102 protein-coding genes and 2 pseudogenes (2 of these 104 running past the window's edge) are annotated in these 112548 nt (G+C 73.8%); 52 read left to right on the forward strand and 52 right to left on the reverse strand.

Annotated elements, in window-relative coordinates; all coding sequences use genetic code 11:
• From ACFYXE_RS19295 to ACFYXE_RS19305, 3 genes and pseudogenes are all read right to left on the reverse strand, one after another.
• On the reverse strand, positions 1-83 hold the 5' portion of the coding sequence (locus ACFYXE_RS19295) for a hypothetical protein (protein ID WP_389313841.1). Its footprint begins 1411 nt before the window's first position; 83 of the gene's 1494 nt are visible here — the first part of the coding sequence; it begins with the start codon at positions 81-83; the stop codon falls past the left edge of the window.
• A gap of 133 nt (positions 84-216) precedes the next feature.
• Positions 217-903 (reverse strand): annotated as a pseudogene (locus tag ACFYXE_RS19300) (dioxygenase); the annotation flags it as partial.
• Between the two features lie 50 nt (positions 904-953).
• A complete protein-coding gene (locus ACFYXE_RS19305) occupies positions 954-1952 on the reverse strand; it encodes an AraC family transcriptional regulator (RefSeq protein WP_389313843.1) in 999 nt (332 codons plus the stop codon).
• 252 nt (positions 1953-2204) lie between these two features.
• Between ACFYXE_RS19305 and ACFYXE_RS19310 the strand changes: the two genes are divergently transcribed.
• The 4 genes from ACFYXE_RS19310 to ACFYXE_RS19325 all read left to right on the forward strand — a co-directional run bounded on the left by ACFYXE_RS19310 (position 2205) and on the right by ACFYXE_RS19325 (position 5927).
• Entirely contained in the window at positions 2205-2825 is a 621-nt protein-coding gene (locus ACFYXE_RS19310; RefSeq protein ID WP_389313845.1) for a TetR family transcriptional regulator, read from the forward strand.
• Between the two features lie 14 nt (positions 2826-2839).
• Positions 2840-3631 (forward strand): SDR family NAD(P)-dependent oxidoreductase, encoded by a 792-nt coding sequence (locus ACFYXE_RS19315; protein ID WP_389313847.1) that lies wholly within the window; start codon positions 2840-2842, stop codon positions 3629-3631.
• 163 nt (positions 3632-3794) lie between these two features.
• Positions 3795-4835 carry an NAD(P)-dependent alcohol dehydrogenase gene (locus ACFYXE_RS19320; RefSeq protein WP_389314653.1) on the forward strand — a complete coding sequence of 347 codons (1041 nt, stop codon included), beginning with the start codon at positions 3795-3797 and terminating at the stop codon, positions 4833-4835.
• A 129-nt stretch (positions 4836-4964) separates the two neighbouring features.
• Positions 4965-5927, forward strand: a complete 963-nt coding sequence (locus ACFYXE_RS19325; RefSeq protein ID WP_389313849.1) for an SDR family NAD(P)-dependent oxidoreductase — start codon at positions 4965-4967, stop codon at positions 5925-5927.
• A 72-nt stretch (positions 5928-5999) separates the two neighbouring features.
• Here the strand turns inward: ACFYXE_RS19325 and ACFYXE_RS19330 are convergent, their stop codons facing one another.
• The 3 genes from ACFYXE_RS19330 to ACFYXE_RS19340 all read right to left on the reverse strand — a co-directional run bounded on the left by ACFYXE_RS19330 (position 6000) and on the right by ACFYXE_RS19340 (position 10146).
• Entirely contained in the window at positions 6000-6446 is a 447-nt protein-coding gene (locus ACFYXE_RS19330; RefSeq protein ID WP_389313851.1) for a molybdopterin-dependent oxidoreductase, read from the reverse strand.
• Positions 6447-6541: 95 nt separating this feature from the next.
• Positions 6542-9325, reverse strand: a complete 2784-nt coding sequence (locus ACFYXE_RS19335) for a molybdopterin-dependent oxidoreductase (protein ID WP_389313853.1) — start codon at positions 9323-9325, stop codon at positions 6542-6544.
• Positions 9322-10146 (reverse strand): FAD binding domain-containing protein, encoded by an 825-nt coding sequence (locus ACFYXE_RS19340; protein WP_389313855.1) that lies wholly within the window; start codon positions 10144-10146, stop codon positions 9322-9324. The genes ACFYXE_RS19335 and ACFYXE_RS19340 overlap by 4 nt, the downstream gene beginning before the upstream one ends.
• Positions 10147-10431: 285 nt before the next feature.
• On the opposite strand from ACFYXE_RS19340, the gene ACFYXE_RS19345 reads away from it, so the two are divergent.
• Complete coding sequence (locus tag ACFYXE_RS19345; RefSeq protein WP_389313857.1) at positions 10432-11976, forward strand: helix-turn-helix domain-containing protein; 1545 nt, start codon at positions 10432-10434, stop codon at positions 11974-11976.
• A gap of 15 nt (positions 11977-11991) precedes the next feature.
• On the opposite strand, the gene ACFYXE_RS19350 is transcribed toward ACFYXE_RS19345, so the two are convergent.
• Positions 11992-12393, reverse strand: a complete 402-nt coding sequence (locus ACFYXE_RS19350) for a helix-turn-helix transcriptional regulator (protein ID WP_361171574.1) — start codon at positions 12391-12393, stop codon at positions 11992-11994.
• A 136-nt stretch (positions 12394-12529) separates the two neighbouring features.
• Between ACFYXE_RS19350 and ACFYXE_RS19355 the strand changes: the two genes are divergently transcribed.
• Positions 12530-13468, forward strand: a complete 939-nt coding sequence (locus tag ACFYXE_RS19355; RefSeq protein ID WP_389313859.1) for a methyltransferase domain-containing protein — start codon at positions 12530-12532, stop codon at positions 13466-13468.
• Between the two features lie 136 nt (positions 13469-13604).
• Complete coding sequence (locus tag ACFYXE_RS19360) at positions 13605-14627, forward strand: PHP domain-containing protein (protein ID WP_389314655.1); 1023 nt, start codon at positions 13605-13607, stop codon at positions 14625-14627.
• Between the two features lie 33 nt (positions 14628-14660).
• Here ACFYXE_RS19360 and ACFYXE_RS19365 read toward each other — a convergent pair whose 3' ends face one another.
• Positions 14661-15515 (reverse strand): arylamine N-acetyltransferase, encoded by an 855-nt coding sequence (locus ACFYXE_RS19365; RefSeq protein WP_389313861.1) that lies wholly within the window; start codon positions 15513-15515, stop codon positions 14661-14663.
• Positions 15516-15823: 308 nt separating this feature from the next.
• Between ACFYXE_RS19365 and ACFYXE_RS19370 the strand changes: the two genes are divergently transcribed.
• Positions 15824-16570, forward strand: a complete 747-nt coding sequence (locus ACFYXE_RS19370; protein WP_389313863.1) for a class I SAM-dependent methyltransferase — start codon at positions 15824-15826, stop codon at positions 16568-16570.
• Between the two features lie 82 nt (positions 16571-16652).
• Here ACFYXE_RS19370 and ACFYXE_RS19375 read toward each other — a convergent pair whose 3' ends face one another.
• Complete coding sequence (locus ACFYXE_RS19375) at positions 16653-17021, reverse strand: MarR family transcriptional regulator (RefSeq protein ID WP_361171562.1); 369 nt, start codon at positions 17019-17021, stop codon at positions 16653-16655.
• 127 nt (positions 17022-17148) lie between these two features.
• Between ACFYXE_RS19375 and ACFYXE_RS19380 the strand changes: the two genes are divergently transcribed.
• A complete protein-coding gene (locus tag ACFYXE_RS19380; RefSeq protein WP_389313866.1) occupies positions 17149-17868 on the forward strand; it encodes an anti-sigma factor antagonist in 720 nt (239 codons plus the stop codon).
• Between the two features lie 3 nt (positions 17869-17871).
• Here ACFYXE_RS19380 and ACFYXE_RS19385 read toward each other — a convergent pair whose 3' ends face one another.
• Entirely contained in the window at positions 17872-18618 is a 747-nt protein-coding gene (locus ACFYXE_RS19385) for a DUF1838 family protein (protein WP_389313868.1), read from the reverse strand.
• A gap of 103 nt (positions 18619-18721) precedes the next feature.
• Positions 18722-19552 (reverse strand): AraC family transcriptional regulator, encoded by an 831-nt coding sequence (locus ACFYXE_RS19390; protein ID WP_389313870.1) that lies wholly within the window; start codon positions 19550-19552, stop codon positions 18722-18724.
• 50 nt (positions 19553-19602) lie between these two features.
• On the opposite strand from ACFYXE_RS19390, the gene ACFYXE_RS19395 reads away from it, so the two are divergent.
• Positions 19603-20079 (forward strand): DUF2000 family protein, encoded by a 477-nt coding sequence (locus ACFYXE_RS19395; RefSeq protein ID WP_389313872.1) that lies wholly within the window; start codon positions 19603-19605, stop codon positions 20077-20079.
• A gap of 48 nt (positions 20080-20127) precedes the next feature.
• On the opposite strand, the gene ACFYXE_RS19400 is transcribed toward ACFYXE_RS19395, so the two are convergent.
• Positions 20128-20769: a TetR/AcrR family transcriptional regulator gene (locus ACFYXE_RS19400; protein ID WP_361171553.1), complete on the reverse strand. Its 642-nt coding sequence runs from the start codon at positions 20767-20769 to the stop codon at positions 20128-20130.
• A 193-nt stretch (positions 20770-20962) separates the two neighbouring features.
• Here ACFYXE_RS19400 and ACFYXE_RS19405 point away from each other — a divergent pair, with 193 nt between their 5' ends.
• Both ACFYXE_RS19405 and ACFYXE_RS19410 read left to right on the forward strand, forming a co-directional pair.
• Positions 20963-22363 carry an MFS transporter gene (locus ACFYXE_RS19405; protein WP_389313875.1) on the forward strand — a complete coding sequence of 467 codons (1401 nt, stop codon included), beginning with the start codon at positions 20963-20965 and terminating at the stop codon, positions 22361-22363.
• Positions 22360-23622 carry an FAD-dependent monooxygenase gene (locus ACFYXE_RS19410; protein WP_389313877.1) on the forward strand — a complete coding sequence of 421 codons (1263 nt, stop codon included), beginning with the start codon at positions 22360-22362 and terminating at the stop codon, positions 23620-23622. Before ACFYXE_RS19405 ends, ACFYXE_RS19410 begins: the two co-directional genes overlap by 4 nt.
• Positions 23623-23655: 33 nt before the next feature.
• Here the strand turns inward: ACFYXE_RS19410 and ACFYXE_RS19415 are convergent, their stop codons facing one another.
• Positions 23656-24321, reverse strand: coding sequence for a pyridoxamine 5'-phosphate oxidase family protein (locus ACFYXE_RS19415; protein ID WP_389313879.1), 666 nt, complete (start codon positions 24319-24321; stop codon positions 23656-23658).
• Positions 24322-24532: 211 nt separating this feature from the next.
• Here ACFYXE_RS19415 and ACFYXE_RS19420 point away from each other — a divergent pair, with 211 nt between their 5' ends.
• The 3 genes from ACFYXE_RS19420 to ACFYXE_RS19430 all read left to right on the forward strand — a co-directional run bounded on the left by ACFYXE_RS19420 (position 24533) and on the right by ACFYXE_RS19430 (position 28169).
• Entirely contained in the window at positions 24533-25231 is a 699-nt protein-coding gene (locus tag ACFYXE_RS19420) for a GNAT family N-acetyltransferase (protein ID WP_389313881.1), read from the forward strand.
• Between the two features lie 216 nt (positions 25232-25447).
• Positions 25448-26944, forward strand: coding sequence for an FUSC family protein (locus ACFYXE_RS19425; protein ID WP_389313883.1), 1497 nt, complete (start codon positions 25448-25450; stop codon positions 26942-26944).
• Between the two features lie 184 nt (positions 26945-27128).
• Positions 27129-28169 (forward strand): lactonase family protein, encoded by a 1041-nt coding sequence (locus ACFYXE_RS19430; protein WP_389313885.1) that lies wholly within the window; start codon positions 27129-27131, stop codon positions 28167-28169.
• Positions 28170-28236: 67 nt separating this feature from the next.
• Here the strand turns inward: ACFYXE_RS19430 and ACFYXE_RS19435 are convergent, their stop codons facing one another.
• The 9 genes from ACFYXE_RS19435 to ACFYXE_RS19475 all read right to left on the reverse strand — a co-directional run bounded on the left by ACFYXE_RS19435 (position 28237) and on the right by ACFYXE_RS19475 (position 38891).
• Positions 28237-29181, reverse strand: coding sequence for a hypothetical protein (locus tag ACFYXE_RS19435; RefSeq protein WP_361171535.1), 945 nt, complete (start codon positions 29179-29181; stop codon positions 28237-28239).
• A 95-nt stretch (positions 29182-29276) separates the two neighbouring features.
• Positions 29277-30275, reverse strand: a complete 999-nt coding sequence (locus ACFYXE_RS19440; RefSeq protein ID WP_389313887.1) for an N-acetylglucosamine kinase — start codon at positions 30273-30275, stop codon at positions 29277-29279.
• Positions 30272-30949, reverse strand: coding sequence for a uracil-DNA glycosylase (locus ACFYXE_RS19445; protein ID WP_389313889.1), 678 nt, complete (start codon positions 30947-30949; stop codon positions 30272-30274). Before ACFYXE_RS19445 ends, ACFYXE_RS19440 begins: the two co-directional genes overlap by 4 nt.
• A 33-nt stretch (positions 30950-30982) precedes the next feature.
• Complete coding sequence (locus tag ACFYXE_RS19450; protein ID WP_389313891.1) at positions 30983-32068, reverse strand: WD40/YVTN/BNR-like repeat-containing protein; 1086 nt, start codon at positions 32066-32068, stop codon at positions 30983-30985.
• Between the two features lie 129 nt (positions 32069-32197).
• Positions 32198-33094 carry a homocysteine S-methyltransferase gene (gene mmuM / locus ACFYXE_RS19455; RefSeq protein ID WP_389313893.1) on the reverse strand — a complete coding sequence of 299 codons (897 nt, stop codon included), beginning with the start codon at positions 33092-33094 and terminating at the stop codon, positions 32198-32200.
• The gene (locus ACFYXE_RS19460) at positions 33091-35160 is read right to left on the reverse strand and encodes a dipeptide ABC transporter ATP-binding protein (protein ID WP_389313895.1); all 2070 of its coding nucleotides are present in this window, start codon (positions 35158-35160) and stop codon (positions 33091-33093) included. The genes mmuM and ACFYXE_RS19460 overlap by 4 nt, the downstream gene beginning before the upstream one ends.
• 31 nt (positions 35161-35191) lie before the next feature.
• Entirely contained in the window at positions 35192-36097 is a 906-nt protein-coding gene (locus tag ACFYXE_RS19465; protein ID WP_389313897.1) for an ABC transporter permease, read from the reverse strand.
• Positions 36094-37053: an ABC transporter permease gene (locus ACFYXE_RS19470; protein ID WP_389313900.1), complete on the reverse strand. Its 960-nt coding sequence runs from the start codon at positions 37051-37053 to the stop codon at positions 36094-36096. Before ACFYXE_RS19470 ends, ACFYXE_RS19465 begins: the two co-directional genes overlap by 4 nt.
• A complete protein-coding gene (locus ACFYXE_RS19475) occupies positions 37050-38891 on the reverse strand; it encodes a peptide ABC transporter substrate-binding protein (protein ID WP_389313902.1) in 1842 nt (613 codons plus the stop codon). The genes ACFYXE_RS19470 and ACFYXE_RS19475 overlap by 4 nt, the downstream gene beginning before the upstream one ends.
• 344 nt (positions 38892-39235) lie before the next feature.
• On the opposite strand from ACFYXE_RS19475, the gene ACFYXE_RS19480 reads away from it, so the two are divergent.
• The 4 genes from ACFYXE_RS19480 to ACFYXE_RS19495 all read left to right on the forward strand — a co-directional run bounded on the left by ACFYXE_RS19480 (position 39236) and on the right by ACFYXE_RS19495 (position 43663).
• Positions 39236-40450, forward strand: a complete 1215-nt coding sequence (locus ACFYXE_RS19480; protein WP_389313904.1) for an ROK family protein — start codon at positions 39236-39238, stop codon at positions 40448-40450.
• Positions 40447-42030 (forward strand): M81 family metallopeptidase, encoded by a 1584-nt coding sequence (locus ACFYXE_RS19485; RefSeq protein WP_389313906.1) that lies wholly within the window; start codon positions 40447-40449, stop codon positions 42028-42030. The genes ACFYXE_RS19480 and ACFYXE_RS19485 overlap by 4 nt, the downstream gene beginning before the upstream one ends.
• Before the next feature lie 130 nt (positions 42031-42160).
• Positions 42161-42976 (forward strand): transporter substrate-binding domain-containing protein, encoded by an 816-nt coding sequence (locus ACFYXE_RS19490; RefSeq protein ID WP_389313908.1) that lies wholly within the window; start codon positions 42161-42163, stop codon positions 42974-42976.
• A gap of 303 nt (positions 42977-43279) precedes the next feature.
• Complete coding sequence (locus ACFYXE_RS19495) at positions 43280-43663, forward strand: VOC family protein (RefSeq protein WP_389313910.1); 384 nt, start codon at positions 43280-43282, stop codon at positions 43661-43663.
• Positions 43664-43795: 132 nt separating this feature from the next.
• Here the strand turns inward: ACFYXE_RS19495 and ACFYXE_RS19500 are convergent, their stop codons facing one another.
• A complete protein-coding gene (locus ACFYXE_RS19500; protein ID WP_389313911.1) occupies positions 43796-44875 on the reverse strand; it encodes an NADH:flavin oxidoreductase/NADH oxidase in 1080 nt (359 codons plus the stop codon).
• A 172-nt stretch (positions 44876-45047) separates the two neighbouring features.
• Between ACFYXE_RS19500 and ACFYXE_RS19505 the strand changes: the two genes are divergently transcribed.
• Positions 45048-45422 (forward strand): ArsR/SmtB family transcription factor, encoded by a 375-nt coding sequence (locus tag ACFYXE_RS19505; protein WP_389313913.1) that lies wholly within the window; start codon positions 45048-45050, stop codon positions 45420-45422.
• A 39-nt stretch (positions 45423-45461) separates the two neighbouring features.
• On the opposite strand, the gene ACFYXE_RS19510 is transcribed toward ACFYXE_RS19505, so the two are convergent.
• Positions 45462-46835: an FAD-dependent oxidoreductase gene (locus ACFYXE_RS19510; protein ID WP_389313915.1), complete on the reverse strand. Its 1374-nt coding sequence runs from the start codon at positions 46833-46835 to the stop codon at positions 45462-45464.
• Between the two features lie 179 nt (positions 46836-47014).
• Between ACFYXE_RS19510 and ACFYXE_RS19515 the strand changes: the two genes are divergently transcribed.
• Entirely contained in the window at positions 47015-47632 is a 618-nt protein-coding gene (locus tag ACFYXE_RS19515; RefSeq protein ID WP_389313917.1) for a DUF6214 family protein, read from the forward strand.
• Between the two features lie 27 nt (positions 47633-47659).
• Here ACFYXE_RS19515 and ACFYXE_RS19520 read toward each other — a convergent pair whose 3' ends face one another.
• Positions 47660-48361 carry a DUF305 domain-containing protein gene (locus tag ACFYXE_RS19520; RefSeq protein ID WP_389313919.1) on the reverse strand — a complete coding sequence of 234 codons (702 nt, stop codon included), beginning with the start codon at positions 48359-48361 and terminating at the stop codon, positions 47660-47662.
• Positions 48362-48616: 255 nt separating this feature from the next.
• Between ACFYXE_RS19520 and ACFYXE_RS19525 the strand changes: the two genes are divergently transcribed.
• The gene (locus ACFYXE_RS19525) at positions 48617-50119 is read left to right on the forward strand and encodes an LVIVD repeat-containing protein (protein ID WP_389313921.1); all 1503 of its coding nucleotides are present in this window, start codon (positions 48617-48619) and stop codon (positions 50117-50119) included.
• A 99-nt stretch (positions 50120-50218) separates the two neighbouring features.
• Here ACFYXE_RS19525 and ACFYXE_RS19530 read toward each other — a convergent pair whose 3' ends face one another.
• From ACFYXE_RS19530 to ACFYXE_RS19540, 3 genes are all read right to left on the reverse strand, one after another.
• Positions 50219-51229: a D-alanyl-D-alanine carboxypeptidase family protein gene (locus ACFYXE_RS19530; RefSeq protein ID WP_389313923.1), complete on the reverse strand. Its 1011-nt coding sequence runs from the start codon at positions 51227-51229 to the stop codon at positions 50219-50221.
• Between the two features lie 547 nt (positions 51230-51776).
• A complete protein-coding gene (locus ACFYXE_RS19535) occupies positions 51777-52214 on the reverse strand; it encodes a VOC family protein (protein WP_389313925.1) in 438 nt (145 codons plus the stop codon).
• A gap of 60 nt (positions 52215-52274) precedes the next feature.
• A complete protein-coding gene (locus tag ACFYXE_RS19540; RefSeq protein ID WP_361180133.1) occupies positions 52275-52916 on the reverse strand; it encodes a helix-turn-helix domain-containing protein in 642 nt (213 codons plus the stop codon).
• A gap of 227 nt (positions 52917-53143) precedes the next feature.
• Between ACFYXE_RS19540 and ACFYXE_RS19545 the strand changes: the two genes are divergently transcribed.
• On the forward strand, positions 53144-53389 hold the full coding sequence (locus ACFYXE_RS19545) for a DUF2630 family protein (protein ID WP_361180131.1): 246 nt from the start codon (positions 53144-53146) through the stop codon (positions 53387-53389).
• A gap of 136 nt (positions 53390-53525) precedes the next feature.
• Here the strand turns inward: ACFYXE_RS19545 and ACFYXE_RS19550 are convergent, their stop codons facing one another.
• The 3 genes from ACFYXE_RS19550 to ACFYXE_RS19560 form a co-directional block, all read right to left on the reverse strand.
• Positions 53526-54221, reverse strand: coding sequence for an HAD family hydrolase (locus ACFYXE_RS19550; RefSeq protein WP_389313927.1), 696 nt, complete (start codon positions 54219-54221; stop codon positions 53526-53528).
• Between the two features lie 33 nt (positions 54222-54254).
• Positions 54255-54944 (reverse strand): phosphatase PAP2 family protein, encoded by a 690-nt coding sequence (locus ACFYXE_RS19555; protein ID WP_389313929.1) that lies wholly within the window; start codon positions 54942-54944, stop codon positions 54255-54257.
• 173 nt (positions 54945-55117) lie between these two features.
• On the reverse strand, positions 55118-56053 hold the full coding sequence (locus ACFYXE_RS19560) for a M56 family metallopeptidase (RefSeq protein ID WP_361180124.1): 936 nt from the start codon (positions 56051-56053) through the stop codon (positions 55118-55120).
• A 139-nt stretch (positions 56054-56192) separates the two neighbouring features.
• Between ACFYXE_RS19560 and ACFYXE_RS19565 the strand changes: the two genes are divergently transcribed.
• Complete coding sequence (locus tag ACFYXE_RS19565) at positions 56193-56834, forward strand: HAD family hydrolase (RefSeq protein WP_361180121.1); 642 nt, start codon at positions 56193-56195, stop codon at positions 56832-56834.
• 31 nt (positions 56835-56865) lie between these two features.
• Here ACFYXE_RS19565 and ACFYXE_RS19570 read toward each other — a convergent pair whose 3' ends face one another.
• The gene (locus ACFYXE_RS19570) at positions 56866-57417 is read right to left on the reverse strand and encodes a DUF5134 domain-containing protein (protein WP_361180118.1); all 552 of its coding nucleotides are present in this window, start codon (positions 57415-57417) and stop codon (positions 56866-56868) included.
• Between the two features lie 209 nt (positions 57418-57626).
• On the opposite strand from ACFYXE_RS19570, the gene ACFYXE_RS19575 reads away from it, so the two are divergent.
• The 4 genes from ACFYXE_RS19575 (at position 57627) to ACFYXE_RS19590 (ending at position 64463) form a co-directional block, all read left to right on the forward strand.
• Entirely contained in the window at positions 57627-59342 is a 1716-nt protein-coding gene (locus ACFYXE_RS19575) for an FUSC family protein (RefSeq protein WP_389313932.1), read from the forward strand.
• Positions 59339-59875 carry a MarR family winged helix-turn-helix transcriptional regulator gene (locus ACFYXE_RS19580; protein ID WP_389313934.1) on the forward strand — a complete coding sequence of 179 codons (537 nt, stop codon included), beginning with the start codon at positions 59339-59341 and terminating at the stop codon, positions 59873-59875. Before ACFYXE_RS19575 ends, ACFYXE_RS19580 begins: the two co-directional genes overlap by 4 nt.
• Positions 59876-60213: 338 nt before the next feature.
• Entirely contained in the window at positions 60214-62679 is a 2466-nt protein-coding gene (locus ACFYXE_RS19585; protein WP_389313936.1) for a PQQ-dependent sugar dehydrogenase, read from the forward strand.
• Entirely contained in the window at positions 62676-64463 is a 1788-nt protein-coding gene (locus ACFYXE_RS19590; protein ID WP_389313938.1) for a ThuA domain-containing protein, read from the forward strand. Before ACFYXE_RS19585 ends, ACFYXE_RS19590 begins: the two co-directional genes overlap by 4 nt.
• Before the next feature lie 90 nt (positions 64464-64553).
• Here ACFYXE_RS19590 and ACFYXE_RS19595 read toward each other — a convergent pair whose 3' ends face one another.
• The gene (locus ACFYXE_RS19595) at positions 64554-65609 is read right to left on the reverse strand and encodes an SIS domain-containing protein (RefSeq protein ID WP_389313940.1); all 1056 of its coding nucleotides are present in this window, start codon (positions 65607-65609) and stop codon (positions 64554-64556) included.
• A gap of 99 nt (positions 65610-65708) precedes the next feature.
• Positions 65709-67028 (reverse strand): PTS transporter subunit EIIC, encoded by a 1320-nt coding sequence (locus ACFYXE_RS19600; protein ID WP_389313942.1) that lies wholly within the window; start codon positions 67026-67028, stop codon positions 65709-65711.
• Between the two features lie 290 nt (positions 67029-67318).
• Between ACFYXE_RS19600 and ACFYXE_RS19605 the strand changes: the two genes are divergently transcribed.
• Positions 67319-68074 carry a GntR family transcriptional regulator gene (locus ACFYXE_RS19605; protein ID WP_389313944.1) on the forward strand — a complete coding sequence of 252 codons (756 nt, stop codon included), beginning with the start codon at positions 67319-67321 and terminating at the stop codon, positions 68072-68074.
• A 179-nt stretch (positions 68075-68253) separates the two neighbouring features.
• On the opposite strand, the gene ACFYXE_RS19610 is transcribed toward ACFYXE_RS19605, so the two are convergent.
• Positions 68254-69600 carry an NAD(P)/FAD-dependent oxidoreductase gene (locus ACFYXE_RS19610; RefSeq protein ID WP_389313946.1) on the reverse strand — a complete coding sequence of 449 codons (1347 nt, stop codon included), beginning with the start codon at positions 69598-69600 and terminating at the stop codon, positions 68254-68256.
• 294 nt (positions 69601-69894) lie between these two features.
• On the opposite strand from ACFYXE_RS19610, the gene ACFYXE_RS19615 reads away from it, so the two are divergent.
• Complete coding sequence (locus ACFYXE_RS19615) at positions 69895-71433, forward strand: carboxylesterase/lipase family protein (RefSeq protein WP_389313948.1); 1539 nt, start codon at positions 69895-69897, stop codon at positions 71431-71433.
• Between the two features lie 3 nt (positions 71434-71436).
• Here the strand turns inward: ACFYXE_RS19615 and ACFYXE_RS19620 are convergent, their stop codons facing one another.
• Positions 71437-71829 carry a VOC family protein gene (locus ACFYXE_RS19620; protein ID WP_361179906.1) on the reverse strand — a complete coding sequence of 131 codons (393 nt, stop codon included), beginning with the start codon at positions 71827-71829 and terminating at the stop codon, positions 71437-71439.
• A gap of 80 nt (positions 71830-71909) precedes the next feature.
• On the opposite strand from ACFYXE_RS19620, the gene ACFYXE_RS19625 reads away from it, so the two are divergent.
• Positions 71910-72476 carry a GNAT family N-acetyltransferase gene (locus ACFYXE_RS19625; RefSeq protein ID WP_389313950.1) on the forward strand — a complete coding sequence of 189 codons (567 nt, stop codon included), beginning with the start codon at positions 71910-71912 and terminating at the stop codon, positions 72474-72476.
• On the opposite strand, the gene ACFYXE_RS19630 is transcribed toward ACFYXE_RS19625, so the two are convergent.
• From ACFYXE_RS19630 to ACFYXE_RS19640, 3 genes are all read right to left on the reverse strand, one after another.
• A complete protein-coding gene (locus ACFYXE_RS19630) occupies positions 72466-73149 on the reverse strand; it encodes a glycerophosphodiester phosphodiesterase (protein ID WP_389313952.1) in 684 nt (227 codons plus the stop codon). The genes ACFYXE_RS19625 and ACFYXE_RS19630 overlap by 11 nt on opposite strands.
• Positions 73150-73429: 280 nt before the next feature.
• Positions 73430-74116: a PadR family transcriptional regulator gene (locus ACFYXE_RS19635; protein WP_389313954.1), complete on the reverse strand. Its 687-nt coding sequence runs from the start codon at positions 74114-74116 to the stop codon at positions 73430-73432.
• Positions 74117-74288: 172 nt separating this feature from the next.
• On the reverse strand, positions 74289-75839 hold the full coding sequence (locus ACFYXE_RS19640) for a bifunctional phosphatase PAP2/diacylglycerol kinase family protein (RefSeq protein WP_389313956.1): 1551 nt from the start codon (positions 75837-75839) through the stop codon (positions 74289-74291).
• Positions 75840-75983: 144 nt separating this feature from the next.
• Here ACFYXE_RS19640 and ACFYXE_RS19645 point away from each other — a divergent pair, with 144 nt between their 5' ends.
• Positions 75984-76364, forward strand: a complete 381-nt coding sequence (locus ACFYXE_RS19645) for a DUF488 domain-containing protein (RefSeq protein WP_389313958.1) — start codon at positions 75984-75986, stop codon at positions 76362-76364.
• A 6-nt stretch (positions 76365-76370) separates the two neighbouring features.
• Here the strand turns inward: ACFYXE_RS19645 and ACFYXE_RS19650 are convergent, their stop codons facing one another.
• From ACFYXE_RS19650 to ACFYXE_RS19685, 8 genes are all read right to left on the reverse strand, one after another.
• Positions 76371-76943, reverse strand: coding sequence for a non-oxidative hydroxyarylic acid decarboxylases subunit B (locus tag ACFYXE_RS19650; protein ID WP_361179034.1), 573 nt, complete (start codon positions 76941-76943; stop codon positions 76371-76373).
• The gene (locus tag ACFYXE_RS19655) at positions 76934-78322 is read right to left on the reverse strand and encodes a UbiD family decarboxylase (protein ID WP_389313960.1); all 1389 of its coding nucleotides are present in this window, start codon (positions 78320-78322) and stop codon (positions 76934-76936) included. Before ACFYXE_RS19655 ends, ACFYXE_RS19650 begins: the two co-directional genes overlap by 10 nt.
• Entirely contained in the window at positions 78309-79052 is a 744-nt protein-coding gene (locus ACFYXE_RS19660; protein WP_389313962.1) for an aspartate/glutamate racemase family protein, read from the reverse strand. Before ACFYXE_RS19660 ends, ACFYXE_RS19655 begins: the two co-directional genes overlap by 14 nt.
• Before the next feature lie 192 nt (positions 79053-79244).
• Positions 79245-80174 carry an amidohydrolase family protein gene (locus ACFYXE_RS19665; RefSeq protein WP_361179025.1) on the reverse strand — a complete coding sequence of 310 codons (930 nt, stop codon included), beginning with the start codon at positions 80172-80174 and terminating at the stop codon, positions 79245-79247.
• 77 nt (positions 80175-80251) lie between these two features.
• Complete coding sequence (gene pucD, locus ACFYXE_RS19670) at positions 80252-82561, reverse strand: xanthine dehydrogenase subunit D (RefSeq protein WP_389313964.1); 2310 nt, start codon at positions 82559-82561, stop codon at positions 80252-80254.
• Positions 82562-82620: 59 nt separating this feature from the next.
• Positions 82621-83352, reverse strand: a complete 732-nt coding sequence (locus ACFYXE_RS19675; RefSeq protein ID WP_389313966.1) for a GntR family transcriptional regulator — start codon at positions 83350-83352, stop codon at positions 82621-82623.
• A gap of 14 nt (positions 83353-83366) precedes the next feature.
• Positions 83367-84821, reverse strand: a complete 1455-nt coding sequence (locus tag ACFYXE_RS19680; protein WP_389313968.1) for a nucleobase:cation symporter-2 family protein — start codon at positions 84819-84821, stop codon at positions 83367-83369.
• Positions 84822-85244: 423 nt separating this feature from the next.
• Entirely contained in the window at positions 85245-86663 is a 1419-nt protein-coding gene (locus tag ACFYXE_RS19685; protein ID WP_389313971.1) for an amidohydrolase family protein, read from the reverse strand.
• 267 nt (positions 86664-86930) lie between these two features.
• Between ACFYXE_RS19685 and ACFYXE_RS19690 the strand changes: the two genes are divergently transcribed.
• A complete protein-coding gene (locus ACFYXE_RS19690; protein WP_389313973.1) occupies positions 86931-87920 on the forward strand; it encodes an alpha/beta fold hydrolase in 990 nt (329 codons plus the stop codon).
• Positions 87921-87997: 77 nt separating this feature from the next.
• Here the strand turns inward: ACFYXE_RS19690 and ACFYXE_RS19695 are convergent, their stop codons facing one another.
• Positions 87998-88795 carry a hypothetical protein gene (locus ACFYXE_RS19695; protein ID WP_389313975.1) on the reverse strand — a complete coding sequence of 266 codons (798 nt, stop codon included), beginning with the start codon at positions 88793-88795 and terminating at the stop codon, positions 87998-88000.
• Positions 88796-89088: 293 nt separating this feature from the next.
• On the opposite strand from ACFYXE_RS19695, the pseudogene ACFYXE_RS19700 reads away from it, so the two are divergent.
• From ACFYXE_RS19700 to ACFYXE_RS19750, 11 genes and pseudogenes are all read left to right on the forward strand, one after another.
• Positions 89089-90060, forward strand: a pseudogene (locus tag ACFYXE_RS19700) (dihydroxyacetone kinase subunit DhaK); the annotation flags it as partial.
• Positions 90061-90102: 42 nt separating this feature from the next.
• Positions 90103-90807 (forward strand): DAK2 domain-containing protein, encoded by a 705-nt coding sequence (locus tag ACFYXE_RS19705; RefSeq protein ID WP_389314658.1) that lies wholly within the window; start codon positions 90103-90105, stop codon positions 90805-90807.
• 76 nt (positions 90808-90883) lie between these two features.
• Positions 90884-91459 (forward strand): TetR/AcrR family transcriptional regulator, encoded by a 576-nt coding sequence (locus tag ACFYXE_RS19710; RefSeq protein WP_389313977.1) that lies wholly within the window; start codon positions 90884-90886, stop codon positions 91457-91459.
• A 28-nt stretch (positions 91460-91487) separates the two neighbouring features.
• The gene (locus ACFYXE_RS19715; protein ID WP_389313979.1) at positions 91488-92687 is read left to right on the forward strand and encodes a GDSL-type esterase/lipase family protein; all 1200 of its coding nucleotides are present in this window, start codon (positions 91488-91490) and stop codon (positions 92685-92687) included.
• Positions 92688-92877: 190 nt separating this feature from the next.
• On the forward strand, positions 92878-94026 hold the full coding sequence (locus ACFYXE_RS19720) for an LLM class flavin-dependent oxidoreductase (RefSeq protein ID WP_389313981.1): 1149 nt from the start codon (positions 92878-92880) through the stop codon (positions 94024-94026).
• Positions 94023-95066, forward strand: coding sequence for an alpha/beta hydrolase (locus tag ACFYXE_RS19725; protein ID WP_389313983.1), 1044 nt, complete (start codon positions 94023-94025; stop codon positions 95064-95066). Before ACFYXE_RS19720 ends, ACFYXE_RS19725 begins: the two co-directional genes overlap by 4 nt.
• A gap of 81 nt (positions 95067-95147) precedes the next feature.
• Complete coding sequence (locus tag ACFYXE_RS19730) at positions 95148-96551, forward strand: DUF6421 family protein (RefSeq protein WP_389313985.1); 1404 nt, start codon at positions 95148-95150, stop codon at positions 96549-96551.
• A 26-nt stretch (positions 96552-96577) separates the two neighbouring features.
• Positions 96578-97318 carry an SDR family NAD(P)-dependent oxidoreductase gene (locus tag ACFYXE_RS19735; RefSeq protein ID WP_389313987.1) on the forward strand — a complete coding sequence of 247 codons (741 nt, stop codon included), beginning with the start codon at positions 96578-96580 and terminating at the stop codon, positions 97316-97318.
• On the forward strand, positions 97315-98385 hold the full coding sequence (locus tag ACFYXE_RS19740) for a threonine aldolase family protein (RefSeq protein ID WP_389313989.1): 1071 nt from the start codon (positions 97315-97317) through the stop codon (positions 98383-98385). Before ACFYXE_RS19735 ends, ACFYXE_RS19740 begins: the two co-directional genes overlap by 4 nt.
• Before the next feature lie 97 nt (positions 98386-98482).
• Positions 98483-99076: a transglutaminase domain-containing protein gene (locus ACFYXE_RS19745; RefSeq protein ID WP_389313991.1), complete on the forward strand. Its 594-nt coding sequence runs from the start codon at positions 98483-98485 to the stop codon at positions 99074-99076.
• 31 nt (positions 99077-99107) lie between these two features.
• Positions 99108-99812, forward strand: a complete 705-nt coding sequence (locus ACFYXE_RS19750) for a B3/4 domain-containing protein (protein ID WP_389313993.1) — start codon at positions 99108-99110, stop codon at positions 99810-99812.
• 28 nt (positions 99813-99840) lie between these two features.
• Here the strand turns inward: ACFYXE_RS19750 and ACFYXE_RS19755 are convergent, their stop codons facing one another.
• A complete protein-coding gene (locus ACFYXE_RS19755) occupies positions 99841-100566 on the reverse strand; it encodes a lysophospholipid acyltransferase family protein (protein ID WP_361172315.1) in 726 nt (241 codons plus the stop codon).
• Between the two features lie 245 nt (positions 100567-100811).
• Here ACFYXE_RS19755 and ACFYXE_RS19760 point away from each other — a divergent pair, with 245 nt between their 5' ends.
• The 4 genes from ACFYXE_RS19760 (at position 100812) to ACFYXE_RS19775 (ending at position 103920) form a co-directional block, all read left to right on the forward strand.
• Positions 100812-101138, forward strand: coding sequence for a thioredoxin family protein (locus tag ACFYXE_RS19760; protein WP_361172312.1), 327 nt, complete (start codon positions 100812-100814; stop codon positions 101136-101138).
• A 234-nt stretch (positions 101139-101372) separates the two neighbouring features.
• Positions 101373-101882, forward strand: coding sequence for a flavin reductase family protein (locus ACFYXE_RS19765; RefSeq protein ID WP_389313996.1), 510 nt, complete (start codon positions 101373-101375; stop codon positions 101880-101882).
• Between the two features lie 231 nt (positions 101883-102113).
• Positions 102114-102899, forward strand: coding sequence for an electron transfer flavoprotein subunit beta/FixA family protein (locus ACFYXE_RS19770; protein ID WP_389313998.1), 786 nt, complete (start codon positions 102114-102116; stop codon positions 102897-102899).
• A 58-nt stretch (positions 102900-102957) separates the two neighbouring features.
• On the forward strand, positions 102958-103920 hold the full coding sequence (locus ACFYXE_RS19775) for an electron transfer flavoprotein subunit alpha/FixB family protein (protein ID WP_361172305.1): 963 nt from the start codon (positions 102958-102960) through the stop codon (positions 103918-103920).
• 58 nt (positions 103921-103978) lie between these two features.
• On the opposite strand, the gene ACFYXE_RS19780 is transcribed toward ACFYXE_RS19775, so the two are convergent.
• Positions 103979-104878 carry an endonuclease/exonuclease/phosphatase family protein gene (locus ACFYXE_RS19780; RefSeq protein WP_389314000.1) on the reverse strand — a complete coding sequence of 300 codons (900 nt, stop codon included), beginning with the start codon at positions 104876-104878 and terminating at the stop codon, positions 103979-103981.
• Between the two features lie 243 nt (positions 104879-105121).
• On the opposite strand from ACFYXE_RS19780, the gene ACFYXE_RS19785 reads away from it, so the two are divergent.
• The 3 genes from ACFYXE_RS19785 (at position 105122) to ACFYXE_RS19795 (ending at position 108916) form a co-directional block, all read left to right on the forward strand.
• Entirely contained in the window at positions 105122-106414 is a 1293-nt protein-coding gene (locus ACFYXE_RS19785; protein ID WP_389314002.1) for a DUF6986 family protein, read from the forward strand.
• Positions 106415-106569: 155 nt separating this feature from the next.
• Positions 106570-108399, forward strand: coding sequence for a protein kinase (locus tag ACFYXE_RS19790; protein ID WP_389314004.1), 1830 nt, complete (start codon positions 106570-106572; stop codon positions 108397-108399).
• Between the two features lie 31 nt (positions 108400-108430).
• Positions 108431-108916, forward strand: coding sequence for a hypothetical protein (locus tag ACFYXE_RS19795; RefSeq protein WP_389314006.1), 486 nt, complete (start codon positions 108431-108433; stop codon positions 108914-108916).
• 159 nt (positions 108917-109075) lie between these two features.
• Here ACFYXE_RS19795 and ACFYXE_RS19800 read toward each other — a convergent pair whose 3' ends face one another.
• Positions 109076-110116 carry a LacI family DNA-binding transcriptional regulator gene (locus ACFYXE_RS19800; RefSeq protein WP_361172357.1) on the reverse strand — a complete coding sequence of 347 codons (1041 nt, stop codon included), beginning with the start codon at positions 110114-110116 and terminating at the stop codon, positions 109076-109078.
• A 231-nt stretch (positions 110117-110347) separates the two neighbouring features.
• Here ACFYXE_RS19800 and ACFYXE_RS19805 point away from each other — a divergent pair, with 231 nt between their 5' ends.
• The gene (locus ACFYXE_RS19805; protein WP_389314008.1) at positions 110348-111319 is read left to right on the forward strand and encodes an ROK family protein; all 972 of its coding nucleotides are present in this window, start codon (positions 110348-110350) and stop codon (positions 111317-111319) included.
• 132 nt (positions 111320-111451) lie between these two features.
• Here the strand turns inward: ACFYXE_RS19805 and ACFYXE_RS19810 are convergent, their stop codons facing one another.
• Positions 111452-112548, reverse strand: the 3' portion of a protein-coding gene (locus ACFYXE_RS19810; protein WP_389314010.1) for an NPCBM/NEW2 domain-containing protein. Its footprint extends 997 nt past the window's final position; only the last 1097 of its 2094 coding nucleotides appear in the window; its start codon lies off the right edge, out of view; the stop codon is at positions 111452-111454.

Here is a 112548-nt window from a genome sequence, read left to right on the forward strand (position 1 = left end):
AGGGCCGAGAGCCCGCCGCCCGCCAGCAGCGACGCGGCGATCAGGGGCAAGGTGAGACGGACTCTGCGGCTGCTGAGCGGCATGCGGCTTCCCTGGGTTCCTCGGTGCGTGGTGGTGCCGGTGGTGCGCCGCGGCGCGCGGTTCACCACCGGTACACATCGGCCGGTCACTTGACCTGCCACCCTCACCAAAGGTTGTACACCGCCACCCGGGTCACTGCGGCACGTTGAGGACGAAGTCGAAGTCCGCCTCCTTCGCGTTGCCGACGCTCCGCACGTTCATGAGCAGCCGCGCGTCGAAGATCGCGTCGGTGTTGTTGCGCGGCTCGCCGGGGAAGTAGAGCTGCGTCGTGAGGATCGGGCGCCCCGGGGCCTGCACCTTGACGTGCAGGTGCCGGGTGCGCCCGGGGTAGAGGCCGGGCACGATCGTGCTGAGCCTGAACGCGCCGTTGGCGTCGGTGAACTGGTGGCCACGGAAGCGGTAGCCCGTGTTGTCGTACGTCCCGTACGTGTCCGCCTGCCAGAAGTCCAGGAGGGCGCGGGGGATCGGCTTGCAGGCGAGGCCGAAGACGTAGCCGGTGACGGTGAGCCGGACGCCCGGGGTGCCCGGCTGGACGAGCGAGGTGCGCTGCGGGGAGTTGGGCTTGAAGTAGGGACCCTCCATCTGCGGGATCGTCGGGTCGTCACCGTCGTCGCAGGTCGGGGTCGCCTCGACGGCCTCGCCGCGGGCACCGGCGGTGCGGGCCAGGGCGGGCACGCCCATGAGGGTGACGGGCACGGCCATGCCGATCGCGGCGGCGGCCCGCAGGACGGTCTTGCGGCTGGGGCCCCTGCTGCCGTTGACCCCGGGCGCGGGGGAGCCGTCCGTGCCGTCTCCGCCGGGGGTGCCGATCTCGTGGTCCATCGTTCCTCCTGAGCGTGCAGGGATGGGTGGGTTCCGGATCGGCTATGAAGCTATGCGCGTGAGGAGGGCCCGGCGATGGACTCGAGCCGGTGGTCGTGGTGAATATCGCCGGTGCCGCGACGGAAGTCCCCGGGGCTGGCACCCGTCTCGCGCCGGAAGAACCGGCAGAAGTAGGCGGGGTCGGCGAAGCCCACCCGGTCCGCCACCTGACGCACCGACAACTCCGTGCGCAGCAGCAGCCGTTTGGCCTCGTGCACCCGGGCCTGCCGGATCAGCTCACCGGGCGTGCGGCCGGTGGAGGCCTTCACCGCTTCGCTCAGGTAGCTCACCGAGACGCCCAGCCGCTCCGCGCACGAGCGCACCGACCGCGGGGCGCCCCCGGTGGCGCCGAGCAGCGTCACGAAGTCCTCGGCCACCGACACCGGCCGCGAGGGCGCCGGGGCGAGCGGCGCGCTCTCGCGCGGAGGGACCGGCGGGGGCAGCAGGGGAGCGGGCGCGGCCAAGGGGGCGGGCAGTCGCGCCGCCCGCACGATCAGGACGTGCAGCAGCGCCCGCAGGACGCTGGGGAATCCGTCGGCGCCCGACCGGTACTCGCCGTCCAGCTCGGCGATCAGTCGCGCGGTCCACTCCGCCGCGTCCGGCGCCAGGTCGAGCCAGGAGCGCCGGGCGAGGGTGCGCAGCACGTACCGGTCGGCGGGGTGGTCCAGGAGGAAGTCGTCGGTGAAGAGGACGACGTGCCCGTCCAGGCCGGTCACGCCCTCCCAGTGGTGGACCTGGCCGGGCGCGATGAAGCACAGGTTCGGCGGCCGCAGGGCGAAGCGGCCCAGGTCGACGACGTGCCCGCCGGTGCCGCCGGTGACGTGGACGATCTCGTGGAAGGTGTGCCGGTGCGGGAAGGACGCGCGCGACATGGGCCCGATGGTGTCGAACGTGCCGATGGCGAAGGGCAGTGCGTTGGGCATCGGCACCTGCAGTCGGTGCGTGGGCATGCCCTCCTCGCCCGGCTCTCCGTTGTTCCCCTCACCCGGCAGGACCGTTGTGCCGCGCATGCGCATGCTCCTCATCGGCCGAAGGCTGGTCCGGACCAGCGGGCTCCCCACCATGGCACGCGGGGCGCGGGCGGACAGGGGCGTGATCGCGCCGAAGACGGAGGAGGCGCCTCCGGGGCCCGGCCGGCTCGTCCCATTGCGCCACATGACCCAGTGCGTCACATGTCCCACTACGCAACATGTCCCGTTGCGTCATATGTCTCACTGAGTCAGATGTCTCACTGGGACACTTCGAGGAGTACAGTCGCAGACATGAGCACCCAGCAGGGCCGCAGGACCCGCAAGGTCCGGGAGAGCCGGGAGACCATGGCGAACGCCGCCGTGGACCTGGTCCTCGCCCACGGCCTCGACCAGGTCACCGTCGAGACGATCAGCGAGCGCGCCGACGTCTCCCGCCGCACCTTCTCCCGGTACTTCGCGGGGAAGGAGGACGCCGTCGTCGACGCCCTGCGCGCCGACTTCGCGCTGATCAACGCGGCGCTCGCCGCCCGCCCCGCGCGGGAGAGCCCGCTCACGGCCTACTACCGGGCCCTCAGGAGCTGGCTGGTGGACGAGCCCACCGCCTGGCACCGCCTGCCCCGCTCGCGCGACCTGCTGCGCATGCTCCACGAGGAGCCCGCGCTGCTGCCCGCCTACCTGCGCGTGCAGGACGAGGCCGAGACCGAGTCGGTGGCGATCGTCGCCCGCAGGCTCGGCCTCGACGCCGAGCGCGACCTGCGCCCGGCACTCGCCGTCTCGCTGGCCGTCGGCGCCTTCGGGACCGCCGTCCGGTTCTGGATCGCGCCCGGCGAGAGCGACCCGCTGCCCCGGCTCATCGACACGGCGTTCGCGGCCCTGGCCGACGAACCCGCACCCCGAACCGCCACCACCTGAAACCAGGCACCACCATGAGCACCAGCACCAGCACCACCCACGGCACCGGCACCGACGCGGCGGCGGAGTTCGCCGGGAAGACCGCATTCGTCACCGGAGCGGCCTCCGGCATCGGCCTGGAGATCGCCCGGCGCCTCGCCGCAGGCGGAGCGGCCGTCGTCGTCGCGGACTACAACGAACAGGGCGCGCAGGACGTCGCCCGGTCGCTCACCGAGTCCGGCGCACGTGCCGCCGCCGTCCGCGTCGACGTCACCGACCCCGAGTCGGTGCGCCGGGCCGTCGAGTTCACCGCCGAGACCTTCGGCGGCCTCCAGCTCGCCGTCAACAACGCCGGGATCGCCGGGACCTCCGCCCCGACCGGCGAGTACACGGTCGAGGACTGGCAGCGCGTGATCGACACCAACCTCAACGGCGTCTTCTACTCCCTGCGCCACGAGCTGCCGCACCTCCTCGCCGCGGGCGGCGGCGCCGTCGTCAACATGTCGTCGATCCTCGGCACCAACGGCTTCGCGGGCTCCGCCGCGTACTCCGCCGCCAAGCACGCGGTCGTCGGTCTCACCAAGACCGCCGCCGTCGAGTACGCGGCCCGCGGCATCCGCGTCAACGCCGTCGCCCCCGGCTTCATCGACACCCCGCTCCTCAAGGGCGACGAGGCCCAGCACCGGCAGCTCGTCGCGCTCCACCCGCAGGGCCGTCTCGGCACCGCGGAGGAGGTCGCCGAACTCACCCTGTTCCTGCTCTCCGACCGTGCCTCGTTCGTCAACGGCAGCTACCACCTGGTCGACGGCGGCTACGCGGCCCGCTGACCGCGCCGAGCCCCCGGAACGCAGGGCGCAAGGCGCAGGGCGCAGAAAACAGAACACAGAGCACAGAGCACAGAGCACAGAGCACGTCAGAGAAGAGGCATCCCAGATGTCAGGACACGAACCCGCCACGTCGGGGCAGGCAATCACGGGCCTGCCCGCCCGGATGAAGGCCGTCCAGTACCGCGCCGTCGGCGCCGCCCCCGAGGTGGTCACCGTCCCGCGCCCCGCGCCGGGCCCCGGCCAGGTGCTCCTCGAAGTGACCGCCGCCGGCGTCTGCCACTCCGACATCGCCGTGATGAGCAGGCCCGCCGAGGCCCTGGGCTTCCCGCTGCCGCTCACCCTCGGCCACGAGGGCGCGGGCACCGTCGCCGCGTTCGGCGAGGGCGTCACCGGGCTCGCGCTCGGCGACTCCGTGGCCGTGTACGGCCCCTGGGGCTGCGGCACCTGCCTGATGTGCGCGCAGGGCAAGGAGAACTACTGCACCCGCGCCGCCGAGCTCGGCATCCGCCCGCCCGGACTCGGCGCGCCCGGCGCCATCGCCGAGTACATGATCGTGGACGACCCGCGCCACCTGGTCCCGCTCGGCGGCCTCGACCCGGTGACCGCCGTGCCGCTCACCGACGCCGGCCTCACCCCGTACCACGCCATCAAGACCTCGCTGCCGAAGCTGACGCCCGGCAGCACGGCGGTGGTCATCGGCACCGGCGGCCTCGGCCACGTCGCCATCCAGCTGCTGCGCGCGCTCACCCCGGCACGGGTGATCGCCCTCGACGTCACCGAGGAGAAGCTGCGGCTCGCCCGCGAGGTCGGCGCCCACGAGGCGGTCCTCTCCGACGCCGCGGCCGCCGACCGGGTCCGCGAACTCACCGGCGGTCTCGGCGCCCAGGCGGTGTTCGACTTCGTCGGCGCGCCGCCCACCGCCGCGACGGCGACCGCCTGCGCCGCGGTGGAGGCGGACGTCTCCATCGTCGGCATCGGCGGCGGCGCCGCGTCCGTCGGCTTCGGCACGACCCCCTTCGACGCCGCGGTCCGCTCCCCGTACTGGGGCAGCAGGGCCGAGCTGATCGAGGTCCTCGACCTGGCGCGCACGGGCGTGATCGACGTCCATGTGGAGACGTACGCACTGGACGACGCGCCCACGGCCTACGAGCGCCTGCACGCGGGCCGCGTCCACGGCCGTGCGGTCATCCTGCCCCACGGCTGACACCGGCCCGGGCCCGCGATGGCGGCGGTCTGGCGGCGATCTGTCGGTGATCTGTCGGTCGTGCCTGTGACGGTGGGGGCCTCGGCGGCGCGCGACCGCGCGCCGCCCCGAACCGCCGGGAGCCCCGCCATGTCATCCGCACGTCAGGGTCAGCCCTGGGACGTCCACGCGCTGCCGTCGGCCGCAGGCAGGACCTTCCTGGTCACCGGGGGCAACGCCGGGATCGGGTACTTCGCCGCGGAGCAGCTGGCCACGACCGGGGCGGACGTCGTCATCGGCAGCCGCAGCGCGGAGCGGGCCGGGGCCGCCCTCGCCTCGATCCGGGAGCGGGTGCCGGGGGCGCGGGTGCGCCACCTGCCCCTCGACCTCGCCGACCCGTCCACGCTGGTGGGCGCGGCCGAGCGGATCGCGTGCGACCGCCTCGACGCCGTCCTGTGCAACGCCGGGATCGCGCTGGACGATCCGCCGCGCCGGGAGACCGGCGCCGGGCACGAGGTGATGTTCGGGACCAACCACCTCGGCCACCTCGCGCTGACGCGGTGGCTCGCCCCCGTGCTGACCGCGGCGCCCGCCGCGCGGATCGTGACCGTGGGCAGCTTCGCGGCGCGCTCGGAACGGCTCGACCCGGACGACCTCCAGTCGGCCCGCGACTACCGTCCCGCGCGGGCCTACGGGCGCTCGAAGCTGGCGCAGATGACGTTCGCCCTCGAACTCGACCGGCGCCTGCGCGCCGAGGGCAGCACCGTGCTCAGCGTCCTCGCCCACCCGGGCGGAGCCCTGGACCCGCTGACCCCGTCCCGGCCGCGGGTGCACACGACGACCCGCGCGGCGCGGCTGCGCGCCCTCCCGGCCGGACTCCTCGTCCAGGGCAAGCACCGCGGGGCGTGGCCCCTGGTGCGCGCCGTCCTCGACGAGCGGGTCGAGGGCGGACAGCTGTGGGGGCCACGGGTCCTCGGCCTGCGGGGCGCGCCGCGCCTCGAACGGGTACGCCCGCACATGGCCGACCCCGCTACGGCCGCCCTGCTGTGGTCCGCCAGTTGCGGGGCGGCGGGCGTCGCGCCGGACCTGGGGCTCCTCAGGACGGCCGCCTGAGGCGGCGCTGCCGCGGGCCGGCGGAGCGCCCCGGGACCGGAGGCCGGTCTCGGGGCGCGGCGGCGGTGCGTCCTATCCGGGTGAAGCCGCGGCGGTCAGTCTTATCCGGGTGATGCCGCTGATGTAGCGCGCCCCGCAGTGGTCGGTCGGTACCACCAACTGGCTTCCCAGGGAGTCGAGTTCGAGCCCGTCGAGTTCGGTGGCCAGCAGGACGGGCGCGTTGCCGAAGTCCTCGTCGATCTCCGCCCAGGACAGGACGGTGGCGTGCCCGTCCTCGCCGGTCACTTCCAGGAGGAAGCGGGAGCGGTCCTTGCGGCGGGCCGCGTCGAAGCCCGGACCCGCCGTGACGACCACCTCCCGCAGCAGCGGCCCCCGGAACGTGTGCCGCCGGGACCCGCTGGTCGCGCACTCGAAGGTCACGGCGGCCTCCCGCGCGGGCCAGCGCCGGCGCAGATCGGCGACGCTCAGCCGCACCGGCCGGTCGACCGCGCCCACCACCACGAGCCGGCTCGTCCCCATCCCCGTCCCCCTCACCGTCGACTCCTCCGTCTTCGAGGATGCCCACTGAACCGGCCGCGGAACATCGCACGTGTGGGCCCGGTACGAGCTGTCGCCTAGCAACTGCCGTCCACGGCACCCTCGTTCAGCGCGAGCCACACCCGGTCGCGCGTCAGCGGCAGTTCGGTGAAGCGGTGTCCCGTCGCGTCCCGCAGCGCGTTGGCGAAGGCCGGGGCCACCGGGTTGAACGGGCTCTCGCTCATCGACTTGGCGCCCAGCGGCCCGATCGCGTCCCGCGTCTCCATGAAGTGGACCTCGGTGCGCGGCACGTCGGCGTACTGCGGCAGCCGGTAGCGGCGGAAGGCGGCCGTGGTCACCGCGCCGCCCTCGTCGACGCGGACCGTCTCGAAGAGCGTCGCACCGAGGGCCTGCGCGACCCCGCCCTCTACCTGGCCCCTGCACTGCATCGGGTTCATCACCTTGCCCGCGTCCGCGGCGTGCACGCTGCGCAGGATGCGCATCTCGCCGGTGTCCGGGTCGACGGCCACCTTGAACCACTGGGCGTTGAAGGCCACCGAGCGCGGGGTGCCGCCCCAGTGCCCGTCCGCCGTGGTCTCGCCCGCCGCGCCCGCCGCGAGGGCGGCCTCGTGGAGCTCCTTGAGCGGCACGACCCGGCCCGCGCAGTCGAACTCCTCGGCGCCCAGCACGCACAGGTGCCGGGGGACCCCCGTGTAGCGGGCGGCGAAGGTCGTCAGGCGCTCGGCGAGCGAGCCCGCGGCCAGCAGCACCGCCTTGCCCGCCACGACCGTGCCCGCCGACCCGAAGGCGCCCGTGTCGTGGCGCACGACGTCGGTGTCGGACTGCCGCACGGCGAGCCGGTCCGCCGTCGTGTTCAGGGCGCCCGCGGTGATCTGCTTGTGCACGGTCGTCGTGCCGTTGCCGAACTCGGCGGTGCCGACCGCGATGTCGTACGTGCCGTCCGCGAGGAGGCTGACCGTCGCGTCGGCGTAGTGGCCGCCCGGCGGGCCGGTCGCGATCATCGCGAGGGCCGTGCCCTGCCCGACGCGCCACCCCTCGGGCACCCGGTCGTCGCCGGCGTCCTCCGCGATGGCCCGGCGGACCACGGACAGGCACTGGTCCAGGCCGTACGAGGCGATGTGCAGGTCCTCCTCCTCGCCGATGGGGCTCAGCATCGGCTCGCCCGCGCCGATGATGTTGCGCTCGCGGAAGACCAGCGGATCCAGGCCCAGGCGCCGGGCCAGCTCGTCCATGGCCGACTCGACGGCGAAGGTGACCTGGCCGAGGCCGTAGCCCCGGAAGGCGCCCGCGGGAACGCAGTTGGTGTAGACGGAGTAGGCGTCGACCTTCTTGTGCGGGGCGCGGTATACGGCGAAGGACTCGCCGACGCTGTGGAACATCACCGCGGGGCCGTGGTTGCCGTACGCGCCCGTGTTGGACACCACCCGCATCCGTACGGCGGTCAGCGTGCCGTCCGCCCGCGCCCCCGCCTTGAGCGTGATGGTGAACGGATGGCGGGTCGTCGCCCCGTAGAACTGCTCGGCGCGGGTGTACTCCAGCTTCACCGGGCGCCGCAGCCGCAGCGCCGCCAGCGTCACGATGTCCTCGGTCAGCATCTCCTGCTTGCCGCCGAAGCCGCCGCCGACCCGGCCCGCGACCACCCGCACCTCGTCCTCCGGCAGCCCGAAGAGCGCGCACAGTGCCCGCCGGGTCAGGAACGGCGTCTGCGTCGAGGAGCGGACCGTCAGCCGCTCGCCCGACCCGTCCTCCTTGTCCTCGAAGTAGGCGACGCAGCCGTGCGTCTCCAGGCTCGCGTGCTGCACCCGCTGCGTGCGGAACGTCTCCTCGTAGACGACGTCCGCCTCGGCGAAGCCCGCCTCGACGTCGCCGATCTCGCCGTGCACCTCACCGGCCACGTTGTTCCCGACGCGCGCGATGCGCGACTCCGGGCCCTTGCCGGAGTGCAGCACGGGCGCGCCCGGCGCCATCGCCGCCTCCGGGTCGGTCACGTGGGGGAGGCGCTCGTACGTCACCTCGATGCGGCGGCAGCCCTCCTCGGCGGCCTGCTCGCTGACGGCGACCACGGCGGCGACGCGCTGGCCGACGTGACGCACCACGTCGTCCAGGACGCGCGTGTCGTCGGGGTCCTCGGCGGGGCGCTCGTGCCGCGCCGACGAATACAGCACGTCCGGCGCGTCCTCGTGGGTGAACACGGCCTCGACGCCCGGCACCCGCAGCGCCTCGCTGACGTCGACGGCGGTGATCCGGGCGTGCGGGTGCGGGGAGCGCAGCAGCTTCATGTGCAGCAGGCCGGGGACGTCGATGTCGAAGGTGTAGCGGGCGGTGCCGGTCACCACCTGCGGACCGGCCGGGGCGCCCAGGCTCGACCCCACCGCCCTTCCCGCGCAGGGCCGTTCGGTGTGCCGGGTGCCGCGGACGGCGTCCTCGATGGCGCGATAGCCGGTGCAGCGGCACAGGTTGCCCTTGAAGGCGCGCGGCAGGTCGTCCAGCTTGCCGTCGTCGTGCGCGGTGCCCCGCTCGGCCTCGAGGGCCGCCGTGGTCATCAGGAACCCGGCGGTGCAGAAACCGCACTGGAAGCCCTGCGCGTCGAGGAACTTCCGCTGCACCGGGTGGAGTTCGCCCTCCGGCGAGGCGAGCCCCTCGACGGTGGTTACGCTGCGGCCCGCCGCCCGTACCGCCGGATAGAGGCAGCTGTGCACGGGCTCGCCGTCGACGTGGACCGTGCAGGCCCCGCAGTCCCCGGCGTCGCAGCCCTTCTTCACCCCGAACCAGCCGCGCTCGCGCAGATAGGTGCGCAGGCACTGCCCGGGGCGCGGCTCGACGTCGTGCGACTGCCGGTTGATCTCGATCTCGTACGTCATCGGGGGTCCCCCTCGTCCAGTTCCGCGCGGATCTCCTCGGCCAGCCGGAACGCCATGTGCCTGCGCCAGGCGGGCAGGCCGTGGATGTCGTCGAACCAGGCGTCGTCCGGCACGGTCCCGGCGAGCGCCGCCCGCAGCTCGGCGGCCCGCGGCGGCAGCGGGAACCACAGCCGGTAGGGCCGTACGGTCGCCGCGGTGACCGTCAGCGCGAAGGAGCCGTCGTTCGGGTCGAGCACCCCGATCACCAGCGCGCCGGAGCGGCCGAGACCGTACAGGGACGCCTGGCGGAACGCCGTCCGCGCGGCCAGCGAGCGGGCCGGGACGGTCACCGACCGCAGCAGCTCGCCCTCGCCGAGCACCTTGCGGCCCGCGCCGGTCACGAAGTCGGTGACGGGGACGCGGCGCGTCGAGCCGTCCTGCGCGACCAGCAGACAGACACCGTCCAGGGCCGCGGTGAGCGAGATCATCGGACCCGCGGGCAGCGCGTTGCAGAGATTGCCCCCGACGGTCGCCATGTTCCAGATCTTGAACGAGGCGAGGAAGGCCCGGCAGCACTGCTCGACCAGCGGCGCCGCCGCGAGGTCCCACCGCCGTGCCCGGCGCGAGAGCTGCGCGATGGTGCAGGTCGCGGCGATCTCCACGGAGCCGTCCGGCAGTTCGGTGAGCGCGTCCCAGCCCATCCGGCTCAGGTCGACCAGGCGCCGCACCTGCGGCTGCGGCTCCGAGAAGAGGAAGGTGCCGCCGCCCAGCCAGCGGTCGCCGGGCCGCCACGGCACGCGCTCCCGGGCGTCCCGTACCGCGGTGACCGTATGGAGATCCATGGCGTGCGCCTCCCGTGGCGGCCGGCCGCGGGCACGGCCGGATCGGCCTTCCGGGCCGATGTCGAGTGATGAGGCGGCCAGTGAAGCAACGCGGCGCGGAACGGCACGACTGGTGCGGGGCACGGAAAATCCGGCCGGGCCCGGCCCGCCGCTGGTTGATCGTCCAAGGGGGATACCGGCCATCTGCCCTCGCAATTACGATGCTCCAACGCGCATTCACCTGGTGAATGTGAGATGCCGTGTCCGCAGCTCGGCAGGCACACCCGCACCAAGGAGCCACCGCCCATGCACGTCGAAGACCTCCTTCGGCTCACCGCCCTGGACCTGGACCTGCTGTGGGGCGAAGGCCCCCAGCTGACCCGGGAGATCAGCGGCGTCACCGCCACCGACCTGGAGGACCCGACGCGCTTCCTGCAGGCCGGCGAGGTCGTCCTCAGCGGCCTGGTGTGGTGGAGCCCCGCGCAGGGGCGGGCGAAGGCCGACCGGTTCGTCGCGGCGCTGGCCACGGCCGGTGCCGCAGCCCTCCTCGCCGGCGAGGAGACCCACGGCGCGGTGCCCGCCGCCCTCGTCGACGCCTGCAAGGCGCACGGCGTCGCGCTGGTCGCCGTACCGCCGCACACCAACTTCCGCGCCATCATCGACGCGGTCTATCTCCGCCAGTGGGGCGACCTGAGCCGCCGCCCCTCCGACCACCACGCCCTGCCGGAGAACGTCCGCATCGAACTGAGCCGCCTCCTGGAGACCGGCGCGGACGCGGCCACCCTGCTCGACCGCGCCCTCGCCCACCTCGGCGCCCCGGCCTGCCACCTGCTGACCGCCACCGGCCGCACGGTCGCGCGCACCCCCGCCGCCCCGCACCTCTCACCCGACCAGGCCCTGCGGCAGCTCACCCGGCCCACCGGCATCAGCCTGCGCATCGAGACGGACGCGACCGCCTACGACAGCTGGCACCTGTACCTGCACGACCCGGACGAGGCCCCGCCGCGCCTCCTGCACGAGATAGCCGACGTCCTCGCCCGCCACCAGGAGCAGCGCCTGGCCGAGGCGGCCGGGGCCCGGCAGCGGGCCACCGACCTGCTCGCGCTCCTGTCCGCGGCCCGGCCCGCAGGACCCGCCCTGCGGGCCGCGCTGCGCGCCTGCGACCTGCCCGAGGACGGCCCCTTCCACCTCCTCGCCGGGGCAACGGGCACCCACTCCGCGCCGGCCGCCGCCGCGCTCGCCGAGGCGCTGCGGCACCTGCCGGGCGACCCGCCCTTCGCCGTCGGCACCCTCCCCGACGGCACCGCCGCGGCCGTCCTGCACCTCGGCGCACCGGACGCGCCCGCGGAGCCCGCGGCGGACCCGCGGGGCGACCAGCTGCACGCCATCTGGCCCCTGCTGAGCGCCCGTACCCCGCGCACGCCCCTGCACGGCGGCCTGGGCGCCACGGCCCGGCGCGCGGAGGACCTCGCCGACGCCCTCGTCCAGGCCCGCTACGCCCTGACCGCCGCCCGCACCGAGGCGCCCCGGCGCGGCGTGCTGACCCGCACCGACGACATGACCTCGCTCGGCGCGCTGCTCGCCGGCGTCCCCGAGGCCGTGCGGAACGCGTTCACCACCCGCACCCTGGGCCCGCTGACCGACGAGGACGACGCCTCCCGGCGCACGCTGCTGCACACGCTGGAGACCTTCCTCGCGCACCACGGCTCCTGGGCGCGCACCGCCGAGGCCCTGCACCTGCACGTCAACACCGTGCACTACCGCATGCAGCGCATCGAGTCCCTCACCGGCCGCGACCTGGCCCGCCTCGACCACAAGCTCGACCTGTACGCGGCCCTGCGCTGCCGCTGACCACGGCCGCCCCGGCTAGCGGGGCGGCCGGTCGACGTACACGTTCGTCGACTTGACCCGCGCGGTCACCGTCGAGCCGACCTCGATGCCCAGCTCGTCGACGGCCTCACGGCTCACCACGGACACCACCCGGTGCGGGCCCGCCTGGATCTCCACCTGCACCAGGACGTCGTCGCCGCGCACCGCCGTGACGATGCCCGTGAGGGAGTTGCGCACCGAGGTGAGCACGTCGTCGGGCACGGGGTGGGCGCCGCGCGCCCGCTCCTCGGCGAAGGCGGCCAGGCTCACCCCGTCGATCAGCCGGTTCCCCGAGCCGTCGCGCTCCACCCGCAGACGACCCGCGTCGCCCCAGCGCCGTACGCTCTCCGGACTCACGCCGAGCAGCCGCGCCGCCTGGCCGATGCTGAATGTGGGCACGTGCGCACCCTAGCGCCGGGCCGCCCCTCGATCCCCCGCGGCGTCCCGCGCATGGCGGGGGCGCCGCGGACAGCCGGCCGGTGCGGTGGGTGGGGTACGTCGGGGTCCGCGGCCACCTCCGTGCCGGGCAGGAGGCATGATCGGATCCATGGACCAGCGCGACGACGACGACCCCGGCAGCAGCGACCCCGACGACGGCGAGTCCGGCAACCAGGGTCCCGGCAACCACGGTCCCGGCGACGGCGAGTCCGGCAACCACGGTCCCGGCAACAGCGGCCCCGACGACGGCGGCCCCGGCAACGGCTACCTCCTCGACAACCGGCAGTCCGAGGCGGGCGAGCGGTTCGGCGCCCTCGCCGACCTTTTCGACGCCTCCACCTTCCGCCACTTCGACCGCCTGGGCGTCGCGGCGGGCTGGCGCTGCTGGGAGGTGGGCGCGGGCGGACCCTCGGTCGTGCGGGGCCTGGCCGAGCGGGTCGGGCCCACCGGACACGTCCTCGCGACGGACATCGACACCACCTGGACGGCCGCCGCCGACCTGCCCCAGGTCGAGGTCCTGCGGCACGACGTCGCCGCCGACGAGCCGCCCCCGGGCCCCTTCGACCTGGTCCACGCCCGCCTCGTCCTCGTCCACGTCGCCGACCGCGACCGCGCCCTGCGCGCCATGACGGCCGCCCTGCGGCCCGGCGGCCGGCTCCTCCTGGAGGACGCCGACCCCGCCCTCATCTGCCCCGACGAGCACGGCCCCGCACAGCGCCTGGCCAACAAGCTCCGCCACGGCTTCCGCGCCCTGCTCGCCCAGCGCGGCGCGGACCTCTCCTACGGGCGCCGCCTCCCGCGCCTGCTGCGCGAGGCGGGCCTGACCGACATCGAGGCCGATGCCTACTTCCCCGTCTCGGGTCCCGCCTGCGCGGCCCTGGAGGCGGCCACGGTGCGCCAGGTCGGCGGCCGGCTCGTCACCGAGGGTCTCGCGACCCGCGCCGAGGTCGACACCCATCTCGCCAACATCGCGGCCGGCGGCCTCGACCTTGCCACCTCCCCGATGATCTCGGCGTGGGGCCGCGCGCCCCGCTGAGGCCAAGCCCCGCCCGTTCACCAAGCCCCGCCCGTTCGCCGTGCCCCGGGCGGCCGGGTGCGCGAGGCTGGAAGACGGACGCCGCCACGACGTACGCCCGCGCCCCGCGGCACGGCGGCCGGAGGTGCCGATGTCGATGGAGCCCGTGACGGCGCTGGAGCGGATCGCCTTCCTGCTGGAGCGCGGCGGCGCCCCGACCTACCGGGTACGCGCCTTCCGCACCGCGGCCGAGGTGATCGCCGAGCTGCCCGGCGGCGAGGCCGCGCGCCGAGCCGCCGACAGCTCCCTGGAGGCGCTCAAGGGCATCGGCCCCAAGACCGCGGGCGTCGTCCGCGAGGCGCTCGCCGGTACCGTGCCCGGCTATCTGGACCGGCTCGAACAGGAGGCGCTCGCGCCGCTCGCCGAGGGCGGCACCGCGCTGCGGGCCCTCCTGCGCGGCGACTGCCACCTGCACTCCGACTGGTCGGACGGGGGCAGCACCGTCGAGGCGATGGGCCGCGCGGCCCGGGAGATCGGCCACGAGTGGGCCGTGCTCACCGACCACTCGCCCCGGCTGACCGTGGCCCGCGGCCTCTCCCCGGAGCGGCTGCGCGAGCAGCTCGACGTGGTGGCCGCCCTCAACGAACGCTGGGCGCCCTTCCGGCTGCTCACCGGCATCGAGTGCGACATCCTCGACGACGGCTCCCTCGACCAGGAACCCGAACTGCTCGACCGGCTCGACCTCGTGGTCGTCTCGGTGCACTCCAAGCTGCGCATGGACGCCCCCGCCATGACCCGGCGCCTGGTCACCGCCGTGAGCGACCCCCGGTCCGACGTGCTCGGGCACTGCACCGGCCGGCTCGTCACCGGGCGCGGCAGGCCGGAGTCGCGATTCGACGCGGACGCGGTGTTCGCCGCGTGCGCCGCCGCGGGCACCGCGGTCGAGATCAACAGCCGCCCCGAACGGCTCGACCCGCCCCGCCGCCTGCTGCGCCGCGCCGTGGCCGCCGGCACCCTCTTCGCCGTGGACACCGACGCGCACGCACCCGGCCAGCTCGACTGGCAGATCATCGGCTGCGGGCGCGCCGAGGAGTGCGAGGTCCCGCCGGAGCGCGTGGTGAACACCTGGACGGCGCAGCAGGTCCTGGCGTGGACCCGGGGGCACCGGGGCGCCGCCTGAGCGCGGCGCGGGGCGGGTGTCGGCGCGGGGCGGTCAGACCAGCTTCGGGCGGAGCAACTCCACGTCCTGCGCGGACAGTTCGACCCCGAAGAGGTCGGCGAGGACCCCCGGCACCTCGTCCGCCGTCAGCTCTCGGTGCTCGACGGGGACGGGCGCGCCCGGCCTGACGGTGGTCAGTGTGCGGTGGTCCAGGGTGTGCAGCCGGTCTGGGAGCAGCCGCTGCGCGTGGACGCGGTCGCTGAAGGGGGAGTGCGGGCTCGATGCGCCGAAGTGGTTCGACGTGCGCAGGTCGGCGGGGTACTGCGGGTTGAGCGTGAACGTGTGGCGGACCAGCCAGCCGTCGCCTGCCGTGTCGGTGAGGCCGTCGCCCTCGCGCACCGGCTGCAGCAGGGCCCATCCGTCCGCGCCCGGGGTGACTTCCGCGCGCCGCAGCCGGTACGCCCACACGCCGTCCGAGAGGTCCTGCGCGTCCGTCAGCTCGATCGGCTCCAATGGACTGGCGCCGAACCCGATGTCGCTCAGCCAGCGCCGCCCGTCGAGCTCCAATACCGCCATGGCGTGCGACTCCGCCCTGATCTTGTCCGAGCCCATCCGCACCCGGCCCTGGACCACGAAGAACCGGAAGCCGAGACGCTCCAGGGCCGCCGCGTAGAGCGTCACGTGTTCGTAGCAGGTGCCGCCGCGCCGGCCGCCGATCAACTTGGCCTGGACGGAGGCGAGGTCGAGCGGCCGGTACTTGCGCAGTACCGCCTCCACGTTCTCCCAGCGCACGGTGAGCACATGGGCCCGGTGCAGGGACCGCAGCGTCGCCAGGGTGGGAGCACGGTCCCCCTCGTGGCCGAGGTGGGCCAGGTAGGCGTCGAGGTCGAGTGCGTCGCCGTTCCACATGCGGGGGTGTCTCCTCGGGTCGTGCCGCCGGGCGGGCGTCGGAAGTCTTTCGTACGTCATTTCGTACGTCATGTGGAGCGATCGTCTCCGCGCGGCTATTCCGTCCTGACCTGGTCCTTTGGTCCTCGGCCCGAGGGCGTAGGACGCCGTGGCGCACTGTCGGGGGAGCCTGGGCGACGGGTCCGCTCTCGTGCGACCCCGGGTCGGCGTACCCGATCTTTTGTAGCTTCTGCCCGTACGGGCCCGCCGCCGCGTGTGGAGAGACTGCCGGAGTCCGGATCCGGACACCACCACGGGAGGAACGCGCCATGAACACACAGCAGATCTACGACGGGATCGGTGAGGCGTTCGAGGGCTTCAAGGCCCTGCCGCTGGCCCGGTACGTGGAGGCGCCGAGCTTCCTCGGCCTGGTCGGGGACGTCACCGGCAAGAAGGTCATCGACCTGGCCTGCGGCACCGGCTTCTACAGTCGCGAGCTGAAGCGGCGCGGTGCGGCGGACGTGTACGGCATCGACATCTCCGGCGAGATGATCGGCGTCGCGCGGGGTATCGAGGAGGGCGCCCCGCTGGGCGTGCGCTACGAGGTCGGCGACGTGGCCGGCATGGCGCCGACGGGCGGGCCGTTCGACGTGGCGACCGCGGTGATGCTGCTCAACTACGCATCGACCGTCGACGAGTTCGAGGGCCTGTGCCGCGCCGTGCACCAGAGCCTGCGGAGCGGCGGCGAGCTGTTCATGCTCCACCAGACGCCGGACTACGACTTCGCCGGGCCCTCGCCGCGGCCCTACGGCTTCCTCACGGAGCGGACCGGCGAGGAAGGCGGCACCGGACCCCGGGTGCGCACCACCGCGCTGCTCGGGGACGCGCCGATCTCCTTCGTCTCCGGGCTGGCCCGCCGCGACGTGTTCGAGACGTGCCTGGCCAGGGTCGGCTTCAGCGAGATCACGTGGGTGCCGACCGAGGTGTCGGCCGCCGGGATCGCCGCGTACGGCGAGGAGTTCTGGGCGGACTACCGGGCCAACCCGGCGTTCGAGATGCTGCGCTGCCGCGCCTGACGGCGGACCGGGACGGTCCCGCGGCCCGGCTCCTCCGGCATCCGCCCGGACGGTGCCGGGTCGTTGCGTGGCGGGGGAGGGGTCAGGCCCTGGCGTGATGCCGGTCGTCGTTCTCCGGCGTGTCGCCGTCCCTCGGGGCGAGGGCGCGGTCGGCCTCGTCCCGGGCGAGCAGGGAGAGCAGTGAGGCGACCGAGAGGCCGGATTCGGCGGGGTGGCGCAACACCTTGCCGGGGTCGATCCGGTACGTGTTGCTCCGGCCCTCCCGCGTGTGGGAGAGATACCCGTCCTGTTCGAGGTCCGCGATGATCTTCTGGACGGCCCGCTCCGTCAGTCGGCAGTGGGCCGCGATGTCGCGGATCCTGGCGCTGTGGTCGTCGGCGATGGCCGCGAGCACGCGTGCGTGGTTGGTGAGAAACGTCCATCCGGTATGCGGCTCCGGCACTCCATCCATGCCTCAACTCTATGACGAGACATACATGCCTCCAAAAACACGTACTCAGTTTCCGGTATTGGTTGACGGGTGTGAGGGGTGAGGGCAGCCTTGGAGCGGCGGTAGCCAGCGAGGAGAAGGAGAGGTCATGCCGGAACCCGCGTTCCCTCGGTCGTCCCCCGCATCGGTGCAGGTCGGTCCGGTGTCCGCCGGTGTCAGGACATGCGTGGCGCTGCGGGGGGAGATCGACCTCAACGCCGCGCACCGGCTCCGCCCCGAGCTGTACACCGCCCTCGGCCGTTCGACCGGTGGTCTCGAACTGGACGTGAGCGAGGTGGAGTTCTGCGACTGCTCCGGCCTGAACCTCCTCCTCCGCCTCCACCAGCAGGCCGTCGCGCAGGGCAAGACCATCACCATCGCCGTCAGCAGCCCCGCGGTGCGCCGACTGCTCGAACTGACGGGCACCCGCGGGCTGTTCGGTCCCGTCGCCGCATCCGGGAACGGCACGCGGCCGGTGGACGGCGCGGACGCGCAGTGCCCGGTCGTGCACGAACTGAGCCGCAGCGAGGAGTCCGGCGAGGACCTGCGCGCCGTGGTGTTCCAGCTGGAACGGGCGATGGCGACCCGGCCGACCATCGACCTGGCCCGGGGCATCCTGATGTCCTCGTTCGGCCTGAGCCCCGAGGCGGCCTGGGAAGTCCTGGTCGCCACCTCGCAGAACACCAACACCAAGCTGCACCTGCTGGCCGGGGACGTGGTCGGCACCGTACGCGGCAGCGCCCTGCCCGACCTCATCCGCACGCAACTAGAGGCCGCGATCTCCCGATCGAACAGAACCCGCCGCGCGGCCCCGGCCGCGGAGCCCTAGGGCCTACCGCGGCGGGTGGAGCCTGCGGAAGTAGGTCCAGCTCGTCTCGTTCGGCTCGGTCCAGTGTTCCGGGGCCCGGGCGAACTCCGGGTGGTGGCCGGCGACGTAGGCGCGGGTGCGCTCGGGGACCTCGTCGTACGCGGTGAGCTTGCGGCCCCGGCAGTGGAAGGTGAGGCCGCCGGGCCGCTGCCCGCGGGCCATCCACGGCAGCCAGGGGGACATGCGGGTCCACGACATGGTGGCGGGCACCCCCGGCGCGTCACCGGCCAGATCGGCGCGGTCCGCGAAGAACTGGAAGAGCTCCAGCGCCTTGTACGTGTCGCCGGCCGAGTGCAGCGGGTACTGCGCCACCGGCAGCGGCGAGGGGTAGGAGAGGGGGATCTCCATGCTGAAACACACCTGGGCGCCGAGCTCCGTGGTCGGTATCGGGAAGGGACGCCACTTCTGGTTCGCCGGGTCGTTCCAAATGTGTACCACCGGCCGGTCCTGCCAGGTGTCGAGGATCTCGCGGCTGGCGGGGTCCAGATAGAACCCCGCCTCGCGGGTGAGCAGCCGGTACGCGTCGGGGCCGGCGTCGGCGTCCTGCACCAGACGGGCCACGTTGATCCCCTCGAAACCGAAGAGGTGCCGGTAGGGCTCGTCGGGCGACCAGGAGTGCACGTCCCCGGTCCACCAGTACGTGACCTCCTCGCCGTCGAGGGAGGCCCGGGTGCGGGCGAAGGCACGGAGCTGCTCTGCTGGTGTCGTCATACGAGTACTGTGCGCCGCCGGGAACGCGAGGGCACGGCCGGGGCGGACGTGGCCGGGGGGACGTGGCCGAAAGGCGCCCCGGCACCGTCGGCGCGCACCGCCCTCACGCGCCGTGGCGCGGCGGAGCGGTCCCGCGACCGGCGTACCGGCCAGGGGGGATCCCCACGACGCGCTTGAAGTGGCGGTTCAGGTGGGCCTGGTCGTAGAAGCCGACCGCCGTCGCCACCTGCGCGGGCGGCATCCCGTCGAGCAGGAGCCGACGCGCGCGCTCGACCCTGCGGGCCATCAGGTACTGGTGCGGGGCGATGCCGAACGCCGAGCTGAAGGCCCGCACCAGATGGGTGGGGTGGGCGTGCACCTGCCGCGCCGCCTCGCCCAGCGTGACGCCGTCGAGCACCCGCTCGTCCAGCAGCTCGCGCAGGCTGTGCGCGACCCCGCCGCGCGGCTCCCGGACCCCGGCCCGCGGCCCGGCCCGCTCCCCGGGCCGCAGATGGCCGCGCAGCCGTTCCCCGACCAGCGCGAGGCGGCTCTCCGCCTCCAGCTCGTCGCCCCGCAGCGCCAGCGCCGCGTGCAACTGGCCGACGCGCCGGCGCAGCAGCGGATCGGTGATGTCCGGGTCGTCCACGGCGGGGCCGATGAGGGTCTCGTCGAGCAGCGGCGCGTCCAGGTACAGCACCCGCTTGCGGAAACCGTGCGCGGTGGCGGGGGAGCCGTTGTGCGGCACCTGCGGCGGCAGCAGCGAGACGGTGTCGCGCGGTGTGCCGCGCTCCCGGCGTCCCAGGTCGTAGCGGACCGCGCCGTCGTCGACGATCAGCAGCGTCCACACGTCGTGGACGTGCATCGGGTACGCGTGCTCCGTGAAGTGCGCATGGAAGACCTCCACGACGCCCGCGACCCGCGGGCGCCACGCGGAGACCTCCTGCGACGACGGCACGCCAAGAACGTACAAGACCCACGGCCTCCGCGGTCGGCAGCCTGGGACGCATGACGACCGACACCACGCCCGGCACCAAGCCCGACACCGCGACCGACAACGCGTTCGGCGCACCCGTACGTTTCGACACCAAGATCGCAGTGCTCCTGCGCGACGACCTGGAGACCTGGCAGCGGCTGAACGTGACCGCCTTCCTGGTCAGCGGCCTCGGCACCGAGGTCCCCGAGGTCGTCGGCGAGCCGTACGCCGACGCCGACGACACCCCGTACCTGCCGATGTTCCGCCAGCCGGTGCTGGTCTTCGAGGGGACGAAGGAGGCGGTGACGGCGGCGCACCGCCGCGCCCTGTCCCGCGAGCTGCCCCGAGCCGTCTTCACCTCGGACCTCTTCGCCACCGGCAACGACCGGGACAACCGGGCGGCGGTACGGGCCGTGCCGGGCGAGGGCCTCGACCTGGTCGGGGTCGCCGTCTACGGGCCGCGCAACGCGGTCGACAAGGTGCTCAAGGGCGCGCGCATGCACCCCTGAGCCCGGCCCCGCCGGTCCGCCGGTCCGCGACGGCCGGGCGGTCGCCCCCTACGCGGGCCGGTAGGCGCGCAGGAAGGTCCGCACTCCCTCGACGACCAGGTGGCGGACCCGGGGGTCCTCGGCCGCGTTCGCGGAACCGAGCCGGTCCAGCGCGACGCCGAAGACCAGCGCGATGAACTGGTCGGCCGCGAGGCGGGGGTCCGGGACGACGAGCAGACCGGCCGCCGCCAGCGCGGCGAGCCGCTCGGCGATGGCCTCGTCCGGGGCGTCGGCCATGGAGTTGTAGCCCCGGTGCGGCAGGTGGTCGGACTCCGCCTGCACCAGGCGCTGCAGCGTCGCGTACTCGGCGGAGCCGAGCATGTCGGTCGAGATCCGCATCGCGAACGTGACCAGCGCGTCCTCCAGTTCGGGGGCCTCGACGGGGCCGGTGAGGGTCTCGTCGAGGGTGCGCCGGATCGTGTCGATCATCGAGGCGCCGACCCCGTCGACCACGGCCCGCAGCAGCGTGTGCTTGTCGCCGAAGTAGTCGTAGACCGTCCGCTTGGACACCCCGGCGCGGGCGGCGACCGCGTCGACGCTGGAGCGGTCGAACCCGTCGGTCAGGAACAGCTCCCGCGCCGCGGTGAGGATCGCGGTCCGCTTCTGCGCGGACCCCTCGCGCAGCGGTTTCGTGGTCGGTTTCGTCGGCATGGGCACATCCTAGCCATTCCGCACTACACCGTGCAGTGTTACTACACTGCACGGTGTAGTGTAGTTTCGCGTCGGGGTCCGTCGGGGTCCGTCGGGGTCCGGCAAGGCCCGGCGAGATCCGGCAACGACCGAAGCGATGGCGAAAGCAGCCGGAAGCGACGACCGAAGCAGCGACGGAAGGATGTCCATGACCATGACCGCGACGCCGACTTCCCCGGTCCGCATCGGGAGGCCCGCCGTCTGGGCCCTCGGCATGCTGGCCCTGGCCACCGGGGCCCTGGAGTCGGTGGTGACGCCGACGCTGCCCCTCCTGCAGCGCGAGCTCCACATGAGCCGGGCCGAAGGGGGGTTATTGAGCACCGTGCTGCTGATCACGGGCGCACTCGTCACCCCGGTCGCGGGCAAGTTCGGTGACCGCTACGGCGGAAAGCGCGTCCTGGTCCGGCTGATGGCCGTCGTCGGCCTCGGCGGTCTGGTGTCGTCCGTCGCGCCGAACCTGCCCGTGCTGCTGGTCGGCCAGATCCTCCAGGGGGTGATGGTGGGCGCGCTGCCCCTGTCGTTCATCGTGGTCCGCGAGCATCTCCCGGCGGGGGAGGCGAAGGTGGCCATCGGCGTGGTCAGCGGGCTGTTCGTCGGGGGCGGGATGGCCGGCACCCTGTCGGCCGGACCGGTGGCCGAAGGCCTGTCCCGGCACTGGATGTTCGCGCTGCCGACGTTCGCGGTCATCGGGGCCACGGTCCTGGTGAACCGGCTGATGCCGCACGATCCGCCGTCCCGGTCGGAGGGTGGCGGGGTCGACTGGCCGGGCCTCGCCCTCCTGAGCGGGACCCTGGTCACCCTCATGATCGTGCTCGCGGCGGCGCCCGAACTCGTCGCGGGTCAGCCCCTCGTGCTGGTCGCGCTGCTCCTGGTGCTGGCCGCCTTCGTCACCGGATGGACGGCCGTCGAGCGCCGCGCGGCGGCACCGATGGTCGACCTGCGCATGCTCGCGCGGCCCGCGGTGTGGAAGTCGTGCGCGCTGACGTTCACGATCTGCGCCGGGACGGCGGTCCCCGTCTATCTCCTCCCGCAGTTGTTCGAGGTGTCCTCCGACGCGTACGGATTCGGGGCCAGTGCCACCGAGATCGGCTTCTACCTGCTGCCCGGCGCGGTGGCCGCGGCGCTGGCCGGGCCGGTCGCCGGAGTGGGGGTGCGGCGCTTCGGCTCGCGTGCCGTGGTCACCACCGGGGTCGGCCTGATGGTCGTCGCCCTGCTCGCCCTCGCGGCCGTGCACGCCGAGATATGGCACCTGGTCGTCGGCAAGGTGCTGGTCGGGCTCGCCAACGGGCTGTGCGTCACCGCGATGGTGACCCGCACCGCCACCGCCGTCGACCGGGGCGACACCGGCATCGCCACGAGTCTCGTCCTGGTGACGCGCGTGCTCGGCTTCGCCGTCGGCGTGCAGGTGAGCGCCGGGATCCTCACCGCGAGCACCCCCTCCGGATCGGACGTCCCCGCCGAGTCGGCCTTCGCCACCGGATTCGCCGTGGCCGCCGCGGTCACGGCCCTGTCCCTGCTCGTCACCCGCACCATGAGCAAAGGAGTCAAGGAATGAAGCACATCGAGAAGTCCCGCCGGGCGGCGGAACGGCCTTCCCGGACCGACCGGTTGACGGGCAGTCGGCCCGCGCCGAAGCGCACGGTCCTCATCTCGGGGGCCAGCATCGCGGGGCCCGCCCTCGCCTACTGGCTGAACCGCCACGGATTCGAGGTCACCGTCGTCGAGAAGGCGGACTCGCCGCGCGACGGCGGCTACCCCATCGACATACGCGGCACCGCACTGGAGGTCGTCCGCAGGATGGGTATCCTGCCGCGCCTGCGCGAGGCGCACATCGACCTGCGCCGGCTGACGTTCCTCGACGCGGACGGCGGCCGGGTGGCCTCGCTCGACCCGCACGCGGTCACCGGCGGAGTCGCGGGGCAGGACCTGGAGGTCCGGCGCGGCGATCTGACCGACGCCCTCCACGCGGCGGTCCGCGACGACGTGGAGTTCGTGTTCGGCGACCGCGTCGAGACCCTCGACGAGGGCGCCCACGGGGTCGACGTCACCTTCCGCGGCGGCGACCGGCGTACGTTCGACATGGTCGTCGGCGCCGACGGACTGCACTCGCGCACCCGCGCGATGCTGTTCGGACCCGAAGAGCGGTTCCACCGCTATCTCGGCTACTGCTTCGCGGGGTTCACCCTGCCCAACACCTACGGCCTCTCCCACGAGACGGTCCTGTGGAACACCCCGGGCCGGGCCGCCGCGCTCTACGCCGTGGGGGACGGGGACGCCGTGCACGGCCTCCTCGCCTTCGCCCGGCCGGAGCCGCCCCACGAGGCGTTCCGCGACCCGCGGGCCCAACGGGACCTGGTCGCCTCGGTCTTCGCCGATGCGGGCTGGGAGGTGCCCGGCATGGTGGCGGCCATGCGGGACGCGGACGACCTGTTCTTCGACGTGGTCAGCCAGATCCGGCTGCCCCGCTGGTCCAGTGGCCGGGTCGCGCTGGTGGGCGATGCCGCGTACGCGCCCTCGTTCCTCACCGGACAGGGGTCGAGCCTCGCGCTGGTCGGCGCGTACATGCTCGCCGCCTCGGTCGCCCGCCAGGACCACACCGAGGGGTTCGCGGCGTACGAACGCGGCACCCGCGCCTATGTGACGGCCAATCAGGACCAGGTCGGCAAGGGCGATGCGGCCCTCTTCCCGACCACCGCCGAGGCGCTGGAGCGGCGCGACGCGATGCTGCGCGGCCTCGGCGCCGCCCCGCCCGCCCCGCGGGGTCGCCCGGCCCATTCGGCCCTCACCCTGCCCGAGTCCGTGCCGGCGGGGTGAGCGCTCCGCGCGCGCTGGTCCCGCGGCGACGGGTCAGCTGTCCTGGCGGAAGCGGTGGACGGCCGGGTCGTAGACGGGCGCGGGGAAGCGCGTGCCGGTGATGGCGTCCGGCACGGGGGTCCCGGGCGTGACGGTCAGGGGGATGTGCCCGGCCCAGGCCGCCACCTCGTCGTCCTTGGGCTCGTCCCGCGCGAACCCGGCGCGCACCTTCATCGAGAACTCCTCGATGGGCATGGTGAGCACGGCGGTGTAGTGCGCCTCCGCCACGCTGGGCCTGCGCGCCGCGTGGGGCCCCGAGAGCCGGCCGGGGATGACGCTCTCCACGATCCGGGCCAGCAGGTCGGCACGCTCCTGCTCGTCCTCGACGGGGGAGGCCTGCCCGAAGACCATGACCGATCTGTAGGCGGCCGAGTGATGGGAGGACGCCCGGCCCAGGATCACGCCGTCGATCAGCGTCGCCGTCACGCACAGGGGGGCGCCCCCTGCGGCGGTGCCCATGAAGCGGCCGAAGGCGGAGCCGTGCAGGACCAGTCGGTCGCCCTCGCGCATGTGGAGGGTGGGGATGACGACCGGCCCCTCGTCGGTGGCGAACCCGACGTGCACGGCGAGGGCCTCGTCCAGGATCGCGTGCACGGCGTCGCGGTCGTAGGTGACCCGCTCGGGGTAGCGCTGGGCCGTGGTGCGTGGGGTGGGTGACATGGGCGCGAATATAGGCGGCCGTGGCCCGCCCGGTGCGGGGCGCGGCGCGGCCCGGGCGCCGTCTCACCCGCCAGGCCCAGCGCCGCGCGCCGAGCAGTCGTAGTAATAGACTCAGTCGCCCATCAGTCATTACATGTGCGATCGAGGGGGCGGCGGGATGTCGTTGCTGGGGGATGCGCGAGATGTACGGGATACGCCGGATACACCGGAGGTGCGGGCGCAGGGGCTGTCGTCGGTCCCCGGGGAACCGGTGCCGGACGGGGCGTCGGCGGTGGCCCTGCCGGACCTCGTGCGGGCGTGGGCCGCCGGGTGGGTCGTCTCGCGGGGCGCGTCCGAGCCGGTCGAGGTGCCCTGGGGGCTCACCTTCGACGTCGGCCTGGAGGGGCACCCGACCCGGCACGTGCTCCCGGACGCCGACGAGGCCGCCTTCCGCCGGGCACTCGGTGCGATCACCGGCCCCGCCACCCAGGTCAAGCTGTGCCTGGAGCCGGAGGCCGTCGCGCCCTGGCTCGCCCCGGGCTGGTCGTTCGGCGACCCCGGCCACTTGATGACCGCCGCCCTGCGCCCCGCGCCCACGCCCGCCCCGGCCGGTTACCGGCTGCGCGTCTGGTCCCGCGGCGGGATCACCCGCGTCATGGTCGTGGCCGCCGACGGCGCGTTCGCCGCGCGCGGCCAGATCGCCCCCGTCGGTACGGGCGCGGTCGTCGACCAGGTCGAGACCGCACAGGCCCACCGGCGCAAGGGGCTCGGCGGCCTGGTCATGCGCACCCTGCAGAACGCGGCGGCCGCGCAGGGGGCGACGACCGGTCTGCTGGGCGCCACCGACGAAGGCCGCGCCCTGTACGCGTCACTGGGCTGGCAGGTGGTGGCACCGCTGGTCACCGTGATCAAGGACCGGCCTGCGGTGTGACGGTGCGCGGGGCCGCCCCGCCCCGGGCGGCGCCGTCGCGTGGTCTGTTGGTCCGCCCCCGGCGCCACACGGAATGCTCCGAGTGGGCCAATGGTCCACTCGGAGCGGGTTCGGTTGAGCCGGGTGGCCGGTAGGTGGTGTGATGGGTCCGTCGATGGCGCTGCGGAATCCGCGGCGCCTTCTTTGTGTCCGGAATGTCGAGAGGGGCGGGAAGCTGTGCTGAAGAGGGTGTTCGTGGCGCCGGATCCGGGGCGGCTCCGGCTGTACAGCGCGACGCGGGCGGTCGTCGGCATCGCGCTGGCCGTCGCCGTCTGCGGACTGGTGGGGCACTCCCTCGAGGCGGCCATCGTCGGTGGTCTCGCCGCGCTGCTCGCGCTCTTCACCGTGCTGGACCCGACCGTGCGCGGCCAGGCGGTGACCACGGCGCTGCTGCCTGCGGTCGGCATCCCCGTCCTGGCGGTCGCCGCCGCGCTGCACGACCACCCGCTCGCCCGGGACGCGGCCTTCGTCGCCGTCGTCGGGGCGGGCGTGTACGCGCGGCGCTGGGGGCCGCGCGGGCACTCGCTCGGCGTCTTCGCCTTCATGACCTTCTTCGCCGCGCAGTTCCTGCACACCGTGCCGTCCGCGCTGCCCGAGCTGTACGTCGCGATCCTGCTCTCGCTCTGCGCCTCCTCGTTCGTGCGGTTCGGCGTGTGGTGCTACGAGCGGGGGCGGCTGCCCGCCGCGTCGCCCGCGCTGTCCCAGGAGCGGGGTCTGAGCCGGGTGACCACCCGGCAGGCCGTGCAGGCCGCGGCGGGAGCGGCGTTCGCGCTCGGCCTGGGGCAGATGCTGTCCGACCAGCGCTGGTACTGGGCGGTCGGCGCGACCTGGTGGGTGTTCGTGAACACCGTGTCGCGCGGCGAGACGCTGGTGCGGGGCTTCCGCCGGGTGTTCGGGACCGTCGTGGGCATCGTGGTCGGGTTCGCCGTCGCGATCCCCGCCGCCGGGGCGCCCGTCCCGACGGCCCTCGTCGTCGCCGTGAGCGTCTTCGGGATCTTCTACACCGCGGCGGTCTCCTACAGCTGGATGATGTTCTTCGTGACCGCGATGGCCTCTATGCTCTACGGCCTCCTCGGCGTCCTGGACGCGTCGCTCCTCGGGCTGCGCGTCGCGGAGACCGCGGTCGGCGCGCTCGGCGCCGTGCTCGCCGTGCTCCTGGTGCTGCCGGTCACCACGCACGCCGTCACCGACGAGTGGATCCGCCGCGCCCTGCACTGCGTCCACGCCTGCACGGCCGAGGCGGCGGCCCGCCTGGCCGGGACGCCCGGCGCGGACCCCGGACCGCGCGTCGCCGAGCTGGAGACGCTGCTCACCCGGGTGCGTCTCGCGGTGTCGCCGCTGGTGCACCCGCTGCACTTCGGCAGGGAGCGCAAGGCGCGTGCCCGCGAGGTGCTGACGCTCCTGGACGCCTGCGCCCGGGAGGTGCGGTCCCTCGCCGCGGTCGCGTCGGACCCCGACGCCTCGCACGACGCCCGGCTCTCCGCGGCCTGCTGGCGGGTCGAGGCGGCGGTCGAGGCGCTGACCTCGCCGCAGGACACCCGGCGCGCGAGCCGCCCCCAGACGGCCGTCCAGCACGCCGCGGAGCACCCCGCCCTCGCCCACCTCCACGACCTGGAGCGGGCGCTCGCGGCGATGGCGGTCCCGCTGCAGCGCGAGGGCGCGCTCCCGGGGTGACGACTCCTGCCCGACCGTAGCTGTAGCTGTAGCTGTAGCCGGGCAGCCGCAACCGCGGACCCACGGCCCGACGGTCCGTGCCCACGGGCTCCGGCCGCCCGACACCTGGTCTAGACCGGCTGCTAGCGTCGCCCGCACGAGCGGTGTCCCGCGGCGGGGCGCCCCGGTCGAGAGGGGACACGCAGTGGTCGACGGCAGGCGCGCGGGGCGGGCGTACATCGGATCCTTCACGGCGGCCGGGGGGCTCGGCGTGCTCAGTGCGGACGTCGACGCCGAGACCGGCGCACTGCGGGTGCGCGGCGCCACGGACGTCGTCGCCGACCCCTCCTACCTGGCTCTCTCGCCCGCCGGGGACATGCTCTACGCGGTCAGCGAGACCTCCGAAGGTGCCGTCGCCGCGTTCCGCACCGGGGGCGACGGGCCCGAGCTCGCGGGCACCCGCGTCCCGGTCGGCTCGGCGCCCACGCACCTCACCCTGTTCGACGGCCATATCCTGACCGCCGACTACGGCTCCGGCAGCGTCACCGCCGTGCCCCTGCACGCGGACGGCACCCTCGCCGCCAAGGCCTCGGGCGCGCTGCGGCACACCGGTTCCGGTCCGCACCCGCAGCGCCAGCAGGAGCCGCACGCCCACCAGGTCCTCGCGGACCCGAGCGGCCGCTGGGCGGTCAGCGTCGACCTCGGCACCGACTCCGTGCGGGTCTGCGCCCTCGCGGACGGCGGACCCACCCTCCACCGGGAGACCGCGCTGCGCCCGGGCTCGGGACCGCGCCACCTCGCCTTCCATCCGCGGGGCGACCGCGCCTACGTCCTGCACGAGCTCAGCCCCACCCTCACCGTCTGCGCCTGGGACGCCGCCGAAGGGACGCTGGAACCGCTCGGCGAGGTCCCGGTGCTCGACCGGGTCCCGGACGGCGACGCGTACCCCTCCGCGATCGCCGTCGCGCCCGACGGCCGGTTCCTGTGGACCGCCACGCGCGGCACGAACGTCATCTCGGTCCTCGCGCTCGACGCGGCGGGCGACGTGCCCCGGCTGACGGCGACCGTGCCGTGCGGCGGGCACTGGCCGCGCGACCTGGCCGTCGACCCCGCGGGGCGGCACCTGTACGCGGCCAACGAGCGCTCCGGGGACGTCACCTGGTTCGCCGTCGACCAGGAGACCGGCCTGCCGACCCGTACCGGCTCCGTCGAAGCGCCCGCCGCCTCCTGCGTGGTCTTCGGCTGACCGGGCCGGAACACGCCGATGGGCCCGCCCCCACATCGGGGCGGGCCCATCGGCGTTCGGAAGCGCTTCAGTGCACCGGCGCGCCCGAGGGCTGCTGCGGCGTGATGCCGAGCGCCGTCGTGTACTGGGCGAGGGCCAGCTTGCCGATCGCCGGGTAGGGGCCGAGCGGCTCGGCGACGGAGCAGTTCGCCTCCTTCGCGGCCGCGTCGAGCAGCGCGGCGTCGAGCTCCGGGCCGATCAGGTACGGCGCGAGCGCCAGCTGGGCCGAGCCCGAGCCGCGCAGCTGCTCGGCGGTCGCCGCGATGGCGCCCTCCTGGTCGAGCGCGGCGGCCATCACCGGCACCGCGAGACGGGCGGCGAGCAGCATGCCGGTGATCCCGGCGGCCTGCACGGCCTCCTCGCCGCCGACCGTGGCGAGCACGATGCCGTCCGCCGCGGTCGCCACGGTGAACAGGCGGGCGCGGTCGGCGCGGGCGAGCCCGGCCTCGGACAGGCGCACGTGCAGCGCCTCGGCGAGCAGCGGGTGCGGGCCGAGCACGTCGGTCAGCTCGGCGGCGGCACGGCTGTCCATGACGGCCTGCCGGATGCGCCGCATCAGCGCACTGTCGGGACCCGCGAGCAGCGGCACGACGACGGCGACGGGGCCGTCGGGGTCGGCCACCTCGGCGCCGGCCGCGCGGGCGCGCTCGACACGCGCGATGCGCTCGGCGCTCGCGTGCGCGAGCACGGACTGCAGCGAGGGGAACTCGGGGAAGGACGTGACGGTGGCGTCCTCCTCACCGTCGACGTAACCGATTCTGGCGTCGAGGCCGGGCAGCTCGGAGCGGGCGATGCTCACGACTTCCTCGGCGAGGCTGCGCGTGGTGGTGCTGGGGGCGCCCGGCACGGCGAGAACAAGTGCGGGCGCGCCCTCAGGAGCCGCGACGGGCTCCGGACGGCGGTGCCGGCCCGGCTGACGGGGGCGCGGCATTCGTACAGGCAGGCCGGATGCGGGCCCAGTGGGGGAGCTCATGCGCCCGCATGCTACTGGCTTGCGGGCCATCGCTGTTCGGGGAGGGTGCAGGTGGGCGGTATAAGTCCGTTTTTGTCTGATGAATTACGCAGAGGTCAACTGTCGCCTTCTCCGTGCACGGTGAGCATGCGCACGTCGGACGGCAGCCGCAGCCGGTCCGCGGCCAGGTCGGCCGCCATCCGCAGCGCTCCGTCGAGCGGATCGCCGGCGGCGGTGACCGGCCGCGCGTGCGGCAGTTGCTCCGTGAGTTCGTCGCGCAGGGGTGCGAGCAGCGGCTCGCCCAGCCGGAACAGGCCGCCGGTGAGGGCGACTTCCGGCACGTCCGTGCGGGGGCAGACGGCGGCGGCGGACTCGCCGATGTGCCGGGCCGCGGCGCGCAGGATGCCGTCCGCCACGGGGTCGTCGGCCGCGCAGGCCGCCACGTCGGGCGCGAAGGAGGCGAGCACCGCGGGCCGGTCGGTGCGGGGGTACAGCTGTCCCGGCAGGCCCGCAGGCGGCCCGAACCGCTGCTCCGCCCGGGCGAGGAGCGCCGCCGAACCGCCGCGCCTGCCGTCGTACGCGCGCATCGCCGCGTCGAGTCCCGCGCGGCCGATCCAGGCGCCGCCGCCGCAGTCGCCCAGCAGGTGCCCCCAGCCGTCGGCGCGGTGCCAGGCCCGCAGGTCCGTGCCGAGCGCGATCAGGCCGGTGCCCGCGGCGACGACCGCGCCGGGGCGGTCGCCGAGCGCGCCCGCGTAGGCGGTGACGGCGTCCGCGGCCAGCGCCGTGCGGCGGACGCCGAGCGCCTTGGCGAGCGCGGCGGGCAGTGCGCCGCGGAGGTCGTCGCCGAGGGTCGCGAGGCCGGCCGCGCCGACGGTCACGGCCGTGATCCGGCCGCCGCCGGCCCGCTCCAGCAAGGCGCGCGCCATCGGCAGGAGTTGCGCCAGGAAGTGGTCGGCGTCGATGCCCCGGGCGCCCGTGCGCACCGGCTCCGCCGAGCGCACCGGGGCGGGCAGGTCCGCCCCCGCGGAGCCGCTGAGAGCGGCCCGCAGTCCGGAGCCGCCGGAGTCGACGCCGAGCACGAACTCCCGGTGGGCGCCGTGCTCCCCGTCCGTCACGGCAGCCGCCAGTCCACCGGCTGCGCGCCCTGCTGGACCAGCAGGTCGTTGGCCCGGCTGAACGGGCGTGAGCCGAAGAAGCCGCGGTCCGCCGACATGGGGGAGGGGTGCGAGGACTCCACCGACGGCAACTGCCCGAGCAGCGGCCGCAGATTGCGCGCGTCACGCCCCCACAGGATCGACACGAGGGGCTTGCCGCGGGCGGCGAGGGCCCGTATCGCCTGCTCGGTGACCTCTTCCCAGCCCTTGCCGCGGTGTGCGGCGGGCTTGCGCGGGGCCGTGGTCAGCGCCCTGTTGAGCAGCAGGACGCCCTGCCGGGTCCACGGCGTCAGGTCGCCGTTGGACGGCGGGGGCAGGCCGAGGTCGCTGCCCATCTCGCGGTAGATGTTGAGGAGGCTGCCGGGCAGCGGCCGCACCTCGGGCGCGACCGAGAACGACAGGCCCACCGCGTGGCCGGGCGCGGGATAGGGGTCCTGGCCGACGATCAGGACGCGGACGTCGTCGAAGGGCTGCTGGAAGGCGCGCAGGACGTTCGCCCCCGAGGGCAGATAGGTGCGTCCGGCGCCGATCTCCGCGCGCAGGAAGTCGCCCATCGCGGCGATCCGTTCGGCCACCGGCTCCAGGGCCTGGGCCCAGCCGGGTTCGACGATTTCATGCAAGGGTCGTGGTGCCACGGCGTCACCCTACTGCCGTAACGGTGCCGTCGATCAACCGACGGCCGCCGCCCGCACACAGAGCACGTCCGGCAGGTGGGAGGCGAGCAACTGCCAGCTGTCGCCGTCGTCCGCCGACGCGTACACCTCGCCGTTGCGATTGCCGAAGTAGATGCCCGCCGGGTCGCAGTCGTCGCTGCACATGGCGTCGCGCAGCACCGTGCCGTAGTGGTCGTCACCGGGCAGGCCGGCGCTCAGCGGCTCCCAGTGCTCACCCGCGTCGGTCGTGCGGTAGACGCGACAGCGGTGGTCGGCGGGGACCCGGTCGCTGTCCGCGGTGATCGGGAAGACGTACGCCGTGCCGCCGCGGGTGGGGTGGGCGACCATCGCGAAGCCGAAGTCGGAGGGCAGCCCGGCGCCGATGTCCGTCCAGTGCGCGCCCGCGTCGTCGCTGCGGTACACCCCCCAGTGGTTCTGCAGGTACAGCCGGTCCGGGTCGGCCGCGTCCCGCGCGACCTTGTGCACGCACTGTCCGAACTCGGGGTCGGGGTCGGGCAGGAAATCCGCGGAGACGCCGCTGTTCGACGGGGTCCAGCTCGCGCCGCCGTCCTCGGTGCGGAACACCCCCGCGGTGGACACCGCCACCGTCACCGCGCGGGGGTCACGGATGTCGGTGAGCACGGTGTGCAGGCCCTCACCGCCGCCGCCCGGCACCCACTTGGACCGGGTGGGGTGCTCCCAGAGCGGGCGGACGAGCGAGAAGGACTCGCCGCGGTCCTCGGAGCGGTAGAGCGCGGCGGGCTCGGTGCCCGCGTACACCACGCCGTCCTCGGCGGCCGCCGGGTGCAGCTGCCACACCCGCTCCAGGGACGCCCCGGTGTCCTTGGGGAACTTGACGGCGGGCTTCGCGGGCTCCGTCCAGGTCCGCCCCAGGTCGTCGGAGTGGAAGACGGACGGGCCCCAGTGGGCGCTGTCCCCGCCGACGAGCAGCCGCGGCGTGTCGGTGCGGGTGTCGATCGCCACGGAGTACACCGCCTGCGCGTTGAAGTACGGACTGTCGTCGAACTCCCAGGCACCCCCGCGCCTGCGGCCGATGAAGAGGCCCTTGCGGGTGCCTACGGTCAGGATGATGTCGGCCATGCCGACCACCTCCGGGACGTCGTTGTCTCAGGTACCGGCCAGTCTGCACCCCGGCACTGACAGTCACCCCCGGAGACGGTGTTTCCGCAGGTCAGAGCCGTGTCCCCGAGGCGGCGCGGGCCCCCCTGGTCAGCGCGTCGGCGACAGCTCGGCCGCCACCTGCGCGACGACGTCGGGGCCCGTCCGGCAGCACCCGCCGACGAGCCGCGCCCCGGCCGCCCGCCACCGGGCCACCTGTCCGGCCGCGAACCGGGCGGGACCGTGCCAGGAGCGGGTCCCCGCGTCCCACGTCTCCCCGCTGTTCGGATAGACGACCACGGGCTTCCCGGTGACCCGCGCGGCGAGCGCCACCGCGGCCCCGGCGTCCCGTGGATCGCAGCAGTTCACGCCCACCGCCAGCACCTCGTCCGCGTCGGCGGCGAGCGCGAAGGCCTCCGCCAGGGGCTGTCCCGCCCGCGTGCGGCCGCCCGCCACGGTGAACGACAGCCAGGCCGGCACCCCGAGCCCGCGGACCGCCCGCAGCAGGGCGCGCGCCTCGTCGGCGTCGGGGACGGTCTCCAGGGCGAGGACGTCGGGGCCCGCCTCGGCCAGGGTTTCCAGCCGCGGCCGGTGGAAGCGTGCCAGCTCGGCCACGCTCAGGCCGTACCGCCCCCGATACTCGGCGCCGTCCGCGAGCATCGCCCCGTAGGGCCCCGCCGAGGCCGCCACCCATACCTCGCGCCCGAGCCCGGCCCCGGCGTTCCTCGCCAGCTCCACGCTCAGCCGCAGCAGGTCACGGGTGCGGGCGGCGTCGATGCCGACCCGAGCGAACCCCTCGTACGTCGCCTGGTAGCTCGCGGTGATCGCGACCTCGGCACCCGCCTCGTAGTACGCGCGGTGGGCGGCCTCGATCGCCGCGGGCCCGTCGCGGAGCAGCCGCGCGGACCACAGGGCGTCGCCCAGGTCGTGCCCGGCGGCCTCCAGCTGGTGGGAGAGGCCGCCGTCGAGCACGAGCGGGCGCTGGGCGAGGGCGTCGGCGAGTCTCACACCGCCGACGCTAGCCGAGGTGCGGCGAGCGGGAAGTGGCAGGCGACCTGGTGGCCGGCCCCGTTCGGGGTGCTGGCCTGCGGCTCCGTGGTGGCGCAGAGGTCCTGTGCGAGGGGGCAGCGGGTGCGGAAGCGGCAGCCCGACGGGGGCTCGGCCGCGGAAGGGGTCTCGCCCTCCAGGGGCGTGCGTCGCTCAGCGGACGCGGCCTCGGGGTCGGGCAGGTTGACGGTGTCGAGGAGCCCGCGGGTGTACGGGTGCAGCGGATGGGCGTACACCTGAGCGGCCGGACCCGACTCCACGAGCTTGCCCAGGTACATGACGCCGACGGTGTCCGCCAGGTGGCGTACGACGGCCAGGTCGTGCGAGATGAACAGATAGGTCAGGCCGCGCTCGCGCTGCAGCTCCCGCATCAGGTTGAGGATCTGTGCCTGCACCGACACGTCGAGCGCCGAGACCGGCTCGTCGGCCACCACCAGGTCCGGCGAGAGCGTCAATGCCCGTGCCAGGCCGAGGCGTTGGCGCTGACCGCCGGAGAACTCGTGCGGGTAGCGGTGCACGGCGCCGCGCGGCAGGCCGACGGCGTCGAGGAGTTCGGCGACCAGTTTCTCCTGCTCGGCGCGCCGGCCGACGCCCTGGATGACGAGCGGTTCGCGCAGGATCTCGCCGACCCGCATGCGCGGATCCATCGCCGCGGTGGAGTCCTGGAACATCAGTTGTACGCGGCGGCGGTGCGCGCGCCGCTCGGCCCGTGACATCCCGGCCGGGTCGGCGCCCGCGAAGCGCACCGCGCCCGCGGTCGGCTCCTCCAGACCCGCGACGATCCGCCCGAGGGTCGTCTTGCCGCAGCCGGACTCGCCGACCATGCCGAACGTCTCGCCCTTGCGGACGGTCAGCGACACCCCGCCGACCGCGCTGACCGTTCCCTTGCTGCGCGAGAACGCGCCGCCCTTGAGCGGGAACTCCTTGACGAGGCCGTCGAGTTCGAGGAGCACGTCACCGGGTGCGCGGGGAGCGGGCACGGCGGCGGGGGTCACGACGTCGTCCTCGGCGGCGGCGTCGTCCGGCACCGGGTGGAAGCACGCGAACCGGTGTCCGGCGCCCCGCTCCTCGTCGTCCACGAGCGGCGGCTCCTCGGTGCGGCAGGTGTCCGTCGCGAAACCGCAGCGGGGCGCGAAGCGGCAGCCGGTGGGGCGCGTCGCGAGGTTCGGCGGCAGGCCGGGGATGGTGTGCAGTTCGGTGCCGCTGTCGGCCGCGCGCTCGGGCAGCGCGGCGAACAGGGCCTCGGTGTAGCGGTGGCGCGGGCGGGCGAACAGGTCGCGCACGTCCGCCTGTTCGGCGACCCTGCCCGCGTACATCACCGCGACCCGGTCCACCCGGTGGGCGATGACGCCCAGGTCGTGCGTCACCAGGATCATCGCCATCCCGAGCCGGGCGCGCAGGTCGTCGACGAGCTCCAGGATCTGGTGCTGGGTCGTCACGTCCAGGGCCGTCGTCGGCTCGTCGGCGATGAGCAGCTTCGGCTCGCAGACCAGCGCCATCGCGATGGCGACGCGCTGGCGCATGCCGCCCGACAGCTGGTGCGGGTAGGCCTGCATGCGCTCGGCGGGCCGCGGCATGCCGACCAGCCGCAGCATCTCCTGGGCGCGCGCCCAGGCCTCCTTGCGGCCGATGCCGGGGCGGTGCAGGAGCAGCGGCTCCGCCACCTGCGCACCGATGGTCATCGTCGGGTTGAGCGAGGTCAGGGGGTCCTGGAAGACCATGCCGACGGTGTTGCCGCGGACGTCCTGGAGGACGGGGGCGGGGGCTGCGGCGAGGTCCCGGCCGTCGAAGAGCACGCGGCCGCCGGTGATCTCGCCGCCCGCGGGCAGCAGACCGAGGACGCTGAGCGCGGTCATCGTCTTGCCGCAGCCGGACTCCCCGACGATGCCCAGGGCCTCGCCGGGGGCGAGGGAGAGGGAGACGCCGTCGAGCGCGTGCACGGTGCGTCCGCGCGCGGCGATGTCGACGTGCAGGTCGTCGATGGTGAGCAGCGCCTCGGGGGCGGTGGCCTGCCGTGAGTCGGTCATCTGTCGTCTCTCCTGTTGCTTTTGCGGCCGTTCACTTCCGCAGCCGCACTTCGAACGCGTCCCGCAGCCCGTCACCGATGAAGTTGAACGCGGCGACGACCAGCACGATCGCGATGCCCGGCGGGAAGATCAGCCACCAGTAGCCGTTCTGCGTGTAGGTGATGCCGGCCGACAGCATCGACCCCCAGTCGGCCGACGGCGGCGGGATGCTCAGGCCGAGGAACGCGAGATAGCTGACGTAGAGGATCGCGTCGGCGATCTGGAAGGTGCAGTTGACGATGACCGTGCCGATCGCGTTCGGCACGATGTGCCGGAACACGGCCCGTGCGCCGCCGCCGCCCATCATCCGCATGGCCTGCACGTACTCGCGGTCGCGCAGCGAGAGCGCCTCGCCGCGCACCAGGCGGGCGGGGGAGAGCCACGCCACCGCCGCGATGATCATCACGAGTACGCCCTTGCTGGGCGTGATGATCGCGGCCACCACGACCAGCAGGAACATCGCGGGGATGGCGAGCGCGGCGTCCGTGATCCGCATCATCGCCGCGTCGACCCAGCCGCCGAAGTAGCCGGAGATCGCGCCGTAGACGGTGCCGAAGAGGGTGGCGAGCAGGCCCGCCGCGAGGCCGATCTCCAGCGACGTCCGCCCGGCGACCATGAGGCGCCCGACCATGTCGTAGCCGAGGTCGGTGGTGCCCAGGAGGTGGCCGGCGGTGCCCGGCGGCAGGTTGGCCCGGGACAGGTCGGTGTGGATCTGCTCGGTGTCGTACATCAGCGGCCCGAGGTAGCTGAACGCCAGCAGCAGGAGCAGCACCACCACACCGGTCAGGGCGAGCTTGTTGCCGGTGAAGACCTGGAGGGTGCGGCGGGCCAGCGACGGCGTGGCCCGCGCGGCGTCCTCGTGGCCCGGCGCGGTGACAGGGGTGACCGTGGTACTCATGCGACGCTCCGTATCCGGGGGTCGAGGACGGCGTACAGGACGTCGGTGAGCAGTGACCCGACGACGGTGGCGACTCCGACGACGAGCGTCACGCCGAGCAGGACGGGGAAGTCGGAGCCCTGCGCCGCGTTCCAGAACAGCAGCCCCATGCCGGGGTAGTTGAACATCGACTCGACGACGAGGGCGCCGCTGAAGAGGGTCGGCAGATAGAGGCCGAGGAGCGTCGCGAGCGGGATCAGCGCGTTGCGCAGGACGTGCCGGACCATGATCCGGCGGCTCGACTGGCCCTTGGCCATCGCCGTGCGGACGTACTCCTCGGTGAGGTTGTCCAGGACCGCCGAGCGCATGTAGCGGCTGAACATCGCGATGATGCCGAACGCCATCGTGACCACCGGGAGCACCAACCCGGCGAAGTCGCCGAGGAGTTCGCCGACGGACTCGCCCTGCGGTGCCTCGGCGGGCAGGATCGGCAGGACCTGCGCGAACAGGATGATCATGATGAGGCCGAGGAAGAACACCGGCGTCGCGTACATCAGGAACGCCAGGCCGGTCAGCGCGTAGTCCGCCGCCCTGCCCCGCCGTACGGCCTGCAGCAGGCCCAGCGGGACCGCGATGACGACCGCGAGGACGGTGGACAGGACGGTCAGGAGCAGTGTCTTCGGCAGGCGCTGTGCGAGGAGGTCGAAGACCGGCGAGTTGAGTTTGAAGGACTCGCCGAGGTCGCCCGTCACCAGCCGCTTCAGGTACATCAGGTACTGCGTGGGCAGCGAACGGTCGTAGCCCTGCTGATGGTTGAAGTGCTCGATCTGCTGCGGGGTGCCCTTGGGGCCGAGGATGGCGCGCGCGGGGCCGCCCGGCAGCAGGTGCAGGAGCACGAAGACGATGACCGACACGAGGAAGAGGACGACGATCGCCTGGAGGAGGCGCTTGACCAGAAAGCCGGTGAAGCCGGTCACTTCTCAACCCCCTTCTTCTTGACGTAGTACCAGTGCTGGGGCGCGAAGGTGACGGTCGGGTTCTGCGAGACCCCGCGCAGGTCGTTGCGGATCACCGAGACCTGGTACGCCGGGTTGGGCATCCACATCACGGGGAGCTGCTCGGCGAGGTACTCGCCGTACGCGTGCACGGCCTTCATGTCGGGGGAGTACTGCACGCCCCGGATGACGCGGTCCGCCGTCCTGTCGCTGTAGTTGCCGAAGTTGGCGGACGCGCCGGTCGAGAAGAGCTGCTCGCCGCTGGGGTTGAGCGGGTAGTACCAGCTGCCGGCCGTGCCGAAGAAGGACATGTCCCAGTCGCAGCCCGGGTCCTTCGCCTTGCACGGCACGCTGTTGCCGAGCACGGAATTGAGCGGCTGCTGACGCACGGTCAGGTCGATGCCTGCCTTGGAGAGCGACGACTTGAGCTCCTGCATCATGTTCGTCGTCTCGGTGGAGCCGGACTGGGAGAGCAGGGTCAGCTTCAGCGGGGTGCCCTTGCCGATGCCCTTGCCGCACCGGTCCCCGCCCGTCCCCGGCCGCACGCAGCGCGCCGTGCCGTCCTCGACGCGCCAGCCGTGCCCGCGCAGCAGCGCGGTGGCCTTGGCGACGGAGAACGGGTACGGGTCGTGCGCCATCTTCTCGGACAGGTACTGGCTCTTCGGCGTGACCGGCACCGGGCCCAGCGTCGGGGTGGCGCTGCCCTGCCAGATGACGTCGCTCATCGCCTTCTGGTCGACGAGGTGCTGCATGGCCCGGCGGATGTAGAGCTGGTCCATCATCGGGCCGCCGTGCGTGGAGTTGAAGTTGTAGACGATGTACGTCGCCGCCCAGCCCTCCCACGGATCGACGCGGTACCCCTTGTCCTCGAACTTCTCCTTCTGCGCCATCACCGACGGCGGGATGTAGCCGTAGTCGACGCCGCCGGACCTGAGCACGTTGTACTCGGAGTCGGCGGTGGTGAAGGGCTTGAAGACCACCTTGTCCAGGTGCGGGCGCTCGGACGCCGGGCCGGTGAACTTCTCGTTCGGCACGATGGTGACCTGGCCGCTGTCCCGCCAGCCCGCCAGCTTCCAGGGCCCGTTGACCGTCTTCCACAGCGGGTCCGAACCGTAGGAGCCGAGGCTCTTGGCGTGCCGCGTCAGACGCGCGAAGACCGCCTTGGCGCCCGCCGGGGTGCGGTCCCAGTCACCGATCCGGCCGCCGTCGGTCTTGGCGTCCCAGGCGTGCTGGGGCAGCGCCCGCAGCAGGGTGAGCTGGTTGGCGGTGAACCAGTCCGGGTTGTACGCGCGGGTCAGGCGCAGCCGCACGGTGTGGTCGTCGAGCGTCTCGAACCGCTTGACGTTGTCCGGCATCGTGCCGACCGAGTAGTTCCCCCACTCCGCCTTGTTGGCCTTGACCAGATGGAACCAGAACTCCAGGTCGCGGGCGGTGACCGGCTTCCCGTCGGACCACTTGACGCCCTCGCGCAGCGGCACCGTCACGGTCTTGTTGCCGTCGCTGTAGGTCGGCTCCAGGCCCAGGGTGCCCGGCCCGTGCGTGGTCAGCTCGCCCTTCGCCCTGTCCTGCACGGCGTCGTACACCGGGGTGAACAGCAGCGACTGGATCCCGTAGTTGTACGAGGCGCCGTAGCCGGGCGCGCCGATCGGGAAGATCCAGTTGGGCGTCGCGGCCGGCGGGAGCGCCATCCGGGCGGTGCCGCCCTCGACGGGTGTGCCGCCGGTGGGCCCCATGTCGATGCGGCCGCCCTCGCGGGTGCAGCCGGTGAGGGCCGCCGCGAGGACGAGCAGCGCGGCCGCCGCGGACCTGAATGAGCGCATGGCGATGGGCCTCCAAGGGGTACGGGGCCGGCCCGTGCCGGAGAACGACGGGGCGGCGCCCGAACGCTAGGCCGGACGCGAAAAACAAGTCAATAGCTTCATTCGGCAAGAAGTGGAAAAGCGGGAAGGTCTGGTCAACTTGGTTCGGTGCGATCTACTGTTCGTCTTGTTCTCGAATGAAAGCATCGAACCAACCGGCGTCACGGCACCGGGCGTCACGGCAGTGCGGTCACGCCGCTGCGGTCACGACACCGGGCGTCATGGCAGCGCGGTCACGGCAGCGCGGTCACGGCACCGCGCGTCGCCGTGCCGGGCGGGCAACAGGGAAGCAACTGGGGGCGGGCATGACCGGAACACCACTCGGCGAGCCGGGTTCGGGGCAGCACATCGTGCACCTGGTCTCGTCGGGGGCGGCCTCGTCCCGCGCCGACCTCGTGCGCGAGCTGGGCCTCGCCCCCTCCACCGTCTCGCTGCGCGTGCAGGAGCTCGTCGACGCCGGGCTGCTCACCGAGTCCGGCGAAGGCGCCTCCCGCGGCGGGCGCAGGCCCCGGCTGCTGCGGGTGGCCGCGCACGGCGGCGTCGCCCTCGCCGCCGACCTGGGCAGCCACCACGCGCGGCTCGGCGCGGTCGGCCTCGGCGGCACCGTCACCGACGCCGTCGACCTGCCGCACGACATCACCGCCGGCCCCGAGTCCGCCGTCGACTGGCTCTGCGAACAGGCGCGGACACTCGTCGCCCGGCAGCGCGCGCAGGGCCGCACCGTCCGGGCGTTCGGCGTTGCCTTCCCCGGCCCCGTGCAGCCCGCCACCGGCCGTGTCCTGAGCCCGTCCCGGATGCCCGGCTGGCACCGCTACCCGCTGCGCGACGTCCTCGCCGAGCGCCTCGGCATCCCCGTCACCGTCGACAACGACGCCACGATGATGGCCGTCGGCGAGCACCGCGTCGCCCGGCCCGAGCTCGACCACCTCGTCGTCGTCAAGGCGGGCCGCGGCATCGGCAGCGGGATCGTCTCCGCGGGCCGCCCGCACGACGGCGCCAACGGCAGCGCGGGCGACATCAGCCACGTCCGCGTCGACGCGGCGGGCGACCGGCCGTGCAGCTGCGGCAACATCGGCTGCCTGGAGACCGTCGCCAGCGGTGCCGCCCTCATCCGCGAACTCGCCCAGCAGGGCGTCGAAGTGGCCGACACCAGCGATCTGCTGCGGCTCGTCGCGGACGGCGACCCGCAGGCCACCACCCTGGTGCGCACCGCGGGACGGCACATCGGCACCGTCCTGTCCGTCGTCGTCAACTTCTTCAACCCGCAGGCCGTCGCCCTCGGCGGCGTCCTCGCCACCGCCGAACCCCTGGTCGCCGCCGTCCGCGGCGTCCTGTACGAACGCTGCCTGCCCCTCGCCACGGCCGACCTGGAGATCACCACGACCGTGACCGGCGTCGACGCCGGCCTCCTCGGGGCGGGCCTCACCGCCCTGAGCGAGCACCTGCACGCCGCGGCCGCACCCGCCACCGCCCCGGCCCCCCGCACCCCCGCACCCCAGGAAGAGAGCGCACCCGCATGACCCCCGCCCCGCACCACCGCCGCCTGCGCATCGGCATCGGCGGCATCGGCATCGAGTCGTCCACGTTCTGCCCGCACCGCTCCACCGCCGACGACTTCCGCCAGACCCGCGGCCGTGACCTCATCGACCGCTACACGTGGACCCGGCCGGACTCCGACCTCGCGGACACCGTCGAATGGGTGCCCCTGCTGCACGCCACCTCACTGCCCGGCGGCCCCGTCGAAGCCGAGTCGTACCTGACCCTCAAGGACGAGCTCGTCACCCGCATCCGCCGGGCGGGCCCGCTCGACGGCCTGGTCTACGACATCCACGGCGCGATGAGCGTCGTCGGCCTCACCGACGCCGAGGCCGACCTCACCGAAGCGGTACGCGCGGCCCTGGACTTCGTCGGCACCCCGGACGGCACCGGCCGCCCGATGATCTCCGCCGCCATGGACCTGCACGGCAACGTCTCGCGCCGCTTCGCCGAGCCGATCGACCTGCTCACCGCCCACCGCCTCGCCCCGCACGAGGACGCCTGGGAGACCCGCGAGCGCGCGGCCCGCAACCTGGTGCGCTGCCTGCGCGACGGCACCCGGCCGCACCGCGCCTGGGTGCAGGTGCCCGTCCTGCTGCCCGGCGAGAAGACCAGCACCCGCCTGGAGCCCGCCGCGTCCCTCTACGCCTCGCTCGCCGAGATCGAGCGCCTGCCCGGCATCCTCGACGCCGCCCTGTGGGTCGGCTACGCCTGGGCCGACGAACCCCGCTGCCAGGCCGCCGTCGTCGTCACCGGCGACGACGCCGAACGCGCCGCCGCCGAGGCCGCCCGGCTCGCCCGCCGCTACTGGGACGCCCGCCGCGACTTCGTCTTCGTCGGCCCCACCGGCACCGCCGAGGAGTGCATCGCGCGGGCGGTCGCCTCCGACCGGCGGCCCTTCCTGATCAGCGACTCGGGCGACAACCCGACCGCGGGCGGCGCGGGCGACCTCGCGTACATGCTGGGCAAACTGCTCGACCACGACGACATCCGGGCGGGCCGGGTCACCGCCGTCCACCCCGGCATCACCGATCCGGTCGCCGTCGCCCGCTGCTTCGACGCCGGCGTCGGCGCGGAGGTCACCCTCGGCGTCGGCGGCAAGGTCGACGCGCAGCACGGCGGGCCGTACGAACTCACCGGCACCGTCGTCGCGTTGCAGCGCGCCACCGACCAGAAGGACCGTGCCGAGGGCGGCGCCTACGACCGCGGTGTCGACATGGCGGCCGTACGCACCGGAGGCCTCACCGTCATTCTCGTCGAGCGCCGCAAGCCGTTCCACACCCTGGCCGACTTCACCGGCCCCGCCGACGGCGGCCTCGGCATCGACCCCCGTACGTACGATCTCGTCGTCGTCAAGATCGGCTATCTTGAGCCCGAGCTCCACGACATGGCGGCCGACTGGCTCCTGGCCCTCACGCCCGGCGGCGTCGACCAGGATTTGCTGCGCCTCGGCCACCACCGGGTGGAGCGCCCGCTGTACCCCTTCGACGAGGACGCGTACGACGGCAAGGCGCCCGACGCGACGCCGACCCTGCTCGCCCCGCTCGCCGCGCCCGCTCCGTGAGAAGGGGGTTCACCTGCGCGAACGGGTCTGCGAGGGTGATCCCTCCGATCCGTCCGCGGCGCGCCCGCAGCGCACCCCGAGCGCACCCGCAGCGCGCCGCAACGCATCCGCAGCGCAGAGGAGCCCACCCGTGAAGCGTGCCGCCACCCTGTCCGCCCTGGTCTGTCTGCTGGCCGTCACCGCCGCCGCGCCCGCGTCGCCCGACGCGGCCCGGCGGCCGGACCGGCACCACGGAACCCTCCTCGACGCGGTCCCGAAGAAGGGCGTCCTGAAGGTTTGCACGACCGGCGACTACGCCCCGTTCACCAAGCTCGACCCCGCCGATGGCACCTACAGCGGGGTCGACATCTCGATGGCGCGCGACCTCGCGAAGAGCCTGGGGGCGAAGCCCGAGTTCACCGCCACCACCTGGGCGAACCTGACCAAGGACGTGGCGGCGGGCCGCTGCGACATCGGCGTCGGCGGCGTCTCGATCACGCTGCCGCGCGCCCGTCAGGTGTACTTCGGCGAGCCCACGCGCGAGGACGGCAAGACGCCCGTCGTGCGCTGCGCCGACAAGGACAAGTTCGGCGCGGGCACCCTCAAGGACATCGACAAGCCCGGCACGAAGGTCATCGTCAACCCCGGCGGCACGAACGAGGACTTCGCCCGGGCCCACATCAAGCGGGCGAAGATCACCCTGCACCCGGAGAACACCACGATCTTCAAGGAGATCGTCGAGGGGCGCGCGGACGTGATGATGACCGACGCCAGCGAGACGCTCTACCAGTCGAAGATCCACCCCGAACTGTGCTCCCTCCACCCCGACAAGCCCTTCACCTTCTCGGAGAAGGCCTACGCGCTGCCGCGCGGCGACGACGAGTTCAAGGAGTACGTCGACCAGTTCGTGCATCTCGCGAAGCACGACGGCACCTACGCCAGGTACGAGGAACAGTGGATGAAGTGAGCCTTCGGGCCGTCCGCCGCACCGATGGCGTCGCACATCCGCATGACCCTCGTACTCCCCACGGCGTCCACCCGGCCGTGAGCAGGGACGCGGTCGCCGCCCGCGTGTCACGGGCAGGGAACGCACCAGCCACGTGTCCACCTGCGCCCGGCACTCCCGCTCGTGCCGCTCCAGCCATCCCTCTGCCGGAGACATCTCGGAGACTTCCCGGGACGTTTCGAAGACCCGCCGGAGGCCTCGCGGAGATCCTCCGGAAGCCTGGCGGGACCGTTTGGACCGGTGGGCGCGGGGGACGTGGTCATCATGACCGTCGACAAGAACACCGTGCTTGTGCTGGACAGTTCGGAGCCCGAGCGGCTCGCCGAGTTCTACGCGGGGCTGCTGGGGGCGGAGGTCCGGCCGGGCAAGGACCCCGACTACGTGGAGATCACGAACGACCGGGGCGTCTCGTTGTCCGTGCATCGCGAGCGCGACTACGTGCCGCCGAGCTGGCCCCGCCCCGAGGACTCCCAGCAGGCCCACTTGCGGATCATGGTGGCCCGCGCGGACATGGACGAGGCGGAGCGCGAGGCGATCGGCCTGGGGGCGCGTCCGGTGGACACGAAGGACAACAGCGGTCCGCGGGACACGCGGGTCTACGCCGATCCCGCGGGGCACTCCTTCACGCTGGCCGCCGCCCCCGAGTGAACGATTCTCCTTGAACTCCCGGCACGAGCTTCGGACTTCCGGCACGAGGGCCGGCCCCCGGACATGGGTGAGGGGCCGATGCGGGGAACATTCCCCGCGTCGGCCCCTCACTCCTGTCCGGGATACGCGACCTCAGACGGACCGGTGGTACTGGTCCGGCACGTGCACGTCGGCGCCGAGTTCACGTGCCGCGCGCCGCGCCCACGAGGGGTCGCGCAGCAGCTCGCGGCCCAGCAGGACCGCGTCCGCCTCCCCGTTGGCGAGGATCTTCTCGGCCTGCTCGACGTCGGTGATCAGGCCGACCGCGGCGACCGGCAGCTCCGTCTCGGCCTTCACGCGGGCCGCGAACGGCACCTGGTAGCCGGGCCCGACGGGAATTCGGACGCCTGCCGCGTTGCCGCCGGTGGAGACGTCGAGGAGATCGATGCCGTGCTCCTTGAGCTCGGCGGCGAAGCGCACGGTGTCGTCCGCCGTCCAGCCGGACTCCGCCAGCCAGTCGGTGGCGGAGATGCGGAAGAAGAGCGGCTTGTCGTCGGGCCACACGGCCCGCACGGCGTCGACCACTTCGAGCGCGAACCGCGTGCGGTTCTCGTACGAGCCGCCGTACTCGTCGGTGCGGCGGTTGCTGTGCGGGGAGAGGAACTCACCGATCAGGTAACCGTGGGCGCCGTGGATCTCGGCGACCTCGAAGCCGGCGTCCAGCGCCCGCCGCGCGGCGTCGGCGAACTGCCCCACCACGGAACGGAGCTCCTCGGCGGAGAGCTCGGAGGGCACCGGATGCCCCTCGTCGAAGGGGACGGGGCTGGGGGCGACGGGCCGCCAGCCGTGGGCGTCCGGGCCCACCGGGGCGCCGCCCTTCCAGGGGCGGTCGGTCGACGCCTTGCGGCCCGCGTGGGCGAGCTGGATGCCCGGGACGGTGCCCTGGCCCTTCAGGAAGTCGGTCGTGCGGCGGAACGCCTGCGCCTGGGTGTCGTTCCAGATGCCGAGGTCGTACGGGCTGATGCGGCCCTCGGCGCTGACCGCGGTGGCCTCGACGATGATGAGGCCCGTGCCGCCGGCGGCGCGCGCCGCGTAGTGGGCGAAGTGCCAGTCGTTCGGGGCGCCGGCCCCGGCCCCCTCCGGTGCCGCCGAGTACTGGCACATCGGCGGCATCCAGACCCGGTTCGGGATGGTCAGCGATCGCAGGGCGTAGGGCTCGAACAGCGAGCTCACGGCGGGCTCCATTCGTCGGGATGCGTCGGGGCTGAAGTGCTCCTCGTACGATAGACCTCGTAGTACGGCGGATGTCAAACTACGATGCCTCTCGTACAATGAGGCGACAATGAGGCGCAGGGAATGCCCGGAGGTCAGGGTCTCGGGGCCGACAGGACGAAGTGGAGCCGCCATGACGACCGCCGCCGCGACCGGCAGCGCGAGCAGCAGGACGCTCGCCCACCCCGAGCCCGCCGCTGTCCGCCTGGAGACGGTGCTGCACGCGCTCGCCGACCCGATGCGGATGCGCGTGGTGCGGGCGCTCGCGCGGGAGGAGGGGGCGGCCGGGCTCTCCTGTTCGTACTTCGACCTGCCCGTCACCAAATCGACGTGCACGCACCACTTCCGGGTGCTGCGCGAGAGCGGCGTCATCCGGCAGATCTACCGCGGCACGGCCAAGCTGAACGTGCTGCGCCGCGACGACCTCGACGCCCTCTTCCCCGGCCTGCTCGACAGCGTCCTGGCCGCGGCGGACCGCCAGGCGGCACGCCTCGGCGACGAGGTCTGAACCGGCGGGCGCGGGCCCCGGCCCCTTAGCCCGGTCCGCCTAGGGGGTGTCCCGCATGCCGCCCGCCGCGGTGCGCAGCCCCGCCCAGTCCGGGATCTTCACGATGCCGCGGCCGAGCGAGTGGCCCAGTGCCGCCTCCGCGTGTTCGATCGCCAGCCAGCCCGGCCACTCGACCGGTTCCTGGCCCGCCGCCCGCAGGGCGGTCAGCGGATCCCCGGACAGGGGTCTGCGGACGAGGGCGGGGGCGTCGTCCAGGAGGGACTGGGCCGTCTCCTTGGCGCACGGGCGGTTCGTGCCGATGACGCCGGTCGGGCCGCGCTTGATCCAGCCCGCCACGTACTCGCCGGGGGAGGGCACGCCGTCGCGCAGCACCCGCCCCGCCGCGTGCGGCACCGTGCCCCGGTCCGGGTCGAACGGCAGCCCCTCGATGGGCACACCGCGGTAGCCGACGGAGCGCAGCACCAGTTGCCCGGGGATGTCCTCGTACGCCCCCGAGGCCGTCACCCCGCCCCGGCCGTCCGGCAGCGTCCGCTCGAACCGGGTGCCCGCGACCCGGCCGCCCGCCCCCGCCACCAGCGCGACTGGCCGCAGGAAGAAGCGCAGCCTGAGCCGCCGGGGCAGGCCCCGCGCGGGCCGCTCGGCCCAGCCGCGCAGCACTTCCACGTTGCGGCGGCTCGCCGCGGGCAGGCCCGACGGGTCGGCGTACGCGGGGTCCAGCGCCAACTCGGCCGGATCCACCAGGACTTCGGTGTCCGGCAGCGCGCCGAGCTCGCGCAGTTCCTTCGTGGTGAACCGCGCCTGCGAGGGCCCGCGCCGGCCCACCATGGACACCTCGCGCACCCGGCTCTGCGCGAGCACGCCGAGCGCCGCGTGCGGCATGTCGGTCGGGAGCAGTTCGGCCGCGCCGCGCAGCAGCATCCGGGCGACGTCCACGGCGACGTTCCCGACACCGATGACGACGGCGGACTCCACGTCCCGTACGAAGGCGTCGGGCGCGGACGCGTCCGCCAGGGCGTCCGGGTGGGCGCTGTACCAGGAGACGAACTCCGTCGCCGAGTAACTGCCGGGCAGGTCCTCGCCGGGCACCCCGAGCCTGCGGTCCGCCGCCGCGCCGACGCAGTACACCACCGCGTGGTAGAGCCCGAGCAGCCGGGCCGGCGGCAGCGCGCCGGGGCCGATCTCCACGGCGCCGAGGAAGCGCACCCGCTCGTGCTCCAGGACCGTGCGCAGGTTGTTCTGCAGCGACTTGATCTTCTCGTGGTCCGGCGCGACCCCGTAACGGACCAGCCCGTACGGGCACGGGAGGCGGTCGAGCACATCGACCCGCACGTCCGGCACCCGGTCCTGCTGGACGAGGGACTGTGCGGCGTACACCCCGCTGGGGCCCGAACCGACGACGGCGACGTGCAGCACGGCGGTGCTCCTTCCGCGAGGTGGCCCCGGGACGGTTTCAGGATCGCACCGGGGGCCCGGGATGTCAGGGAGCGTGCGCCGGTCGGTGCCTGCGCTGTCAGGGTGCCGTGCCGCGCCTCCTCGACGTGCCCGTGCGTGCCGTACCCGGACGGGGGCCGCCGCGCCGATAGCGTGCGTGTGTGCGGAACAGATCATTTGCTGATGTTTCTGATCACTATCGACCCGATGCCGCCGAACCCGACGGGCCGACCTGGTGGGAGCTGGCGGGACGCGGGACCGCCGCGGCGCAGTGCGCGGCCGAACCGCAGGAGGCCCTGCTGCCGCCCTCCTTCCGTGTCCGGCTGACCTTCAGCGACGGGGCCGACGTCGATGTGCTCGCCGTGGTGTCGCACGGCCGCATCGCCGTCCAGGACCTGCACGCGCGGCCCCCGCTCTCCTCCGACGACTTCGCCGCGCTCGTCCACTGGATCGAACGCCCGCTGGCGGACGGCGCCCCGCCCGGCGCGGACGCGCACATGGCGGAGGCAGGCGGGGCGCAGCCGTCCGGGACGCGGCCGCCAGGCGTTCCGGTACGCCCGGACGAGACACCCGCCGCCCACCGGGCCCGGCCCGCGTGGCCGCGCGGGAGCGCGGGGCGCCGGTTCGTGGCCGAGGCCTACCGCGCCGCGCAGCGCGAGGGCCGGGACCCGGTGCTCGCCGTGATGTGCGCGACCGGGCACAGCCGCCGCAAGTCGCTCCGGCTGATCGCGGGGGCGCGGGACGCCGGGTTCCTCGCGCCGCGGCACAACCGGAGGTAGGCCGGGGGCCGAGCGGCCGCCCCCGGGTCACTCCATCTTCCGCATCCTGCTGATCTCGCTCGACTGCTGCGCCACGATGTCGTTCGCCATCTCCTCGACCTGGATGTTGTTGCCGTCGGAGAGCACGTCCCCGGCCATGGTGATCGCCCCGCTGTGGTGCGTGATCATCAGCTTCAGGAAGAGCTCGTCGAACGCCTTGCCCTTGGCCGCGCGCAACTGCTTGAGCTGCGCCGCGCTCGCCATCCCCGGCATGGAGGCGTGGTCGTGCCCCGCGTGCTCGCGCGGGCCGCCGTGGTTCTTCAGCCAGCCCTTCATGGCGCCGATCTCGGGCCGCTGCGCGGCACCGATGCGCGACGCGAGCCGCTTGACGCGGTCCGACTCCGCCCGCTTCGGGACGAGTTCGGTCATCGTCAGGGCCTGACCGTGATGCACGATCATCATCTGCGTGTAGCTGAAGTCGGCCGAGTTGGGGGAGTCGTCCTCGGCCCGCTGCTCCGCCGCGTCCTCCGCGGACATCGTCGCCGCCGTCTCGCCCGGCTTGCCCGGCGCGATCACCGAAGGGCCGGACGGGGCGGACCGCTCGGCGTCGGAGCCGCCGCCGTCCCCGGCGGAGTCGCACCCCGCGAGGGCGAGGGCGGCGGCCGTCAGGAGCACGGTGAGGGCAGGGGTACGGCGGTGGGGCACAGCGACCTCCTGTGGCGCGTGGGCGAGTTGAAGTCTGTGGATCATGCGGCCGGCGCGCGCCCGGTACGCCGTCGGCGCGCGACCCGTATGCCGTCGGCACGCTACCGGTCCGTGATCGGCACGCCACCCGTGCGCGATCGGCGCGCGGGCGGGCACCGTCGACCGGAAGCTCGCGCTACAGGCGTCTGCCGGAAGCTCGCGTTACAGGTTCGTTTCCCTCTGTTGATCTGTGCATGATGAGCACGATACTGCGGGTGTCCGTGAACCGTTCGACCGTGAACGGCGACAAGGGAGGACGCAGTGACCCTGTTGAACACCCCCGGAACTCGGCGCAGACGCCTGGGAGTCGGAGCGGCGGCGGCCGGACTGCTGGCCGCGCTGCTGACCGCCGCGCCGGCCGGCGCCATCCCCGACCCCGGTGACAGCCCGTCGGCGCCGAAGAGCGTCTCCAAGAGCGACGCCGCCCAGACGAGGGAGGCCATCGCGCGCGGCGAGATACCCGCGCCCGACGAGGTCGTCCACTCGGACAACATCGAACATCTGGCCAACATCCCCAAGGACGCGCTGCCCGGTCTCAACACCGACCTCGCCTTCCAGGGGAAGTACGCCTTCGCCGGCAACTACGACGGCTTCCGCATCTACGACATCAGCAACCCCAAGGCCCCCCGCACGGTCTCGCAGGTGCTGTGCCCCGGATCGCAGAACGACGTCTCCGTCTCCGGGAACCTGCTCTTCCTCTCCACGGACTCCTCGCGCAGCGACAACTCCTGCAACAGCACCACGCAGCCCGCCACGGAGAAGTCCTCCTGGGAGGGCATGAAGATCTTCGACATCAGCGACAAGGCGAACCCCAAGTACGTCTCCGCCGTGGAGACGGCCTGCGGTTCCCACACGCACACGCTGGTGCCGGAGCGGCGGAACGTCTACCTGTACGTCTCCTCGTACTCCCCGAACGCGACGTTCCCCGACTGCCAGCCGCCGCACGACGGCATCTCGGTCATCAAGGTGCCGCGCAAGGCGCCGCAGAAGGCCGCGGTCGTCAACTTCCCCGTCCTGTTCCCCGGTGAGGGGCCCGACGGCGGCGGCAACCCGGGCGGACCGACCAACCCGGGTGTCTCCAAGACCACCGGCTGCCACGACATCACCGTGCTGCCCTCCAAGGACCTCGCGGCCGGCGCGTGCCTCGGCGACGGCATCCTCTTCTCCCTCAAGGACCCGGAGAACCCGCGGGTCATCGACCGGGTGCAGGACAACGCCCGCTTCGCGTTCTGGCACTCGGCGACGTTCAACCAGAAGGCCGACAAGGTCGTCTTCACCGACGAGCTCGGCGGCGGGTCCGGCGCCACCTGCAACGAGGCCACCGGGCCCGAGCGCGGCGCCAACGGCATCTACGACATCAGGGGCAAGGGCGACAAGCGCAAGCTGGTCTTCCAGAGCTACTTCAAGATTCCGCGCCACCAGGCCGACACCGAGAACTGCGTGGCCCACAACGGCTCGCTGATCCCGGTCCGGGGCAAGGACCTCATGGTCCAGGCGTGGTACCAGGGCGGCGTCTCCGTCTGGGACTTCACCGACTCGAAGAAGCCGAAGGAGATCGGCTACTTCGAGCGGGGCCCGCTCACCACGGACCGGATCACCACGGGCGGTTCCTGGTCGGCGTACTACTACAACGGCCGGATCTACTCGAACGACATCGCCAAGGGCCTCGACGTCCTGAAGATCAACGACAAGCGGACCGACCCCGGACAGCGGGTGCGCCTGGACGAGCTCAACGTCCAGACGCAGCCCGACTACTTCGACTGACGGCCGGCGTTCGGCCGTCCCCTTGACGAAGGCCCGTCCGGCGGGCGCAGCGTCCCCCGTGCCGTCATGGCACGGGGGACGTCCGTCGGGCCGGGCCGCTCAGTGCGCGAAGCCCCAGTCGAGGATCTTGGTGGCGTCCTCGAAGCGGGTCTTGTCGGTGGCCAGGACCGCGCCGACCAGCGTGCGGCCGTCCCGCTTCGCGGCGAAGACGAGGGCGTAGCCCGCCTCGGGACCACTGCCGGTCTTGATCCCCAGGGCGCCGTCGTACGTGCCGAGGAGCTGGTCGGTGTTCACCCAGGTGTAGTACCGGGTGCGGCCGTTGGCGGCCGGGGCCTCGGTCTTGAACTGCCGCTGCTTGACGACGTCCTGGAACACCGGGAGCAGCATGGCGCGCTGGCCGAGTTTGGCCATGTCGCGGGCGGTGCTGCGGTTGTCGCCGTTGGAGATGCCGTCGACCGAGTCGAAGTGCGTCCCCTTCAGGCCCAGTTGGTCGGCCTCCTCGTTCATCTGCCGGACGAAGTCGGCGACGCGCGCATCTACCGTGTCCCCGGTGCCGAAGGTGTCGGCGAGCGCCCGCGCGGCGTCCGCGCCGGAGGGGATCAGGGCGGCGTACAGGAGTTGACGGACGGTCAGCTTGTCGCCGGTCTGGAGGTCGGCCGTGCTGGCGCCGACCTTCGCGACGTAGTCCCGGTACTCCTGCTTCACCGGGACCTGCCGGTCCAGCGACTCCGGGTGTCTGAGTACCACCAGGGCGGTCATGATCTTGGTGGTGCTGGCCATCGGCACGCTCTCGTCGGCCTTGGCGCCGGCCCACAACTCCCGCTCCTGGCTCCCGTCGCGGGCGTCGAGGAGGAAGGCGTGGTCGGCCCGGGCGACGGGGTCGGTGCGGTCCTGCGTGTCCGTCGCGTCCTGCGCGGCCCGGGGCTGTCCGACGGGCGTGACGGCCCGGGTGTCCTGCGGGGTGCTGTCGTCGACGGAGTGGGGGGCCTGGTGCGTGGCCGCCTGGGCGAGGCCGCCTGCGGTGACCGGCAGCACGGCCCCGATCAGCGCGACCGTCGCGAACCTGGCCCCGGTCCGGTGGATCCGGCCGGGGCGGGCGTGGGAACCCATGGGCATCCCTTCTCTCCGGCGCAGGGGAACGCCGGCGGTGCAAGGTGAATTCGGTGCCCTAGGAATCTACTTGTGGATCGACGGCCGGTGTCAAGATCGCTTTGTCATGGGTGGGTAACAGGAATCCGGGGCGCGACACGGGGAATCGCCGCACGAGTGCACAGGGAATCGCCGCTCGAATTTCGGGCGCGCGGAATTCTGAAGCGACGTCAGGAGTCCCGCCCGGGCGCCGCCGTGTTCGTACGCATCCCCGGACCGGCCGGCTCAACGAGTCCGTGCGAAGGGGTGACTTGCCAGGTCAGTGACCGGGCCCGTGCGCCAAGACCGTCATGTCCGTGCCGCCGTCCACGCATCGCGAAAGAACGATTCACGGCGCGAACGGCGCACCATGGCGAAGGCCTTTTCCCCGATTTGGCGGCAGCGGGAAGGGTGTGCCAGGGCATCACGCCGGTACGTGAAGGCAGGCAACGGAAGCATTCCGTCTGCCCTTTCGGGCAGCCGGACGGCGGATTCTCGGGGGCGCCGGGCCGAATGCGGCCGCGGAGGCTCAGCCCTTCTTCAGCTCCTCGGCGAGCATCACCAGGATGCCGCTGGGGCCGCGGACGTACGTGAGCTTGTAGACGTCCTCGTAGGTCGCCACGCCGCGCAGCGGATGGCAACCGTGCCTGGCGGCGATCGCCAGGGCCTCGTCGAGGTTGTCGACGGAGAAGGCGACGCGGTGCATGCCGATCTCGTTGGGCAGGGTCGGCTCCGTCTCGATCGCGTCGGGGTGGAGGTACTCGAAGAGTTCGAGGCGGCCCTGACCGTCCGGCGTCTGGAGCATGGCGATCTTCGCGTGGTTGCCGTCGAGGCCGACGGCCGTGTCGGTCCACTCGCCGCGGACCGTGTCACGGCCGAGGACGGTGAGGCCCAGGTCGGTGAAGAAGGCGATCGTCGCTTCGATGTCCCGGACGGCGATGCCGACGTTCTCAAGTTTGATGCCCATGCGCCGCATGCTACCGAGCCGGGAGCCCGCGCCCGCCCGGCCACGGGCCGACATGCCCGCCTAGTGAAAGCGCCCGGGGCAGCTCGCCGGGGTACCGGTGGGCGCAGGCCCCGCCGGGGGGAAGCCGAGGGCCCAGTCGAGTCCGTACCGCTGGAAGAGCTCGGCCCGCAGGGTCTCCAGCGGCATCGGCGCCCCCGGGATGAGCAGCGCGAAGACCGCGCCCATCAACAGCGCGCGCAGCAACGGGTACTCCCGGTCGACATCGGCCGATCCGTAGCGCTCGACGGTGTCGCGCAGGAGCTCCGCGAGGCGCTGCTGCTCGGGGCACTGCACGAAGCCCTCCGCCTGGAGGATGCCCGCCATGTGGGTGCGCATCAGCAGGGGTTCGTCGCGGGCCAGGCCCAGAATCCCGTCGACGGCCCGCGCCAGCCGCTCGCGCCCGTCGTCGGTGCGCGGCTCGCGCTCCAGCGCCGCCTCCAGCGTGCGGTGCATGAGCCGGTGCACCGCCGACTGCAGCAGCTGGCGCTTGCCGGGGAAGTAGTACGACACGAGCCCGCGTGCCGCGCCCGCCCGGTCGGCGATGTGCCCGAGCGTCGTGGCCTCGTACCCGTGTTCGGCGACCAGCTCCACCGTGGCCTGCAGCAGCCGCTCCCGGGAACGTCTGCGCAATTCTTCATTGACCGACGGGCTACGCGGGGACATTCTGTAACTCCTGCGTTGACTGGCTCTGAGCCAATATACTCAGTGAGACCCGGGAGGGCGTCTTTGACGAGGCGCCGCGCGGGTCGTGGACGCCTTGGGCAGGCAGCACCGCGGGGGAGTGTTGCCTGCCCACAGGCGTGCCCGCGCGCGCCGCCGCGCCCCGCTCTCCTCGCCGATCCGGCCGGGCCTCCTTACAGTGGGCCGGGGGGCCGAGGAGGCTGACTGACATGGACCAACAGCAGATCCTGTCCCGGATCACGGCCATGGTCGAGGACGAGAAGAAGCTGCGCGACTCCCTGGCCGCGGGCGAGATCGACGGGCCCACCGAACGCGAGCGCCTCGGCACCCTGGAGCGGGAACTCGACCAGTGCTGGGACCTGCTGCGCCAGCGCCGCGCCAAGAGCGAGTTCGGCGAGGACCCCGACGAGGCGCGTGTGCGGCCGTCCGGCCAGGTCGAGGGGTACCGCTCATGACGACGGCGGGCTGAGGTGGGGGACGGCGGGACGGCGCGCGAGACCCGGGTGAAGCTGTGCGGCTGCGCCCGCAGCGCCCGCCAGCCGTACTGCGACCGCTCCGGCCCCTGCGGCGCCACCGGCCCCGGCTGACGCCTCACCCGACCAGGTCGAGCACCGGCCGCAGCGCGTCGGGGCGCCGCTCCACCTCGCGGTGGTCGACGAAGCGCACCGCGCACCCGAGGTCCGCCGCGCCGCTGTCGGCCCGCCGGTCGTCGCCGACCATCAGGGCGTCCCGCGGATCGACGCCCAGCGCGTCGCAGGCGACCGCGAAGAGCCGGGCATCGGGTTTCTGGATGCCGTGCTCGTACGACAGGACGTACGCGTCGACGTGACGGTCGAGGCCGTGCGCGCGGAAGACCGGCCGCAGGTCCCACCCGATGTTGCTGACCACCGCGACGCCGACCCCGCGCTCGCGCAGCCCGGCGAGGACCTCCGCCGCGTCGGGATAGGGGTGCCAGGCCGCCGGAGCCATGTGGCGTTCGTACAGCGCGTCGTAGAGCCGCGGGTCCGGCAGCGGCACCTCGCGGGCCAGACCCGTGAACGCGGCACGGTGCAGCCCGGCGCTCCGGTCACGGGTCGCCCACGCCGTGGCGAGATGCTCGGGCACGGTGTGCGGAGCGGCGCCGCCAGGCAGTGCGCCCGCCCGCTCCAGCGCCGCGGCGACCCGCTCCGACTCCGCGTCCGCCAGCGCCACGCCGAGCCCGCCGAGCGCTGCCCGCAGCCAGGACCCGGCCGGCTCGATCCGGAACAGCGTCCCGGAGAAGTCGAAGAGCACACCCTTGATCGTCATGTCGGTCTTCCTCCGCGGTCGGCGGGCGAACGGTCAGCCGGTGCCGGCGGTGCGCCTGCCCGGGCCGTACGCGTCGTACGTCGCGACGGCCAGTGCCACCGTCATCGCGCCGAGCAGCCAACCGCCCAGGACGTCCGAGGGCCAGTGCACGCCCAGCCAGATCCGGGTCAGGCCGACCCCGACGACGGACACCGCGGCGAGGGCCAGCGCGGCGCGCCACACGGCGCGGCCCGCGCCGTGCCGGTGCAGCAGCCACAGCAGCAGCCCGCAGACCACCACCGCCGTCATCGCGTGCCCCGAAGGGAAGGCCGCGTAGTGCGCGGAGTCCACCGGGTCGGGCCACACCGGCCGCGGCCGGCCGACCGCCGCCTTCAGCCCCTGCTGGAGCGCCGAGCCGAACGCGCAGGCGCCGGTGAGCCAGAGCGCGAGCCACCACGCGCCGCGCGCGGCGCACCACACGACCACGACGGCGATCAGGGCGCGCAGCGTCCACGGGTCCCAGACCCAGTCGGACAGGATCCGGTTGGTCCGGGTCACACCGGGGGAGTCGACCGCCCAGCGGTGCGTGGTGCGGGAGATGTCGCCGTCGAGCGAGAGCAGCGGGCGCCACTCCAGCGCGACCAGGACGAGCAGCAGCAGCGCGGGCACGCCGAAGGCCGCCGCGGTGAGGGCGGCACGGGAGCCCGGGGGACGGGTCGGGGAGTCGGTGGGCGCGGAGTACATGGACAGATCCTCGCCGAAGGAGCGGCCTCGCGGCCATCGAGGGGACCCGGCGCGGCGGATGTCCCGGGTGCGGCCGGTCGTCGGTTCGTCAGGTCCGCCTGCCCGGCGGCCCCGGCCGGGCAGCGGGGCGTGCGCGGCGGACCCCGGGCGTGTCCGGACCTTGCGGCTACGCCCTAGCCCAGCGCGCGCAGCCCCGGCACGAAGGTGACCAGGACGGGAATGACCGGCACCAGCGCCGCCGTCGCCGTCAGGCGGATCCGGCGCCCGGTGGTGAGGCGGGGGCGTGCCGAGAGCAGCCGGTGCACACGCTGCGGGACGTGCGCGTGCTGGGCCGGGCAGGGCCCGAACACGCCCCGGTCCTCGTTGAGTTCGACCAGGGCGAGGGCGATCGTCAGCCGCCCGAAGCGGCGCGAGGCGACGTCGTCGGCGGCGAGCTCCACCAGCCGGTGCATCTCGTCGCGGAACGCCGCGAAGACCCGGACCTGCGGGAAACCGACGGCCAGCGCGCCCGAGCAGTGCAGCAGCCAGTCGTGCCTGGCCTGCGCGTGCCCCTGCTCGTGGGCCAGCACCGCGTCGAGCTGACGGCCCTTCAGGCGGCGCAACGCGGCCGTGGTGATGACCAGTTGCGGCGCCTGGCCGGGCAGCCACCAGGCGTCGGGGCGCTCGCCCTCCAGGACGACCAGGCGGTTGCTGCCCGGCTCCTCGCCGGGCAACAGCGGGGAACGCACCAGCAGTTCGGCCCTGCGGCCGGACCGCCGGGCCCGCGCCCGGACGATCTCCCGGGTCAGCATGGCCGCCGTCCAGATGCCGCCGCAGGCCAGCGCCACGGCGGTCGCCGCCGCCCAGGGGCCGGGCGCCTGAAGGGCGTAGGCCTCGACCACGGCGTGCGGCGCGGGGGCGAAGACGTGACCGCGCACGGCCTGCCACGCGGCGGCGGCGCTCAGCGTCATCGAGAGCGCGCAGCAGAGCAGGACACCCGCCACCACGCACTGCCAGGCCCACAGGGCGACCACGGGTTCGCGCTCCGGCCAGTCGGCCCGCGCGAGCATCCGGGGGGCGAGGACAGCGGTCAGGGCGCCCAGCAGCAGCAGTGCGACGGGGACCATCATGGGTTCAGCCTATGAGGGTCGGGCTGTCCAGGGGTATGGCCTCCCACGCCAAGTGACGCACGCCACGGCCGACACGGGTGTATTTCCCGTACGGGTGACGACCCCGGAACGGGCGCCGGGACGCCGTAATGTGCTGACGGTGATCGAGACCATCGTGTTCGACGTGGGGGAGACCCTCACCAAAGACGACCGCTACTGGGCATCCTGGGCGGACTGGCTGCAGGTTCCGCGTCACACCGTCTCCGCGCTCGTGGGAGCCGTCGTCGCGCAGGGCGGGGACGGCGCCGACGCGCTGCGGCTGATCAGCCCGGACATGGACGTGACCGCCGCCTACCACGCGCGGGCGGCGGCGGGGCGCGGCGAGCACCTGGACGAGACGGACCTGTACGCGGACGTCCGGCCCGCGCTCGGCGGCCTGCAGAAGCTCGGCGTCCGGGTCGTCGTCGCCGGGAACCAGACGGCGCGCGCCGGTGACCTGCTGCGCGACCTGGACCTGCCCGCCGACCTCGTCGTCACGTCGGGCGACTGGGGCGTGGCCAAGCCGGACCCGGCCTTCTTCGCCCGCGTCCTGGAGATCTCCCAGGCGGGCCCGCACGAGACGCTGTACGTCGGCGACCACCCGGCCCACGACGTGTACCCCGCCCGGCAGGCGGGGCTGCGCACGGCGCACATCCGGCGCGGGCCGTGGGGGCACTTCTGGGCGGACGACCCGGCCGTCGCCGAGGCGGCGGACTGGCAGATCGACGGTCTCATCGCGCTCTCGGCGCTGATCGGCCACTGACCGCCGCCCACGGAGACCGCAGAGGCACCCCCTACAGGGTGAGCAGCATCGCCACCATCCCGATGCCCATCGACAGGCGGCACGCCAGCGCCACCTCGGAGCGGTCCGCCCACCCGCGCACCGCGGTGCCGCCCGCCGTGGCGACCGCCCGGGGGGCGAGCCGTACGCCCGACCACAGGACGTACCCCGCGAAGTAGAGCAGGAGGGCGCCGGTCAGCAGCGGCACGCCGGCGCCGCCGTGGCCCGCGTGCGCGCCCGGCGCCGTGGCCATCGCCACCGACATGTAGACCATGGCGGACGCGCCGACCAGGTGGTGGAGGTGATGGCGGTTCGTGCGGGCCGCCCACACGGTGTGCAGCGCGGCGGCGCCGAACACCGCCGCGTACGCCAGCCAGGCCCAGCGCGGCGGCGCCACCACGGCCGCGGGCAGGGCCATCACCGCCATCCCGAACCCCATGAGCGCCTCGCCGCCCGCCGTGCGGCGCTGTTCCTCGATCCGGCTGCGCATCCGCAGCAGACAGTAGGCCCCGGTCGCCGCGCACAGTGCGACGAGCAGCCAGGCGGCCTGTGCCGGTCCGTGCACCGCACCCTCCCCTGTCGACGGTGTACGTCGGGTCGATGCCCCGGCCCGTGCGCCCGTACGCGAGCGCACGGGGGTGCAAGGGGAGCACGGGGGGAGCGGTCGGGCCGTCGCGCACGGCTCCGACGTGCCGTGCGGGCCGGGTCCCGTGCGCCCGCCGGGTCCGGCCGACCCCAATCCTTTTCGAGTAAAACACTTGCTAACCTTCTGGGATGAGCAGCACGCCCCCGCACCCCTCCCCGCGCCTCGTCCGCGCCCGCCGGCTCCCGCTCGCCGGCGTGCTGCGCCCGGGCAAGCCGTCCGACATCTGGTTCAAGCCCGCCACCAGCGTCGCCGTGGCCACCGCGATACCCAACCTGACGCTGCTCGCCCTGGGCCGGCTCGACCTGGTGATGTACACGATGGCCGGGACGTTCTGCGCCCTGTACGCGCACCACCTCCCCTACGCCGCCCGCGCGCGGGCGCTGGCCTGGGTCGTCGCGGGCATGACCGCGAGCATCGCCGTCGCCCTGCTCGCCGCCTCGCTGACCGGCTCCGCGGTGGTCCTCGTCGCGGTCGGCGCGGTGCTCGCCGCCGCGCAGAAGACGCTCTGCGACGCCACCCGCATCGGGCCGCCCGGCCATCTGATCTTCACCTTCATCAGCTCGGCGAGCCTCTTCGCGCCGCAGTCCCCCGGACAGATCCCCGGCCACCTCGCCCTCACCCTCACCGGCGGCGCGATCGCCTGGCTGGTCGGCATGGCGCCCGCCCTCGTCCGCCCGCACGGCCCCGAGCGCCGGGCCACCGCCCGCGCCCTGCACGCCGCCGCCGCTTACACGGACGCGGCCCGCGACGACGCCACCGGCGCCGCCGCCGAACGGGCCCGCGCCGCCGGAGCCGGTGCCGTGCACGCGGCCTGGCAGTCCCTGCTCGCCACCGGCGGCCGCGGCGCCGCGGCCCGGCGCGCCCTGGCCCGGCTCGTCGTCCGCGCCGAGGAGGCCCTCGCCGCGCCCGCCGCCGCGGACCCCGCCGCGCTGCGCTCCTGGGCGGCCGGACTGCGCGGCACGGGCGCCGTCCCGCGCCCCGGACCCCTACGGCCGGGCGAGGCGGACGAGCTCCTCGGCCTGGCCGCCGAACTCGCCGGACCCACGGTGCCGCTGTGGCGGCGGCTCGCCCCCGGCTCCCCGCTGCTGCCGATCGCGCTGCGCACCGCCGTCGGCTGCGCGCTCGCCGGATACGGCTCGCTCGCGCTCGGCATCGGCCGCCCCTACTGGGCCCTGGTCACCGCCGCCTCCCTCTACCAGGCCAACGTCACACTCACCTGGAACCGCGGTGTGCAGCGCGTGGTCGGCAACCTCGTCGGGGTGCTCGCCTTCGCCGCCATCGCGCCGTTCGCCCACCTCGGCCACGCCGAACTCGTCGTCAGCTGCCTGCTGCTCGCCTTCGGCGCGGAGGCCCTGATCACCCGCAACTACTGGCTGGGCACCGTGTGCGTGACGCCGATGGCCCTGCTCGTCACCGAGTTCGCCCGCTTCCAGCAGCCCGGCGAACTGATCGTCGACCGTGTCGTGGACACCCTGGTCGGCGCCGTGCTCGGCGTCGCCGCCGCGGTCCTCGTCACCAACCGGCGCGCCGCCGACCGCATCGAACAGGCCATCGCGGCCACCGACCGGGCCAGGGAGCACGCCGAGGCGGGCCTCGCCGGAGCCGGTGCGGTCGAATCAGGGCGCCGCCGCCTCACCGCCGCCCTGGTCGACCTGCGGGCCGCCGCCGACGCGGCCGCCGGCGAATGGTGGCAGCACGCCCTGCCCGAACAGCGGGTGCTCGCCGCCGAACGCGCCGGACACCGTACGCTCGCGGCGACGGTCCGACGACGGAGCGGCGAGAACGGACAGGCGAAGCGGCCCGCGACGGCGGCCGCCGACGCCTGGGAGGGCGCACGAGCATGACGACAGAGAACGGCCCGGTGGCCGGCCACGGCGGGGACACCGTGGCCGCGGTGGTGCGGCAGTGGCGGACGGTCCGCCCGGACATCGACACCGGACCCATGGAGGTGATCGGCCGCATCAACCGCTGCGCGGCCCTCCTCCAGCAGGCCGAGGACGCCCCGCTGCGCCGGGCCGGCCTGACCCGCGCCGAGTTCGACCTGCTCGGCGCGCTGCGCCGCACCGGCCACGAGCTGACGCCCGGCGAGCTCGCCAGGGAGACGTTCTCCTCCGGGGCCGCCGTCACCAAACGGCTCAAGCTGCTCCAGGAGCGCCGGCTGGTCGAGCGGCGCGCCGACGCGCGGGACCGCCGGGTGGCGCACGTCGGCCTGACCGAAGCGGGCCGCGAGCTCGTCGACGCGACACTGCCGGAACAGCTCGCCTACGAGACGGTCGTGCTGTCCGTGCTCGACGGCGAGGGACAGGGGCAACTCAGCGGACTGCTCGGGGAGTTGCTCGCCCAGCTGGAGGGCCGCCTCGGGGTGCGGCGGGGCTGAGCCGGGGCGGGTGCCGGGCGCGGGGGCGTCCGGCATCCACCTATCCGGGGGCGACTGCCCACCTGTCCGGGGTCGACTGCCCGCCCGTCCGGGGGCGACTTCGGGCCCTCTCGCGCGGCATTTTGACACGGCCTTGACAAATAGAGGGGCCGTTGCCAGCATGCAAAGCGCTCGCACTTCTGCGTAATTCCTCGTGTTGAACACGCAATTCACGCACGCCTTGGAACGCCCCACCGCACCTCCGTACTCGGTACGTGCGCACCACCCCCACTTCGGCGCAGCAAGCGCGGCCGGCGCGCGCCCTGCCTGACCACCCCCCAGCGTCAGGAGGATGCCCCATGTCCCCACGCCCTCGAACAGGGCTCAAGCTGCTCACCGCACTCGCACTCGTCCTGTCCGGCGTCACCGCCACGACCGCCGCCACCTCGGGCGCCGCGGACGCGCGGGCCCGCGCCATCCCGCCCGCGGACTACCAGCAGGTCCAACTCGCCACGGGCGGAGCCGAACTGGGCGAGCCGATGTCCCTCACCGTGCTGCCCGACCGCTCGGTCCTGCACACCGCCCGCGACGGCACGGTCCGCTACACCGACGCCGCGGGGAACACCACGTCGGCCGGGAAGCTGGACGTGTACACGCACGACGAGGAGGGGCTGCAGGGCATCGCGGCGGCCCCGGACTTCGCCTCCAGCCGCCACGTGTACCTCTACTACTCGCCCAAGCTCGACACCCCGGCCGGTGACGCCCCGGCCACCGGGAGCGCCGCCGACTTCGACCGGTGGAAGGGCCACCTCAACCTGTCCCGGTTCACCCTCAAGGCCGACCGCACCCTCGACATGGCCAGCGAGAAGGTCCTGCTCGAAGTGGCCAACGACCGCGGCCAGTGCTGCCACGTGGGCGGCGACATCGACTTCGACGCCGCGGGGAACCTCTACCTGACGACCGGCGACGACACCAACCCCTTCGACTCCTCCGGCTACGCGCCCCTCGACGAACGGACGGACCGCAACCCGCAGTTCGACGCCCAGCGCTCCTCGGGCAACACCAACGACCTGCGCGGCAAGGTGCTGCGCATCAAGCCGACGGCGGCCGGCGGCTACACCGTCCCGGCCGGCAACCTCTTCGCCCCCGGCACCGCCAAGACCCGCCCCGAGATCTACGCGATGGGCTTCCGCAACCCGTTCCGGATGAGCGTCGACAAGAAGACCGGCGTCGTCTACCTCGGCGACTACGGCCCCGACGCGGGCGGCGGCGACGCGGGCCGCGGCCCCGGCGGACAGGTCGAGTTCGACCGGATCACCGCCCCGGGCAACTACGGCTGGCCGTACTGCACCGGAACGAACACCGCCGCCGAGACGTACACCGAGTACACCTTCCCCAGCGGCCCCGCCGCCGCCAAGTACGACTGCGCGGGCGGCCCGGCCAACAACTCCTTCCGCAACACCGGCCAGGCCAAGCTGCCCGCCGCCAAGGCCAGTTGGATCAAGTACGGCTGGGAGGGATCGCCGCCCGAGTTCGGCAGCGGCTCCGAGTCGCCGATGGGCGGCGAGGTCTACCGCTACGACCCGAACCTGAACTCGCCGGTGAAGTTCCCGCAGTCCCTCGACGGCCGCTTCCTCGCCACCGAGTACGGCCGCAAGTGGATCAAGTCCATCGAGGTGAAGTCCGACGGGTCCCGGGGCACGATCGAGGACTTCCCGTGGACCGGCACCCAGGTCATGGACAGCGACTTCGGTCCCGACGGCGCGCTGTACGTCCTGGACTACGGCACCGGGAGCAACAACCAGGCGCTCTACCGCATCGAGTACCTGGCGGGCAGCAACCGCAGCCCCGTCGCCAAGGCCGCCGCGGACAAGACCTCCGGCGCCGTCCCGCTGACCGTGGCGTTCTCCTCCGCGGGCAGCGCCGACCCCGAGGGCAAGGCCCTCACCTACGCCTGGGACTTCGGTGACGGAGCCACCTCGACGCAGGCCAACCCCTCCCACACGTACACCACCAAGGGCACCTACCGGCCGACGCTCACCGTGAAGGATCCCGAGGGGCTGACCGGCAGCGCGAGCCTCGTGGTGACGGCGGGCAACACCGCGCCCACGGTCACCCTGAAACAGCCCGCCGACGGGCGCCCCTTCTCCTTCGGCGACACCGTGCCCTTCGAGGTGAGCGTGAGCGATCCCGAGGACGGCGCCATCGACTGCGCCAAGGTCAAGGTCACCTATCTGCTCGGCCACGACAGCCACTCGCACGCCATCACCTCCAAGAACGGCTGCACCGGCAGCATCGCCGTGCCCACCGACGGCGAGCACGACAGCGCGGCCAACCTGTACGGGGTCTTCGACGCCGAGTACACCGACAAGGCGGGCCTGACCACCCACAGCCGGCACACCCTCCAGCCGCGCCACCGGCAGGCCGAGCACTTCTCCGCCCAGTCGGGCATCCAGATCGCCGGACACGGCAACGCCGAGGGAGCCAACACGGTCGGCTTCACGGACAACGGCGACTGGATCTCCTTCAAGCCCTACGCGCTCGGCACCGCGACGTCCTTCACGGCCCGTGTGTCGTCCGGCGGCGCGGGCGGCACCCTCGAGATCCGCGCGGGCTCACCCACCGGATCGCTCCTCGGCTCGGTGAACGTGCCCGTGACGGGCGGCTGGGAGAACTTCCAGGACGTCACGGCGAACCTGTCCGGCGCGCCCTCCGCCACCACGGACCTCGTCCTCGTCTTCAAGGGGCCGACCGGCCGGGGCAACCTCTTCGACGTGGACGCCTTCACCCTCAACACCTCCGCCGCGCAGGGGAGCCGATCATGAGCAGCCTGTCGCGGCGACTGCGCCGTGCGCCCGCCGCCCTCGCCCTGGCCCTGACCGCCGCCGTCACCGTGCCCCTCACGTCGTCGGCCCACGCGGCCCCCGCCGCCGACGTCCTCGTCTTCTCCAAGACGGCGGGCTTCCGGCACGACTCGATCCCCGCGGGCATCAACGCCCTGCGCAGCCTCGGCCAGAGCGGCGGATTCACCGTCACGGCCACCGAGGACGCCGCCGTCTTCACCCCGGGCAAGCTCGCCGGATACGAGGCCGTGGTCTTCCTCAACACGACGGGCGACGTGCTCGACGGCGCCCAGCAGAACGCCCTGAAGTCGTACGTCGACTCCGGCGGCGGCTACCTCGGGGTGCACGCGGCGGCCGACACCGAGTACGACTGGCCGTACTACGGGCAGCTCGTCGGCGCCTACTTCAAGAGCCATCCGGCCATCCAGCGGGCCACCGTCGTCAACGAGGACCGCACCCACCCGGCGACCTCGCACCTGGGCCCCACCTGGTCCCGCACCGACGAGTGGTACAACTACCGCGCCAACCCCCGGGCGGGCGTGCACGTCCTGCAGAGTCTGGACGAATCGACGTACGGCGGCGGGGAGATGGCGGGCGACCACCCCATCACCTGGTGCCGGGCGCAGGGCCGCTCCTTCTACACCGGCCTCGGCCACACCGCCGAGTCGTACGCCGACCCGGCCTTCCGCACCCTGCTGCTCGGCGCGGTCCGCTACGCGACCGGGGTGGCCCCCGCCGACTGCGGGCCGCCCGACGCGGCCCCGCCCGCCGAGGGGTCGCAGAACGTCCACCTCTTCTACTACCCGTGGTACGGCAGCCCCGCCGTCAACGGCAGTTGGCGGCACTGGCCCCAGGGCGGCCACACCCCGCCCGACGACATCGGCGCCGACCTCTACCCGGCGCTCGGCCCCTACGACTCCGGTGACATGGCGGGCGCGGTCGCCCAGCACATGAAGTGGGTCAAGCGCTCCGGCGCCGGGGTCATCGTCTACAGCTGGTGGGGCCGCGGCGGCTACGAGGACAAGCTCGCCAAGGGTGTCCTGGACGCGGCGGCCAAGGAGGGCATCGAGGTGGCCTGGCACCTGGAGCCGTACGCGGGGCGCACCGGGGCCTCCACGGCGGCCGACATCACGTACATCAACGACACCTACGGCCGGCACCCGGCCTTCCACCGCTCGGCCGAGCACGGCGGCAAGCCCGCCTTCTACGTCTTCGAGAGCCTGCGCGTCACCGACTGGTCCGCGCTCGACGCCGTGACGGGCCAGAACATCGTGCTGGCCCAGACCACCGACACCACCAAGATCGCCCACTTCTCCGGGATGTACACCTACGACGGCATCGCGGGGGCCACCGCCCCCGGCTGGAAGCAGGCCGGGGACTACGCCCGCGCGCACGGCCTGATCTGGGCGCCCTCGGTCGCCCCCGGCTACGTCGACGACCGGGCGGTGCCCGGCAACACGACGCCCACCCTCGGCCGCGCGGGAGGGGCGGCGTACGACAAGCAGTGGAACAACGCCCTGGACCCGGCTGTCGGCGGTGACCCCGCCTGGGTGTCGGTGACGTCCTTCAACGAGTGGCACGAGGGCAGTTCCATCGAGCCGGCCGACAGCTCGCCGCCGGGCGGTCATGGATATCAGACCTTCGAGGGGGCGTACGGGAAGACCGGTGCGGCGGCGGAGACCGCCTATCTGGACCGGACCGCGTACTGGGCGGACCGTTTCGAGGACCGGCTCGCGGGTCGGGGCGGGGCGTCCGGGGGCGACTGACCCGGCGGTGTGCCACGGCACGGCACCGGGCGCCCGGACGGTCCTCCGTCCGGGCGCCCGGCGGGCGTTCGCGCTCCCGCGGCGGCGCGGTCAGGCGTGGGTCAGCTCGGGGGAGCCGATCGCGAAGTCGCCCGGGTCCACGCCGCCCTCCTTGGTGTCGTCGTTGGCGAAGACGAACGACTCGATCGGCACGTCACGCTCGACGCTGAGCGCCCGGACCAGCTCCTGGCCGACGACCGTCTCCAGGACGACGCGCGGGCCGGCGGCGGTCCCGGGCAGGCGGACCACCGCGAGGTCGGCGGTCGGGGCGACGTCCTCGGTGGTGACCAGGAGCGAGAGGTGACCGGCGCCGGAGAGCGAGCGGGCCAGGTCGATCTCGCGGCCGTCGCCGAGGACGACGTGCAGGGTGTTGCCCGCGGACTCCATCTCGCCGTGCAGATAGGTGCGGGTCGTCGAGGCGGCGGCGGGCATCCGCGGCACCTCGCGCAGCAGCAGCGCGATCTCCTCCGACGCGGCGCGGGAGGCGCCGGTGGCGACACAGTCGGCGGCGACGCAGCGGGCGGCCCGCTCGCTCACCGCGCCGATCGCCGCGACGGCGCGCTCACGCACGGTCCGCAGGTGGGCGGCGATGCCGTGCCAGGGGTCGTCGCCCCGGCCCGCGATGGCGCCCGCGAGCAGGTCGAGGGCGACGACCGTGCCGGTGAAGCCGACGGTGGAGGCGTAGGAGTCGGGTTCGTTGCCCAGGTCGACGCCGATCTCGGCCAGGTCGCCGAGCGGGGACGGCGTGACGTTCAGGACGGCGAGGGTCGAGGTGTCGCCGGCCGCCTTGAACGCGGCGAGCGTCTCCGAGCTGCGGCCGCCCTGCGAGACGCCGAGCAGCAGATCCGTGTCGAAGCCGGTCAGCCCGTCCTCGACCTCGTCGGCCTGGACGCGCTGGGCCGCGACGCCGTGCGCCCGGAGCACCTCGACGGGGACGGCGAGCGCGGCGTACGAGGCGCCGATGCCGGTGAACAGGGGGCGCTGGACCGAGCGCAGGCCGGCGAGGGAGGCGGCGGCGAGCTGGGTGCGCAGGTGGGCTGCGACGCGCTCCAGGGCCTCGGGCTGGTGGTCCTGGCCGGTCTGGAACGTGATGCGGGATCCGGACATGGGGGTTCCTTGGTTCTCTCGGGTCCCGGAAGCCGGGAGGGCGAGGGGCGGTGCGGGAGTGGGGTGCGGGGGTGGGGTGCGTGTGGCGGGCGCGGCGGGTCAGCGCTCGGGCGGTGCCGGTGCCGGTGCCTCGGTCTCGGCGGGCTTCGCCTGGGCGGGGACGGCCGCTGTTCCGGTCGCGGCGGGGGAGGGCTGCGCGGACGGGTCGTCGGCGGTGTCCTCCAGCGGCTCCCGTCCTGGCGTCGGCAGGTTGAACCTGACGATGGCGAACCGGAAGATCACGTAGTAGAGCGCGGCGAAGCCGAGTCCGATGGGGATCAGCAGCCAGGGCTTGGTGGCGATGCCGAAGTTGAGCACGTAGTCGATCGCACCGGACGAGAAGCCGAAGCCGTCCCGGATGCCGAGCGCGTAGCAGACGGCCATCGAGACGCCGAAGAGCACGGCGTGGACGGCGTAGAGGACGGGCGCGACGAACATGAAGCTGAACTCGATGGGCTCGGTCACGCCCGTGACGAAGGAGGTCAGCGCGACCGAGATCATCATGCCCTTGACGACCTTGCGGTTCTCGGGGCGTGCGGTGTGCGCGATGGCGAGGGCGGCGGCGGGCAGCGCGAACATGTAGATCGGGAAGCCGCCGGTCATGAACTGGCCCGCGCTCGGGTCGCCCGCGAGGAAGCGGGAGATGTCGCCGTGCGCCACGGCGCCCGTCTGCGGGTTGGTGAAGCTGCCGGCCTCGAACCACGGGAAGAACGAGAAGAAGTGGTGCATGCCGACCGGGATCAGTGCGCGGACGACCAGGCCGAACAGGCCCGCGCCCCAGGCGCCGGTGCCCACCAGCCACTCGCCGAAGTGGAAGAACCAGCCGCCGACGGTCGGCCAGATGACCCCGAAGGCCGTGCCGATGACGACGCCCGCGAAGGCGCTGAGGATGGGCACCAGGCGCCGCCCGCCGAAGAAGCCCAGCCACTCCGGCAGCTTGGTGCGGCTGTAGCGCTGGTAGAGCAGCGCGCACACCAGCCCCATCACGATGCCGCCGAGCACCTTGGCGTCCAGCGGCTTGCCGTCGACGCCGTTGGGGAAGGCGGGGCTCGCCAGCACGTTCCTGAAGACGATGTAGCCGACGGCGGCCGCCAAGGCCGTCGAGCCGTCGGCCTTCTTGGCGAAGCCGATCGCCACGCCGATCGCGAAGAGCAGCGGCAGATTGTCGAAGACCGCCTGGCCGCCGGAGGAGAGGATCATGCCGAACTTGCGGATGACCTCGGGGAAGGACTCGCGGCTCAGCAGGTCGTCCTTGCCCAGGCGCAGCAGGATGGCCGCGGCGGGCAGCACGGCCACGGGCAGCATCAGGCTGCGTCCGACGCGCTGCATGACCGCCATGAATCCGCTGCCGGCTCGCTTCTTTGCGGTGGCCGTACTCATCCGATGTCCTCCATCAAACCCGGGGAGCGGTGCCTCGCTCGGCCGGGGGCCGTGGGGGCGAGGAACACCGAGGTCGGCGAGGGACGTGCCCGATCGCCGCACCCACAAGGTAAGCAGTGGTCTGCAACTGGTCAATAGTGGTATTCGATCTGGGTGTCGACCCAGGCCTTGTGCGGCCGAAGTCGGGCCCTAAGGCCTCAGAAGGAGAAGTCGTCGGGGCGGCGGGCCCGCCCCGGGCCGCAGTGGTAAGCAGTGGTATGGTTCCTCTTCGCTGACCTGGAGGTTCACGCATGCCGGACCACGCCCCCACGCGCGCGCCCCGGCGCGCCAGCGGTGCCGCGCCCCTGTGGTCACAGGCGGCCGACCTCATCCGCGAGGACATCACGCGGCGCGGTCTCGAATCCGGGGCGCGGCTGCCCTCCGAGCGGGACCTGTGCGCCCGCTTCGACATCTCCCGCGTCACCCTGCGCAAGGCCCTGCTGCACCTGGTCGACCAGGGGCTGCTCACCGCCTCGCACGGCCGCGGCTGGTTCGTCGCCGAGCCCGCGCCCGCCAGGGAGTGGCCCAACGACCTGGAGTCGTTCAGCGCCACCGCCCGCCGCAAGCACATGACGCCGGGCTCCCTGGTGCTGCGGCAGGAGGACGCCGTGGCCTCGCTGGACGACGCCGACCGGCTCGACGTGCCGGCGGGCACCGCCCTGCTGCGCCTGGACCGGGTCCGGCTCCTGGACGACGTCCGGGTGGCCGTCGACCGCACCCTCGTCGTCGCCCGCCTGGCCCCCGGCATCGCCGAGGCCGACTTCACCTCGGCCTCACTCTTCGAGGAACTGCGCCTGCGCGGCGTCGAGTTGGACCGCTCGGAGGTGACCATCGAGGCGCGCACCGCGGAGCCGGAGCTCGCCGGGCACCTGGACATCCCCGCGGGCTCGCCGGTGCTCCGCCTCGACCAGACCATCTACAGCCGCGAGCAGCGCCCCCTGCTCCTGTCGACCGTCGAGTACAGCGGCGAGCGCTACCGCCTGCGCACCACGTTCCAGCCCGGCTGACCGGGGCACCGCTCGGGTCGCACAGTCTCCGCACGCATCCATCGTCCGCCGCACCGGGCGCGGACGGGCCCGGCGGAAGTCACCCCGACGGGGGCCGATGGACCCGTGTCGGGGTGCGGGACCCATGGCAGGGGCCCGGACGCCTGGCGCCCGGGCCCCCCCGCCGCATGGACCTGCCGTCAGGCGGCGGACACCCGCTCGCTGATCTGCTCCGGCGTGAGGTACGCGTCGGTCAGCTCGAAGTCCTTGAGCGTGGCGGGCCGTTGGGCTTGGAAGCCGGTCCGTACGTAGTCGTCGCCCGCCAGCGCGTTCAGACCCCAGTTCGCCGCCGTACGGAAGCGGGCGGTGACCGTGCGCAGCGCGCCGAGGTGGTAGCCGCGCGCCACGACCTGCGCGGGCAGCCCGGTGAGCTGCACGCCCATCGGCTTCGACACCGCCTGGATGCCGCCGAGGTCGACGACCAGGCCCATGTCCTTGTGCCGGTACGGGGCGAGCGGGAAGCCGCGCAGCGCCGCGAGGACGTTGCGCGCGGCGGCCCAGCCCTGGCGCATGGCGTGCTGCGCGGTCGGCGGGCAGATCGCGTCGCCGCCCTTGACCACGTCCGGCACGGCCGCCGCGTCGCCGAGCGCGAAGACGCCGTCGAGCCCGGGGACCGTCAGGTCGGCGTCGACGACGAGCCGGCCGCGGTTCGTCGGGGCGTCCAGCGTCGCGATGAGCGGGCTCGGTGCGACGCCCGCCGTCCAGATCAGCGTCCGGCAGGGCAGGACGCGGTCGTCGGTGAGCGTGACCGTGTCCTCGGTGACCTTGGCGACGGACACGCCGAGCGACACCTTCACGCCCCGGCGCTGCATGATCGCCATCGCCTTGTCGCCGAGCCGCGGCCCGAGCTCCGGCATCAGCTTCGGGGCGACGTCCACCAGGTGCCACTTGATCAGCGACGGGTCCAGGCCCGGATAGCGCTTGACGGCGGCGCTCGTCAGACGCTGCAGGTAGGCGGCCGTCTCGGTGCCCGCGTACCCGCCGCCGACCACCACGAACTGCAGCCGCTGCTCGCGCTCCTCGCGGTGTGAGCTCGCCGCCGCCAGGTCCAGCTGGGAGATCACGTGGTCGCGGATCCAGGCGGCCTCGGCGAGCGTCTTGACGCCCACCGCGTAGCGGTCGACGCCGGGGATGTCGAACTGCCGGGTCACGCTGCCGGGTGTCAGGACCAGGTAGTCGTAGCGCTCCACGACCTCCTCGCCGTTGATCTTCCGGACGACCACGGCCTTCGCCTCGGGGTCGATGCCGACGGCGCCGCCGGGCACGATCGCGGTGCGGCGCAGCATCCGGCGCAGCGGCACCGCCACGGACTGCGGGGTGAGCACTCCGGAAGCGACGTGCGGCAGCAGCGGCAGGTACAGCTGGTGGTCCTGTGGGCTGATCAGCCGCAGCTCGGCCTCGTGCGGCGAGAGCTTCTTCTCCAGCTTGTGGGCGCACTCCATGCCGGCGAATCCGCCGCCGACGATGAGGATCCTGGGGGCTGCCATGTGATGTCTCTCCTGAGCTGTGGGAGATCGACTTCAGGGCTCGGTGGGGCCGGTCGGGGCTACGGACGATCTTCTGCGGACCGTACCCGTGGCCTTGTACCCCTGCATCTCGGATGGATTGCTGGTGTGACGTGGTTCACAGCACGTCGTGGCGGTCGGCATCTGGACGCGGGACGTAAATGGCTGGCATGGGACCCCGACGCGGCGGGATGCTCGACGGCACCGGGCCGCCGCGCGTCCACGGTCCGTTCCCGTCCTGCGCCGAGGCCCGTCCTGTCCCGAGGGGGAATCGCGATGACCGCCACCGAGCACCCGGTGTCCGGCGAACGGCCCGAGGTCCGCACGGCGGCCGGCGCCGTCCGCGGCCGCCGCGAGAGGGGCACCGCCGTCTTCCTCGGCATCCCGTTCGCCGAGCCGCCGGTCGGTGCCCTGCGCTTCGCCGCGCCGCGGCCGGCGGGCCGCTGGAGCGGTGTGCGCGAGGCCGTCGCGTACGGACCGCCGCCCCCGCAGGGCGGCCACTTCGGCATGGACGCGCTGGCGCGGGAGACGGCGGGCGAGGACTGGCTGACCCTCAACGTCTGGTCGCCCGACCCGGGCCCCGGTGCCGGGCTGCCGGTGCTCGTGTGGATCCAGGGCGGCGCCTACACGATCGGCATGTCCGGCCTTCCCGAGTACGACGGCGGGCCCCTGGCGCGGCAGGGGCCCGCCGTCGTGGTGACCTTCAACTACCGCGTGGGCCCCGAGGGTTTCGGACAGTTCGAAGGGGCGCCCGCCAACCGCGGCCTGCTGGACCAGATCGCCGCCCTGGAATGGGTGCGGGAGAACATCCGCGCCTTCGGCGGCGACCCGGACCGCGTCACCGTCTTCGGCCAGTCGGCGGGCGGCGGATCGGTCGCCGCGCTGCTGGCCACCGGGCGGGCGGACGAACTCTTCGGCCGGGCCGTCGCGCAGAGCGCGCAGGGCACCTTCTTCACGCCCGCGCTCGCCGCCGACATCGCCGCCGCGTGTGCGGCGGAACGGGGGCTGCGGCCCACGGCGGCCGACCTGTCCGCCGTGCCCCCGCACCGGCTGGCCGAGGCCGCGGACGCGGTCGGCGCCCGGAGCGCGCGCTGTGCCGGGCGGTGGGGCCTGCCCGCCCTGCGGTCGGTCCTCTTCTCCCCGGTCGTCGACGGCGACACGCTGCCCCGCACTCCGTGGCAGGCCCTCGCCGACGGCGCGGGCACGCGCATCGCCCTCCTCGTCGGCCACACCCGCCACGAGCAGCGGCTGCTCACCGCCCTCGACGGAGACCTCGGCCAGATCGGTGAGGACCGGGCCGGGGCCACCCTGCGGACGTTCGCCCCGGGACCGGACGGCGCGGCCCGCTACCGTGCCGCGTTCCCCGCGGCAGGACCGGACGAGCTCTACGAACTGGTCCTGTCCGACTGGCTGTTCCGCATGCCGACGCTGCGCCTCGCCGAGGCGCAGACCGCCGCGGGAGGCCGCGCCCACGTCTGCGAGCTGACCTGGCCCGCCCCCGGCATGGACGGCGCCCTCGGCGCCTGCCACGGACTCGACGTGCCGCTCGTGTTCGGCACGGTGGACCGGGGACAGCCCGCCGCGCTCATCGGCACGGCGGGCGCCGGGGCGGCGGCGGAGCTCTCCGCCCGGATGCGCGCGGCCTGGACGTCGTTCGCCGCACACGGCGACCCCGGCTGGCCCGCGTACGACGAGGAGCGGCGGCTCGTGCGGCTCTTCGACACCCGGCCGACGGTGACGCCCTACCCGGAGGAGGCGTCCCGCCGGATCTGGCGGGACCACGACTTCCCCGCCCTGCCGCTGACCTGCGACTAGCCGTCAGATCCCCGGCCGGTGGCGGATCGGATGGTCCTCGGGGACCTCCACGAGGACGATCCGGACGCCGTCCGGATCCGCGATCCACATCTCGACCAGGCCCCACGGCTCCCGCACCGGCGGGCGCAGCACCTCGACGCCCCGGCCCGCCAGCTCCGCGTGCGCCGCCCGCACGTCCGCGACCTGCAGCCACATCCGCAGACCGGGCGCGGGCGGGGCGTCGGAGCGGCCGGAGACCTCAAGGAAACCGCCGCCGAGGAAGTACACGGTGCCCCGCTCGGGACCCGTGCCGAACTCGCGATACACGGACAGGCCGAGGGCCTCGCCGTAGAAGGCGCGGGAGCGCTCGGGATCGGTGGGGCGCAGAAGCGTCCTGCTGCTCAGTACATGCACCATGCGGCCGCACCCTAGCCGCCCCGGCCGGGGGTTAGGCTCGACCGAGCACCGCCCGCGCGAAGATTCGGAGAACCCCGCCCATGGACACGGCCCTGCGCCCCGCCTCCGGCGGCGACCTCACCTACCGTGACGCCACCCCCGCCGACGTCGACGCGCTCGTCGCGCTCATCGAGTCGGCGTACCGCGGCGACGCGAGCCGGGCCGGGTGGACGACCGAGGCGGACCTCCTTGAGGGCCAGCGCACCGACCCGCAGGGCGTCGCCGCGGTCATCGAGTCGACCACGAGCCGCCTCCTCGCCGTCGAGCGGGACGGCGAGCTCGTCGCCTGCTGCCAGCTCGAACACCGCGACGACCACGCCTACTTCGGCATGTTCGCGGTGAGCCCGGCCCTCCAGGGCGCGGGCCTCGGCAAGGAGATCATCGCCGAGGCCGAGCGGACGGCGCACGCCACCTGGGGCGTCCCCGAGATGCACATGACCGTGATCTCCGCCCGCGAGGACCTCATCGCCTGGTACGAGCGGCGCGGCTACCGCCGTACGGGAAAGATGACGCCCTTCCCGTACGGCGACGAGCGCTTCGGCATCCCGCAGCGCGACGACCTGCAGTTCGAGCTGCTGGTCAAGGAGCTCGTGGGCCCTAGGCCGTGAAGCGGCCGGTCCGCTTGATCTCGGGATAGTCGGTCGTCGCGCCGTCCAGCTGCAGCGCCCGCACCAGCCGCAGATCGTCCTGCGTGTTCACCACCCAGCCGATGATCCGCAGGTCGGCCTTCCGCGCGCGCTCGACGATCTCCAGCGTCAGCCGCCGGATGTTGAGCACCAGCGTGGTCGCGCCGACGGCCGTGGCGCGCTCCACCACGTCCGTGCCGTAGCGGCTGGCGACCAGCGCCGTGCGCACCCCGGGCAGCAGGCGGGTGATCTCCGCGATCGCCTCGTCGTGGAAGGAGATCACCTCCACCCGGGAGACCAGGTCGCGGTCGCGCATGACCTCCGCGAGGGCGCGCGCGGCCGCGACGTCCTTGATCTCGGCCTGCAGCGGCGCCGTCACCGCGTCGAGGACCTCCTCGAAGACGGGGACGCGCTCACCGCGCCCCGCGTCGAGCGCCCGCAGTTCGGCGAGGGTCTTCTCGGCGATCGGCCCCTTGCCGTCGGTCGTACGGGCCACGTCGGCGTCGTGCATGACGACGAGGGCGCCGTCCTTGCTCAGATGCAGATCCAGCTCGATGAGATCGAGGCCCGCCGCCTGCGCGGCGACGAACGAACGAAGGGTGTTCTCGGGCTCGACACCCATGACCCCGCGATGACCGATGGTGAGGAAGTTCAAGATCCACTCGCTTCCGTCGACGGAGGCTCGGCGACCGCGTGGCGAGGACGGAGGAAGCCGCGCGGCAATGTCGCAGCCTAATGGCCCGCCCGTGCGGGGGAACCGTGCGGACGCGGGTGAGGGGAGCCGTCCGCTCTGGTGCCCGCGACGCCGAGGAGGAGTCCGGTGATCAGGGCGGCGACAAGGACGGCGCGGGTGCTCACGGGTGCGCTGCTCCGGAGGGCGGGGACGGATGACCCCCTCCGTCCTACCGCCGTGGGCCCCGCCGGGGCGAGCCGCTTCACCCGGGGGTGGGCGCGTCCGCCACGGGTTGACGGGGTCCCGGCGGCACGGACCCGGGGCGCCCCCGCGCCGCACCCGCCGCGTCCAGCGCGTCGAGGTCGGCCAGCATCGCCTCGGCCAGCTCCACCTCCGACTCCAGGCGGCGCTCGCTCCAGCGCAGCGCGACCTGCGGATGGGACCACGCCTCCGCGCCGTCCGCCCGCCCGAGCGCGTCGCGCACCTCCTTCAGCTCGCCCCGCGTCCGCGCGACGTGCTCGGCGACCAGCGTCCGCAGATGGTCCGGCGCCGTGAGGTGCCCGAGCCAGACGCGCAGCAGCAGCGGGTGCTTGAGGACGGGCGGCCCCGCGTCCTGCCCGCCGTCCGCCCAGGCCGCGAGCGCCGTGCGGCCCTCCTCGGTGATGGCGTACGAGCGCTTGGTGCGCGGCGCGTCGGGCCCGGAGCGCCGCGAGGTCGCGTACCCGAGGGCCTCCAGGCGGCGCAGCTCGGCGTAGATCTGGCTGATGGCGGGCGACCAGTAGAAGAACCGGAGCGAGGCGTCGGCCCACTTCTTGAGCTCGTAGCCGGTCCGCTCCCCGGGGAAGGAGAGCAGGCCGAGGACGGCCCAGGCGGTGGGCGGCAGCGCGTCGGCGGGCCGCTCCCCGTCCTGGTGCGCTGCCGGGTGCGGAGTCGTACGACGGGCTGCCATAGGGCGCATTGAAGTGAACGCCGGGCTCGGGGCGCAAGGGTGCGGCGCGCGGGGCCGGGACGGCGGGCGAGCGCACGGGCGTCGACGCGCTGTCCGGCGCGGGCGCTGTCGCCCCGTTCCGGTGTACCGCGCGGGCGCGCCGCTCCGGGGCGGGCGGGTGTGCGGGTGCGGGTCAGGCCTGGTCGCGGCGCGGGCGGCGGTTCGCCGCCAGGGTCATCGTGCGGGCCCGCTGGGCGATCTCGTCCAGCGGGGCGGCCGGGCTGTACACCGTCAGGGCGGCGTGCCGCTTGTCGAGGACCAGGGCGTCCGGCGCGGGCGCGGTCTCCCCGTCGTACGCGAGGGCCACCACGTCCTCCAGGCCGCTGACCCGCAGCTCCTCGACGCGCTCGGTGCGAAAGACGCGGGAGCGCCGCAGCGCGCCGCCCAGCGCGGACAGCGCGACCCGGGTCCTGGCCAGCGGCGCCTCGGCGTCGACCGTGCGCACGTCCAGGAGCCCGTCGTCCATGCGCGGCCGGTGCGTGGGCGCGAGGCCGTCCGGCACGTACTGTCCGTTGCCCGCGAAGAGCAGCCACAGCACCCGGTCGTGGCCGTCCAGCCGGATCCGCAGCGGCGTCGCCGTCCGCAGCACCTCCACGAACGACACGGCGGCGGCGGGCCACTTGCCGATGCGGCCCTCCAGCTTCTCGCGCTTGCGCACCAGTTCCGGATAGAGCCCGATGCTGAAGGTGTTGACGAAGCCGGTGACGTCCGCGCCCGCGCCGTCGCGCACCCGCGCGAGGTCGACGCGGACGGCCTCGCCGCGCTGCACGGCGTGTGCCGTGTCCTCGAAGGTGGGGGTGCCCGCGTCGAGCGCGAAGTGGTTCAGCGTGCCGCCGGGGAACACCGCCAGCGGCAGGCCGGCGGCGACGGCCCGCCGGGCGGCGGCGTTCACCGTGCCGTCGCCGCCGCACACGCCGAGCACCCCGCCCGACCCGGCCGCCCGCGCCACCGCCTTGTCGAGCAGCTCGCCGAGGTCGTCGCCGGCGCCGAGGGTGAGGACCTCGGCGTTCGGCAGCAGCAGCGCCAGGTGCTCCCGCGCGGGCAGCCGCCCCGGCACGCCCTTGCCCGAACCGGAGTTGACGACCACGACCAGGCCCTCGCCGTCCGGCAGCGCGGGCACCGGCACCCGGGTCCTGCGGTGCTGCGCGGGCGAGGGGCGCGGCGGCCACCAGTAGCAGGTGACCGCCGCCGCGGCCGCGCCGAGCGCGCAGCCGGCCAGCACGTCACCGGGGTAGTGCACCCCCACGTACACCCGCGAGAAGGCCACGGCGGCGGCGACCGGGGCGAGCAGCGCGCCGTACCGGGGCGCCTCCAGGGCCACCCCCACGGCGAAGGCCGCCGCCGACGCCGAGTGGCCGGAGGGGAACGACGACGTCCACGGTGCCTTCGCGAGGCGGCGCACCATGGGCACGCCGTCCGCGACGGGGCGGTGCCGTCGTACCGCGTACTTCGCCACGACGTTCGTGGTCAGCGAGGCCAGCGCCAGGGCGCCCACGCCGCGCCGCGCGGCCCGCCGGGCCGCGGGCCCGCCCGCGAGCGCGAGGACCGCCGCGGAGCCCAACCACAGCCTCCCGTGGTCGGCGGCCGCGCTGAGCGGCGGGAGCACCTGCTCCGCGCCCGGCAGCCGCGCCGACGCCACCCGTTCGAACCACCGCCGGTCGATGCTGCCGATCCGTCCCGTCATGGCCTCAATTGAACAGAGCCGCGGGGCGGTGGCCCGTGATGGTCGCCCGAACGGGGGACACGCCGGACGTCTGCCCTCCCGGTTGGCGGCGGTCCGCCGCCGCCCGCAGTCTGGGGTGGACCCGACCGGACGGAGAAGCCCGCCATGACGCCGAGCCGCCCCCTCGACGTGCGGGTCAAACGCGTCTACGACCCGGCCGAGCCCGACGACGGCAGCCGCGTCCTGATCGACCGGCTGTGGCCGCGCGGGGTGTCCAAGGAGCGGGCCCGCCTCGACGCGTGGGACAAGGAGCTCGCCCCCTCGGCCGAGCTGCGACGCTGGTACGGCCACGATCCCGGGCGCTACGAGGAGTTCGCCGGGCGCTACCGCCGGGAGCTCGCGGAACCAGCGCGCGCCGAAGAGCTCGACCGGCTGCGCGCGCTCGCCCGCACGGGCCGCCTGACCCTGCTCACGGCGACCAGGGACCTCCCGCACGGTCATGTGCGGGTCCTGTCCGCCGTCCTCGCCGAGGGCCCCGCAGGGTGAGGGGGCTCAGCGGGCCGGCGGCGGGCCGGTCCAGCGGTCCGTGCGCGGCCCCGGGAGGCCGAACTGGTCCAGGACGCGGGCCACGAGGTGGTCGACGACGTCCTCGACCGTCGCCGGGCGGTTGTAGAAGGCGGGCATCGGCGGGACCAGCCTGACGCCCATCCGGGCCAGCGCCAGCATGTTCTCCAGATGGATCTCGTGCAGCGGCGTCTCGCGGGGGACCAGCACCAGTGGGCGGCGCTCCTTGAGGACGACGTCGGCCGCGCGGCCGATCAGCCCGTCCGCGTAGCCCGCCCGGATCCCGGCGAGCGTCTTCATGCTGCACGGCACCACCACCATGCCGTCGGTGGCGAAGGACCCCGAGGAGAGGGCCGCCGCCTGGTCGCCCGGGCGGTGCACGACGTCCGCGAGCTTGCCGACCTCCCGCACGCTCCACGGCGTCTCCAGCTCGATCGTGGCGCGCGCCCAGCGGCTCAGGACCAGATGCGTCTCGACGTCCCCGAGCTCCCGCAGCGCCTCCAGGAGGCGGATGCCGAGGACCGCCCCGGTGGCGCCCGTGATGCCGACGATCAGCCGCACGGCGCCGGCCCGTCCAGGAGGCGCCGGGCCGTGTGCGCCCGGTGCGGATCCACGCGGATGCGCACCCCGTGGAAGCCGGGGCCGCGCGTGGCGTCCAGGGCCATCCGGGACGTCGTGCCGTCCGGCGTGGACGACGGGTCCAGCGGGCTGCCGGGCAGGCCGTCGACGAGGAACACGTCACGGTGCGGCTGGAGGTGGGTGGCCACGGCCCACAGCACGTCCGCGTCCCGGCGCACGTCGACGTCCTCGTCGACCGCCACGACCGTCTTCAGGTACGGATCCCAGCCGAGCAGCGCCAGCATGACCTGCCGCGCCTGGCCGGGGCGGGCCTGGCGCAGGGCCACGTACGCATGGAAGTGCGTGCCCGACGTGGGGTAGTGCAGGGCGGTGACCTCGGGGAAGCGGCGGCCGAGCTGCGCGGCCGTCTCCGCCTCCCGGGGCAGCCGGGCGAGGGTGAGGTGCTCGGCGCTGTTGCCGCCGACCACGTCGAGCAGCAGCGCGTCGCGGCGGCGCAGGACGCTCTGCACGGTCAGGACGTTGTGCGTGGAGCGGTCCGAGGAGTAGCCGGAGAACTCCCCGAAGGGGCCCTCGTCGGCCCGCCGTGCGGGGTCGATGACCCCTTCGAGGACGAGCTCGGCCCCCGCGGGCACGCGGATGCCGTGCCGCGGGGTCTCCACCACGTCGAGCGGCGCCCCGAACAGGCCGCCCGCCAGCGCGCGTTCGTCGTCGCCGGGGCCGACGCGGGCGGCCGCGGCGAGCAGGAACAGCGGGTGGGCGCCGATCACCATCGCCACCGGCAGGACCCGGCCCCGCTCCTCGGCGAGCCGCAGCAACTGCCACAGGTGGCCGCGCGAGTGCAGGCTGGTGGCGAGTTCGGTACGGGAGTGGACCATGGAGCGGTGGTAGCTGAGGTTGCCCGCGCGGTCCGGAGCGTCGGGCGGCGCCTCCGCCGTGATGACGCCGCTGGTGAGGTAGGGGCCGCGGTCGGACGCGAAGTGCCGGATCATCGGCAGCGCGGTCAGGTCGACGGCCGGGCCCTCCGTCACGACCTCCTGGACCGGGCCGTGCGCCACCACCCGCGGCTCCCTGGGGCGTGCCGAGGCCGCCTGGTAGGCGCGGTGCAGCCCGGCAGGGTCGGTGCCGAGGAGCCGGGCCAGCCGCTCGCGGGACGCGAAGACGTTGGTGACCAGCGTCGTGCCGAGCCCTTCGACCCGCGGGCACACCAGCATGTCGTGCCGCCCGCGCGCCGCCAGCTCCGCGACCAGCGCGGCCACGTCCTCGCCCTCGATCTCCTCCCGCACGGTCAGCACGTCGTCGGCGCCCTCCTGCGCGCGCAGGAACGCCCGCAGGTCCTGCCCGTCCGGCTCAGTGACGGTCACAGCAGACCCCCGCATGCGCGTCGCCGGTGAAGAGCCGCCCCCACTCGGGGGACTCGACGCGCAGCCCGAGCAGATCCAGGCCGGTGCGCACCGCGACCCGCGCCCCGTCGAACACGGGCTTGCCCAGGTGCCGTTCCACCAGCGCGGCCACCGGCGCCACCGGCAGCTCGGTGCCCGCCACCACCAGGCACTGGGCGTCGGCCGTGTCGGCGTCGAGCAGCAGCCGGCGCAGCCGCGCCACGGGCAGCTCCGCCGCCTCGCGGGGCGTCGTGAGGCCCAGCGCGGTGACCGAGGCCACCCGCAGGCCCGCGGCCAGCCAGCTGTCGGCGACGCGCCCCGCGCTCTCCCGCGAGCCCGGGGCGACCAGCGCCAGCGACGCCAGGCCGTGCCGCCGCAGCAGGTCGAACTGGCCGAGCGTGACCGTGGAGGCGGGGACGCCCGCCGTCGCCTCCAGGATGCGCACGACGGCCCGGGCGTGCGCCACGCCGTGCAGTCCGCACGAGCCGCCGTTCCACACGATGGCGTCCGCGCCCGCCTGTGCCAACTGCTCGGCGGCGCGGACCAGTTCCGCCCGTTGGCCGCCGGTCGTGGCGGGACCGCACAGCTGCTCGGGCAGCGAGGCGCGGGCCGTGGGATGCGCGGTCCGCACGGCGACGGGCGCGCAGATCCGGGAGGCCCAGCGGGCGGCGCCGAGCGACGTGGACGGGAGGATGTGGCCGATGCGCTGCATGAGGGTCCGTTTCCCGGCGCCGTGCCGACGGCGCCGACGGGGGGCGGGCTGACGGGGCGAGGGCGCGGGGCCGCCCAGCGCGTACAGGTCACGACACGCGCGTACACGAAACGCGCGTACACGACACCCGCGTGACCGGACCCGCGTGAAGCAGGTGTCGGACGCGGGCAAGGGCGGCCCCGCACACCGGAGTTACGCCCGAGCCCCCGTGTCCAGGGAGGCGTAGGTGTCCTTCAGGCGCAGCTGCGCCTCCGCCTGGTCGCGGGGCGGGGGAGTGGGCTTCAGGCCGAGCAGCTTGGCCATGTTGTTGCCGAGGTAGCCCTCCAGATCCTCCTCGGACAGGTGCATGCCCTGCGGCGGCGGACCGCACAGCACCTCCAGCTCCCGCGCCCACATGCCCGGCTCGTTCGGCGGCGAGTCCGTGCCGAACACCAGCTGGTGGCGCTCCATCTGCTGCGCGAACTCCACGATCCGGGACTGCAGCAGCCAACCGGACTCCCCGTACACGTTGGGCGAGTCGAGGATCATGTACAGCGCCTCGAAGCAGTAGACGCCGCCCGTCTGCACCCCGAAGTGCGCCAGGATGAAGTTGACGTCCTTGAACTCCCGGATGATCGGGTAGAACTGCGTCGGGATCGAGTACGGCCCGTCGCCGGTGTGGATGAGGACGACGACACCCAGCTCGTCGCAGACCCGCAGGACGGGCCGGAGCCAGTCCAGGGCCCGGTCGGGACGGTAGGCGTGCATGTTCGCATGCAGCTTGACCATCTTGTAGCCGTACTCCTTGACGTGGAACTCCAGCTCCTTCGCGCCGTTCTCCGGCCCGAAGCGCGGGTTGTACATGAAGTTCCCGATGAACCGGTCCGGGTACCGCTGGACCAGCTCGGTGATGTACGCCATGTAGTCGCGGATGCCTTCGCGTCCGGTCCGCATCCCGTCCTGCCAGACGCTGTTGCCGGGCGGCGGCATGATGCAGCCGTAGTCGATCCGGCGCGGCTTGCCGTTGATCAGGTAGGGGCCGTCCATCATCGCGATGGTGCGCTCGCCCGTGAACGGGGATCCGTCGTGCCGCCACGCCTGGTCCACGATGTTCGTGGGGTGCATGTGGGTGTCGATGATCAAGGTGCTCGTTCCTTCCCGGCTGGTACCGACCGTGTTCTTCGTGGTGGACCGTGTGGGGACCCGGGGCAGGGCCCGCCTCACCCCCTTTCCGGGTCGAGGAGGTCGGTGGGCCGCACCGGGACCCTGGGCAGTTCCAGGCCGGTCGCGTCGCGCAGCGCGTTCACGATCGCCGGGGTGGACGACAGGGTCGGCGGCTCGCCCACGCCGTTGAGGCCGTAGGGCGCGTCGGGGTGCGGCAGTTCGAGGAGGTCGACGGGGACGGACGGCATGTCCGCGATGGTGGGGATGAGGTAGTCGGTGAAGGACGGGTTGCGCACCCGGCCCTCCTCCACCCGCAGCTCCTCCATGAGGGCGAGGCCCAGGCCCTGCGCGCTGCCGCCCTCGATCTGGCCCGCCACGGCCAGGGGGTTCATCGCCTTGCCGACGTCCTGCGCGGTGGCCAGCTCGACCACCTTGACCAGGCCGAGCCCGGTGTCCACGTCCACCACGGCCCGGTGCGCGGCGAACGCGAACGCGATGTGCGCGTCGCCCTGCCCGCGTTCGGGGTCGACGGGGAAGGTGCGGCGGTGCGCGTACGTGTACTCGCTCGCCAGCGGGCCGTGTACGGAGAGGACACCGACGAGGTCGCCCTCGCCGGGGCCGGCGGCGCCACCCCCACCCGGGCCGGTGGCGTCGCCCGGGGCCTGGTCGCGGCCGGTGACGCCGTCCCCGGCGAGGCCGGCGATCCGTTCCCGCAGCGCCCGGCAGGCGCCCCGCACCGCGCCCCCGCTCATCCAGGTGATCCGGGACGCCGACGCGGATCCGGCGTCGCCGACCCGGGTGTCGGCGGGGAGCACCACCACACGGTCCACGCCCAGTTCGGTCCGTACGATCTGCGCCTGCACGGTGACGATGCCCTGCCCGCACTCGGCGGCGGCCGTGTGGACCTCCGCGACCGGCTCGCCGTTCACGAGGGAGAGCCGCACCCGGGCCACCGAACGGTCGTCGACGCCGCCGGAGAACCCGATCGCCTTGACCCCGATCGCGTACCCGACGCCCCGCCTGACGCCCTCGCCGTGCGAGGTGTTGTTGAGGCCGCCGGGCCGGCCGAAGGGGCCCTCGGGCGCGGGCGGCAGGGGGCGGGCGCGCAGCCGCCGCAGCAGCTCGGCGGCCGGCGCGGGACCGTCCACCGCCTGGCCGGTCGGCAGGACCGTCCCGGTCGTCATGGCATTGCGCAGCCGTAAGTCGACCGGATCCATCGCGAGTTCGCGGGCCAGCCGGTCGAGGTTGGACTCGACGCCGTAACAGGACTGGACGGCACCGAAGCCGCGCATCGCCCCGCACGGCGGGTTGTTGGTGAACACGGCGAAGCCGTCGATCTCGGCGTGCGGCACCTCGTAGGCGCCCGCGGCGAAGTACGAGCCGTTGGCGATGACGACCTGGGACGTGGAGGTGTAGGCCCCGCCGTCGAACAGGAGCCGCGCCTTGACGAAGAGGAGCCGCCCGTCCCGGGTGGCGCCGTGCTCGAACCACATCTTCGCCGGATGCCGGTGCACGTGACCGAAGAAGGACTCCTCGCGGTGGTAGCTCATCTTCACCGGCCGCCCGGTGTGCAGGGCCAGGAGCGCGGCATGGATCTGCACCGACACGTCCTCGCGCCCGCCGAACGCGCCGCCCACGCCGGACAGCGTGAGCCGCACCTTGTCCGGCGGGAGGCCGAGCGCCGCGCACATCTGGTGCCGGTCGTCGTGCAGCCACTGGGTGGACACGTACACGTCCACGCCGCCGTCCTCGGCCGGTATCGCGAGGCCCGCCTCCGGGCCGAGGAACGCCTGGTCCTGCATGCCGACCTCGTACGTCCCCGAGACGACCACGTCGGCCTGCGCGCGGGCCGACGGCAGGTCGCCGTGCCGGATGCGGACATGACGTACGACGTTGCCCGTGCCGCCGTCCACGCGCCGCTCGTGGACCAGCGGTCCGGCGGCCGTGAGCGCCTGCTCGGGATCGGTGAGCGCGGGCAGCGGCGCGTAGCGGACGTCGATCAGGCGCAGGGCGCGGCGGGCCGTCTCGGGGTGGTCGGCGGCCACCAGGGCGACCGGCTCGCCCTGGTAGCGCACCAGGTCGGCGGCGAGCACCGGCTGGTCGGCCACCTTCATGCCGTACCGCGGCCGCCCCGGCACGTCCTCGTGGGTGAGCACGGCCACCACGCCCGGAAGGCGCAGCGCACGGGTGGCGTCCAGGCGCACGACGCGGGCCGACGGGTGGGGGCTGCGCAGGGTCGCGCCCCACACCATGCCGTCCCAGCGCAGGTCGGAGGCGTACGCGAAGTCGCCGCGGACCTTCAGCCTGGCGTCGGGACGCAGCACGCTCTCGCCCACGCCGCCGCGTACGCCGGTCACGGTGCTCACGATCCGTCACATCCCTTCCGTGGAACGGGTGGTGGTCGCTCCCTCGCGCGGTGGGCGCCTCAGGCGATGGGCCGCACCGCCCGGTGGTCCTCGCCCGCGGCCGGGTCCGCCGTGACGGCCTGGGAGAGCCGGGTCCGCAGCCGCCTGATGTGGTCGCGGGCGGCCTGCTCCGCCGCGTCCGGATCGCCCGCCGTCATCGCCTCGAAGATGCGCCGGTGCTCCTCGACGGCGAGCCGGGGGGCCTGCGGGCTGCGCCAGAGCGAGTGCAGCGCCAGATGGGCCCGCCCCTGGATGGTGTCCAGGGCCGCGGTCAGATGGTCGTTGCCCGCGGCCTCGCGGATCAGCCGGTGATAGGCGACGTCCATCTCGACGTGCGCCCGCTCGTCCGACTCCGTGGCGAACTCCGCGGTCACCAGGGCCTCGTGGCGCTCGACCAGGCGGCGCAGCCGGTCGACCGCGGCGGCGTCGAGCCGCTCGGTCGCCAGGCGGGCCGCAAGGCCCTCCATCACCTCCCGCACGACGTAGAGCTGCCGGACGTCCTCGACGTCGACCGTCGAGACCACCGCGCCCCGGTGGGCGACATGGGTGGCGAGGCCGTCGTGGATGAGCCGCTGCACCGCCTCCCGGACGGGGCTGCGGCTGATGCGCATCTGGGTGGCGAGTGCGGGCACCGACAGGGCGTCCCCGGGGTGCAGCCGCCCGGCGAGCACGGCGCCCTTCAGCTCCTCGTACGCCCGGTCCGCCAGCAGGCTCCCCGCCGCCACCGGATTCACCGCCCCCTGCGTCGACATCCCCAACTCCCTTGTCATGGCGCTTCTTTGGCCGGAATTTCGGGCCCGGCGGGTCGTTCTTCATGTTGCATGCAATGTGCGGACCGGTCAATGGAGCGCGCGGCGGTCCTCTGCTGCCCCGGCAGCCTCAGATGGTGGAAGAAGAGGTTGAGCAGCACGGCCGTGAGGGTGCCGAGGATGATGCCGCTCTCGAACAGTGCATGCAGCTGACGGCCGGGCATCTGCTCGGCGAACTGCGGGAAGGCCGTGGGCAGGAAGCCGATCCCCACGCTGGCCGCGACGAGGATCGTGTTCCGCTGGTCGGTCAGGTCCGCCTGGCCGAGGATCTGCACGCCCACCACGGCGATGGTGGAGAACAGCACGATCGTCGCCCCGCCGAGGACCGACGTCGGCATCGACGCCACCACGGCCCCCACCTTCGGCACCAGACCGAGCAGCATCATGATCACGCCGCTCGCCGCGACGATCCAGCGGGACTTCACCCGGGTCAGCTGGATCAGCCCGATGTTCTGCGAGTACACCGTGCTGGGAAAGGAGTTGAGCACCCCGGCGGCGGCCGTCGCCAGACCGTCGGCCCGCAGCGCCCGGGTGACGTGCCGGCCCGACACCTCCCGGCCCACGATCCGCCCGACGGCGAAGAACTGCCCGATGGACTCCACCGCGATGATGACCATCACGAGGAAGAGCGACAGGACGGCGACGGTGTCGAACCGGGGCGCGCCGAAGTGCAGCGGAGCCGTCACGCCCAGCCAGGCCGAGTCCCCGATCCCGGAGAAGTCCGTGTATCCGGCGAGCGCGGCGACCCCGGTCCCGATGACGAGTCCGGCGAGGACGGCGACCGTGGCGAGGAAGCCGCGCGAGAGCTTGTTGAAGAGCAGGATGGCGACCAGCGTGACCGCGGCCAGGCCGAGGTGGGCGGGCGAGCCGAACGAGCGGGCCGAGGGGTCGCCGCCGCCGACCTGCCGGGCGGCCACCGCCAGCAGGGTGATCCCGACGATCGTGACGATGGTGCCGGTGACCAGCGGCGGGAAGAACCGTACGAGCCTGCTGAACACCGGTGCGATCACGAACAGCGCGAGCCCGGCGGCGATCACCGCGCCGAACACCGTCGGCAGGCCCGCCCGCGCCCCGCCCGCCGCCAGACCGACCGAGACGAGCGAGGGCACGGCGGTCGTGGAGGTGCCCTGCACGACCGGCAGCCGGATGCCGACGCCCGGCAGCCCGACGGACTGCAGGAGCGTGGCGATGCCGCAGGTCAGGAGCGAGGCGTTGACGAGCAGGCCGATGTCGTCGCCGGACAGGCCGATGCCCTCGGCCACGAGCAGCGGCATGACCACGGCTCCGGCGTAGAAGGCGAGGACGTGCTGGAGGCCGTACACGGCGAGCCGCCAGGCCGACGGCACGGCCTCGACGGGGTCCCGCCGGGCGGGTGGGCGGACGTCCTGGTGCTGCGCTTTCCGATGGGGCATGTGCGTTCTCCCTCCGCCCGCCGGGGCATGGTCCGACGGGGCGTGACTTGTGGCGCACGTGCGGGGCCGCGGACGGGCAGCCGTGGGGGTGGCGCGGGGTGCGGGGGTGATGCGGGGGGTGCGGGGGGGTGCGGGGGTGGTGCGGAGATGCGGAGGCGTACGGGCCGCACGGGCCGCACGGGCCGGACCGCTGACACGTGTGACCCGCGGCGCGCTGACGCAGCGGTGTCCGGGCGGACGGCTTGGGCGGACGCCCTGGATGGACGGCCCGGACGCACGGCTTGGACGGACGGCTTGGACGGACGCCCCTAGACGGACGCCCTGGACGGACGCCCCTGGACGCACGGCCCGGCGGTCGGCCCGGCGGTCGGCCCGGCGGTCGGTCCGGACAAGCGCCCCGGATGCGCGCCGCGGGGCCCGGTCTCAGTGCCGCCAGGCGACCCGCAGACCGGCGGACCCGGCCCGTTCCGCCAGACGTTCGGCCCGCTCCTGTGCCTCGGCGAGCAGCGCGTCCTCGTCGACGAACAGACAGCGGTCGTCCTCGAAGACGACCCTGCCGTCGACGATCGTCATGTCGACGTCCGACCCGCGCGCCGCGTACACGAGCGTGGCGACCGTCCGGTGCAGCGGACGCAGGTGCGGGCGGTCGAGGCCCACCACGACGAGGTCGGCGGGCGCCCCGACGCGCACGCTGCCCGCCCCCGTGCCCGCGTACCCGGCGCCCTCGCGGGTGGCGAGCTCCAGGGCGTCCTCGGCGCGCTGCGCCGCCGGGTCCCGGGTGTGCTGACGCTGCCCGAGCAGGGTCTGCTTCATCACCTCGAACATGTCCTGGCGGTGCCCCGCGCAGGGGCCGTCCGTGCCGAGCGACACCACGGCCCCCGCCTCGCGCAGCGCGCGCAGCCGCATGACGCCCGAGGCGAGGTAGGCGTTGGACACCGGGTTGTGGGCGACTCCCGCCCGGCGCCGGCCGACCGCCGCGATCTCGTCGTCGTCCAGCCACACGGCGTGCGCGAGCGTGGCCCGCGCGTCGAGCAGCCCCGCGCGGTCGAGCCACTCCACCGGACGTACGCCGTACGCCTCCCGGTAGCTCGCCGGGTCCTTGGCGCCCTCGCAGCAGTGGGTGTGCCAGCACGTGTCGAACTCCTCGGCCAGCGCCACCGCCCCCGTGACCAGCTTCTGGTCCACGTAACTGAGGTTCAGCGGCGCGGGCCACACGCGGACCCGCGCACCGGGCGGACGGTGTGTCAGGCAGGCCCGGGTGACCTCGAGTTCCTCGGCCGTGGAGTGGCGGAAGAGCTCCTCGGGCAGTCCGCGGGCCGCCGCGACGGCCGTGCGGTCGCCGAGCATGCCGCGGGCGATCGCGCCGCGCAGGCCGGCCGACTCGACGGCGTCCGCCACCGCGAGGACGGTCCCGGCGTCCGTGGGCGCGTAGTGGTGGTCGACGACGGTCGTGATGCCCGAGCGCAGTGCCTCCACCGCGCCGAGCGTGGCCGCGACCCGGGCGTCGTCCGGGCCGACGGCGATCGAGTACGGCCACATGAACTCGCACAGCCACGGCCAGATCGGCAGCCCTTCGCCGAGGCCGCGCGCCAGCGACTGGAAGAGGTGGGTGTGCCCGTCGGTGAACCCCGGGAGCACGGCGCGGCCCCGGCAGTCGACGGTTCTCGTGGCCCGCCAGGCGGCGTCGACCTCGCCGGCGGGCCCCACGGCGGCGACGCGCCCGCCGATGACGGCGACGGAGCCCGGTTCGTGCACGGCGCGCCCCTCGTCGACGGTGACGACACGGGCACGGGAGAGCAGGAGATCACAGGGGCGCGGTCGCTGACGGCTTGTCTCTGGCACGGAAACCCCATCCGTTCGACGGCATGTTCCATATTGCATGTAACGTATTCCGGCCACTGGAAGTGTCAACCCCCGCGACAGGCAAGGGAGTTGGGGCGATCTTCGACTCCTCCGCCGGATCGGTGCCCCGGCGCCCGTGTCCCGGCACGGCCGACACGTTTGCCGGAACGGCAACGAACGTCGCCCCCGCCGGGCCGGCCGCCGGATGATCGGGACGACACCCGACGCAGCCCCGCCGGAACCGGCACGGGCGCCCCAGGAGGATCCATGTCCCCGTCCGCACCGGCCCCGGACCGCACCCACCGTCTCGTCCCCTCGCCCGCGGGCCGGATCCATCTGGTCGAGCAGGGCGCGGGCCCCCTCGTCCTGCTGCTGCACGGCTTCCCGGAGTCCTGGTACTCCTGGCGCCACCAGCTGCCCGTGCTCGCCGCCGCCGGATACCGCGCCGTCGCCGCGGACGTGCGCGGCTACGGCCGCTCGTCGCGGCCCGCCGACCCCGCCGCCTACCGGATGCTCGAGCTGGTCGAGGACGCCGTCGCCGTGGTGCACGCGCTCGGCGAGGAGACCGCGGTGGTCGTCGGGCACGACTGGGGCGCGAACATCGCCGCGCACGCCGCGCTGGTCCGGCCGGACGTCTTCCGCGCGGTCGGCCTGCTGAGCGTCCCGTACACGCCGCCCGGCGGCCCGCGCCCGAGCGAGGTGTTCGCGGGGATGGGCGGCGACGACGAGTTCTACGTCGCGTACTTCCAGGAGCCCGGCCGTGCCGAGGCCGAGATCGAGCCGGACGTACGGGGCTGGCTCGCCGGCTTCTACGCCGCGTTCTCCGGGGACACGCAGCCGGCCCCCGGGGCGCCGGACCCGCACTTCCTGAGCCGCGGCGGGCGGCTGCGGGACCGGTTCCCCGCCGGGCGGCTCCCCGGCTGGCTGGGGGAGCGCGAACTCGACGTCTACGCGGCCGAGTTCGAGCGGACCGGCCTGACCGGAGCGCTCAACCGCTACCGGAACATGGACCGCGACTGGGAGGACCTCGCCCCGTGCTTCGCGGGAGCGCCGATCACCCGGCCGTCCCTCTTCGTCGGCGGCGCGGCGGACGCCTCGACCACCTGGCTCGCCGACGCGATCACCGCGTTCCCCGACACCCTGCCCGGCCTGCTCTCCTCGCACGTCCTGGACGGCTGCGGCCACTGGATCCAGCAGGAACGCCCCGCCGAGGTCAACCGGCTCCTCACCGACTGGCTCGCCGCGCTGCCCGCATGACGCGGCCGCGGGACGACGGGCCGGAAACCCGGGTGCCGGCGCCCGCTCGGGGGCCTCACGGGAACCTCACGGGGACCTCAGGGGAAGGCGACCGTCGGGTCCTCCGGGGTCAGGACCAGCCACCGCAGCGCCGTGTCGCCGAACCGCCCGTAGGCCGCGACGCGCACGTCCACCGGGTCCGGGGCCACCAGCGGGAAGTACATCGGGCGTGCCGCGTCGTCGGAGGTCTCCCGGGTGTCGGCCGTACGCTCCCACAGCTCGGCGACGCCCGGCTCGCGCCGCACACCGCGCACCACCTCGTCCAGGCGTGCGTTGTCCGGCCAGCGCTGCCAGGCCAGGCGCAGCCGGCCCAGCAGGGGCGCCGCCCACCGCGCCTCCCAGTCGCGCAGCTGGTAGCGCGCCTCCGCGGAGAACGCCCACGTCATCACGTTCGCGTCGGCGCGGGCCAGCCAGGGGCAGTGGCGCGCGCCGACGGCGTTGACGGCGAGCACGTCCCAGGCCTGGTCGCAGATCCAGCTCACCCGGCGCTGCTGGTGCAGCAGGTCGAGCAGCGCGGCGTCGGGCCGTACGCCCCCGGCGGGCCGCCGGGGCGGCTGGTGGCCGGTGCCGCGGTAGAGGGCGGTCGCCTGCCGGGGCGGGAGGGCGAGGATCCGGGCCACTCCGTCGATCATCTCGCGCGCGTACCCGCGGTCCTCGCCCCGCTCCAGCGCGCGGTACCAGCGCTCGGAGACGCCGAGCAGCAGCGCCATGTCGAGCTGGGTGAGGTAGGTCCGGTGGCCGCGGAAGGGGACGGGGCCGGGCAGCGCCGCCGGGTCCCGCGCCATCCGCCAGGCGCGGAGCATCCGGCCGAGGTCCTCGCGTCGGGCGTCCAGCAACGGTAAAGACCTCGCAAAGATGGGGCTGTCGTCGGTCGGGCGGCGGATGCCCTTGCCGGATCGCCGCCCGGCCCGGTGCACGGAATCAGCCTCGCACAGGGCACCGACGACCGGAACGCGCGCGTGCCGGTAGCGCGTGGTGCCGACCTTGGGCCGGTGCGGGCGGCGAGGGTGGGCGGCGTGCCGCCCGGCCCCTCCGGAACCCCGGAGTTCCGGGCGGTGCGCCCCGCGCCGGGGACGACCGCCCCGCGCATGCCGACCCGCGCTTCTACGGATCTACGGAGAGTCCCCAGATGAGCTACTTCCTGCCGGAGACCGACGCCGTGCTGACCGCCGCCCACGGTCTCGCCCGCGCCCACGCCGGGCTGATCGAGGTGCACGAGAGCCCCCTCTACCTGCGGGCGCGCGACGCCGACCCGGCGCGCCGGGTCGGCCTGGTCTCGGGCGGCGGCTCCGGGCACGAGCCCCTGCACACCGGGCTCCTGGGCCGGGGCGGCCTCGACGCGGTCTGTCCCGGCGAGATCTTCGCCTCGCCGCACAACCGGCAGATCTACGAGGCGAGCGCGGCGGCCGCCAAGAGCGACGGTGTGCTGCACGTCGTCAAGAACTACACCGGCGACGTCATCAACTTCCAGATCGCGGCGGAGCGGCTGCGGCACGACGGGATCCCCGTCGCCACGGTCCTGGTCGACGACGACCTGGCCACGGACAGCGCGGACAGCGCGACGGGCCGCCGGGGCACCGCCGCCACCGTCGTCGTCGAGAAACTGCTCGGCGCCGCCGCCGACCGGGGGGCGACGCTGGAGGAACTCGCCGAGCTGGGGCGGCGGGTCGTCGGCCGGTCCCGCAGCATCGCCGTCGCCGCCCGCGCCCAGACCTCGCCGACCACCGTGCGCCCCGCGTTCGACCTGGACGAGGGAACGCTCGACTACGGCGTCGGCATCCACGGCGAGCGCGGCATCCGCACCATCGCCCGGCCCGCGACCGCCGACCTCGTCCGGCGCATGACCGACGACCTCCTGGACGCGCTGCCGGACGGCCCCGACGCGCTGCTGGTGCTGGTCAACGGCCTCGGCGCCACCACCGAGCTGGAGCTCCACGCCATCGCCGTGCTGGTCGGCGACGAGCTCGCCGCGCGCGGACCGCGGCCCCTCCTCGTCGTCCCCGGCACCTTCACCGCGGCCCTCGACATGGCGGGCTTCTCGCTCACCCTGACGCGCCTGGAGGAGGGCTGGGCCGACCTGTGGACCGCCCCCACCCGCACCCCGCTCGTGCTGCCCCGGCCCACCCTCGCCCCGGGCGAGCCCGTGCCCGCGGAGCGGGCGCCCGCGAGCACCCCGGCCCGGGCGGGCCGCGCCGGCGGCGGTGACCGCGCGCTGCTCGACCGGTACGCCCGCACCGTCACGCAGGTCCGCGACAACCTGACCAGGCTCGACCAGCTCGTCGGCGACGGCGACTTCGGCGACAACCTCGCCGGGGGCGTCCGGCGCGCGGTGAAACGGGCCGACGAGACCGGCGCCGACGGCACGGCCGCCCTCGCCGACGCCTTCCTGAACGACGTGGGCGGCACCAGTGGCCCCCTGTTCGGGCTGCTCTTCCAGCACCTGGCCGCCGCCTCGCCCGCCGACGGCGGGGCCCCGACCGTCGCCGCGCTCGCGGACGCCGCCGCGGCGGGCCACGCCGCCATCCACCGCGTCGGCGGCGCGGTCCCCGGCGACTGCACGCTGGTCGACGCCCTCGCGCCCGCCGCCGAGTCCCTGGCCGCCGCCCGGGACGCCGACGCCCCCGAGTCCCCCCTCACCGACGCCGCCCAGGCGGCCATCCGCGGTGCCCTGGCCACCGCGTCCCTGCGGCCCCGGCGCGGCCGCGCCAGCTACGTCGGCGACCACGCCCTCGGCGTCCCCGACCCCGGCGCGCTCGCCGTCGCGCTGCTCTTCATGGCCCTCGCCGACCTCCACGAGCCCGCCACCGCCCCGCGCCTGCCCGCCCCCGGCCATATCACGGTGCCCTGAAACCTTAATCGAGTATGCATTTGCCTAAAGGTATTAGGCAGATGCATACTCGGTTAAGCCAAGAGAGGAGAACGTCATGGTGCGCGTGGGGCTGACCACCGAACGCCTGGTGAAGGCGGGCGCCGAGCTGGCCGACGAGGTCGGCTTCGACCAGGTGACCGTCTCGGCGCTGGCCCGGCGGTTCGACGTCAAGGTCGCGAGCCTGTACTCGCACGTGAAGAACTCCCAGGACCTCAAGACCGGCATCGCCCAGCTCGCCCTGGCGGAACTGGCCGACCGGGGAGCCGACGCGCTGGCGGGCCGGGCGGGCAAGGACGCGCTGGCCGCCCTGGCGAACGTCTACCGCGACTACGCCCAGGAGCACCCCGGCCGCTACGCGGCGGCCCAGCTGCGGCTGACCCCGGAGGAGGCCGCCGCCGGCGCCGGCGGCCGGCACGCGGAGATGACCCGGGCCATCCTGCGCGGGTACGACCTGACGGAGCCCGACCAGACCCACGCGGTCCGCCTCCTCGGCAGCGTCTTCCACGGCTACGTCAGCCTCGAACTCGGCGGCGGCTTCAGCCACAGCGCGCCCGACTCCCAGGAGACCTGGACGCGCGTCATCGACGCACTCGACGCCCTGTTGCGCAACTGGCCCGGGCCGGCCGCGTAATCCACCCATCGACCAACAGGTTGAGACCATGCACACCGACCACCACTGGACCACCACGCCCGTCACCGCGGAGCTGCTGCGCGGCGCCCTCGACGTGGAGCGCACCGAGCGCGGCGTACTGCCGCACCGGCTGCCCGCCAAGGCCCGCGCCCAGAACACCGACGGCCAGCTGGCCATGGCCGAGTCCCAGCCGTCCGGCGTGCGCCTGGTGTTCCGCACCCGCGCCACCGCCATCGAGCTCGACGCGCTGCCCACCAAGCGGGCCTACGTCGGCGTCCCAGCGCGCCCGGACGGCCTCTACGACCTGCTCGTCGACGGCCGTCCGGCCGGCAGCGGCAGCGTGCCCGGCGGTCACACGCTGACCATCGACATGACCGAGGGCACCGCCGAGCGCACCCCGGGCGAGCCCGGCACGCTGCGCTTCGACGAGCTGCCCGACAGCATGAAGGACGTCGAGATCTGGCTGCCGCACAACGAGACCACCGAACTCCTGACGCTGCGCACCGACGCCCCCCTGGAGCCCGCCGCGCCGACGGACCGCACGGTGTGGCTGCACCACGGCAGTTCGATCAGCCACGGCTCCGACGCCGCGAGCCCCACCACGACCTGGCCCGCGCTCGCCGCGTCGCTCGGCGGCGTGGAGCTGATCAACCTGGGCCTGAGCGGCAGCGCGCTGCTCGACCCCTTCACCGCGCGCGCCCTTCGGGACACCCCGGCCGACTTCATCAGCGTCAAGCTCGGCATCAACGTCGTCAACGCCGACCTGATGCGGCTGCGGGCCTTCGCCCCGGCCGTGCACGGCTTCCTCGACACGATCCGCGAGGGGCACCCCGACACCCCGCTCCTGGTCGTCTCGCCGATCCTGTGCCCCATCCACGAGGACACCCCCGGCCCCAGCGCCCCGGACTTCAGCGACATCGGCGAGGGCCGGCTGCGGTTCACGGCCATGGGCGATCCCGCCGAGCGGGCGGGCGGCAAGCTCACGCTCGGCGTCATCCGCGACGAACTGGCCCGCATCGTGCGGCAGCGCTCGGCCGACGACCCGCACCTGCACTACCTCGACGGCCGCGACCTCTACGGCACCGCGGACAACGCCGAACTGCCGCTGCCCGACGCCCTCCACCCGGACGCCGCCGCGCACCGCCGCATCGGCGAGCGCTTCGCCGCCCGGGCGTTCTCCGCGGGCGGCGCCTTCGCGGACCGCACCGCCCGACCCCGCACCGCCTGACCCCGCACCGCCCGCTCCCGCCGGACCCCGCCCCCGACCCCGCGCCCGCTCCCGGCGCGGGGCCGGGGGCCCTTCGCGTGCCCGGAACCTGCGCGGAACCCCTTGCGACTTACGGACCTGACGACTAGTCATATGACTGATCGAAACAACCGAAGGTCATGCCGCAACGGGCCAACTCCCTGGAGGGCACGTGAAGTTCTCCGTCATCTTCGAGGCGCAGCTCGCCGATCCGACCGTCGAGCGCGAGCACCGGCTCATCCACGACAGCGTCGAACAGGCCGTGCTCGCCGAGCGGATGGGCTTCGACCGCGTCTGGGCGGTCGAGCACCACTCGCTCAAGTGGTACGCGCACATGAGCGCCCCGGAAATCTTCCTCACCTGGGTCGCCGCGCGCACGAGCACCATCCGCATCGGGCACGGCGTCGTCTGCATGCCGTTCAACTTCAACCACCCGGCGCGGGTCGCCGAACGCGCGGCCATGCTGGACCTGCTCTCCGGCGGGCGCCTCGACCTGGGGGCCGGACGCGGCGGCACCGCGCAGGAGACGTCGCTGTGCGGGGTCGACAAGGACCGGACGACCCAGGAGGTCGAGGAGGCCCTGCGGATCATCGGGAAGGCCTGGGAGAAGGAGGAGCTCGAACACCACGGACCCCTCCTCGACATCGCCCCGCACCCGATCCTGCCCCGCCCCCGGCAGACCCCGCACCCGCCGCTCTTCCTCGCGTGCAGCAGGACGGAGACCCTGACGCAGGCCGCCGAACTCGGCATCGGCGCCCTGGTGATGGGCTTCGCGGGCCCGGAGGCCATCGCCGGGATGCGCAGGGCGTACGACGCCGCCGTCGCGGCCCGCACCGGCGCGCGTCTGGTGTCGAGCGTCGTCAACGACCACTTCTCCGTGCTCTGCCCCACGATCGTGCTCGACGACCGGGAGGCGGCCCGGCGCGTCGGCATCCGCGGGCAGCGCTTCTTCGCCCAGTCCATCGGGCACTGGTACGGCGGCGCGGGCATCCCCGACGAGGCGGTCGTCGAGGGCAGCGACGAGGCCGCCGAGATGCGCAGGGCCGCCGAGCAGGTCGTCGCCCGCCTCCACGAGTACGACATCCCGGTCCGGCCCACCTCGACGGCCACCTTCAACGCCGACCACGCCTACGGCACCGCGGACGACGCCATCGCCTACGTCGAGCGGCTGCGCGAGGCCGGGGCCGACGAGATCATGTGCCTCATCCAGATGGGCACCGTCCCGCAGGAAGCCTGCCTGGAGACCCTGCGGCAGTGGGGCGAGAAGGTCATCCCGTACTTCCGCGCCCAGGAGGACGACCGGGAAGCGGGCACCCCGTGACGCCCAGCACGGCGGGGAGCGGGGCCGGGGGAGGCGTGCCGGACCGGCTCGACCCCCGAGCCCGCCCCCTCGTGGCCGCCCTGACCGCCTCCTTCCCCGACCTCGGCGGTGCCGTCACGGACGCCGTCGAGGCCCGCAGGATCCTGGCCGCTGCGGCCGGCGCCGCGCCCGCCCGGCGGGGGACGCCGCTCGCCGTCGGGCCGGTCGTGGACCGGACCGTGCCCGGCCCGCCGGGCGCACCCGAGATCCCCGTACGCCTCTACCTGCCGGACCCGGAGCGGCACCCGGGGCCCCGTCCGACCGTCGTCTTCCTCCACGGCGGCGGATACGCGCTCTGCGGGCTCGACTCCCACGACGCCACGGCCCGCGGCCTCGCCGCCCGGGCCGGGGCCGCCGTCGTCTCCGTCGACTACCGCCTCGCCCCCGAACACCGCTTCCCCGCGGCCGTCGACGACGCCTACGCGGCGCTGTGCTGGGCCGCCGGCGAGTGCGCCGCGCTCGGCGGCGACCCCGGCGCCCTGGTCGCTGCGGGCGACAGCAGCGGGGGCGGACTGGCCGCCGCCCTGGCGCTCAGGGCACGGGACGAGAGGGGGCCGGCGATCGCGCTGCAGGTGCTGCTCTACCCCGTCCTGGACGCCGCGCAGGACACCCCCTCGTACCGGGAGAACGCGCACGGCGGCTTCCTGACCGCCGCCCACCTGCGGTGGTTCTGGCAGCAGTACCTCGGCCCGGACGGCGACGGCCGCCACCCGCTCGCCTCGCCGCTGCGCGCCGCCGACCTCGGCGGGCTGCCGCCCGTCCACCTGGTGACCGCGGGCTGCGACCCGCTGCGCGACGAGGGTCTCGCGTACGCGGAACGGCTGCGCGCCGCGGGCACCGGCGTCACCGTGGCCCATTTCCCCCGGATGTTCCACGGATTCCTCGGCTTCCCGCATCTGCTGCCCGATGCGGGGCAGGCGTGGACGGATGCGGCAGAAGCAATCGAGTCAACGGTCCAGTACAGGAAAAACAGCGGCCGAAGTGGGGGTGGGGCAGGATAATTTCCCGAGACCCCCCTTGTCGCGGAGAACCTCGCACGCATACGGTGTTCTTACGCGAGGTTCTCCCGTGGAAGGTGGGTCATGACGGAAATTCTTGTGCAGGCGGGTGCGGAGGGTGCGGTTCCTTCCGCTGGTGGGCGGGTGGTGGACCACCCGGCGTGGCCGGTGCTCAAGGACGCCGTCGAGGACATCAGGCCCTGGCAGTCGCCGGACGGGTCCATCGACCTCGAGGCCGAAGGCGCCCCGGCGCGGAGCATCGTCGAACTGACCGTGGACCGCCTCATATCCGCGGTCGAGGAGCTGTCCCCGCTGCTCCCGCACGACACCGCGTACCACCGCGCGCTGGTCGCGGACCTGCGCGGCTGGGCCGACGGCGGCTTCCCGGTGCCGGACTTCCTCGACTCGCTGCTGGCCTTCCAGCCCGCCGCGCGCCGCGAGGACGGCCTGCAGCACCTGGTCGTCTTCCCGATGTACACGCAGAACGGCAACCCGGACCGCAATTTCGAGGCGGTCGTGCTGCGCATGGTCTGGCCCGAGTGGCTGGCCGACCTGGAGCGCACCCGCTACGACAACCCGCTGTTCTGCGGCATCACCTTCGAGGACTTCACCGCCGGGTACGACACGAACTCGGCCGTCCTCTTCCCGGAGACCATCGCCGTGCGCGAGGCCCCCGAGCGCTTCTCCTGGGGCGGCATCTTCTGCGACCGCGAGGCGGCCCGCTTCCGCCGCGTCACCGAGGCCTCCGTCGACATCCTCGGGCTCGAACTGCCCGACGACATCCGCGAGATGATCGGCGACCAGGACCGCTGCCAGCAGGCGTTCGTCCTGTGGGACATGGTGCACGACCGCACCCACAGCCACGGCGACCTGCCGTTCGACCCCTTCATGATCAAGCAGCGGCAGCCGTTCTGGATGTACGGCCTGGAGGAGCTGCGCTGCGACCTCACCGCCTTCAAGGAGGCCGTGAAGCTGGAGGCCGAGGGCGTCCCGCAGGCACGCGACGTGCAGTACGCCGTGCTCTTCGACCGGATGTTCCGCTTCCCGGTCACCGGCGACCGCGTCAAGAACTACGACGGGCTCGGCGGCCAGCTCCTCTTCGCGTACCTGCACCGGCACGACGTCGTCCGCTGGACCGACAACCGCCTCACGATCGACTGGACGCGCGCCCCGCAGGTCACCAACCAGCTGTGCGCCGAGATCGAGGAGCTCTACCGCGCGGGCATCGACCGCCCCAAGCTGGTCCACTGGTTCGCCGCGTACGATCTGGTGTCCGGGTACCTCGCCCCGCACCCCGGATCGCGCTGGGCGAAGGGCCCGGAGGCCCTGGACACCTCGCTCCCGCCGCGCAAGCTGGTCGACGAGGTGCTTCCGGACGAGTTTCCGCTCAGCATGTTCTATGAGGCGCTCTCCAAGAAGCTGAAGCACGTGATCGCCTCCACCAAGGGGATCACGGCTTCCTCGGGCGTCGAGAAGGCCGCCGCGTGAGCGGCCGCCAGGAGGAGGCGAGGACCATGTCCGCACTCGATGGAGCCGTCGTCGCGGTGGCCGGAGCCGCCGGACCGGCAGGACGCGCCACCCTGCTCAGGCTGGCCGAGGCGGGAGCCACCGTGGTGGCCTCGGACGCCGACGCCGGACGCCTGGCCGAGGCGGTGGACGCCGCACGGTACGCGCACGGCGGCGCCACCGTGGTCGGCGACACGGTCGACCTCCTCGACCTCGACGCGGCCCGCGACTGGGCGTCGCGCACGGAGAAGGAGTTCGGCCGGATCGACGGCCTGGTCCACCTCGTCGGCGGCTGGCGCGGCAGCGCGAGCTTCGCCGAGACCGACCTCGCCGACTGGGACCTGCTCGAAAAGCTGCTGATCCGCACCGTGCAGCACACCACCCTCGCCTTCGAGGACGGCCTGCGCCGCAGCGGCCGCGGCCGCTACCTGCTGATCAGCGCCGCGGGTGCCTCGAAGCCGACCGCGGGCAACGCCGCGTACTCGGCCTCCAAGGCGGCCGCCGAGGCCTGGACGCTCGCCCTCGCCGACGCCTTCCGCAAGGCGGGGGGCGAGGACGGCCCGCAGGCGGCGGCTGCCATCCTGGTGGTCAAGGCGCTGGTGCACGACGCGATGCGCGCGGAGCGGCCCAACGCGAAGTTCGCGGGCTTCACGGACGTCACGGAGCTGGCCGAGGCCATCGCCGGCGTCTGGGAGCGGCCCGCCGGGGAAGTGAACGGAAACCGCCTGTGGCTGACCGAGAAGCCGTGAACCCTCCGAAGACCGATGCCCGGCGTCACCACGACCCGGACGTCCGCGGCTTCGCGAGCGACAACTACGCGGGAGCCCACCCGGAGGTGATGGCCGCCCTGGCGCTCGCCAACGGCGGCCACCAGATCGCGTACGGCGAGGACGACTACACCGCCAACCTCCAGCAGGTGATCCGCGCGCACTTCGGCCCCACCGCCGAGGCGTTCCCGGTGTTCAACGGCACGGGTGCCAACGTCGTCGCGCTCCAGGCGGTCGCCGACCGCTGGGGCGCGGTGATCTGCGCCGAATCCGCGCACATCCACGTGGACGAGGGCGGCGCGCCCGAGCGCATGGCCGGCCTCAAGCTGCTCACCGTGCCCACGCCCGACGGCAAGCTCACCCCCGAGCTGATCGACCGTCAGGCGTTCGGCTGGGACGACGAGCACCGCGCCATGCCGCAGGTCGTCTCGATCGCGCAGAACACCGAACTGGGCACGCTCTACACGCCCGACGAGATCCGTGCGATCTGCGACCACGCGCACCAGCTCGGTATGACGGTGCACCTCGACGGGTCCCGGATAGCCAACGCGGCGGCGGCCCTCGACGTCCCCATGCGGACGTTCACGAACGCCGTCGGCGTCGACATCCTCTCGCTCGGCGGCACCAAGAACGGTGCCCTGTTCGGCGAGGCCGTCGTGGTCATCAACCAGGACGCCGTGCGTCACATGAAGCACCTGCGCAAGATGTCCATGCAGCTCGCCTCCAAGATGCGCTTCGTGTCGGTGCAGTTGGAGGCGCTGCTCGCCAAGGACCTGTGGCTGCGCAACGCCCGGCACGCCAACGAGATGGCGCAGCGCCTGGCCGAGGGCGTCCGCTCCGTGCACGGCGTGGAGATCCTCTACCCGGTGCAGGCCAACGCCGTCTTCGCCCGCCTGCCGCACGACGTCAGCGAGCGCCTGCAGAAGCGGTACCGCTTCTACTTCTGGGACGAGGCGGCGGGCGACGTCCGCTGGATGTGCGCCTTCGACACGCGCGAGGAGGACGTCGACGGATTCCTCGCGGCGCTCAAGGAGGAAATGGCGCGCTGACCCAGCGCTGCCGCACACCACCCCAGGGCTGCATGAATATACGGCCGACCGCAAATGCATTGACCTGCGGTCGGTCGTATTCCTATGCTTCCGTGCCATGCAGCTGATCCAGGAAAACCCGGACCTGTCCGCCTACTTGGCGGCGGACGAGGCCATCGACCATCTCCACCCGCTCGTACGGGAGACCGCCGCGCGCCTCGCCGCGCAGGCCACCGATTCATACGTATACGCCCGGGCGGCCTACGAATTCGTGCGCGACACCATCTCGCACTCCGCCGACAGCGGTGACCCGCGCGTCACCTGGCGCGCCTCGGACGTCCTCGCGCAGGGCACCGGCATCTGTCACGCCAAGGCGCACGCGCTGGCCGCGCTGCTGCGGGCCGAGGACATCCCCACCGCCCTGAGCTATCAGCTGCTGACGCACGACGTGGGGTCCGGCCACTGCCTGCACGGGCTCGTCGCCGTGCGCTTTGGCGGCGCGTGGCACCGGCAGGACCCGCGCGGCAACAAGCCGGGTGTCGACGCGCGGTTCTCCCTGACCGGTGAACGGCTGGCCTTCCTGCCCGATGCGGAGTCCAACGAGATGGACTATCCGGTACTCTATGCTGCACCGCATCCGGTGGTCCTGCGCGTCATGAAGGAGGCCCCGGACAGGCCGTACCTGTGGGAACACCTTCCCGACGCGCTCTGAACCGCCCGCCCCGACGCAGCAAGGCAGCCCGATGGAACCCACGCCCCACGCGCCCCTCGCGCTCACCGTCTCCGACGAGGTCCGCGCCCTCGCGCCCGGCTTCACCCACCTCGCCATCGAGGCCCACGGCCTCGTCAACGGCCCGAGCACCGACGGCACGTCGGCGCTCCTGGACGATGCCGCGCGGCGGCTCGCCGTACGCCTGGACGGACGCGCGCCGCACGAGGACCCGCACATGGCCGCCTGGCGCGCCGCCTACACGGCGTTCGGCGCGAAGCCCTCACGCACCCGCAACTCGGCCGAGGCGCTGGCCAAGCGGGCGCTCGCCGACGGCGGTCTGCCCCGGATCAACGTCCTGGTCGACCTCTACAACGCGATCAGCGTGGCCCACCTGATCCCGGTCGGCGGCGAGGACCTGGACCGGATCGTGGGCGGCATGCGTCTGGTGCGGGCCACCGGCGACGAGGCCTTCGTGACCGCCGCCGCGGGGGAGCAGGTCGTCGAGCACCCCGACACGGGCGAGGTCGTGTGGTGCGACGGGGAGGGCGTCACCTGCCGCCGCTGGAACTGGCGCCAGGGCCCGCGCACCCGCCTCGCCGAGGATTCGGTGAACGCGGTCTTCCTGCTGGAGGGCATGGGGCCGGACGCGGGCCTCGCGGCCGCGGGCGCGGAACTCGCCGAGCTCCTGGAGAAGTTCAGCCCCGGCGCGCGGATCAGCGTCCGCGCACCGGCATAGGGGCCACCGGGCCGGGGCCCGGGGCCGCTCAGGCCTCGGCGGCCTTCACCTCGGCGGGCGTCGGCGCGGTGCCGCCGAGGTGCGCCGGCATCCACCACGTGTCGTCCGGACCCTTGGGGCGCACCGGGTAGGCGCGCTGCGCGGCCTCCAGGAGCTCCTGGCAGCGCTCGCGCAGACGCCGCGTGATCGCGCCCGCGTACTGGTCCTTGGGTGCCTCCACCGGCTCGCCGACCCGGATGGTGATCGGCAGGTGGCTGCGCTTGAAGTTGCGCGGGTGCCCCTTGGTCCACAGTCGCTGCGTGCCCCACAGGGCCATCGGGATGAGCGGCACCCCGGCCTCCTGGGCCAGGCGCGCGGCACCGGACTTGAACGACTTCAGCGTGAACGACTGCGAGATCGTCGCCTCGGGGAAGACGCCGATGATCTCCCCGGAGCGCAGCGACGCGAGGGCGTGCTGATACGCGGCCTCGCCCTGCTTGCGGTCGACGGGGATGTGCTTCATCCCGCGCATCAGCGGACCGGAGATCTTGTGCCGGAACACCGACTCCTTGGCCATGAAGCGCACCAGACGCTTCTGCGGCAGCGCGGCGAGGCCGTCGAAGATGAAGTCGAGGTAGCTGATGTGGTTGCTGACGAGGACCGCGCCGCCGGAGCGGGGGATGTTCTCCGACCCCTTGCAGTCGATCTTCAGGTCCCATGCCTTGAACAGGGTTTTCGCGGCACCGATGACCGGACGGTAGACAAGCTCTGCCATGGGTGGGGAGGGCCCTTCGTTCTCTGCCTGGGGAGGGGGCTCCCGGCGGGAGGTTACGCAGCCGTAGGTTTTCGGCTTTGCGCAGATCGTGCCCCATCAACGGACGGGTGACCAGCCTTGGTGCCGCCGATCCGGGAGATTCTCGTCACGTCGGAAGCTTTTCGGAATCTTTGGGGGCGCGTGGTTGCTCTTGTGGGGAGCGTTCCGATCCGGGCGCTGCAGCGGACGTCGGGACGGAGGATCAGGTGCGGGAGCGGGACAGCGGACGGCGGCTCGGTCCGGCGGAGCTCGACGGGCCGCTGGGGGAGCGGGCGACGCTCGTGCAGTTCTCCAGCGCCTTCTGCCAGCCGTGCCGGGCGACCCGCAGGGTCCTTGCCGAGGTGGCCGGGCTGGTCCCCGGTGTCCGGCACGTCGAGATCGACGCCGAGGCCCGCCTCGACCTCGTGCGCGCGCTGGGCGTCGTGAGGACCCCGACCGTGCTCGTCCTCGACGGCTCCGGACGCGAGGTGCGCAGGGCCGCGGGACAGCCCCGCAAGGCCGATGTGATCGCCGCCCTGGGGGAGGCCGTGTGACCGACTTCCGTGCAGGTCGCGACGTGTGGCGCGGCCCGCTGGACGTGATCCGCCTTTCATATGCCGGAAGGGACTTGACTGCACCCGGCATCTATCGCGAGCCTTCTTCCATGCCTCGGGACCTTCTTCTGTACGAGCGCGTCCACGTGGACCTCGCCCGCCATGCCAGCGCGCGCTGTCCGCAGTGCTGAGCACCGACGTCTTCGCTCGTACCTCCGGCAGAAGGACAACTCCATGACGGCATCGCCAGCCCTCAGCACCCCCCGGCTCGCCACCCCCGACCTGCTCCGCTCGGTCTTCCGCCAGCACGCCGCGGGTGTCGCCGTGATCACCGCCGCCCAGGGGTCCCGCCCCGTCGGCTTCACCGCCACCTCGCTCGCCTCGGTCTCCGCCGAGCCGCCGATGCTCTCGTTCGGCATCGGCACCGGCTCCTCCAGCTGGCCCACCGTGGCCGAGGCCACCCACGTCGGCGTCCACATACTCGGCGAGGACCAGCAGGAGCTCGCCGCCACCTTCGCCCGCAGCGGGGCCGACCGCTTCGGCGCGCCCACCAGCTGGCGCGAGGGCCCCGAGGGCGTGCCCGTGCTCGACGGCGCGCTCGCCTGGCTGGTCTGCCGGATCGTGGCCCGGGTGCCCGCAGGCGACCACCGCATCGTGCTCGCGGAGGCCCTGGTCGGCGACCGCGCCGACGAGGGCCGCCCGCTCCTCTACCACCAGGGGCGCTTCAACGCCCTGCGCGACTGAGAGTTCCCGGTCGGGGGCGTGCGGTCCGATTACGGAGCGTTGGGAACGTCACAGTTCAAAGCGCTTGCTCAGCGGGAATGAACTGGGTGTACTCATGAGTAATATTTCGGTCGGAGCGCGGGCCGCCCCGACCGGGATCCGCCGCTTCAGGCGCCTATGCTGCCTGCAAGAAGGCAGTAGCCATAAGCCAAGGCAGCAGCCCAGTAAAGACGATGCAGTAGGAGAGCCGGCGTGAGCTTGAGGATCGTTGTCTGTGTGAAGTACGTGCCCGACGCCACCGGCGACCGGCACTTCGCCGATGACCTGACCGTCGACCGCGACGACGTCGACGGCCTGCTGTCGGAGCTCGACGAGTACGCGGTCGAGCAGGCACTGCAGATCGCCGACGAGGCGGACGACGCGGAGATCACCGTGCTGACCGTCGGCCCCGAGGACGCCAAGGACGCGCTGCGCAAGGCGCTCTCCATGGGCGCCGACAAGGCCGTCCACGTCGAGGACGACGATCTGCACGGCACCGACGTGATGGGCACCTCCCTGGTGCTCGCCAAGGCCATCGAGAAGACCGGCTACGACCTGGTCATCGCCGGTATGGCCTCCACCGACGGCACCATGGGCGTGCTGCCGGCGATCCTCGCGGAGCGCCTGGGCGTCCCGCAGGTCACGCTGCTCTCCGAGGTCTCCGTCGAGGGCGGCACGGTCAAGGGCCGCCGTGACGGCGACACCGCCAGCGAGCAGCTGGAGGCGTCCCTGCCGGCCGTCGTGTCCGTGACGGACCAGTCGGGCGAGGCCCGCTACCCGTCCTTCAAGGGCATCATGGCCGCCAAGAAGAAGCCGGTGGAGTCGCTCGACCTGGGCGACCTGGACATCGACGCCGAAGAGGTCGGCCTCGAGGGTGCCTGGACCAAGGTCGACTCCGCCGCCGCGCGTCCGGCCCGCACGGCCGGCACGATCGTCAAGGACGAGGGCGAGGGCGGCAAGCAGCTGGCTGAGTTCCTCGCGGGCCAGAAGTTCATCTGAGCCTCAGTCACCCTCCCCACCGCCCAACTTCTTCGCAATCGCAGGAGATTGAAGTCCCATGGCTGAAGTTCTCGTCTACGTCGACCACGTGGACGGTGCCGTCCGCAAGCCCACCCTGGAGCTGCTGACCCTGGCCCGCCGCGTCGGCGAGCCCGTCGCCGTCGCCCTCGGTGCCGGCGCCGAGGCCACCGCCGCCACGCTCGCCGAGCACGGCGCCGTCAAGGTGCTCACCGCCGACGCCCCCGAGTTCGCCGACTACCTTGTCGTACCGAAGGTGGACGCGCTCCAGGCCGCGTACGAGGCCGTCTCCCCGGTCGCCGTGCTCGTCCCCTCCTCCGCGGAGGGCAAGGAGATCGCGGCCCGCCTCGCGGTCCGCATCAAGTCCGGCATCATCACCGACGCCGTCGACCTGGAGGCCGGCGACGAGGGCCCGGTGGCCACGCAGTCCGCGTTCGCCGCCTCGTACACCACCAAGTCCCGCGTCTCCAGCGGCACGCCGGTCATCACGGTCAAGCCGAACTCGGCCGCCGTGGAGGCCGCCCCGGCCGCCGGCGCCGTCGAGGCGCTCGCCGTCTCCTTCTCGGAGAAGGCCACCGGCACCAAGGTCGTCTCGCGCACCCCGCGCGAGTCGACGGGCCGTCCCGACCTGACCGAGGCCGCGATCGTGGTCTCCGGCGGCCGTGGCGTCAACGGCGCCGAGAACTTCTCGATCATCGAGAACCTCGCCGACTCGCTCGGTGCCGCCGTCGGCGCCTCGCGTGCCGCGGTCGACGCCGGCTGGTACCCGCACTCCAACCAGGTCGGCCAGACCGGCAAGTCGGTCTCCCCGCAGCTGTACATCGCGTCCGGCATCTCCGGCGCGATCCAGCACCGGGCCGGCATGCAGACGTCGAAGACCATCGTCGCCATCAACAAGGACGCCGAGGCCCCGATCTTCGACCTCGTCGACTACGGCGTCGTCGGCGACCTTTTCGAGGTCGTCCCGCAGCTCACCGAAGAGGTCAAGACCCGCAAGGGCTGAGCTCGTCGACCGTCCGAGGCCCTCGTTCCCGCCGCGCGGGGGCGAGGGCCTCGGCGCGTCACAGGGTCAGGCTCGCCTGCACCGGCAGGTGGTCGCTCGGGAACTGCCCGTCCAGCGCGAACGTGTTGATCGAGGCCTCGTGGACCCGCACCCCGGGGGTCGTCAGGATCCAGTCGATGCGGTCGCCGTCCGGGACGAGGGGCTTGTAGCCGTGGAAGGTGGCGTACGCCGTGCCGCGCCGGTCCGCCGCGTCCCAGCTGTCGGCCAGACCGGCGCCCAGGAGCGTGTCGTACACCGGGTTCCTGTGCGCGGCCACGTTGAAGTCGCCGGTCACCAGGAGCGGCAGGGAACGGTCCAGGCGGCCCGCGCGCCGCACGATCAGCTCCGCGGCACGCGCGCGTGCGTGCTGGGACGCGTTGTCGAGGTGGGTGTTGAGCACATACAGCTCGTCGCCGGTGCGCAGGTCCTGGAAGCGCACCAGGGTGACCATCCGGATGGAGCCGCCGCCCCAGGTGTTGGAGCCGATGACGTCCGGAGTGTCCGAGAGCCAGAAGTGGTCGTACTCGACCGGCGCCAGCCTGCGTGTGTCGTAGAACACGGCCATGAACTCGTCGCGGCTGCCGCCCGCGCGGCCCGTGCCGATCCAGTCGTAGTGCGGGGCGAGGTCGGCGGCGATGTCCCGCACCTGCTGGTACAGGCCCTCCTGCGTACCGATGACGTGCGGCCGGGCGCGGCGCAGCAGCTCCCGGGTCACCGGGCGGCGCTCGGCCCAGCTGTTGGGCGGCGTGGCGCTCGCGTAGCGGAGGTTGAACGACATGACCTCCAGACGGCGGCCGGGGCGCGGCACGGCGTGCGCGGGCCCGGCGGACAGCACCGTGCCGAGCAGGGGCAGCGCGGCGGCCGCGGCGACGGCCGTCCGCAGGCCGGAACGGCGGGTGACACGGGAGTCGGTCGGCACACGGTCTCCTTCGGTTCGGGGCGCGCGGCCAGGATGGAGTGCGCGCGCACGCGTACGTAAGCAGGATCTGAGACAGCGGGAGAAGAATCCGGGACACGCGTGAACTCCCGAGGTCGGGGACGGGTCCACGACACGAGAGGGTGTTGACCAGCACGAAGGTCACGGATAACTTCGCTATACGGATTGTTGATTCCGTGGAGCGGAAATGCCGGGCGCGGCACCGAGCGTGTGGAGGATGCAGGAATGGGTCAGCAAGAGAAGGTGGCAACGAGCCTCGCCGGTGCGGTCAGCGAGGGCATCAGCGCTTCCCTCGCCCCGGTGGACGCGAAGCTGGAGCGCCTCTACCCGGGAGACCCAGGCACCCGCCAGCCCGTCCACACCGTGTACGTGCCCGGGGAGCAGTTCGACGCGACCTCCCTGCGCACCTGGGGCGACAAGGCGCTCGCGATGCTCGACGAGCACGCCCCCGACGCCGCCTCCTTCGCCGCCGTCCTCGGCCTGGACGACACCCTCGCGGAGGCCGTCTACACGCGCGTGCGCACCAAGCTGGAGCGCGAGCCCGTCGAGGACCTGCGCATCGACTTCGAGGACGGCTACAAGGGCGCCGACGAGGACCAGGACGCCGCCCGCGCGGCCCGCCTGGTCGCCGAGGCGTACAAGAACGGCACGGCCGCCCCGTACATGGGCATCCGCATGAAGTGCATGGAGGAGGCGGTACGCGACCGCGGCATCCGCACCCTCGACATCTTCCTGTCCGGTCTCATGGAGGCCGGCGGCCTGCCCGACGGGCTCGTGCTGACCCTGCCGAAGGTGACCTATCCCGAGCAGGTCGCCGCGATGGTCCGTCTCCTGGAGGAGTTCGAGAAGGCGCGCGGCATCGAGCCCGGCCGGATCGGCTTCGAGATCCAGATCGAGACCAGCCAGTCCATCATGGCCACCGACGGCACCGCCGCCGTCGCCCGCATGATCCAGGCCGCCGAGGGCCGCGCCACCGGCCTGCACTACGGCACCTTCGACTACAGCGCCTGCCTGCACGTCAGCGCCGCCTACCAGGCCAGCGACCACCCGGCCGCCGACCACGCCAAGGCCGTCATGCAGGTCGCCGCCGCGGGCACCGGGGTCCGCGTCTCCGACGGCTCCACCAACGTCCTGCCCGTCGGCACCAGCGCACAGGTCCACGACGCCTGGCGGCTGCACTACGGCCTCACCCGCCGTGCCCTGGCCCGCGCCTACTACCAGGGCTGGGACATGCACCCGGGCCACATCCCGACCCGCTACGCCGCCGTGTTCGCGTTCTACCGCGAGGGCTTCGAGGCGGCCGCCGCGCGCCTGGCCGCCTACGCGGGGCACCACGAGGGCGGCGCCGTCGCCGACGAGCCCGCCACCGCCAAGGCGCTCGCCGGCTACCTGCTGCGCGGCCTCGACTGCGGGGCCCTCGACGCGGGCGAGGTGACCCGGCTCACCGGTCTCACCCTGGCCCGCCTGCAGGGCTTCTCGGGCCCGCGCCGCGGCGACCTCACGGTGTCGGGCAAGTAGCCCGGGCAACACCCGCCTCCGCCGTCACGGCTGACCCGTACGTCACGGCTGACCCGTACGTCACGGCTGACCCGTACGTCACGGCTGACCCGTACGTCACGGCTGCCCCGTACTCTGTACGCCACGACAAGTGGTGTCGCAGGGACGGGGCAGCGGTGCATTCGGGGGATCAGGAACAGACGGACGGGGCCGGCAGGCTCCTGGCCGGGCGCTACCGCGTCGTGGCGCAGCTCGGACGCGGCGGCATGGGCGTCGTGTGGCGCGCCGTCGACGAGGTGCTGCACCGCGAGGTCGCGGTCAAGGAACTGCGTACGTACACGGACACCGCGGGGCCCGAACTGGCCGACCTGCGCCTGCGGACGCAGCGCGAGGCCCGCGCGGCCGCCCGCGTGCGCCACCCCGGCGTCGTCGCCGTGCACGACGTGGCGGAGGTCGAAGGACGCCCGCTCATCGTCATGGAACTCGTCGACGGTCCCTCCCTGGACGACGTGCTGCAGGACCGCGGCACGCTCGACCCCCGCGAGGCCGCCGCCATCGGCGCCAAGGTCATGGACGCCCTGGCCGCGGCACACCGCGCCGGCGTCCTGCACCGCGACGTGAAGCCCGGCAACATCCTCCTGGAGACCGGCGGCCGCGTCGTCCTCACCGACTTCGGCATCGCCACGATGGACGACCCCGGCGACGGCTCGGCCACCCACCTCACCCGCAGCGGCGAACTGATCGGCTCCCTCGACTACTTGGCGCCCGAGCGCGCCCAGGGCCACGACCCGGGCCCCGCCTCCGACGTCTGGGCGCTCGGCGCCACGCTGTACGCCGCGGTCGAGGGCTCCTCGCCCTTCCGCCGCACGTCGACGTGGTCGACGCTCACCGCCATCGTCGTCGACCCGCTGCCCGAGCCGCGCCGCGCGGGACCGCTGACCCCGGTCCTCCGGCAGCTCATGCACAAGGACCCGCAGGCACGCCCCGACGCCGGCGCGGCACGGCTACTGCTCGCCGGGGTGGCGTCGACGGCCCACGGCACGGACCCGGCCGCACCGCCCCGGACCGCACCGGGGCCGTACGGCGCCACGGAGCGCAGCATCCCGAGCGCGCCGCCCCCGGGCTTCGGACCGGCACCGGCCACGCCGTCGCAGGCGCCGACGCCCCTCCCGTACGCCGGGGATCCGTACGCCGGGCATCCGGTGGCCGGAGAGCCGGTGGGCGGACCGCCGGCCGGAGGACACCTCGTCGCAGGGCGCCCCGCCCCACCCGTGGGCCGCGCCGAGACGCGTGCCGAGACCCGCGCCGCCCGACGGCCGCGCCGCGGCCGGGTGTTGCTCGCCGCCGCTGCCGTCGGTGCCGTCCTCGCGGCGACCGGAGCCACCGTCGCCGTCCTCCAGGGCGGGGACGACGGCGGAGACCAGGAGCGTGCCGCCGACGCGGCCCCCGCAGGCGCCCGCCCCGCCGAGGACGACGGCAGCCGCGGCCCGCTGACCGACCGCACGAAGCGCCCCGAGCCGTCGGGGCAGGGCGACGAGAAGTCCCGCAGACCCGACGGAAAGCCCTCCGGCGGCACCGGAAAGCCCGCCGGGAACGGCAAGGACTCCGCGGGCCGGGGCCAGGACCAGGGCAAGGACAAGGACGGCGGTACGTCGTCCCGGCGCCCCGGGCCCACCGGCAGGCCGGCCGGCGGCGGTTCCGCCGACGGCGGCGCCGAGCCCGCCCCCGTCTGCCACCCGGCGGGCGGCGGCAAGCACGACTGCCAGGTGTGGCGCGCCGCCACGTCGTACACGGCGGGCGGCGCCGAGGCGGGCAGGCTGAACGCGGGCACCAACTACTTCTACTGCCAGCAGAACCTGGGCCGCCGCGAGACGTACGGCCGGTGGACGAACGTCTGGTGGGCCAGGACGGACGACGACAGCGGCAACACCAACGTGTTCGTCAGCGTCGTCTACCTCAAGGGCGGTTCCGACGACAAGCCGCTGCCCGGCCTGCCCACCTGCTGAGGAAACGGATACGGAGAGGACGGCCGGGTCCATGAGCACGGCAGCCCGCACCGGCGGCCCGGACGCGCTGTACGCCCGCGTCGAGGCGGCCGTCGAGGGAACCGCGTACCGCCTGCGGCGCACGGAGCGGGGCTTCGACCTGAGCGCGGACGTCCCGCAGGCGAGCCGTCACCGCAGCCAACTGCACACCTACCGGGTGGAGTTGCGGACGGCGGAGCAGGCCTACGTCATGACGGACGTCGTCCGCACCGAGAGCCGCGGGCCGGGCGGGGTGCGCGGCACGACCGTCGCGTCGGGCCGCAGCCGGTACACGACCTGGAGCACCGCCGCCGACGGCACCGGGCGACAGCGCTTCTCGTCCGCCGACGGGCACCGCCTGATCCGGGGCGCGGCGGCCGAGCTGGGCTGGCGTGAGGTCAGGCCGACGGGCCAGAAGGTCGCGCTCGTCTGCGGCGCCGTCGGCGGCCTGCTCGCCCTCGGCACGCTCATCGCCCTCGGAGCCGTCTTCCTGCTCTGACCGGCACCCTGTCTGACCGCCCCCGCTCCGACCGGCCGTCCCTCTGGCCGACCTCTGCTCTGACTGGCCTCTGCTCTGACTGGCCCCCGCTCCGGCCGGCCCGCTCAGACCCGTTCCGGCGCCGACCGGCGGGAGGGCGCGCCGGTGCGGCGCCACGCGTCAGTCCGCGGGCGGCAGTTCGCCCGAGCCGCGGGTGATCAGCCGCGTGGGCAGCTCGACGCGCTCCGGCGCCCCGGACGCGCCGTCGAGCTGCCGGAACAGCCGCTCCGCCGCCGTCCTGCCCAACTGCGCCGCGTCCTGCGCGACCACGGTCACGCCGGGGCTCAGCAGATCCGCGAGCTCGATGTCGTCGAAGCCGACCAGGGCCACCGGCCGGTCGAGCGAGGCCAGCACCCGCACGACCGTCACCGTCACACGGTTGTTGCCCGCGAAGACCGCCGTGACCGGCTCGGGGCCGCCCAGCATCTCCTCGGCGGCCGCGCCGACCCGCTCGGGATCGGTGGCGCCCAGCGACACCCACGCCTCGTCGACCGGGATGCCCGCGTCCTCCATCGCGGCGCGGTAGCCGCGCAGCCGCTCTATGGCGGTGTGGATGCGCGGCTGGTCGCCGATGAAGCCGATGCGGCGGTGCCCGTGCGCGATGAGGTGCGCGACGCCGTCCCGCGCGCCGCCGAAGCTGTCCGAGAGCACCACGTCGGCGTCGATCTTCCCGGCGGGCCGGTCCACGAAGACGGTGGCGACTCCGGCGGCGATCTCCGGCTCCAGATAGCGGTGGTCGTCACCGGCCGGGATCACCACGAGCCCGTCCACCCGGCGTGCGCAGAGCGCGAGCACCAACTCCTGCTCGCGGTCCGGGTCCTCGGCGCTCGACCCGTTGATGAGCAGCGCGCCGTGCGCCCGGGCCACTTCCTCCACGGCGCGGCTCAGCGGCCCGTAGAAGGGGTCGGCCAGGTCCTCGAGGACGAGCCCGATGCTGGCGGTGCGGCCCTTGCGGAGCACGCGCGCGCTGTCGTTGCGGCGGAAGCCCAGGGCCTCGATGGCCTCCTGGACGCGGCGCTCGGTGTCGGGGGTGACCCCCGGCTCGCCGTTCACGACCCGCGACACCGTCTTCAGGCCGACTCCGGCGCGGGCGGCGACGTCCTTCATGGTCGGCCGGTTGCCGTAACGGTTCTCGGGTCGTCGGGCGGCGGTCTCGGCCACGGTGCGCTGTCCTGTCCTGTCGTCCACGAAGTCTCCACGTGCTCACCTGCGGGCGTCCGGGTGCGTCACCCCGGGTGTCCATGGTGCGTCCCCCGGGCGTCCGGGGTGCGTGCCCGGGGCCCGCCATGAGCATGTGGCGTCGAGCATAGGGCCTGGACAACGTTGTCAGATGCAAGGGAGACTGACCTTCGCACTCTCCGGCCTGCCGATACACCAGGAGACCCGACACAGATGCACATGGACCTCGTCGCCGCACTCGACATCGGCGGCACCAAGATCGCCGGAGCCCTGGTGGACGGGCGCGGCCGGATCCTGCTCCGCGCGCAGCGGCCGACGCCCGCGCGCGAGGACGGCGACACGGTGATGCGGGCGGTCGAGGAGGTCCTCGCGGAGCTGACCGCGGGTGAGCTGTGGGGCCGCGCGACGGCCGTGGGCATCGGCAGCGCGGGCCCGGTGGACGCGTCCGCCGGTACGGTCAGCCCCGTCAACGTCCCCGGCTGGCGCGGCTATCCGCTCGTCGACCGGGTCCGCGCCGCCACCGGCGGCCTGCCCGTCGCCCTGGTCGGCGACGGCGTGGCGATGACCGCGGCCGAGCACTGGCAGGGCGCGGCCCGCGGCCACGACAACGCGCTCTGCATGGTCGTCTCCACCGGTGTCGGCGGCGGCCTCGTCCTCGGCGGCAAGCTCCACCCGGGTCCCACCGGCAACGCGGGCCACATCGGCCACATCAGCGTGGACCTCGACGGCGACCCCTGCCCGTGCGGGGCGCGCGGCTGCGTCGAGCGGATAGCCAGCGGCCCGAACATCGCGCGCCGCGCGGTCGAGGGCGGCTGGCGCCCGGGCCCCGACGGCGACACGTCCGCCGCGGCCGTGGCGACCGCGGCCCGGGCGGGCGACCCCGTGGCGCTCGCCTCGTTCGAGCGCGCGGCACAGGCGCTGGCCGCCGGGATCGCCGCCACGGCCACACTCGTCGAGATCGACATCGCGGTGATCGGCGGGGGAGTGGCGAAGGCGGGCGACGTGCTCTTCACGCCGCTGCGCCGCGCCCTGCGGGACTACGCCACGCTCTCCTTCGTGCGCCAACTGACCGTGGCCCCGGCCCTGATGGGTACGGACGCGGGCCTGGTGGGCGCTGCGGCGGCCGCGCTGGACGGCGCGCCGAGCGCCGCGGCGGTGGACCTGAGGTCCGCGGTGGGCGGCTGATCCGAGGTCGGCCTGCCCGGGGCCCCGCGCCCCGAGAGCGGGACGGGGGCGGCGCGACCGCCGCCGCCCCCCCCGCCTGGGCCACTGGGCCAGGGAGGCCACCGGCCCAGCGGGGCCACCGCCCCAGGGAAGTCAGCAGCTCAGCGAGGCCTGCGCCCAGTCCCCGTGGTCCGAGTCGATCCCGTCCCCGCCGTCGGTGGCGACGAGCCGCACGGTCTGGGCGCCGCTCACGTCGGCCGAGAGTTCCTGCGCGGGCATGGCGTTGGTGAGCACCCCGGTCGACGCGGCCTTCCTGCCGTCGGCCCAGATCTCGAAGGCGACGGTGCCCTTGACGATCGTCTCGTCGTCGACGCCGACCTGCGCGGTGACCTTCTCGCACGCCCCTCCGGTGTAGTACTCCACGGTGCTCTCCGCGTGGACGCCGAGCCCCTTCGCGTACACCGTGCCGCCGATGGTGATCGGCCTGCCGTCGCCCGCGCCGCTGTCGCCGTTGCTGGTGTCGCGCTCCACGGGTCCCCAGCCGTTCGTCGCCGACAGCCACGGCAGGTCGCCGAGGGACGAGGTGCCCGCGGGCGGTGCGAGGACCACCTGGGCCGTGAGCGGCAGTTCCTTCTCGGCCCGCGCGCCCTGCGGCGAACGGTAGGTGGCCTTGAGGGCCAGGTCGTACGCTCCCGGTCGCGTGCCCGCGGGCGCGGTGACGGTCCACGTCGTGGCGAGGGTCCTGCCGGTGGGCAGTGCGGCGGCGGTGCTCGGCGAGGTGGCCCGCACGGCCCAGCCCGCGGGGGCGCCGAGCGCGACGGTGACCCGCTGGGCGGCCGTGCGGCCGAGGTTGGTGACCTCGGAGGTGACCTTCGCGGAGGTGCCCGCCTCGACGAACAGGCCGCCCTTCAGAGCCAGTTCGGTGGCCGGCGGATGGTGGGACCACTTGTCGTCGGCGGACACGCGCAGCAGCACGGTGCCGTGGGCGGGGACGGTCGCGGCGATGCGGCCCGCCGTGTGGTAGCTCTTGTGCTGCCACAGGTCGCGCAGCGTGTAGGCGTCGGCGCCGGGGAGCCCGACCGCCTTCGCCGTCGTGGCGACGGACTGCGCGCTGCCGGTCTCGTTGAACAGCGCGACGGCCCGGCTGCCGTCCTTCATCTGCTTGGCGACCACCCAGCGCCCGCCCTCGGACGAGACGACCGAGCCCTGTCGGCCCAGGGGGTCCTGGTCGACGGCGATGACCTCTTCGT

Source organism: Streptomyces sp. NPDC002564 (assembly GCF_042889645.1).
GTDB lineage: Bacteria > Actinomycetota > Actinomycetes > Streptomycetales > Streptomycetaceae > Streptomyces.

Excerpts from the sequence above, each read along its gene's own strand:
- ACFYXE_RS19305 (WP_389313843.1), bottom strand. The coding sequence starts at position 1,952 with ATGCGCGGCACAACGGTCCTGCCGGGTGAGGGGAACAACGGAGAGCCG.
- ACFYXE_RS19310 (WP_389313845.1), top strand. The coding sequence starts at position 2,205 with ATGAGCACCCAGCAGGGCCGCAGGACCCGCAAGGTCCGGGAGAGCCGG.
- ACFYXE_RS19315 (WP_389313847.1), top strand. The coding sequence starts at position 2,840 with ATGAGCACCAGCACCAGCACCACCCACGGCACCGGCACCGACGCGGCG.
- ACFYXE_RS19320 (WP_389314653.1), top strand. The coding sequence starts at position 3,795 with ATGAAGGCCGTCCAGTACCGCGCCGTCGGCGCCGCCCCCGAGGTGGTC.
- ACFYXE_RS19325 (WP_389313849.1), top strand. The coding sequence starts at position 4,965 with ATGTCATCCGCACGTCAGGGTCAGCCCTGGGACGTCCACGCGCTGCCG.
- ACFYXE_RS19330 (WP_389313851.1), bottom strand. The coding sequence starts at position 6,446 with ATGGGGACGAGCCGGCTCGTGGTGGTGGGCGCGGTCGACCGGCCGGTG.
- ACFYXE_RS19335 (WP_389313853.1), bottom strand. The coding sequence starts at position 9,325 with ATGACGTACGAGATCGAGATCAACCGGCAGTCGCACGACGTCGAGCCG.
- ACFYXE_RS19340 (WP_389313855.1), bottom strand. The coding sequence starts at position 10,146 with ATGGATCTCCATACGGTCACCGCGGTACGGGACGCCCGGGAGCGCGTG.
- ACFYXE_RS19345 (WP_389313857.1), top strand. The coding sequence starts at position 10,432 with ATGCACGTCGAAGACCTCCTTCGGCTCACCGCCCTGGACCTGGACCTG.
- ACFYXE_RS19355 (WP_389313859.1), top strand. The coding sequence starts at position 12,530 with ATGATCGGATCCATGGACCAGCGCGACGACGACGACCCCGGCAGCAGC.
- ACFYXE_RS19360 (WP_389314655.1), top strand. The coding sequence starts at position 13,605 with ATGGAGCCCGTGACGGCGCTGGAGCGGATCGCCTTCCTGCTGGAGCGC.
- ACFYXE_RS19365 (WP_389313861.1), bottom strand. The coding sequence starts at position 15,515 with ATGTGGAACGGCGACGCACTCGACCTCGACGCCTACCTGGCCCACCTC.
- ACFYXE_RS19370 (WP_389313863.1), top strand. The coding sequence starts at position 15,824 with ATGAACACACAGCAGATCTACGACGGGATCGGTGAGGCGTTCGAGGGC.
- ACFYXE_RS19375 (WP_361171562.1), bottom strand. The coding sequence starts at position 17,021 with ATGGATGGAGTGCCGGAGCCGCATACCGGATGGACGTTTCTCACCAAC.
- ACFYXE_RS19380 (WP_389313866.1), top strand. The coding sequence starts at position 17,149 with ATGCCGGAACCCGCGTTCCCTCGGTCGTCCCCCGCATCGGTGCAGGTC.
- ACFYXE_RS19385 (WP_389313868.1), bottom strand. The coding sequence starts at position 18,618 with ATGACGACACCAGCAGAGCAGCTCCGTGCCTTCGCCCGCACCCGGGCC.
- ACFYXE_RS19395 (WP_389313872.1), top strand. The coding sequence starts at position 19,603 with ATGACGACCGACACCACGCCCGGCACCAAGCCCGACACCGCGACCGAC.
- ACFYXE_RS19400 (WP_361171553.1), bottom strand. The coding sequence starts at position 20,769 with ATGCCGACGAAACCGACCACGAAACCGCTGCGCGAGGGGTCCGCGCAG.
- ACFYXE_RS19405 (WP_389313875.1), top strand. The coding sequence starts at position 20,963 with ATGACCGCGACGCCGACTTCCCCGGTCCGCATCGGGAGGCCCGCCGTC.
- ACFYXE_RS19410 (WP_389313877.1), top strand. The coding sequence starts at position 22,360 with ATGAAGCACATCGAGAAGTCCCGCCGGGCGGCGGAACGGCCTTCCCGG.
- ACFYXE_RS19415 (WP_389313879.1), bottom strand. The coding sequence starts at position 24,321 with ATGTCACCCACCCCACGCACCACGGCCCAGCGCTACCCCGAGCGGGTC.
- ACFYXE_RS19435 (WP_361171535.1), bottom strand. The coding sequence starts at position 29,181 with ATGAGCTCCCCCACTGGGCCCGCATCCGGCCTGCCTGTACGAATGCCG.
- ACFYXE_RS19450 (WP_389313891.1), bottom strand. The coding sequence starts at position 32,068 with ATGGCCGACATCATCCTGACCGTAGGCACCCGCAAGGGCCTCTTCATC.
- ACFYXE_RS19460 (WP_389313895.1), bottom strand. The coding sequence starts at position 35,160 with ATGACCGACTCACGGCAGGCCACCGCCCCCGAGGCGCTGCTCACCATC.
- ACFYXE_RS19465 (WP_389313897.1), bottom strand. The coding sequence starts at position 36,097 with ATGAGTACCACGGTCACCCCTGTCACCGCGCCGGGCCACGAGGACGCC.
- ACFYXE_RS19475 (WP_389313902.1), bottom strand. The coding sequence starts at position 38,891 with ATGCGCTCATTCAGGTCCGCGGCGGCCGCGCTGCTCGTCCTCGCGGCG.
- ACFYXE_RS19480 (WP_389313904.1), top strand. The coding sequence starts at position 39,236 with ATGACCGGAACACCACTCGGCGAGCCGGGTTCGGGGCAGCACATCGTG.
- ACFYXE_RS19485 (WP_389313906.1), top strand. The coding sequence starts at position 40,447 with ATGACCCCCGCCCCGCACCACCGCCGCCTGCGCATCGGCATCGGCGGC.
- ACFYXE_RS19495 (WP_389313910.1), top strand. The coding sequence starts at position 43,280 with ATGACCGTCGACAAGAACACCGTGCTTGTGCTGGACAGTTCGGAGCCC.
- ACFYXE_RS19505 (WP_389313913.1), top strand. The coding sequence starts at position 45,048 with ATGACGACCGCCGCCGCGACCGGCAGCGCGAGCAGCAGGACGCTCGCC.
- ACFYXE_RS19520 (WP_389313919.1), bottom strand. The coding sequence starts at position 48,361 with ATGATCCACAGACTTCAACTCGCCCACGCGCCACAGGAGGTCGCTGTG.
- ACFYXE_RS19530 (WP_389313923.1), bottom strand. The coding sequence starts at position 51,229 with ATGGGTTCCCACGCCCGCCCCGGCCGGATCCACCGGACCGGGGCCAGG.
- ACFYXE_RS19535 (WP_389313925.1), bottom strand. The coding sequence starts at position 52,214 with ATGGGCATCAAACTTGAGAACGTCGGCATCGCCGTCCGGGACATCGAA.
- ACFYXE_RS19540 (WP_361180133.1), bottom strand. The coding sequence starts at position 52,916 with ATGTCCCCGCGTAGCCCGTCGGTCAATGAAGAATTGCGCAGACGTTCC.
- ACFYXE_RS19545 (WP_361180131.1), top strand. The coding sequence starts at position 53,144 with ATGGACCAACAGCAGATCCTGTCCCGGATCACGGCCATGGTCGAGGAC.
- ACFYXE_RS19550 (WP_389313927.1), bottom strand. The coding sequence starts at position 54,221 with ATGACGATCAAGGGTGTGCTCTTCGACTTCTCCGGGACGCTGTTCCGG.
- ACFYXE_RS19555 (WP_389313929.1), bottom strand. The coding sequence starts at position 54,944 with ATGTACTCCGCGCCCACCGACTCCCCGACCCGTCCCCCGGGCTCCCGT.
- ACFYXE_RS19560 (WP_361180124.1), bottom strand. The coding sequence starts at position 56,053 with ATGATGGTCCCCGTCGCACTGCTGCTGCTGGGCGCCCTGACCGCTGTC.
- ACFYXE_RS19575 (WP_389313932.1), top strand. The coding sequence starts at position 57,627 with ATGAGCAGCACGCCCCCGCACCCCTCCCCGCGCCTCGTCCGCGCCCGC.
- ACFYXE_RS19580 (WP_389313934.1), top strand. The coding sequence starts at position 59,339 with ATGACGACAGAGAACGGCCCGGTGGCCGGCCACGGCGGGGACACCGTG.
- ACFYXE_RS19585 (WP_389313936.1), top strand. The coding sequence starts at position 60,214 with ATGTCCCCACGCCCTCGAACAGGGCTCAAGCTGCTCACCGCACTCGCA.
- ACFYXE_RS19590 (WP_389313938.1), top strand. The coding sequence starts at position 62,676 with ATGAGCAGCCTGTCGCGGCGACTGCGCCGTGCGCCCGCCGCCCTCGCC.
- ACFYXE_RS19595 (WP_389313940.1), bottom strand. The coding sequence starts at position 65,609 with ATGTCCGGATCCCGCATCACGTTCCAGACCGGCCAGGACCACCAGCCC.
- ACFYXE_RS19600 (WP_389313942.1), bottom strand. The coding sequence starts at position 67,028 with ATGAGTACGGCCACCGCAAAGAAGCGAGCCGGCAGCGGATTCATGGCG.
- ACFYXE_RS19605 (WP_389313944.1), top strand. The coding sequence starts at position 67,319 with ATGCCGGACCACGCCCCCACGCGCGCGCCCCGGCGCGCCAGCGGTGCC.
- ACFYXE_RS19610 (WP_389313946.1), bottom strand. The coding sequence starts at position 69,600 with ATGGCAGCCCCCAGGATCCTCATCGTCGGCGGCGGATTCGCCGGCATG.
- ACFYXE_RS19615 (WP_389313948.1), top strand. The coding sequence starts at position 69,895 with ATGACCGCCACCGAGCACCCGGTGTCCGGCGAACGGCCCGAGGTCCGC.
- ACFYXE_RS19620 (WP_361179906.1), bottom strand. The coding sequence starts at position 71,829 with ATGGTGCATGTACTGAGCAGCAGGACGCTTCTGCGCCCCACCGATCCC.
- ACFYXE_RS19625 (WP_389313950.1), top strand. The coding sequence starts at position 71,910 with ATGGACACGGCCCTGCGCCCCGCCTCCGGCGGCGACCTCACCTACCGT.
- ACFYXE_RS19635 (WP_389313954.1), bottom strand. The coding sequence starts at position 74,116 with ATGGCAGCCCGTCGTACGACTCCGCACCCGGCAGCGCACCAGGACGGG.
- ACFYXE_RS19640 (WP_389313956.1), bottom strand. The coding sequence starts at position 75,839 with ATGACGGGACGGATCGGCAGCATCGACCGGCGGTGGTTCGAACGGGTG.
- ACFYXE_RS19645 (WP_389313958.1), top strand. The coding sequence starts at position 75,984 with ATGACGCCGAGCCGCCCCCTCGACGTGCGGGTCAAACGCGTCTACGAC.
- ACFYXE_RS19660 (WP_389313962.1), bottom strand. The coding sequence starts at position 79,052 with ATGCAGCGCATCGGCCACATCCTCCCGTCCACGTCGCTCGGCGCCGCC.
- ACFYXE_RS19675 (WP_389313966.1), bottom strand. The coding sequence starts at position 83,352 with ATGTCGACGCAGGGGGCGGTGAATCCGGTGGCGGCGGGGAGCCTGCTG.
- ACFYXE_RS19680 (WP_389313968.1), bottom strand. The coding sequence starts at position 84,821 with ATGCCCCATCGGAAAGCGCAGCACCAGGACGTCCGCCCACCCGCCCGG.
- ACFYXE_RS19690 (WP_389313973.1), top strand. The coding sequence starts at position 86,931 with ATGTCCCCGTCCGCACCGGCCCCGGACCGCACCCACCGTCTCGTCCCC.
- ACFYXE_RS19710 (WP_389313977.1), top strand. The coding sequence starts at position 90,884 with ATGGTGCGCGTGGGGCTGACCACCGAACGCCTGGTGAAGGCGGGCGCC.
- ACFYXE_RS19715 (WP_389313979.1), top strand. The coding sequence starts at position 91,488 with ATGCACACCGACCACCACTGGACCACCACGCCCGTCACCGCGGAGCTG.
- ACFYXE_RS19730 (WP_389313985.1), top strand. The coding sequence starts at position 95,148 with ATGACGGAAATTCTTGTGCAGGCGGGTGCGGAGGGTGCGGTTCCTTCC.
- ACFYXE_RS19735 (WP_389313987.1), top strand. The coding sequence starts at position 96,578 with ATGTCCGCACTCGATGGAGCCGTCGTCGCGGTGGCCGGAGCCGCCGGA.
- ACFYXE_RS19745 (WP_389313991.1), top strand. The coding sequence starts at position 98,483 with ATGCAGCTGATCCAGGAAAACCCGGACCTGTCCGCCTACTTGGCGGCG.
- ACFYXE_RS19750 (WP_389313993.1), top strand. The coding sequence starts at position 99,108 with ATGGAACCCACGCCCCACGCGCCCCTCGCGCTCACCGTCTCCGACGAG.
- ACFYXE_RS19755 (WP_361172315.1), bottom strand. The coding sequence starts at position 100,566 with ATGGCAGAGCTTGTCTACCGTCCGGTCATCGGTGCCGCGAAAACCCTG.
- ACFYXE_RS19765 (WP_389313996.1), top strand. The coding sequence starts at position 101,373 with ATGACGGCATCGCCAGCCCTCAGCACCCCCCGGCTCGCCACCCCCGAC.
- ACFYXE_RS19775 (WP_361172305.1), top strand. The coding sequence starts at position 102,958 with ATGGCTGAAGTTCTCGTCTACGTCGACCACGTGGACGGTGCCGTCCGC.
- ACFYXE_RS19785 (WP_389314002.1), top strand. The coding sequence starts at position 105,122 with ATGGGTCAGCAAGAGAAGGTGGCAACGAGCCTCGCCGGTGCGGTCAGC.
- ACFYXE_RS19795 (WP_389314006.1), top strand. The coding sequence starts at position 108,431 with ATGAGCACGGCAGCCCGCACCGGCGGCCCGGACGCGCTGTACGCCCGC.
- ACFYXE_RS19805 (WP_389314008.1), top strand. The coding sequence starts at position 110,348 with ATGCACATGGACCTCGTCGCCGCACTCGACATCGGCGGCACCAAGATC.